At 47.8% G+C, this 115,343-nt stretch carries 82 protein-coding genes, 4 rRNA genes, 1 pseudogene and 1 riboswitch (1 of these 88 running past the window's edge); of the genes and pseudogenes, 6 read left to right on the top strand and 81 right to left on the bottom strand.

Going from position 1 to position 115,343, the window contains the following annotated elements:
* Window positions 1-60, bottom strand: a pseudogene (locus ACM1ND_RS00435) (ketose-bisphosphate aldolase); its annotated part reaches 489 nt to the left of the window's first position; the annotation flags it as partial.
* Window positions 61-418: 358 nt separating this feature from the next.
* A 16S ribosomal RNA gene (locus ACM1ND_RS00430) occupies window positions 419-1,974 on the bottom strand.
* A 613-nt stretch (window positions 1,975-2,587) separates the two neighbouring features.
* On the opposite strand from ACM1ND_RS00430, the gene ACM1ND_RS00425 reads away from it, so the two are divergent.
* Window positions 2,588-3,622, top strand: a complete 1,035-nt coding sequence (locus ACM1ND_RS00425) for an alpha/beta fold hydrolase (RefSeq protein ID WP_418026916.1) — start codon at window positions 2,588-2,590, stop codon at window positions 3,620-3,622.
* A gap of 108 nt (window positions 3,623-3,730) precedes the next feature.
* Here ACM1ND_RS00425 and ACM1ND_RS00420 read toward each other — a convergent pair whose 3' ends face one another.
* The 31 genes from ACM1ND_RS00420 to spoIIE form a co-directional block, all read right to left on the bottom strand.
* Window positions 3,731-27,457 (bottom strand): non-ribosomal peptide synthase/polyketide synthase, encoded by a 23,727-nt coding sequence (locus tag ACM1ND_RS00420; protein ID WP_418026915.1) that lies wholly within the window; start codon window positions 27,455-27,457, stop codon window positions 3,731-3,733.
* A 93-nt stretch (window positions 27,458-27,550) separates the two neighbouring features.
* The gene (locus ACM1ND_RS00415; protein ID WP_025721676.1) at window positions 27,551-27,958 is read right to left on the bottom strand and encodes a 3-hydroxyacyl-ACP dehydratase FabZ family protein; all 408 of its coding nucleotides are present in this window, start codon (window positions 27,956-27,958) and stop codon (window positions 27,551-27,553) included.
* Between the two features lie 4 nt (window positions 27,959-27,962).
* Window positions 27,963-29,204: a beta-ketoacyl-ACP synthase II gene (fabF, locus tag ACM1ND_RS00410; RefSeq protein ID WP_068938691.1), complete on the bottom strand. Its 1,242-nt coding sequence runs from the start codon at window positions 29,202-29,204 to the stop codon at window positions 27,963-27,965.
* Window positions 29,205-29,227: 23 nt separating this feature from the next.
* On the bottom strand, window positions 29,228-30,928 hold the full coding sequence (locus tag ACM1ND_RS00405) for a thiamine pyrophosphate-binding protein (RefSeq protein WP_075153522.1): 1,701 nt from the start codon (window positions 30,926-30,928) through the stop codon (window positions 29,228-29,230).
* Window positions 30,925-32,148 (bottom strand): aldehyde dehydrogenase family protein, encoded by a 1,224-nt coding sequence (locus ACM1ND_RS00400; protein WP_068938693.1) that lies wholly within the window; start codon window positions 32,146-32,148, stop codon window positions 30,925-30,927. The genes ACM1ND_RS00405 and ACM1ND_RS00400 overlap by 4 nt, the downstream gene beginning before the upstream one ends.
* A gap of 44 nt (window positions 32,149-32,192) precedes the next feature.
* On the bottom strand, window positions 32,193-33,653 hold the full coding sequence (locus ACM1ND_RS00395; RefSeq protein ID WP_340981623.1) for a class I adenylate-forming enzyme family protein: 1,461 nt from the start codon (window positions 33,651-33,653) through the stop codon (window positions 32,193-32,195).
* Window positions 33,654-33,665: 12 nt separating this feature from the next.
* The gene (gene fabI / locus ACM1ND_RS00390; protein WP_013308164.1) at window positions 33,666-34,436 is read right to left on the bottom strand and encodes an enoyl-ACP reductase FabI; all 771 of its coding nucleotides are present in this window, start codon (window positions 34,434-34,436) and stop codon (window positions 33,666-33,668) included.
* 466 nt (window positions 34,437-34,902) lie between these two features.
* Window positions 34,903-35,436 carry a hypothetical protein gene (locus tag ACM1ND_RS00385; RefSeq protein ID WP_025719307.1) on the bottom strand — a complete coding sequence of 178 codons (534 nt, stop codon included), beginning with the start codon at window positions 35,434-35,436 and terminating at the stop codon, window positions 34,903-34,905.
* A gap of 293 nt (window positions 35,437-35,729) precedes the next feature.
* On the bottom strand, window positions 35,730-37,067 hold the full coding sequence (locus ACM1ND_RS00380; protein WP_023986461.1) for a TrkH family potassium uptake protein: 1,338 nt from the start codon (window positions 37,065-37,067) through the stop codon (window positions 35,730-35,732).
* Between the two features lie 90 nt (window positions 37,068-37,157).
* On the bottom strand, window positions 37,158-38,678 hold the full coding sequence (gene lysS, locus ACM1ND_RS00375; RefSeq protein WP_023986460.1) for a lysine--tRNA ligase: 1,521 nt from the start codon (window positions 38,676-38,678) through the stop codon (window positions 37,158-37,160).
* Between the two features lie 110 nt (window positions 38,679-38,788).
* Complete coding sequence (gene greA, locus ACM1ND_RS00370; RefSeq protein WP_013308160.1) at window positions 38,789-39,265, bottom strand: transcription elongation factor GreA; 477 nt, start codon at window positions 39,263-39,265, stop codon at window positions 38,789-38,791.
* Between the two features lie 214 nt (window positions 39,266-39,479).
* Window positions 39,480-40,508: a tRNA dihydrouridine synthase DusB gene (gene dusB, locus ACM1ND_RS00365; protein WP_023986459.1), complete on the bottom strand. Its 1,029-nt coding sequence runs from the start codon at window positions 40,506-40,508 to the stop codon at window positions 39,480-39,482.
* A 45-nt stretch (window positions 40,509-40,553) separates the two neighbouring features.
* Entirely contained in the window at window positions 40,554-40,754 is a 201-nt protein-coding gene (locus ACM1ND_RS00360; RefSeq protein ID WP_175405216.1) for a helix-turn-helix domain-containing protein, read from the bottom strand.
* The gene (folK, locus tag ACM1ND_RS00355) at window positions 40,706-41,254 is read right to left on the bottom strand and encodes a 2-amino-4-hydroxy-6-hydroxymethyldihydropteridine diphosphokinase (RefSeq protein ID WP_023986458.1); all 549 of its coding nucleotides are present in this window, start codon (window positions 41,252-41,254) and stop codon (window positions 40,706-40,708) included. Before folK ends, ACM1ND_RS00360 begins: the two co-directional genes overlap by 49 nt.
* Window positions 41,255-41,263: 9 nt before the next feature.
* The gene (gene folB, locus ACM1ND_RS00350; RefSeq protein WP_023986457.1) at window positions 41,264-41,626 is read right to left on the bottom strand and encodes a dihydroneopterin aldolase; all 363 of its coding nucleotides are present in this window, start codon (window positions 41,624-41,626) and stop codon (window positions 41,264-41,266) included.
* Window positions 41,627-42,084: 458 nt separating this feature from the next.
* Window positions 42,085-42,951: a dihydropteroate synthase gene (gene folP, locus ACM1ND_RS00345; RefSeq protein WP_023986456.1), complete on the bottom strand. Its 867-nt coding sequence runs from the start codon at window positions 42,949-42,951 to the stop codon at window positions 42,085-42,087.
* Window positions 42,948-43,844, bottom strand: coding sequence for an aminotransferase class IV (locus tag ACM1ND_RS00340; RefSeq protein ID WP_023986455.1), 897 nt, complete (start codon window positions 43,842-43,844; stop codon window positions 42,948-42,950). Before ACM1ND_RS00340 ends, folP begins: the two co-directional genes overlap by 4 nt.
* Before the next feature lie 3 nt (window positions 43,845-43,847).
* Entirely contained in the window at window positions 43,848-44,423 is a 576-nt protein-coding gene (gene pabA, locus ACM1ND_RS00335) for an aminodeoxychorismate/anthranilate synthase component II (protein ID WP_013308153.1), read from the bottom strand.
* Between the two features lie 5 nt (window positions 44,424-44,428).
* On the bottom strand, window positions 44,429-46,051 hold the full coding sequence (locus tag ACM1ND_RS00330; protein WP_418026914.1) for an anthranilate synthase component I family protein: 1,623 nt from the start codon (window positions 46,049-46,051) through the stop codon (window positions 44,429-44,431).
* A gap of 126 nt (window positions 46,052-46,177) precedes the next feature.
* Window positions 46,178-47,116 (bottom strand): cysteine synthase A, encoded by a 939-nt coding sequence (gene cysK / locus ACM1ND_RS00325; protein ID WP_028542507.1) that lies wholly within the window; start codon window positions 47,114-47,116, stop codon window positions 46,178-46,180.
* A gap of 239 nt (window positions 47,117-47,355) precedes the next feature.
* A complete protein-coding gene (locus tag ACM1ND_RS00320) occupies window positions 47,356-48,300 on the bottom strand; it encodes a peptidyl-prolyl cis-trans isomerase (protein WP_028542508.1) in 945 nt (314 codons plus the stop codon).
* Window positions 48,301-48,320: 20 nt separating this feature from the next.
* Window positions 48,321-49,205 carry an Hsp33 family molecular chaperone HslO gene (hslO, locus tag ACM1ND_RS00315; protein ID WP_028542509.1) on the bottom strand — a complete coding sequence of 295 codons (885 nt, stop codon included), beginning with the start codon at window positions 49,203-49,205 and terminating at the stop codon, window positions 48,321-48,323.
* A 218-nt stretch (window positions 49,206-49,423) separates the two neighbouring features.
* Window positions 49,424-50,191 (bottom strand): type III pantothenate kinase, encoded by a 768-nt coding sequence (locus ACM1ND_RS00310; RefSeq protein ID WP_023986451.1) that lies wholly within the window; start codon window positions 50,189-50,191, stop codon window positions 49,424-49,426.
* A gap of 6 nt (window positions 50,192-50,197) precedes the next feature.
* The gene (nadC, locus tag ACM1ND_RS00305; protein WP_023986450.1) at window positions 50,198-51,088 is read right to left on the bottom strand and encodes a carboxylating nicotinate-nucleotide diphosphorylase; all 891 of its coding nucleotides are present in this window, start codon (window positions 51,086-51,088) and stop codon (window positions 50,198-50,200) included.
* On the bottom strand, window positions 51,078-52,691 hold the full coding sequence (nadB, locus tag ACM1ND_RS00300) for an L-aspartate oxidase (protein ID WP_338533048.1): 1,614 nt from the start codon (window positions 52,689-52,691) through the stop codon (window positions 51,078-51,080). Before nadB ends, nadC begins: the two co-directional genes overlap by 11 nt.
* A 277-nt stretch (window positions 52,692-52,968) precedes the next feature.
* Window positions 52,969-55,008, bottom strand: coding sequence for an ATP-dependent zinc metalloprotease FtsH (gene ftsH, locus ACM1ND_RS00295; protein ID WP_028542511.1), 2,040 nt, complete (start codon window positions 55,006-55,008; stop codon window positions 52,969-52,971).
* Window positions 55,009-55,105: 97 nt separating this feature from the next.
* Window positions 55,106-55,645: a hypoxanthine phosphoribosyltransferase gene (hpt, locus tag ACM1ND_RS00290; RefSeq protein ID WP_023986447.1), complete on the bottom strand. Its 540-nt coding sequence runs from the start codon at window positions 55,643-55,645 to the stop codon at window positions 55,106-55,108.
* A 47-nt stretch (window positions 55,646-55,692) separates the two neighbouring features.
* Window positions 55,693-57,141, bottom strand: a complete 1,449-nt coding sequence (gene tilS, locus ACM1ND_RS00285; protein WP_023986446.1) for a tRNA lysidine(34) synthetase TilS — start codon at window positions 57,139-57,141, stop codon at window positions 55,693-55,695.
* Between the two features lie 66 nt (window positions 57,142-57,207).
* Complete coding sequence (locus ACM1ND_RS00280; protein WP_418027968.1) at window positions 57,208-58,146, bottom strand: protein kinase domain-containing protein; 939 nt, start codon at window positions 58,144-58,146, stop codon at window positions 57,208-57,210.
* Window positions 58,130-58,879 (bottom strand): VWA domain-containing protein, encoded by a 750-nt coding sequence (locus ACM1ND_RS00275; RefSeq protein WP_023986444.1) that lies wholly within the window; start codon window positions 58,877-58,879, stop codon window positions 58,130-58,132. Before ACM1ND_RS00275 ends, ACM1ND_RS00280 begins: the two co-directional genes overlap by 17 nt.
* 126 nt (window positions 58,880-59,005) lie before the next feature.
* Window positions 59,006-61,513: a stage II sporulation protein E gene (gene spoIIE / locus ACM1ND_RS00270; protein WP_028542513.1), complete on the bottom strand. Its 2,508-nt coding sequence runs from the start codon at window positions 61,511-61,513 to the stop codon at window positions 59,006-59,008.
* 286 nt (window positions 61,514-61,799) lie between these two features.
* On the opposite strand from spoIIE, the gene ACM1ND_RS00265 reads away from it, so the two are divergent.
* The gene (locus ACM1ND_RS00265; RefSeq protein WP_418026913.1) at window positions 61,800-62,021 is read left to right on the top strand and encodes a hypothetical protein; all 222 of its coding nucleotides are present in this window, start codon (window positions 61,800-61,802) and stop codon (window positions 62,019-62,021) included.
* Here ACM1ND_RS00265 and ACM1ND_RS00260 read toward each other — a convergent pair.
* From ACM1ND_RS00260 to pth, 13 genes are all read right to left on the bottom strand, one after another.
* Entirely contained in the window at window positions 62,018-62,542 is a 525-nt protein-coding gene (locus ACM1ND_RS00260) for a S1 domain-containing RNA-binding protein (RefSeq protein ID WP_014279051.1), read from the bottom strand. The two genes, ACM1ND_RS00265 and ACM1ND_RS00260, sit on opposite strands and share 4 nt — an antisense overlap.
* A 123-nt stretch (window positions 62,543-62,665) precedes the next feature.
* Window positions 62,666-62,995: an FtsB family cell division protein gene (locus ACM1ND_RS00255; RefSeq protein WP_013308137.1), complete on the bottom strand. Its 330-nt coding sequence runs from the start codon at window positions 62,993-62,995 to the stop codon at window positions 62,666-62,668.
* A 4-nt stretch (window positions 62,996-62,999) separates the two neighbouring features.
* A complete protein-coding gene (gene yabQ / locus ACM1ND_RS00250; RefSeq protein ID WP_023986441.1) occupies window positions 63,000-63,578 on the bottom strand; it encodes a spore cortex biosynthesis protein YabQ in 579 nt (192 codons plus the stop codon).
* The gene (yabP, locus tag ACM1ND_RS00245; RefSeq protein WP_013368685.1) at window positions 63,575-63,859 is read right to left on the bottom strand and encodes a sporulation protein YabP; all 285 of its coding nucleotides are present in this window, start codon (window positions 63,857-63,859) and stop codon (window positions 63,575-63,577) included. Before yabP ends, yabQ begins: the two co-directional genes overlap by 4 nt.
* Before the next feature lie 179 nt (window positions 63,860-64,038).
* A complete protein-coding gene (locus ACM1ND_RS00240; protein ID WP_016818913.1) occupies window positions 64,039-64,317 on the bottom strand; it encodes an RNA-binding S4 domain-containing protein in 279 nt (92 codons plus the stop codon).
* Complete coding sequence (locus ACM1ND_RS00235) at window positions 64,317-64,589, bottom strand: HU family DNA-binding protein (RefSeq protein ID WP_007428028.1); 273 nt, start codon at window positions 64,587-64,589, stop codon at window positions 64,317-64,319. The genes ACM1ND_RS00240 and ACM1ND_RS00235 overlap by 1 nt, the downstream gene beginning before the upstream one ends.
* Window positions 64,590-64,922: 333 nt before the next feature.
* A complete protein-coding gene (mazG, locus tag ACM1ND_RS00230) occupies window positions 64,923-66,422 on the bottom strand; it encodes a nucleoside triphosphate pyrophosphohydrolase (protein ID WP_418026912.1) in 1,500 nt (499 codons plus the stop codon).
* Between the two features lie 159 nt (window positions 66,423-66,581).
* Window positions 66,582-68,240: a putative polysaccharide biosynthesis protein gene (locus tag ACM1ND_RS00225; protein ID WP_418026911.1), complete on the bottom strand. Its 1,659-nt coding sequence runs from the start codon at window positions 68,238-68,240 to the stop codon at window positions 66,582-66,584.
* Between the two features lie 141 nt (window positions 68,241-68,381).
* A complete protein-coding gene (spoVT, locus tag ACM1ND_RS00220; RefSeq protein WP_023986438.1) occupies window positions 68,382-68,924 on the bottom strand; it encodes a stage V sporulation protein T in 543 nt (180 codons plus the stop codon).
* Window positions 68,925-69,091: 167 nt separating this feature from the next.
* Window positions 69,092-70,210: a peptidylprolyl isomerase gene (locus ACM1ND_RS00215; RefSeq protein ID WP_023986437.1), complete on the bottom strand. Its 1,119-nt coding sequence runs from the start codon at window positions 70,208-70,210 to the stop codon at window positions 69,092-69,094.
* Window positions 70,194-73,721, bottom strand: a complete 3,528-nt coding sequence (gene mfd, locus ACM1ND_RS00210; protein ID WP_418026910.1) for a transcription-repair coupling factor — start codon at window positions 73,719-73,721, stop codon at window positions 70,194-70,196. Before mfd ends, ACM1ND_RS00215 begins: the two co-directional genes overlap by 17 nt.
* A 134-nt stretch (window positions 73,722-73,855) precedes the next feature.
* Complete coding sequence (locus tag ACM1ND_RS00205) at window positions 73,856-74,086, bottom strand: anti-sigma-F factor Fin family protein (RefSeq protein ID WP_013308128.1); 231 nt, start codon at window positions 74,084-74,086, stop codon at window positions 73,856-73,858.
* Window positions 74,087-74,172: 86 nt separating this feature from the next.
* Window positions 74,173-74,733, bottom strand: coding sequence for an aminoacyl-tRNA hydrolase (gene pth / locus ACM1ND_RS00200; RefSeq protein WP_023986435.1), 561 nt, complete (start codon window positions 74,731-74,733; stop codon window positions 74,173-74,175).
* Between the two features lie 74 nt (window positions 74,734-74,807).
* On the opposite strand from pth, the gene ACM1ND_RS00195 reads away from it, so the two are divergent.
* Window positions 74,808-75,008, top strand: a complete 201-nt coding sequence (locus tag ACM1ND_RS00195) for a hypothetical protein (protein WP_023986434.1) — start codon at window positions 74,808-74,810, stop codon at window positions 75,006-75,008.
* Between the two features lie 68 nt (window positions 75,009-75,076).
* Here ACM1ND_RS00195 and ACM1ND_RS00190 read toward each other — a convergent pair whose 3' ends face one another.
* The 13 genes from ACM1ND_RS00190 to ACM1ND_RS00130 form a co-directional block, all read right to left on the bottom strand.
* A complete protein-coding gene (locus ACM1ND_RS00190; RefSeq protein ID WP_013308125.1) occupies window positions 75,077-76,030 on the bottom strand; it encodes a ribose-phosphate diphosphokinase in 954 nt (317 codons plus the stop codon).
* A gap of 59 nt (window positions 76,031-76,089) precedes the next feature.
* Window positions 76,090-77,487, bottom strand: a complete 1,398-nt coding sequence (gene glmU, locus ACM1ND_RS00185; protein ID WP_080658680.1) for a bifunctional UDP-N-acetylglucosamine diphosphorylase/glucosamine-1-phosphate N-acetyltransferase GlmU — start codon at window positions 77,485-77,487, stop codon at window positions 76,090-76,092.
* Window positions 77,488-77,832: 345 nt separating this feature from the next.
* On the bottom strand, window positions 77,833-78,120 hold the full coding sequence (gene spoVG / locus ACM1ND_RS00180) for a septation regulator SpoVG (RefSeq protein ID WP_007428016.1): 288 nt from the start codon (window positions 78,118-78,120) through the stop codon (window positions 77,833-77,835).
* A 175-nt stretch (window positions 78,121-78,295) separates the two neighbouring features.
* Window positions 78,296-79,123 (bottom strand): pur operon repressor, encoded by an 828-nt coding sequence (gene purR / locus ACM1ND_RS00175; RefSeq protein WP_013308122.1) that lies wholly within the window; start codon window positions 79,121-79,123, stop codon window positions 78,296-78,298.
* A gap of 181 nt (window positions 79,124-79,304) precedes the next feature.
* Window positions 79,305-80,159, bottom strand: coding sequence for a 4-(cytidine 5'-diphospho)-2-C-methyl-D-erythritol kinase (gene ispE / locus ACM1ND_RS00170; protein ID WP_053324318.1), 855 nt, complete (start codon window positions 80,157-80,159; stop codon window positions 79,305-79,307).
* A 144-nt stretch (window positions 80,160-80,303) separates the two neighbouring features.
* The gene (locus tag ACM1ND_RS00165) at window positions 80,304-80,483 is read right to left on the bottom strand and encodes a small, acid-soluble spore protein, alpha/beta type (RefSeq protein ID WP_007428013.1); all 180 of its coding nucleotides are present in this window, start codon (window positions 80,481-80,483) and stop codon (window positions 80,304-80,306) included.
* 162 nt (window positions 80,484-80,645) lie between these two features.
* Entirely contained in the window at window positions 80,646-80,927 is a 282-nt protein-coding gene (gene veg / locus ACM1ND_RS00160; protein ID WP_013308120.1) for a biofilm formation stimulator Veg, read from the bottom strand.
* A gap of 201 nt (window positions 80,928-81,128) precedes the next feature.
* Window positions 81,129-82,025, bottom strand: coding sequence for a sporulation peptidase YabG (gene yabG / locus ACM1ND_RS00155; RefSeq protein WP_023986432.1), 897 nt, complete (start codon window positions 82,023-82,025; stop codon window positions 81,129-81,131).
* Between the two features lie 55 nt (window positions 82,026-82,080).
* The gene (rsmA, locus tag ACM1ND_RS00150; RefSeq protein WP_013308118.1) at window positions 82,081-82,965 is read right to left on the bottom strand and encodes a 16S rRNA (adenine(1518)-N(6)/adenine(1519)-N(6))-dimethyltransferase RsmA; all 885 of its coding nucleotides are present in this window, start codon (window positions 82,963-82,965) and stop codon (window positions 82,081-82,083) included.
* A 7-nt stretch (window positions 82,966-82,972) separates the two neighbouring features.
* A complete protein-coding gene (rnmV, locus tag ACM1ND_RS00145; RefSeq protein ID WP_013308117.1) occupies window positions 82,973-83,518 on the bottom strand; it encodes a ribonuclease M5 in 546 nt (181 codons plus the stop codon).
* 146 nt (window positions 83,519-83,664) lie between these two features.
* Window positions 83,665-84,813, bottom strand: coding sequence for a 3D domain-containing protein (locus ACM1ND_RS00140; RefSeq protein ID WP_023986430.1), 1,149 nt, complete (start codon window positions 84,811-84,813; stop codon window positions 83,665-83,667).
* Between the two features lie 271 nt (window positions 84,814-85,084).
* Window positions 85,085-85,367: riboswitch (cyclic di-AMP (ydaO/yuaA leader) on the bottom strand.
* 201 nt (window positions 85,368-85,568) lie between these two features.
* On the bottom strand, window positions 85,569-86,339 hold the full coding sequence (locus tag ACM1ND_RS00135) for a TatD family hydrolase (protein WP_053324316.1): 771 nt from the start codon (window positions 86,337-86,339) through the stop codon (window positions 85,569-85,571).
* 42 nt (window positions 86,340-86,381) lie between these two features.
* Complete coding sequence (locus ACM1ND_RS00130) at window positions 86,382-87,665, bottom strand: HD domain-containing protein (protein ID WP_053324315.1); 1,284 nt, start codon at window positions 87,663-87,665, stop codon at window positions 86,382-86,384.
* A 331-nt stretch (window positions 87,666-87,996) separates the two neighbouring features.
* On the opposite strand from ACM1ND_RS00130, the gene ACM1ND_RS00125 reads away from it, so the two are divergent.
* A complete protein-coding gene (locus tag ACM1ND_RS00125) occupies window positions 87,997-88,251 on the top strand; it encodes an AbrB/MazE/SpoVT family DNA-binding domain-containing protein (protein WP_007428005.1) in 255 nt (84 codons plus the stop codon).
* A 124-nt stretch (window positions 88,252-88,375) separates the two neighbouring features.
* On the opposite strand, the gene rsmI is transcribed toward ACM1ND_RS00125, so the two are convergent.
* The 10 genes from rsmI to ACM1ND_RS00075 form a co-directional block, all read right to left on the bottom strand.
* Window positions 88,376-89,257 (bottom strand): 16S rRNA (cytidine(1402)-2'-O)-methyltransferase, encoded by an 882-nt coding sequence (gene rsmI / locus ACM1ND_RS00120; protein WP_053324314.1) that lies wholly within the window; start codon window positions 89,255-89,257, stop codon window positions 88,376-88,378.
* The gene (locus ACM1ND_RS00115; RefSeq protein WP_023986426.1) at window positions 89,254-90,009 is read right to left on the bottom strand and encodes a tRNA1(Val) (adenine(37)-N6)-methyltransferase; all 756 of its coding nucleotides are present in this window, start codon (window positions 90,007-90,009) and stop codon (window positions 89,254-89,256) included. The genes rsmI and ACM1ND_RS00115 overlap by 4 nt, the downstream gene beginning before the upstream one ends.
* Window positions 90,010-90,099: 90 nt before the next feature.
* Window positions 90,100-90,474, bottom strand: a complete 375-nt coding sequence (yabA, locus tag ACM1ND_RS00110) for a DNA replication initiation control protein YabA (protein WP_025722558.1) — start codon at window positions 90,472-90,474, stop codon at window positions 90,100-90,102.
* 27 nt (window positions 90,475-90,501) lie between these two features.
* Window positions 90,502-91,302 carry a PSP1 domain-containing protein gene (locus tag ACM1ND_RS00105; protein ID WP_013308110.1) on the bottom strand — a complete coding sequence of 267 codons (801 nt, stop codon included), beginning with the start codon at window positions 91,300-91,302 and terminating at the stop codon, window positions 90,502-90,504.
* Between the two features lie 138 nt (window positions 91,303-91,440).
* Window positions 91,441-92,436, bottom strand: a complete 996-nt coding sequence (holB, locus tag ACM1ND_RS00100; RefSeq protein ID WP_023986424.1) for a DNA polymerase III subunit delta' — start codon at window positions 92,434-92,436, stop codon at window positions 91,441-91,443.
* Window positions 92,437-92,683: 247 nt separating this feature from the next.
* Window positions 92,684-93,127: a YaaR family protein gene (locus ACM1ND_RS00095; RefSeq protein WP_013308108.1), complete on the bottom strand. Its 444-nt coding sequence runs from the start codon at window positions 93,125-93,127 to the stop codon at window positions 92,684-92,686.
* A 197-nt stretch (window positions 93,128-93,324) separates the two neighbouring features.
* Entirely contained in the window at window positions 93,325-93,654 is a 330-nt protein-coding gene (locus ACM1ND_RS00090) for a cyclic-di-AMP receptor (RefSeq protein ID WP_007427998.1), read from the bottom strand.
* Window positions 93,655-93,728: 74 nt separating this feature from the next.
* On the bottom strand, window positions 93,729-94,376 hold the full coding sequence (gene tmk / locus ACM1ND_RS00085; RefSeq protein WP_053324313.1) for a dTMP kinase: 648 nt from the start codon (window positions 94,374-94,376) through the stop codon (window positions 93,729-93,731).
* Between the two features lie 103 nt (window positions 94,377-94,479).
* Window positions 94,480-96,063 (bottom strand): aminotransferase class I/II-fold pyridoxal phosphate-dependent enzyme, encoded by a 1,584-nt coding sequence (locus tag ACM1ND_RS00080; protein WP_053324312.1) that lies wholly within the window; start codon window positions 96,061-96,063, stop codon window positions 94,480-94,482.
* Between the two features lie 144 nt (window positions 96,064-96,207).
* Window positions 96,208-96,393, bottom strand: a complete 186-nt coding sequence (locus ACM1ND_RS00075; RefSeq protein ID WP_023986422.1) for a sigma factor G inhibitor Gin — start codon at window positions 96,391-96,393, stop codon at window positions 96,208-96,210.
* A gap of 400 nt (window positions 96,394-96,793) precedes the next feature.
* On the opposite strand from ACM1ND_RS00075, the gene ACM1ND_RS00070 reads away from it, so the two are divergent.
* A complete protein-coding gene (locus tag ACM1ND_RS00070; protein ID WP_023986421.1) occupies window positions 96,794-97,321 on the top strand; it encodes a hypothetical protein in 528 nt (175 codons plus the stop codon).
* 373 nt (window positions 97,322-97,694) lie between these two features.
* Here the strand turns inward: ACM1ND_RS00070 and ACM1ND_RS00065 are convergent, their stop codons facing one another.
* The 6 genes from ACM1ND_RS00065 to gyrA all read right to left on the bottom strand — a co-directional run bounded on the left by ACM1ND_RS00065 (window position 97,695) and on the right by gyrA (window position 107,587).
* On the bottom strand, window positions 97,695-98,114 hold the full coding sequence (locus ACM1ND_RS00065; RefSeq protein ID WP_013308104.1) for a hypothetical protein: 420 nt from the start codon (window positions 98,112-98,114) through the stop codon (window positions 97,695-97,697).
* 235 nt (window positions 98,115-98,349) lie between these two features.
* Window positions 98,350-98,466 (bottom strand): 5S ribosomal RNA (gene rrf / locus ACM1ND_RS00060).
* A gap of 143 nt (window positions 98,467-98,609) precedes the next feature.
* A 23S ribosomal RNA gene (locus ACM1ND_RS00055) occupies window positions 98,610-101,535 on the bottom strand.
* A gap of 309 nt (window positions 101,536-101,844) precedes the next feature.
* Window positions 101,845-103,400 (bottom strand): 16S ribosomal RNA (locus ACM1ND_RS00050).
* The 16S, 23S and 5S rRNA genes sit together here, the layout of an rRNA operon.
* Before the next feature lie 318 nt (window positions 103,401-103,718).
* Complete coding sequence (locus ACM1ND_RS00045; RefSeq protein WP_028540988.1) at window positions 103,719-104,807, bottom strand: HD-GYP domain-containing protein; 1,089 nt, start codon at window positions 104,805-104,807, stop codon at window positions 103,719-103,721.
* A 215-nt stretch (window positions 104,808-105,022) separates the two neighbouring features.
* Window positions 105,023-107,587 carry a DNA gyrase subunit A gene (gyrA, locus tag ACM1ND_RS00040; protein ID WP_053324310.1) on the bottom strand — a complete coding sequence of 855 codons (2,565 nt, stop codon included), beginning with the start codon at window positions 107,585-107,587 and terminating at the stop codon, window positions 105,023-105,025.
* A gap of 466 nt (window positions 107,588-108,053) precedes the next feature.
* Here gyrA and ACM1ND_RS00035 point away from each other — a divergent pair, with 466 nt between their 5' ends.
* Complete coding sequence (locus ACM1ND_RS00035; protein WP_025720769.1) at window positions 108,054-108,881, top strand: YheC/YheD family protein; 828 nt, start codon at window positions 108,054-108,056, stop codon at window positions 108,879-108,881.
* Between the two features lie 141 nt (window positions 108,882-109,022).
* Here ACM1ND_RS00035 and gyrB read toward each other — a convergent pair whose 3' ends face one another.
* The 6 genes from gyrB to dnaA all read right to left on the bottom strand — a co-directional run bounded on the left by gyrB (window position 109,023) and on the right by dnaA (window position 115,343).
* The gene (gene gyrB / locus ACM1ND_RS00030) at window positions 109,023-110,933 is read right to left on the bottom strand and encodes a DNA topoisomerase (ATP-hydrolyzing) subunit B (protein WP_013308100.1); all 1,911 of its coding nucleotides are present in this window, start codon (window positions 110,931-110,933) and stop codon (window positions 109,023-109,025) included.
* 30 nt (window positions 110,934-110,963) lie between these two features.
* Complete coding sequence (gene remB, locus ACM1ND_RS00025; protein WP_007433255.1) at window positions 110,964-111,215, bottom strand: extracellular matrix regulator RemB; 252 nt, start codon at window positions 111,213-111,215, stop codon at window positions 110,964-110,966.
* 16 nt (window positions 111,216-111,231) lie between these two features.
* Complete coding sequence (recF, locus tag ACM1ND_RS00020) at window positions 111,232-112,347, bottom strand: DNA replication/repair protein RecF (RefSeq protein ID WP_220026517.1); 1,116 nt, start codon at window positions 112,345-112,347, stop codon at window positions 111,232-111,234.
* Window positions 112,348-112,401: 54 nt separating this feature from the next.
* Window positions 112,402-112,620 (bottom strand): S4 domain-containing protein YaaA, encoded by a 219-nt coding sequence (gene yaaA, locus ACM1ND_RS00015; RefSeq protein WP_023986416.1) that lies wholly within the window; start codon window positions 112,618-112,620, stop codon window positions 112,402-112,404.
* Window positions 112,621-112,667: 47 nt separating this feature from the next.
* Window positions 112,668-113,810, bottom strand: a complete 1,143-nt coding sequence (gene dnaN / locus ACM1ND_RS00010; RefSeq protein ID WP_023986415.1) for a DNA polymerase III subunit beta — start codon at window positions 113,808-113,810, stop codon at window positions 112,668-112,670.
* A gap of 186 nt (window positions 113,811-113,996) precedes the next feature.
* On the bottom strand, window positions 113,997-115,343 hold the full coding sequence (dnaA, locus tag ACM1ND_RS00005) for a chromosomal replication initiator protein DnaA (protein WP_023986414.1): 1,347 nt from the start codon (window positions 115,341-115,343) through the stop codon (window positions 113,997-113,999).

The following is a 115,343-nucleotide window of genomic DNA, read 5'->3' as shown; positions in this document are numbered from 1 at the left end:
TTTTTTCGTTGTAGCAATGTTTGTGTCGATCGGGCTGTGGGAATCGTCAATCATAACGGACTTTTCTTTCAAAGAAAGAAAATGTCGATGTTCGATAAAGAATGATTTTTGCCAAAGGCAAAAGATCTTTCCTTACCTGCTACCTTTATTTCACTTGTTTACACAAGATCAGCTTAAAGGAATATTCTAAAACGCAATTTCGTTTCGGTATCCAGTTTTCAAGGTGCAATTCGCTTCATCGAAGCGAAACCCGATGAATATTTCGGTTCCACACGGATGTGTGAATGAAACATTCGTCGAAGCTTGAGAGTTTGAACTCTCAAAACTGAGCAACGAGTGAGTAACAGGCCTAAACCTGAGTTTTGAAGCTTACGCTTCATATTTGAATGTTTCCGTTGCAGGAAACGATTCTCCATAGAAAGGAGGTGATCCAGCCGCACCTTCCGATACGGCTACCTTGTTACGACTTCACCCCAATCATCTACCCCACCTTCGGCGGCTGGCTCCCTTGCGGGTTACCCCACCGACTTCGGGTGTTGTAAACTCTCGTGGTGTGACGGGCGGTGTGTACAAGACCCGGGAACGTATTCACCGCGGCATGCTGATCCGCGATTACTAGCAATTCCGACTTCATGTAGGCGAGTTGCAGCCTACAATCCGAACTGAGACCGGCTTTTCTAGGATTGGCTCCACCTCGCGATTTCGCTTCCCGTTGTACCGGCCATTGTAGTACGTGTGTAGCCCAGGTCATAAGGGGCATGATGATTTGACGTCATCCCCACCTTCCTCCGGTTTGTCACCGGCAGTCTGCTTAGAGTGCCCAGCTTGACCTGCTGGCAACTAAGCATAAGGGTTGCGCTCGTTGCGGGACTTAACCCAACATCTCACGACACGAGCTGACGACAACCATGCACCACCTGTCTCCTCTGTCCCGAAGGAAAGGTCTATCTCTAGACCGGTCAGAGGGATGTCAAGACCTGGTAAGGTTCTTCGCGTTGCTTCGAATTAAACCACATACTCCACTGCTTGTGCGGGTCCCCGTCAATTCCTTTGAGTTTCAGTCTTGCGACCGTACTCCCCAGGCGGAATGCTTAATGTGTTAACTTCGGCACCAAGGGTATCGAAACCCCTAACACCTAGCATTCATCGTTTACGGCGTGGACTACCAGGGTATCTAATCCTGTTTGCTCCCCACGCTTTCGCGCCTCAGCGTCAGTTACAGCCCAGAGAGTCGCCTTCGCCACTGGTGTTCCTCCACATATCTACGCATTTCACCGCTACACGTGGAATTCCACTCTCCTCTTCTGCACTCAAGCTCCCCAGTTTCCAGTGCGACCCGAAGTTGAGCCTCGGGATTAAACACCAGACTTAAAGAGCCGCCTGCGCGCGCTTTACGCCCAATAATTCCGGACAACGCTTGCCCCCTACGTATTACCGCGGCTGCTGGCACGTAGTTAGCCGGGGCTTTCTTCTCAGGTACCGTCACTCTTGTAGCAGTTACTCTACAAGACGTTCTTCCCTGGCAACAGAGCTTTACGATCCGAAAACCTTCATCACTCACGCGGCGTTGCTCCGTCAGGCTTTCGCCCATTGCGGAAGATTCCCTACTGCTGCCTCCCGTAGGAGTCTGGGCCGTGTCTCAGTCCCAGTGTGGCCGATCACCCTCTCAGGTCGGCTACGCATCGTCGCCTTGGTAGGCCTTTACCCCACCAACTAGCTAATGCGCCGCAGGCCCATCCACAAGTGACAGATTGCTCCGTCTTTCCTCCTTCTCCCATGCAGGAAAAGGATGTATCGGGTATTAGCTACCGTTTCCGGTAGTTATCCCTGTCTTGTGGGCAGGTCGCCTACGTGTTACTCACCCGTCCGCCGCTAGGTTATGTAGAAGCAAGCTTCTACATAACCCCGCTCGACTTGCATGTATTAGGCACGCCGCCAGCGTTCGTCCTGAGCCAGGATCAAACTCTCCATTAAAGACCAAACGAAGTTGGTTTATAGAAAGAGCGATAAGCTCATTTTGAAACTGACGAGATAAAAATATCTCTTGTTTGATTTTGCGAACAAAATCGTTAACTCACTCGTTGTTCAGTTTTCAAAGATCAAACATTCTTTTTCGGTCGATTCAGTTTATCACTTCATCAACTCTTATATCATATCATATCATCTCCGAACCAACTTTGCAAGCACTTTTTTAAATCTTTTTTTGTAACACTCGCTCGCAATATTGTATTTCTTGGCCGGAATTAGAGTATACCACTCCGCATATTTAAATGCAACCGTTTTTTAATAAATTGTTTTTACTATCTTTATTGTTGTAATGACATCCTGTGTACTCTGTACTTTTGCTAAATGGACTTAGTTATCTGCATCCAAGAACGACGTGAGATCCATTCAATGATCTCGAATACGCGTGTTGCTCATTACAACTCAAGTGCATATTCTGCTTTTTCTTTAATATTGATGATTTGACAAAGAAAGGATGGGTAAAAAAGATAAGGAGCTAGCAACAAACCATGCGATAGCAGCTTTGTTTCACGCAACTTTAGGTAATGATTAATTATAACTGTATAGAGGAGTAGATTTACTAATGAAGCAACGAAGGCGAACATGGACGAGAATTGTGTTTCTTATCATCTCTTGCTTACTGCTTTTCGTGATCTCAGGATTTGTGTATGAGTGGATTGCATCCAAAAAGGATAAATCACAATACCCACCTCCGGGGGAATTGGTCGATGCCGGGGGTTATCGACTCCATATTCGTAAACTCGGTAACGGCTCTCCAACAATATTGCTTGAATCAGGGAGCGGGGAAAGTAGCCTGTCATGGAGAGATATTCCCGAAAAACTGTCATCATTCACCACTGTTGTATCCTATGACCGGGCAGGCTATGCCTGGAGCGAGGAGGCTGCTACTCCACGAACCGGGGAAAACATCGTTCGAGAGCTTCATGTCGCCTTAAAAAACGCAGACATCCAAGCTCCTTATATTCTGGTAGGCCATTCCCTTGGAGGGATGTACTCAAGACTGTACGCGCAGACATACAAAGACGAAGTGGCAGGATTGGTTCTGGTGGATGCCAGGCCTGAAAATGACGCTCGCCGGACAAATGAGATCTATGCCAAGGAACGGCCTAAGGTCAATCCCTCCCCGTTAATATCCATTCTCCTAGAAAAGTCAGGGGCTTTTCGCCTGTTCCCCAATTTAATGCTAACGGGTCGGGTCGAATATCAAGATAGAAAATCTTTTGTGAATATTGTCGCTTCCTCTAAATACTTTCGATCTGTTGCGGAGGAGGGTGATCTAGCAAGCACTACCGAAGATGCCATACGGGGACAGCATCTGGGTAACCTCCCTGTACGTGTAATTGCCCGGGGCATTCAACAAGATTTGACTCAGTTCGGTATTAGTAAACACGGAAATGATCAGATTGAACAAAGCTGGCAAATGGGACAGCGCGAGATGCTTAACATCTCTACAAACAGCAAATTTATTGTTGCCAAGAAGAGCGAGCATATGATCATCCATGATCAACCGGAGCTTGTCATCCAAGTCATCCGTGAACTCATCACCGACACAAGACACTTTCAGTCAACCATGTCTAAAGCATACACAGATGATTAGGGACTTTATATGTTAAACAGCATAAAAAAATAAAAGACGCCCGAGTTCCTTCTATATAAAGGAATCCGGGCGTCTTTGCTGCCTAACACTTATTATGCTTGATTGAGCTTAGGACAAAATGGGCTTGTTTTTAGATGGGGCCTCTGCGACCTTGCCAAGTATCTGTCTCAGTACTTTAGCATTTTCCCCAATAAAACCGGAATCAAGCAGCACATCATGCGTTCCGATGACTTCGTATTCTTTGTATTGACCAAGTGTCGCCTGTTGCCATAACAATTTATCTAATGATGTATCCGGACCAATACTATCATCCTCTGCAATTAGAGCATGGATATTCGCATGAACTTCACCTGAGTTAATAAGCTCATCGCGGTAGACGGAGTAAACCAACATTTTGTCCATGACTCGCTCCCTGTCCACTGGATCGGCGAGGAATGCTTTGTACTGGTCCCTAATGCTGTCCAGTACCATCTCGACAATCTCTTCAAGCTCCTCCGGTGTCGATTCATCCTTGGACATCTTTCTCATAGCATCTACCATAATAAGGTCGCTAACATGGTGACCTCGGCTTTCCATGGCTTTAGCTACCTCGAAGGCGAGATTTCCTCCAAGTGAGTATCCCAGGAATATATACGGACCCTCTGCTTGAATATCCACGATGGCATCGATGTATCGATCCAGCATATCTTGACCCTGGAAACGATCGCCGATAAATTCCATCCCGTACACCTCGCAAAGCCCTTCCAGCTCCTTGGCCATCTCATAGTACCCCAGAGAGTGGCCTACCCGTGGAGGGAAGCAAAACACTTTGAGCGTTCCTTTCCCTGGGAAGCGGATAATTTCCATTTCCTCTTCATTAGCAGCAGTTGTTGCCTGCAGCTTGGAAATTTCATGCGCCATTTCTTCCACAGTCGGCAGATTAAACACGACTTGGAGTGGGAGCTGGACGCCCATACCGGACGAGATCCTTTGGATCAAGCCTAATACTTTCAGGGAATGGCCCCCAAGTTCGAAGAAATGATCCCTGATCCCGATTTCCTGTACGCCGAGCACCTCGGACCAAATTTGAGCGAGCTCTACTTCTGTCTGCGTACGCGGCGCGATATACTCCGCTGTGCTCCGCAGAAGTGTTTCCGGTGCCGGTAGCGCTTTGCGATCCAATTTGCCATTCGGATTCAGCGGCATTTGTGCCAACTGTACGAAAGCAGTCGGAATCATGTAGCTTGGCAGCTCGCTGGCCAGTGCCTCGCGTAGTACGCCGGCTGCAAGCCCCTCTTCGGCCACAAAGTATGCACAAAGCTGAGTACTTCCAGTAGAATCAGCCAGTGCTAGAACAACCGCTTCCTGCACCGATGGCACCTTCAGAATTTGTGCCTCCACTTCTCCCAGCTCAATGCGGTAACCCCGGATTTTTACCTGGTGATCGATCCGTCCCAAATACTCAATATTCCCGTCCGGCAGCCATCGGGCTAAATCGCCCGTTCGGTAAATCCGTGCTCCCGGTTTGTACGGGTGAGGAATGAACTTCTCTGCCGTCAGGTCCGGCTGGTTGAAATACCCCCGCGCTACCCCTTCGCCCGCAATGCAGAGTTCTCCCGGTACCCCCACAGGTGATACCTGAGAAGCGCTGTCCATCATCCATACTTGGACGTTAGCGTACGGTTTGCCGATTGGCACATGCGTTAGAGCCGCAGTCTCAAGGCTCGTTGTATACCGAGTCGCATATACGGCTGCTTCCGTAGGACCGTAGATGTTTTCCAGTACTGCGTAAGGAGATACTTTATAATACTCTTCCACAAGTTTGGCAGGCAGCGTCTCGCCGCAGGCAAACAGATATTTCAGAGTAAGGAATCCTTGGGCGCCGCTTTCTTTCAAGTATTGAACGAGCACACTGAGCATCGACGGCACCAAATTGAGATGCGTGATACGGTTCGTATCCACGGCCCCTAGCAGTGCCATCGGGTCTTTGTCCACGCCTTGTGGCAGGATCACGAGAGTCCCCTCTCCAAAGAACCAGCAGAACAGCTCCGGCACGGAGAAGTCAAAGGTAAATGTCGTTTTGAGCAGGAAACGGTCGCCTGCCAACATCGGATATTCAGCTTCCAACTGACTCAGCGTATGGACGGCAGCGCGATGTTCAATCATTACCCCTTTCGGCTTGCCGGTTGAACCTGACGTGTAAATGATATACGCCAGATGCTCCGGCCCCGCAATTGGCTCCAGATTCGAGCTATCCGCATGATACGCCTGCGGATCATCAAGTGCCAGGATCGTGCCAGTGAACGGAAAACGATCTTTGAGATGGTTCTTCGTCAGCAAAAGCTTCGCTCCCGAATCCTCCAGCATGTGGCGAATACGATCTTCTGGGAACTCCGGATCAATCGGTACATAGGCCCCGCCAGCTTTTAGAATGGCATGAATGCCAATGATCATCTCAAGCGAACGCTCGACCATGATGCCGACTGGTTGGTCCGGTCTGACCCCTTGGGCACGCAGCGTACGTGCAAGGCGGTTCGCCTGCTGATGAAGTTCTCCATAGGTAAGCTCCGTTTCACCGTAAATAAGTGCTGTACAATCCGGTGTGAGTGCTGCTTTTTCCTCAAATATACCGTGAAGGGTCTGCTCACGCGGATAAGGAGCTGCTGTATCGCCCCACACCTCTATAATCTGCGATTTCTCTTCTGGCCTGATCAGCTCCAGCTCATCAATACGGATAGCAGGTTGAACAGCAACGCTTGTCAGAATTCTCGTCAAGTGTCCTTGAATTCGTTCCACGCTCTCCCGATCATAGACGCGGGCATTGTAACGGTACAAGAACTCCAGATTACGACCCGGCAGCACAATGAGGTTAAAATCATAATTCGTCTGTTCAAACATCTGAACATCCGTAATTTTGTATTCAGCCTCTTCACTGGCAATTTTCTCTTCCAAATGCTCTTCTACTGGGTAATTTTCGAACACCATAATATGAGAAATCAAATCTTGCTTTTGTTCGCTCTGTGCTTGAATCTCATAGAGCGGATAGGAATCATAAGCATGTCCTGCCAAATATAATTCCTGCTGTCTTTTCATCACATGGGAGAACGAATCGCTTCCCTCGGCCTGTACCCGAACCGGAACTGTATTAATGAAGAGACCGATCATGCTTTCGATACCCGGAATCTCGGCAGGTCTTCCCGATACCACACTTCCGAAGACGATATCCTGGCTTCTATTGTAACGCTGCAACACGATTCCCCAGGCTGCTTGCATCAGCGTATTCATCGTCACCTGATGCTGTTTGGCCACCTGTTCCAGGCGATCGGTCAGTTCCGCATCCAACGTGAATACCAGCTTCTCCGACACGTAGGCTTCTGCTTTTGCCGATGGCTGTGTGATGGCTTGTGGCAGCTTCGTCTGCTGCTCGTAGCCTTCCAGGTACCCTCTCCAGTAAGAGGATGCCTCTTCCTCGCCTTGCTTCTCCAACCATTGAATATACTGGCTGTACGATACAGCTGCAGGAAGCTCAGGTTCCCTTTGCTCACGCAGAACCCCATACGTCTCAAACACTTCCTGGAGCACAAGCGGCATACACCAGCCATCCAAAATGATGTGATGAGAGCTCCACAGCAAATGGTAAGCCTCTTCTGCTGTACGTAGAATAGCAACACGCAGCAATGCTTCTTCAGCAAGATTAAAGCCTCTTGCTTTGTCCTGAGCAGTATAAGCTGCAAGACGCGCTTGAATTTCATCGGCTTCCAGCTCGTGCAGATCCTCGTATACGAAGTCACATGCTCTTTCTTTGAACACAATCTGAATAGGGAAATCGCCCCACCCGGCATGGAAATTGGTTCTCAATATGGCATGCCGTTTCATCAGATATTTTAAGCTGCGTTTGAAATCCTCAGGATAGAATGCTCCCTGAATTTCAAACTTGGCCTGCTCAAAGTAGACTTCCGAATGAGGCTCCAGCAAGCTGTGGAACAACATTCCTTTTTGCATCGGCGTCAGTTTATACATATTTTCAATACTGCCGATATGCCGTGTCTGCTCTTCTAACTCCTCGATTTTTTCCAAGCTGATATCTTTGAGGAGTACATCGCTTGGTGTAAGTTCTGTTCTTTTCTTACTTACGCAATGTCCAATGACTTCGCTGAGACGGTTCTTCAGAATGTCAACAAACTTAGCCACAGACTCCCCGTGGAACTGATGACGGTTATAGCTGACCGAAAGTTGAAGCTGTCCTTCGGCAATCAGTCCATTAATGTTCAATGTCTGATGCTGCACCATCTGCTCACTGACCTCAGGTCCTACTGAGTAAGGCGATACTTCCATCGTCCCTCCTGCAAGATCCTGGTCGAACTGTCCCAAGTAGTTGAAGGTAATCTCAGGTTCAGCCGAGAAGGAGGAGACACCAGAACCGCCGCTTAAATATTTCAAAATACCATATCCGACACCTTTGTTCGGGATACGACGCAAGCCTTCCTTAATGTGCTTGATTCTGGCGCCGATCTCCAATTCCCCTCCCATCTCAAGGGCGACAGGGTATTGACTTGTAAACCAGCCTATTGTGCGAGTAATATCCAGTTCCGGCACAATAGGCTCCCGCCCATGTCCCTCCAGAAGGATGCCTACACGTTCGATTCCCGTCCACTCGTGAACAGCCATACCCAGAGCCGTCAGGAGCAGATCGTTAACCTCCGTATTGTAAGTGCGGTTCGCTTCTTTCAGGAACTGCTCTGTCTCTTCTGGTGACCATCTCACCGTGACAGCCTCACTGTCTTTGATGAGAAGAGCGCCGTCTACCTTGTCTTTTGGAAGAGGGGCAAAGCCATCTCCCTCTACCTCTGCCCAATAGCTGAGTTCTTGTTCAGCCGCCGGGCTGTTTGCAAATTGTGTGATTCCCTCAACCCATGCACGGTACGAATCCGTCTTCTGTGGAAGCTTGACCGCTTCTCCACGTACTGCCTGCTCGTAGCCTTCCTGCAGGTCCTCAAAGAGAATACGCCAGGATACGCCATCCACAGCCAGATGATGAATAACGATCAACAGATGTTCGCCTTCCACACAGCGGAACAGACCCAGTCTAAAGAGAGGTCCATCCTCCAGAGAGATGCTACGCTGAATGGCTTCCGCACCTGCTTCTATCGCTGAAGCGGGGTCTGTTTCATCCCGCAGGTCATGGATTTGGAGACTATAGAGTTCTCCCTCACCCACGCTCCGGTTCCAGGCCTCCAACCCCTGCTCTCCTTGGCGGAGCACCAGTCGTAAAGCATCATGATGCTCTGCAATTTTCCGAACAACCTCGGCGAGCGCATCGGTATTGAAGCCATCCCGTCGGTACAACATGACCGACTGATTAAAGTGATGCAGATCCATAGACTGTTCATGGAAGAATCTGTGCTGGGCAGGCCCCAGTCTTACCGCTCCGTGTACCTCGCTTTGATCCGCAATTCGGCTGACCACACTAACGCGCTGCGCCAACTCTGCAATTGTCGGATAACCGAACAAATCCTTCATTTCAAGCTTATAGCCTGCTTGGAGAAGCCTTGAGGATACTTGAATGGATTTGATCGAGTCACCTCCAAGCTCAAAGAAATTATCATGTATGCCGACAAGCGGCACGCCGAGTACACCTTGCCAGATTGAAGCCAAAATGTTCTCCACATCCGTCCGCGGAGCGGTAAAGTCTGCTCCCGCCTTTATACCCGAGTTCGGTTCAGGCAGTGCCTTGCGATCCAGCTTGCCATTCGGTGTCAGAGGCATCACGTCCAGTTGGACGAAGTAAGACGGAATCATATATGCAGGCAGTCCGGCAGACAGTTCGTCTCTCAGCTCGCTGACAGACATTTCGCGATCAGCTACGAAGTAAGCACACAGCGATTTCTGCCCATGAGCATCTGCCCACGCAACAACGAGAGCTTCCTCGACAAGTGGAATGTCCAGCAGCTTGGCCTCAATCTCACCAAGCTCAATACGATAGCCCCGTATTTTAACTTGATGGTCAATGCGTCCAATGTACTCAATGTCTCCATTAGGAAGGCGACGAGCCAAATCCCCAGTGCGATACATATTTCCTTCCGAAGCGAACGGATTTCTAATGAATTTATCTGCGGTAAGCTCAGGACGGTTCAGATATCCACGGGCTACCCCGTCCCCGGCGATGTACATTTCGCCCTCCACGCCTAACGGTACGAGACGAAGCTGATCATCCAGAATATGGATGAATATGTTGTCGGACGGCAACCCAATCGGTACGGATTCCCGTGTATCCTTCGCAGGATCGTACAGGTGAATCATGCAGCCGACGACGGTTTCGGTCGGACCGTATTCATTGTAGATTTTGATGTTGCCACCAAAGAGGTCGGTAATCGTTTTGGACAAATGTGTGGTCAGATTTTCTCCGCCCACAATGAGTTGCTGAATACGACTTTCCGCTGGAATGGTCATGTCTTTTATCAGACTGAGATGCGTTGGCGTCAGCTTGAGAATATCGACCGCATTTTCGCGCAAAATATGCTGAACAACCTCCGCTTTATCTATACCATCATAAATCCGCACTATTCCTCCGTTTATTAACGGAGTAAACATTGATGTCATCGTCAAGTCAAACGAAATGGATGAATACAACGGGAAATCCGTTGGTTTCCCAGCACAATAGACCTTATTGGCCCACCAGATGTAGTTCACGATCCCTTTGTGGTTAATCATGGTTCCCTTCGGATTTCCGGTTGTACCCGAGGTATAGATTAAGTACACCAGATCGTTTCCTCCAACAGGAATATTGGGATTATCCACCTCGGTTCCGTAGATGTGCGGGGAATCCAATTCCATAACCGTTCCCTCAAAAGAGGCCAACTTAGTCAGGTGGCTCTGTGTGAGCAGAACTTCAGCGCCAGAATCCTTCAGAATATACTGAATCCGCTCCTGCGGATATTCAGGATCAATAGGTACATAGGCTCCACCCGCTTTGAGTACACCCATGATGGCGACAAGCAGCTCTACAGACCGATCTGCCAACAGACCTACCACTTGTTCACTCCGTAGTCCTTGGTCTATCAAGGTGGAAGCTAGTCTGTTCGCCTGCTCGTTCAGCTCCCGATACGTGATCTGGATGTCGCCGTTTACTGCCGCAATCTTATCCGGCGTACGGACAACCTGTTCTTCAAACAAGGTATGCAGACCCTGATCACTTGGATAGGTATGGGCCTTGCCGCCCCAGTCAAGCAGGTTCATCCGTTCCTCAGATGTTACAATCTCCAGTTCCTGTATCGTCGCCTGCGGACGAGCAGCCACCTGATCGAGCATCTGCAACAAGTGTCCTCCGATTCGTGCAATGCTTTCTTGCTCGTAAACCGAAGCATTATAGCGAATGCAGACCTTGATGTCTTCGCCTGGGATTACAACCAGGTTAAAGTCATAGTTGGTTTGTTCAAACATGGTGAAGTTGGCGACTTCGAGATTGTCCTCCGTTTGATTCCCCGATTGCTCCACCTGCTCGTCGAGCGGGTAATTTTCAAAGATCATAATATGAGAAATCAGGTCCTGCTTTTGGGTTGTTTTCCCCTGAATCTCATACAGTGGATAGGTGTCGTAGGCACGACCAGCCAATGACTGTGCCTGTGTACGTTTCATCACTTCGACAAAGGCTTCGTCTTTGGATGACTGTACACGGATAGGTACTGTATTAATGAACAGACCCACCATATTTTCGATCCCTGCAATCTCAGCGGGTCTACCCGACACAACGCCGCCGAAAACGACATCCGAGCTGGCATTATAACGTTGAAGAATCAGTCCCCAAGCTGTCTGCATGAGTGTGTTGACTGTCACGTGATTGCGCTTCGCGACAACATCCATTTTACCTGTCAAAGATACACCCAGATGGAGAACATGCTCTTTTAGAACATAGCCCGCCTCTTTGGCTTGAGATTTCGTTTTACCTTCCGGCAATACAGTATTCCCGTCATAATCTTCGAGATATTGGCTCCAATACGTTGAAGCTTCTTGATCATCCTGTGCATCAAGCCACTCGATATAACGACTATAGGGCTGAGCTGGCGGTAGGACAGGCTGTATTTGCTGTTTCTTGGCAGAATAATAATCGAACAGCTCCTGTGTAATGATCGGGATACACCAGCCATCCATGACAATATGGTGGAAGCTCCACAATACAAGACAGCTTTGATCCTTCTGCAAGACGGTCACTCGCATCAGCGGATCTTCTGACAAGCTGAACCCCTTAACCATATCTTCAGCAATATAAGCCTTGATTCGGGCTTCTTGTTCCTGCATAGATGCGTCGCGCAAATCTACGTAGTGCAGAGGGATTAACCGTTGCTTAAAGACAACTTGCAGCGGTACATCAGCAATGTTGTTGTAAAAGCCGGTACGTAGTATGGCATGTCGTTGCACCAAAGCCTGGAAGCTCTCGAAGAAGATATCTACATCGAAGCTACCACGCAGCTCAAACGTTGCCTGTTCAAAGTATGAAGAGGAGTCCGGCTCCAGCAGGCTGTGAAACAGCATTCCCTTCTGCATTGGCGTCAGCTTGTACACATCCTCAATCTCTCCGATATGAGCCGTCTGCGCCGTGAGTCGATCAAGCTGCTCCAATGTTAATCCTTGGAACAGAACATCACTTGGTGTAAGCTGTGTACGCTCCTGAGCTACACAATGACGGATGACCTCACTAAGGCTTGACTGTAATAATTCAGCAAAATGACTCACCGTCTCCTTACGATACTGCCTGCTGCTGTACGTAATCGTCAGTGATAGCTGGCCTTCAGCAATCATGCCATTCACATCCAGAGCATATTGCTGTGGTGTGAGATCGCTGAGCGCTTTACCAATTGAATGTGTGGATAGGCTAAGGGCATTACCCTCCAAATCCTGATCAAACTGCCCAAGATAATTGAAGGAAATTTCCGGCTCCACGCCGAATCCGACACTTTTCTCCGGTGCCATATACTTCAGAAGACCGTAGCCGATTCCTTTATGCGGAACCTCTCGCAAATTCTCCTTGATGCGCTTGATTCGCGCAGATACTTCCTGTCTGCCTTGCAGGTTCAGCAGAACTGGATACTGGGTTGTGAACCAACCCACGGTACGGGTAATATCCAGGTCTGGTACGATTATTTCCCGTCCATGTCCTTCAAGATTGACCAAAATCTGCTCCATGCCTGTCCAGCGCTGAATGGCTGCCCCCAGAGCAGTCAAGAGCAAGTCATTCGTCTCCGTATGATACGCCCGGTTCGCTTGTCGCAACAGCAGGTCAGTTTCCTGCGCAGACCACGTTACCGTAACCGATTCAGTATCCCGAATGGTGCCCGGCTTCTGATCCTCATCCTTCGGCAGTGGAGCCAAAATCGCCTCCTCGATCAGCTGCCAGTATGCACGCTCCTTGTCCAGAGCAGGCCCTGCTGCATACTTCGTCGCTTGCTCAGACCATACAAGATACGAATCGGTCTTTTGTGGAAGGACGATTGCTTGTCCATTCCATGCCTGCTCGTACCCCGCTGCAATGTCCTCAAACAGGATGCGCCAGGATATGCCGTCAACCAAGAGGTGATGAATGACAATCAACAAATGATCGCCATCGTCACAATGGAACAGGCCTAGCTTGAACAGTGGGCCACCTTCCAAGTCAAAGCTTGCCTGAATGGCATCGGCTTGGGCCTGAACCGCAGCTGTCTGGTCTTCCGCCTGCCGCATATCGGCAATGTCCAATGTGTAGAGCTCGCCTTCGTCCGTTCCCCGATTCCAAGCTGCGTATCCAGCTTCTGTAGGCCGGAAAACCATGCGCAGCGCGTCATGATGGATCGCAATTTGGTCCATTGTCAACCGGAGTGCAGCCTCATCAAAGCCGTCTTTCCGATAGAGCATGACGGCATGATTATAATGGTGCGGCTCCGCTGTATGGCGTTCAAAGAACCAACGCTGAATTGGCATTAACTCTGCTGCACCTTTAATTTCGCCCTGTTCCGCTATACGTCCAGCTGCCTGAAGATACGGGCTTAGCTCGGCAATTGTCGGATATTTAAAGAGATCCTTCATCTCTAATTTATATCCAGCTTGGAACAATCTCGAGGACACTTGAATCGCCTTGATGGAGTCACCACCCAGATCGAAGAAATGATCATGGATGCCGACCTGCTGCGCTCCCAGCACACCTTGCCATACGGAAGCCAAAGCTTCCTCAGCTGCGTTTCTCGGCGCTTCATAAACCGCCCCAGTCTGCACATTGGCCTCTGGAGCCGGAAGCGCCTTGCGATCCAGCTTGCCATTGGGTGTCAAAGGCATCTGTTCCAATTGCATAAAGTAAGATGGAATCATATAAGTCGGCAGTTCGGCAGCCAAGGCTTTTCTCAACTCGCCTACCGTCAGCATCTGATCGGCAGTGAAATAGCCGACAAGCACTTTTTGTCCACTTCCATCCTCCCGGGCGAGCACAACGGCCTCCCTTACAGACGGAGCATGGAGCAGCTTCGCTTCCACTTCGCCCAGCTCAATACGGTAACCACGGATTTTTACCTGATGGTCAATCCGTCCCAAATACTCCATGCTTCCATCCGGCAACCAGCGTGCCAAGTCACCCGAGCGGTACATGCGCTCGCCCGCTTCAAACGGATGAGCGACAAACTTCTCTTCCGTCAATTCCGGTCGGTTCAGATAGCCTCGCGCCAGACCTACGCCCGCCACATAAAGTTCACCTGGAATGCCAATCGGCTGTGGACGGCGTTGTTCATCCAAAATGTACGCCTGCAGTGTCGGAATCGTGGTGCCGATATTGCTGCGACCCTGTTCAATTTCCAACTCTGTAATTTCCTTGTAGGTTACATGCACGGTCGTTTCGGTAATGCCGTACATGTTAATGAGTTGTACTTGCGGATACTTCGTTCTCCATTCCTTGAGCAGGGCCGGGGCTAATGCCTCCCCACCGAAGATAATCATACGGAGGCTCAGTTCTGCCGCCTGATGACCAAGCTCTTCCTGTAGCAACTGATAGAAGTACGTCGGTGTCTGGTTCAAAACGGTGACCTTCTGATCCTTAAGCAATTGCAAGAAACGATCTGGACTCTTCGCGGTAAGCGATGGAACGATGACCAACCGTCCTCCGTTCAGCAATGCTCCGTACATTTCCCATACAGAGAAGTCAAAACAGAATGAATGGAACAGTGTCCACGTATCCTGAGGACCAAAATCAAACATATTTTTATCATTAAAGAGCAAGCGAACTACATTTTTATGCTCGATCAGCGTTCCCTTTGGCTTGCCTGTCGTGCCCGATGTGTAGATGACGTAGGCAAGATGCTCCGGTCCGGCTGCAGGCTGCAGGTTTGAGACATCTTCCTTATAGGAAGCCGTTTTATCCAGACTTACGATGTCCCCAGCGAAGGAGACACGTTGCTCCAGATGCGCTTGTGTCAGCAGTAGCTTGGCTCCCGAATCCTCAAGCATAAAGCGAATGCGGTCCTCTGGATATTCAGGGTCTACAGGGACATAGGCTCCGCCTGCCTTCAAGATGGCTAAAATCCCGACCACCATTTCAAGGGAACGATCCGCCATAATTCCAGCCAAACCGTCTGGTTGCAAACCACGTTCCCTTAGCATTCTGGCAAGTCCATTGGCCCGCTCGTTCAGCTCGCTGTAGGACAGGGCTGCATTTTCACATACGACTGCCACCGCATTCGGAGTACGTGCAGCCTGTTCCTCGAACAGCGCATGGATCGTCTTGTCACGAGGATAATCTGCCTTGGCTTCGTCCGGCGCTTTCATCAGCCTTGATTTTTCCTGAGGTGTCACGATATCAAGGGATGACAACGGCATTCCCGGATTGGAGACGGCTTCCCGAATAAGCTGTACAAAGTGGCCTGCCATCCGCTGGGCAGTCTCTTGTTTGTAGATCGCAGTCGCGTACTCAAGCGTGCAGTTCAATACCCCGTCTGCTTCACTCACGGTCAGCGTGAGATCGAACTTGGCAGCCGGATGTACATTATCGTAAGGAGTGAAGCGCAATCCTTCTATTTCTTGTTCTCCCTGCTCAATATTTTGCAGGACAAACATGGTATCAAATAGCGGGTTACGGCTCAAATCACGCTGAAGCTCCAGCTTTTCTACCAGCTCCTCGAACGGGTAATCCTGGTTTTCATAGGCCCGCAGCGCTGTTTCCTTCACTTCCTGCAGATAAGCCTCGAAAGGCTTTTCTCCTTCTGGATAAGTACGAAGTGCCACTGTGCCGACGAACATACCGATGAGGCCTTCGAGTGTCGCATGGGATCTTCCTGCCACAGGTGAACCGACAATGACATCTTCCTGACCTGTGTACTTGTGCAAGAGCGCTGTATAGGCTGCCAACAGTACCATGAACAGAGTGGAACCCGTTCGGGTAGCCAGCTCCTGAAGTGAAGCACTCAGAGAAGAATCAATTTGGAAGTCGATTCGATCGCCCGCAAAGCTTCGCACCGCAGGACGAACTTCATCCCCTGGCAAATCCAGCACTGGCAAGCTTCCGCGGAAAGCATCCAGCCAGTAAGCTTCCTGGGCCTTAAGACGCTCGCTTCCGAGCTGCTCTTGCTGCCATACAGCATAGTCTGTGTACTGGATCTGTAGTTCAGGGAATACGTCCTCCTCTTGGTAGAAGCGGAGAAACTCTTCTATGAGAATATTCATAGAAACCCCATCTGAGACAATATGATGCATGTCAAACAATAGTAAATGGCGCTCATGTGCAATTCGAATAAGGCCGACCCGCAGCAATGGAGCTACACCTAAATCAAAAGGACGGACAAACTGCTGAAGGGTAGCTCCTGCCTCTTCCTCGCTCAACTCCGCATATTCCACAGTAAACGGAACATCCGTCAGGAGCTGCTGTACAGGTTCACCGTTCACGGTCACAAAACGAGTACGCAGCGAACCATGACGATGAATTAGACGACAGAATGCCTGCTCTAGCCGTTCCCGATCCAAAGCTCCCTCAACGGTAAGGATACCCGGCATATTGTAGCTCAGCTCTCCACCTTCCAGCTGACTTAGAATAAACAGTCGTTTTTGGGCCGAGGACAATGGATAATGCTCTCTCGCTCCCGCTGTAGGAATTTCTTCGAAATTCAGCGGTGTATAGCCCTCAATGGCACGAGCCAATCCTTCAATAGTAGGAGACTCGAACACTGCTCTCAGACTAATCTCGCGATTCATTTCCTTGCGAATTCGTGAGACTAGCAGGGCTGCACGCAGTGAATGACCTCCAAAATGGAAGAAATTATCCTTCACTCCCGCGCTCTCTACACCCAGCACCTCTTGCCAGATTTCGGCTAATTGAATTTCCACAGGTGTCCTTGGAGCCTCAGATGAAGCCGCTGCCCATCCACGCTCGCCCTGCAGCGCTTTTCGATCGATTTTTCCGTTCGACGTCAGAGGCATATCCTCCAGTTGTATGAAGCGGGAAGGGATCATATATCCAGGTAATATCTCCGACAGGACGGCCCGAAGCTCGGATACCTCAAGTTTCTGAGCAGCTACGAAATAAGCGACTAGATCTTTGTAGCCGTCATCGCCCTCTACAGCCATGGCTACGACTTCCTGAACGGACGGCACTCTGAGCATTTGTGCTTCTACCTCGCCTAGCTCGATACGGTAGCCGCGGATTTTGACTTGATGATCTATTCGGCCTAAGTACTCGATGGTTCCATTCGGTAACCAGCGAACCAGGTCACCCGTCCGATACATACGCTCTCCTGGAGCAAACGGATTGTCCACGAACTTCTCATCCATTAACTCAGGCCGGTTATGATACCCCCGTGCTAATCCGATACTCGAAATGCATAGCTCTCCAGCTACACCGACAGGTTGCAATCTAAAATGGTCATCCAAGATGTACACACTATGGTTAGCAATAGGTCGTCCAATAGATACAATATCCGTTGCTTCCTCACTGTCCGGGACAGACCAGATTGTGGTGCATACGGAGTCCTCCGTTGGGCCATAGCCATTAGAGTAACGTACATGCTTCCTCCACTCTTCGATCAACTCGACCGATGCGGCCGATCCAGCGGTTAGCAGGCACCGCAGTGTTGGCAAACGCTCTGGATCAAGGTGGATAGCGTAAGCGGGTGGCAAAGTCGCTACCGTAATCCCCTTATCGTTCATGAACTGCTCGAACAGGGCATGATCTAAAATATCTTCTGTAGAAGGGATGCACAGAACACCCCCATGGCTCAGCGCCGTTAAAATTTCCGAAACCGATGCATCAAACGACAGGCTTGCAAACTGAACGATCCGATCCTGCGGTGTAACTTCAAAGTGTGCCCCATATACGTCCGAAAGATTTGGTAGTCCCCGATGCTCGACTAATACGCCCTTAGGCTGACCCGTCGTACCTGAAGTATAGATCACGTAAGCCAGATCATCCGGGCCAGCAGTATCCTCCAAATTCGAGGTGTCGGCATCATAGGTCGATGATTCATCCAGCAGCAAAACATTTTCCGTCCATCCGAGATGTTCCAAGAGATGGGCCTGTGTAAGGATCAGCTTCGCTCCGGAATCTTCAAGCATGTAACTGATTCGTTCTTTCGGATACTCTGGGTCGATTGGAACATAGGCACCCCCGGCTTTCATAATGCCGTAGATCCCAACGATCATTTCGAGCGACCGTTCAGCAATCAGTCCCACCAGATCTCCCGTCTTGATTCCCTGAGTACGGAGCCTTCTGGCCAGTCCATTGGCTTTTGCATTAAGCTCGGCATAGGTCAGACTCTCGTCCTCGAACCAAATGGCAGTCGCATCCGGCGTTCGTCCCGCCTGTTCCTCCAATAGCCCGTGGAACGTGTTACAGTGCTCGTAAATGCCTTTTGTATTTCCCCATACGTTCAGAATCTGTTCTCTCTCCTGCGGCGTGACTAATTCTAGTGCATCCACGGAAATAGCAGGGTTCTCTACAATTTGTTCCATAAGGTGAACCAGATGGCCCTTGATTTGCCCAATTGTCACTTGGTCATAAACAAGTGCATTGTACTGGAACAGCAATCTCATCTCTTCGCCAGGGAGGACAATTAAATTAAAATCATAATTCGTTTGCTCAAGAAGCTCCGCTTCCTCAATCTCAAAGGCAGCCTCGCCACCACCCAGACGCTCTACCTCCTCCTCCACAGGATAGTTCTCAAACACCATAATATGGGAGATTAGATCCTGCTTCTGATCCGTCTGAGCCTGAATCTCAAACAACGGGTAGGTGTCATACATATGAGAAGCCATATATTGTTCCTGCTGCTGCTTCATCAGAACGGTGAAGGGGAGATTCTCCTCTGTCTTCACACGAACGGGAATCGTATTGATGAACAAACCGATCATCCGGTCAATGCCCGGAATTTCTGCTGGTCGGCCTGATACTACACTTCCGTACACGACATCCCGGCTACCGTTGTAGCGTTGAAGCGCAATGCCCCAGAGGGACTGCAGCAATATATTCATCGTGACATGAGCATCCCTGGCCACCTTTTCAAGGCGCTCAGTCAATTCCCTGCTGAGAGGATAATTCAGCTTTTCTGCTACATAGCCTTCTCCCTTACTTGCTCCACCGACTTGAGGTAAAAGCGTCTGCTGCTCGTAACCGGCCAGATATCGGCTCCAATAGTTGGACGCAACTGCTTCATCCTGCTGTTCCAGCCATTCGATATATCGACTGTACGGATGGACCTCTGCCAGCTGCGGCTCTCTTCCTTCCAGGAGGGCAAAATAGTGTTCAAATACCTCCTGCGTAATTAACGGAACACACCACCCATCCATGACGATGTGGTGAAAGCTCCATAAGAGGCGGAAGCTCTCTTCATCTGTTTGTAAAATTGATACACGGAGAAGCTCGTCTTCAGCTAGGTTGAAGCCCTGTGCTTTGTCCTTAGCACCAAATGTCTTCAGGTAAGCTTCGCGCTGCGATGCATTCATCTCACGCAGGTCTTCGTACACCAATTTAGCGCCTCTGTGTCGAAATACAACCTGCAAAGGCTCGCTGCCCCATCCGCTGTAAAAGTTCGTGCGCAGGATGGCATGACGCTCCACCACGGCATCCAGACTGTGTCCGAATGCAGTCGGATCAAAGCTACCCTTAAAGTCAAAGGCAGCCTGCTCAAAATAAGCACCTGTATGCGGCTCAAACATATCATGGAACAGCATGCCCTTCTGCATCGGCGTCAGACTATATACATTCTCAATATCGCCTATGTGGCTGGTCTGCTTAGAAAGCTCCTCCAGATCGGCAATGCTTAGACCCTTCGCAAGCACGTCGCTTGGTGTCAATACGGTTTTTTCTTGGGTTACGCAATGCTTGAGAAGCTCTCGCAGGCTTTCTTCAATATATCCAGCGAGCTGTTCCATCGTAGATAACTTATACTGTTTTCCGTTATAAGTAATCGTCAGAGTCAGGGCTCCGTCCGTCACCATGCCATTGATATCTAGCGTATAGGCTGGTTCCTCCAACAAGCTTTGGGCGCTTCCGGTCGGATAAGGAGAAATCTGCAACGAGCTGCCTTGCAAATCCTGATCAAATTGCCCCAAATAGTTAAAAGAAATCTCAGGCTGCAAGCTGAAGCTGTCTTCATCCAACTGACTTGCCATCGTTTTAAGCAACCCGTAGCCAATACCTTTGTTCGGAATTCGGCGCAGCCCTTCTTTCACAGACTTGATCAAGGAGGCCACTTCTGGGTCATCCCCCAAGTCTAAAATCACCGGGTATTGACTTGTAAACCAGCCGACGGTACGGGTGATGTCGATATTCGGTATAATCGGCTCACGACCGTGTCCTTCCAGATTCACAGCAACCTTTCCGATGCCAGACCATTTGGATACCGCCATGCCCAGAGCAGTCAATAGCAGATCATTCGTCTCTGTTTGATAAGCACGATGGGCTTTTCTCAACAATTGGTCGGTTTCTTCTATAGTCCATTGTGCTGTTATTACTTTGCTATCCTGTAAAAGAAGGCTTTCCACAGCCTCATCCTTCGGCAACTGTTCGAGTGGCTGATTCTCCAGCTCCCTCCAATACGCCCGATGAGTCTCCATTTCAGGACCTTCCGAATAACGAGCAAGGGCGTCTCCCCAGTCACGGAAGGAATCCGTCTTCTGCGGGAATGTCAGCGCTTGTCCTTGAATCACCTGCTCATAGCCTGCTGCAATATCCTCGAACAAAATCCGCCAGGATACTCCGTCCACCACCAAATGGTGGATCACGATCAGAAGATGGTCTCCATCCTGACAATGGAAAAGTCCTAACTTCAGCAGCGGACCTTCTGCCAGATTGATACTGCGCTGAATGTTATCCGACAGCGATGTAATGGCTGCAGCCGGATCGGATTCATTCCGTAAATCAGCGGTGAACAGGCTATAAAGCTCTCCTTCTTCAAGATCACGATTCCAAGCTTCGTAGCCATGCTCTGTCTGACGGAAAACCATGCGAAGGGCGTCATGATGCTCAGCGAGTTTTCTTAGCACCTGATGCAAGGCCTTTTCCTCAAATCCCTGTTCACGATACAGCATAACCGCTTGATTGAAGTGATGAGGCTCTGCCTGCTTCCGTCCAAAGAACCACTGTTGGACTGGAGTCAAGCGAGTCGTTCCACGCACAACTCCCTGTTCAGCCATATGCACAGCCGTTTGTATTTCAGCGCCTAGCTCGGCAATGGTTGGCGATTTGAACAGCTGCTTCATCTCTAACCGATAGCCGGCCTGTAGTAACCGTGACGACACCTGAATAGCTTTTATGGAGTCTCCGCCCAATTCAAAGAAATTATCATGGATACCCACCTGTTCGGCACCCAGTACCCCTTGCCAGACAGATGCCAAAGCTTCTTCAGCCGGTGTACGAGGAGCTGTATACTTCCGTCCTGTATGCGCGCCTACTTGAGGAGCCGGCAGAGACCTGCGGTCCACTTTTCCGTTTGACGTTAATGGCATACGGTCCATCTGGATAAAGTAGGATGGAATCATATAGCCCGGAAGTACCTGCGATAGGGAAAGACGTACTTCGCCCGCCGTGAGCGTACGATCCGCCACATAATAAGCGCAAAGCTGCTTCTCTCCAAGCTCATCCGCGCGAACGACCACTACGGCGTCGATTACCGACTCCACCTTGGCCAGTTGGGCCTCGATTTCAGGGAGTTCGATGCGGTAACCACGTATTTTGACCTGCTCATCAATTCTTCCTTTAAACTCCAAATTACCATCTGGAAGCCAGCGTACTAAATCCCCAGTTCGGTAGCAGGGTTCTCCGTCCTTCACAGGACTAGGAACAAATTTCTCTGCTGTGAGATCAGGACGATTGAGATATCCGCGTGCTACACCTTCACCGCCGACAATGAGTTCACCCCAAGCACCAATAGGCTGTAATTGCAGCGATCCATTGACCACATAAGCGGTCGAATTACTAATTGGGCGACCAATCGGCACACCCCCTTCGGCACGATCTGGAATCTTGTAGGTGGTGGAGAAGGTCGTATTCTCTGTCGGACCATAGCAATTGATAGGGACAAGATCAGGATTAGCCTCGATTACACGATTCATATGAGATAGAGACAGTACGTCACCGCCGACTAACAATGCTTTTAGCCCTCTGAACAGGTACTCATCCTGCAGAGAAAGCTGATTGAAAAGGGGTGAAGTAAGCCACAATGTTGTAATCCCGTACTTGGCAATAGCCGCTTTGAGCCTATCAGCAATCAGAATGTCGTCATTCTCTACGAAATAGAGCTGCCCACCGTTAAGCAACGCTCCCCATATCTCAAATGTAGAAGCATCAAAGGCCACGGCTCCTGTTTGCAAAATTCGTGTGGATTCATTCAGCTCCACATAGTTGGTCTCTTTGACCAGACGGACCACGTTCCGGTGTTCAACCATAACGCCCTTCGGTCTACCCGTCGTACCCGATGTATAGATGACATAAGCAAGCCCCTGCGATCCCTGAGCCGTCTCCGGCTGGGCAGGCTCAGCAGCATAAGCCTCTTCACTGCTAAGATCGACAATTGGTATACCGTAGTCTACACTTATAAGCTCGCCCTTTTGCACCAATAATAGCTTGGCGTCGGAATCATCAAGCATATAACGTACCCGATCTTCCGGGTAATCAGGATCAATCGGCACATAGGCTCCACCTGCCTGAAGCACCGCGAGCATACCAATGACCATCTCAATGCTTCGTCCGCCCATCACGGCCACAGGCTGCTCCCTCAACGTTCCCAAACGACGCAGTGTTTGGGCCAGTCGGCTCGCCTTGTCTTCCAATTCAAGGTACGTTAGCTGGACATCGCCGAATACAAGCGCCGTCTGCTCCGGTGTACGCTTGACTTGTTCCGCGAACAGCTCATGAATGGTCTTGTCCCTTGGATAAGGGGCCGATGTCGCGTTAAATACTTCAACGATTTGTACTTTCTCCTCCGGTGTGATCATTTCAATCTCGGCCAGTTGCAACTGAGGATTGGCCGAGACTGCATGCAGAACCCGGAGCAAGTGCGTTGCAAGTCGCTCTACACTTTCACGCCGATATAAAGCCGTACTATACTCGAGGCCAAAGGCTAATTTTGATCCCTTCTCCTCTACATTGAGGGACAGGTCAAACTTGGCTGTGACGGTGTCCATCAAGTAAGGAGTAAAGTGCACTCCGTCCATATCCTGCTCTTCCTGCTCGGTATTTTGTAATACCAATAAGGTGTCAAAGAGCGGATTGCGGCTGACATCACGTCCTACGCCCAGCTTTTCGACCAATTTTTCAAAAGGGTAATCCTGATGCTCAAACGCCTTGAGCGCCGTTTCCTTGATTTCCAGAAGATAATCCTGAAAGGTTTTATCTCCTGCCGGGTAGCTGCGCAAGGCCAGTGTGTTGACAAACATTCCGATGATGCCCTCAAGCTCAGCCTGCGGTCTTCCGGCTACTGGAGAACCTACGACGATGTCCTCTTGTCCTGTATATTTGTGCAGTAGTACCGAATAAGCGGCCAGCAATACCATATACAGTGTAGTACCTGTACGGGATGCAAGCTCTTGTATTGCCTTATTTCCAAACTCATCCAATGTAAAATCAATTCGGCTACCCTCGAAGCTCCGAACCGAAGGTCGTTGGAAGTCTGTAGGCAAATCCAATACCGGCAACTCTCCTTCAAAGGATTGCAGCCAATATTTCTCAAGATCTTGCCATTGGTTCTCTGACTGTTCCCGTTGCCATACGGCATAATCCTTGTACTGGATGTGCAGCTCTGGTAGCTGTTCTCCTTGATACAAATGAGTAAGTTCCTCTATCAATATTTGAATAGAAACCCCATCTGAAATGATGTGATGCATATCAAACAGCAACAGATGACGCTCCTCCTGGAGCTTCACCAAGCTAACACGCAGTAATGGAGCCTGGCTCAGATCAAAGGCACGAATAAAGTTGTGAATGAGCGTATCCGTCTCCTCCACCGAAGCCTCTGTATAGTTCAACGCGAACGGCACATTCCTATGCACACGCTGAACAAGCTCTCCATCCTGCATATAAAAGCCAGTTCTCAGGGATTCATGACGCTGGATCAGTGCCTGGAACGCGGACTCCAGCCGCGTGCGATCCAATGGTCCATCCACTGTGAAGACCCCTGGCATATTGTAGCTAAGCTCTCCCCCGTCCATCTGTCTCAGCACGTATAACCGCTTTTGCGCTGAGGACACTGGGTAAGCTTCGCTTTCCGCTGCCCGCGGGATGGATTCGTACAGGGTCGGAATGTGTTTTTTCACAAGTTGCGCCAAGGATTCGACCGTAGGTGACTGAAACACCTCACGCAGCGAAATGCTACATCCCAATTCTTTGTGAATCCGTGAAACGAGCACTGTTGCCCGCAAAGAGTGACCACCAATTTCAAAGAAATTATCTCTGACACCGACGCGGGCAACTCCCAAGATATCTTGCCAGATGAGTACCATCTGAGCTTCCACAGCAGTTCTCGGAGCCAAATAAGCCTCGCCGGATTGTACGCTGCTTTCAGGAGCCGGCAACGCACGGCGATCCAGTTTGCCATTTGGCGTAAGCGGCATTTGCTCCAGCCGGACAAAATAAGAAGGAATCATGTAAGCGGGGAGTTCCGCTGCCAGCTGAGACCGCAATTCCCCCGGCGAAAGATCACTGGAGGCTACATAGTAGGCGCACAGCAATTTTTGGCCCTGTTCGTCATCCCGTGCGAGGACAATCGTTTCTCGTACGTTCGGAGCCTTGAGAATTTGGGCTTCTACCTCGCCAAGCTCAATTCGGTAGCCGCGAATTTTGACCTGATGGTCGATCCGTCCCAAATATTCAATATTGCCATCAGGCAACCAACGAGCAAGATCCCCAGTTCGGTACAGCCGCTCTCCCGCCCGATACGGATGCTCAACGAATTTCTCAGACGTCAAATCCGGCCGATTCAAATACCCACGGGCAAGACCGTCCCCTGCAATGTATAGCTCTCCCGGAACCCCAACAGGCTGCAGCCGTCTTTGCTCATCGAGAATATAAGCGCTAAGTGTGGGGATCGTTCTGCCAATATTGCTTTTCCCCGCTTCAATCTCATGTTCCGTGATTTCCTTGTAGGTGACATGGACTGTTGTTTCCGTAATTCCGTACATATTAATCAGCTGCACATCAGGATACTTGACCCGCCAGTTTCTCAGAAGAGATGGACTTAAGGCCTCTCCACCAAAAATGATTTTTCTAAGGCCAAGCTCTGTCGAAGAGTGCGTTAACTCTTCCTGTAGCACCTGATAAAAATACGTTGGCGTCTGATTTAAAATGGTGACTTGGTTGTCTTTCAACAACTCCAGGAAAGCTGCTGGGCTCTTGGCTGTGAGAGATGGAACAATCACCAATTTCCCTCCGTAAAGAAGCGCTCCGTACATCTCCCAAACGGAGAAATCGAAGCAGAACGAATGGAATAGCGTCCACGTATCCTGAGAGCTGAAATCAAATAGATTTTTATCGTTAAAGAGCAGTCGAACCACATTTTTGTGTTCAATCAGCGTGCCCTTCGGCTTGCCGGTCGTACCCGACGTGTAGATAACATAGGCTAGATGGCTTGGTCCCGAAATACTCTCCAGATTGGAAGCATCTCCTGTATACGTTGTAGCTTCGTCCAAACTCACAAGCTTTCCGTCAAAAGTGGTGCTCTCCCATAGATGACTTTGGGTGAGCAACAGACGGACCCCTGAATCCTCCAGCATATAATGGATACGTTCCTCGGGATAATCGGGGTCAATCGGTACATAGGCACCACCTGCTTTCAAAATGGCCAACATCCCAATGACCATCTCCAAGGAACGGTCAGCCATAATCCCTACGAGCGTATCTGCAACTACTCCCTCGGAGCGCAAATATCTCGCAAGCTGGTTAGCCTGCTCGTTTAGAGCTAGGTATGTAATGCTCTGCTCGTCCATCTGAACGGCTACGTGATCTGGCGTGCGCTCGGCTTGTTCCTCGAATAAGCCATGGATGGTCTTCTCACGTGGATAATCGACTGCAGCGCCTTCCGAAAGAGCCAAAATGGATTGCTCTTCTGGTTCACCCAATAAGTTTACCTCTGCGATAGAAAGCTGAGGTGAATGAATGATCTGCTCGGCGATCGTAAGCAACTGGGAAACCATGTCCTTAACTTCACTGCGTTCAAACAGCTCCGTCCGATAATCGACATCCAGTACCAGTTCGCCTTCATCCAGGATTTCCACGATATGAAGCACGAAATCGTTCACTTCGTCCCCGCAGAAATCATAATCCGTCAAAATGCGCACATCATCCAAATCAACCCAATTGATAAGACGATATTCCATTGAAACGCCAAAAAGCCGCTGAATATCCTTGTTACCATGCATTTCTCTAAGATCCTGAATTAACTGATTGTACGGATACTTCTGATGCCGCAGGACTGACATCTGATCTCTGGCTACATCCTGCAGGAAGCTCAACACATCCATATCCTTTTTGACGTATGTTCTGGCAGCAGCGGTGCTGACAAACATACCTATCTTTTGCTTCTCTTTTTTGTTCCCCCGGTTAGCGAACGAAGTGCCAATCACCACATCCGGCTGATTCGTCATTTTGTGTATGTAGATATACATCGCACCCATGAAGAACTGGAACAAAGAAATCCTGTTCTGTTGGCAAAATGCTTGCAGCTCGTGATATAGCACTTCTGGTACGGTAAAATGCTCCCGAACGGCGTGGGTGCTTAAAGATAACGGATTATATGACTTCCAACCCGTAAGCTCAGGCAAATCAGAAAATTTATCCAGCCAGTAAGCCTTATCCTTTTGGTATCTGTCAGAAAGTTCGTATGCATTCTCATCTGCAATATATTGAATATACGAGCAATCGTCGCCCAGCTTCGGTTCATTTCCTTGAATTAACTCCATGTAAAATGTTGTCAGCTGATTGCCATAGACCACCATTGATATTCCGTCAGAAATAATATGGTGCATCTTGATATTAATCCAATACTCTTCCTCGCTAATCTTCACAATTAAAAACTGGAAGAGCTCAGAATCCAGCAGGGGCAAAGGTTTGCTTTTGTGTTGCTCAAGTAAGGCTTCCACCTCAGATACACTTTCATAGTGGCTAAGATCCAGGCACTCCAGCTGTCTCTCTTCATAAGGAACGACGTACTGCTGAGGCACTCCATCCACCGAAGTAATACGGATGCGGAACGCATCATACTGTTTGATAATCAAATTAATGGACTGCATAAAGGCAGCAATATTGATGTGCCCCTTCATCTTAGCTGTACCGGAAAGCTGTGACACTGACGTATCTGGGTAGAGTAATTCGGTATACCATATACGCTTCTGCGCATTTGTTAAATCATATAACTGCATGTCATTCATCTCATTCACTCCTATTCCATGATGTGAATATCCTCCCGCTGCACCTGGCAGTCAGGAGGACAAAAGGACAGTTTAACGTGCGCTTCCACCCTGTCATTGATCCAGTGAAACAATTTCTTCCGCCTCAACCACCAATCGATCCCCTACGGAAGCCCGACCGCTTCCAAGAATATAGCCCCGCCGACGCTTGATCACTTCAAAATAGAGATCAATTCGGTCCCCAGGCTTGGCCAAGCTGTGGAATCGAATTCCATTGAGGTTAGTCAGGTATGAAATTCCTTTTTTATCAATCGCAGCGAATGCCGCTAATTGTGCAAGCGACTCCACAATCAACATAGGAGGCATGTATGGGTTAGTGTCAGTAATGAACCACTCACTCCAGGTGACAAGCTTGTATCCCTTCGCCCATTGCGACGTTTCGTACCCGGTCACGCCATCCAACAGAAGAAATGGGTACCGGTGCGGAAGCACATCCGGGATATGGATCAGCTCTTCGCTCACAGGCTTATTCCCCTTCCCACTTGCGAACAGCAAGGCAGACGTTGTGCCCTCCGAAACCAAATGAATTGCTAATCGCCGCGCGGACCTCGCGTTCCTGATATACATGCGGCACAAAATTCAATTCAGGAGCTTCAGGATTGTCGCAATTGAGTGTCGGTGGTACTTTGCTGTGAATCATACTCTGCACAGTCGCAATTAATTCGACTGCCCCTGCACCGCCCATTAAATGGCCAGTCATGGATTTAATAGACGATATCGCCAATTGGGGGGCATGCTCCCCGAATACTTTTTGAATAGCGTTAATCTCCATACGATCATTAAATGGCGTACTCGTACCGTGGGCATTGACATAGTCGATTTCCTGCGGTGTTAAGCCGCCATCCTGCAGTGCGATGTTGATTGCTTCTGCCGGGCCGGAGCCAGAGGGATCTGGAGCCGTGATATGATACGCATCAGTTGTGCATCCGTAACCCACAACTTCGGCCAGAATGGTGGCTCCGCGGTTCAAAGCATACTCCAACTCCTCCAGCACCAAAACTCCTGCTCCTCCACCTATGACGAATCCATCACGATCCACATCAAACGGACGACTAGCCTTCTGTGGCTCTTCATTACGTCTGGAGAGAGCATGGATATTCGCAAAAGATGCCAGATCAAGCTGACTAAAATTGGCTTCTGCTCCACCAGCAACCACGACATCAGCCGTGCCGTACTGGATCGTACGTAATGCCTCACCAATGGCATTACTTCCTGTGGCACAAGCCGTAACCACAGCAAAAGAAGGCCCCTTGGCTCCAATAGCAATGGAGATTTCACCAGGTGCTGAATTAATCATCATCGAGGAAACAAAATAAGGAGAAACTCTTTTGGGACCAAGCTTTGTTAATTTCCCATAGTTCTCCTCTATAACGTCGAGGCCGCCTGCTCCAGAGCCGACAATAACCCCCACGCGACTTGCATTCCGCTCATCAATCACTAATTTTGATTGCTCCACTGCCTGCCGGGCAGCCGCCAAAGCAAACTGAGTGAACTGTGCGACTTTATTAGCTTCCTTCTTGCTCATATATTGCAATGGGTCAAAGCCCGTAACCTGTGCACCGATCTTTGTCGGAATGTCCGCTGTATCGAAAGCAGTGACAGGTCCGATTCCGCTTTTTCCTTCCAACAGTGAATTCCAGAAATCCGTAAGATTAAGCCCGACCGGCGTTACGACTCCCTGTCCAGTCACTACAACACGTCTTCTCACTGTATCCACGTCCTTCGTTGAAATTAATTCTTGGAAGCCTGTTGCTCGTAGAGAGGAAAGTCGCCATACACATGACTGATTTTTTCATGCACATCCGCAAGATCAGCATATACCTCGACGACCACAAGCTTGTTCTCCTGATACTTTTGCCAAGCAAGCTGAAGCTGTTCCCGCGCCTCTCCCTTACTCCGAATGGCAAGGCTTTCCACAAACTCATACTGAGGAATTTGAATTCCTGTCTTGGCCGCCTCAGAAACAAACGGGAGGGACTGCCCTGTGAGATGTTTATAATTCATCTGATTCTGCAACCAACCATAGCCACCATTATTGAGTACGATATAGATTAACGGTATTTGATACTCCACCGCCGTCATAAAATCCGAACAAAAGAGATTGAACGCACCGTCACCTACAAGTGCCACTACTGGACGTTGTGTTGCCACGCTTGCTCCCAGAGCAGCCGCCGCACCGAATCCAAGACTCGTTTGATCACTAGGAACAATCGAAAGAGAACCGTGGGCAAAGCGAAAATATGGATAAAAATAGGACCACATATCCTGCAATCCATTCTCTTGAAGAAGCACCAGATTTTCAGGGAACTCCGTCTGAATCATGTCCAACAGCTCAGGAACGTGGATTCCAGGTGTCTTTTTCAGCTCTTCCAGATAAATAGCCCTGTGAGAAAAAGCCTCCTGTTTACAACTCCCAATCGTTTCAAGCCACACTCCATCAGGCTCCTGCCCACGCCGTTCAAGCCACTGCTCCACCGCTGCATATCCATCACCGAGCACCTTGATACCCTTGTATTCGTGTGCAAAATCCTCCAGATTTACATTGACCTGAATCAAAGGTGTATCCTGTAGCAAAATATCCCACTCGAAGGTAGCCGTTTCTTCCAATCGACTGCCCAGTGTGATCACCACATCAGATTCCTTCCAGATTTGTCTTAGACTGAGATCTGTATAGAGTCCCGCAACACCACAGAAGAGTTCGTGGTCTTCATCAACTACACCCCGTCCCGAGGCGGTTGCGAACAAGGCCGCTCCATGTTGGTTAGCGAACCGCTCAATCACATCACCTGTACCTGACTTCATGCCGCCTCCGACTAGAATGAGTGGTCTGCGGGCGTTCTCAATAATTTCCCACGATGCATCCAACTCCCGACGAGACGGAGAGCACGACAGCTTTTCTGGTGGGGTAAACTGAAGCCCTGTTGGCACAGGCTGGTCCATCAGGTTTTCAGGGAGTTCGATATAGACGGGACCCGGTGCTCCATTGATAGCCAAAAAGGCAGCCCGCTCCATCGCCCATACAAGCCGATCCACATGCTCGACACGATAAGCCCATTTTACGAGCGGCTTCACGAGTGAGATTTGATCGGCTTCCTGAAAGGATCGGGTACCCAGCTTGTCTCCGCCAGTGCCAAGCGCCAAAAGCAGGAGCGGAGCGCCCAGGTTCTTGGCCTCCAGTAGCCCTGTAAGTGTATTACTGAGCGCAGGGCCTTTCCCCACAACGCATACGGACATCTGGTTGGTGGTGAGCGCATAACCTGCTGCCATGAACACAGCATTACGTTGATCTTTGCACAGAATAAAATCCATACCGGATGAGGGGAGTGACGATACGATTTTGAGATCATCACTTGGTAATCCAAAGAGATGCTGAACCCCAGCCGATTTTAAGTAGCCAATGATGGCATCCCAAGGGAATAAACTCGCAGTCATACCAAACTCCTCTTTTCCGACAAATATTCTGCGACAATTTCTGAAATCAAGATCGGCTTCGAAATGAGCTTGAAATCGTAAAAAATATAGTTCGACATCGTGCCATAGCCACCAAAAGGCTTATTGCCTTGATCCACATCCTCAAGCGTCTGATTAATGGTCAGCGTGTGCTTCTTTCGCAGAACGTCCGCCAGGTGACTAGACCCGTATAAGCTGCAACCCATTGCTCGTTCACTGAAATAACTGGAGGAAATACGCTTGATCAGCTGCTCGTCGTCTCGGTAGCTAACCACGTTGAAGACCGGTGAAAAATACTCAATAATCTCCAAATCCTGATCTAGCTCGCTATATACAATCGTTGGCTCCATCTTTTTCGTACGGAAATCAATGCCACCGCCGTAAATAATAAACTTATCGTTCGTATTAAAATATTCAGAAACCGAGTTCAGCGCATCTTTATAGAAAATAGGGGAATAGTTTGCGTTCGGATCATCGTTGGCTCCAAACACAAGTTGGTCAAGCCGCATAATCAGCAGGTTTTTGAAGCTCTCTGTCACATCTTGATGTACCAGAATGATGTCGGGTCCCAGGCAGTCCTGTCCTGAGTTGAACAGTCTCATTCGGATTACATCGGTAACCGCCAGTTCCAGATCAGCATCGGGTCCGATGACGAAAGGATTGATCCCTTGTCCATAGAAGATGTAGAGTTGGTCTTTTCGGATTTGTTTTTTGATCTTCTCCGCATTGACATAGCTCCCGGTGAACACCACAATATCAGCTGGCATAACCGAATTTTCCATAAAAACCCTTTGACTGACCTTACGAATATAGATGGGTAATCCGTGTACAGCCTGAAGCTTTTCATGCAGCATGTTGACGTACTCGTTTACGTGAGAAGAAGGGCGAAAGTCTATATTTTCAACGTACAGGGACGGAATCAAGAGGTATAATGCATAGGAGTACAAAATGACGTTGGAAGGCATGAATACAGCCATAGATCGTTGCCAGCTTGGCTGATAGGTCTGCACTTCTTGCAGAGCACCTTGAAGTGTGAGGATCGTGGAGTCAATTTCTGCATTGGCGGCCCGATAGGATGAAAATTGCGTGAGAATATCCATCACTTCCTGCCGATTTTCAATCAAATAATTGAGGCACTTCAGAATAGATTCATGCCTTTCCAAAAACAGTGTGTTTTCTGCCAATTCTGGATTTATACTCATGGCACATTCTCCCTTTCCTATATGCGGTTTTGGTAAATATTTTGCTATACTTTGCGAGAAGCAACTTTCTCCAGGGCAATACGCTCCATCTCCAGACGATCCACTTTTCCATTGCGATTTAAAGGAAAGTGGTCGAGCGGAAGCAAAAGATCGGGAAACATGTATGAAGGAAGTACACGATTTATTTCTTTACGGAGTACAGACAAGGCTTGCGAGGATTCGCCTTCGATGAATGCAACAAGCAATGTCCCTTTAGCCTCATCCTCCAAGGTGATCACGCAGGATCGGTAACCTAGCGAACCAATCCGATCCTCAATATAGACAGGAGATACCATATAGCCCATCCGGTTGACCGTCTTACCGCTGCGACCAATGACATACAGCATTCCGTCATCCAGATAGCCCAGATCCCCCGTCTTGAACCAGCCGTCCTGTAGAACCGATTGCGTCAAGTCTGGACGATTCAAGTAACCTTCCATGCGTCCAGCACTATGTATCCACACTTCGCCTACGATACCGTCCGCCTGCTGGTTGCCTGTAGAATCTAGTATTTTCAGCTCCACACCAGGTAATGGTAGACCACAACCCTTCGGACATTCTAGCGTCCCCAGTGTAACGTTGCCCAGTTCAGAAAGGCCGTAACCATTCAGGAGGGGCTGTCCAAATATGTTGTTAAATTTCTCTTCAAGGTCTTGGGTAAGTGGGGAACCGCCTACGCACCACATGCGCACCGGAGCTTCCTTGACCATTTCCAGTTGTTCGGGTTTTCGGTTTAGCATACGCAACAAGGTGTAAAAAGCAGAGGGGTTAGCGTCTACGACCGTCGCCCGGTCTTTCGTAATACTTGCAATGACGCTCCAGAGGTTTTTTGGATTGCAGATGATGAGAGAACATGAGGTTAACCACCAGGAGAAGATAAGTGAGATTCCATAAAAATGAGAGAACGGCACAACGGGGAGCATATGGTCAGACGGTAGGTAGTTCATGGCGTGTATGGAATGCCTGATATTCTCCATAAAAGCTGAACCAGCTTTCACGATTCCCTTGGGTTTTCCCGTCGTACCTGAAGAATACAGAATGAGCGCATCTGGCCTCTCGCACCACTTGTTAAAGTCGAGGGCTTCAAGCTTTGGCTCTCCCACCCAATCCGGGTGTACTGCTTCTTCTTGAATCAGATCTTGAATCAGAATAACGAGAGCATGAGGAAGTTCTAAATCGGAATCCGTAAGGATGCAACAGGCACCCGCTTCATCATAGATTTGAGCCACCTCATCGAGCACAGTCTGCTCGTCCACCACAGTCACCGAAACAGCGATATTGCACAGGGAAAACAGAGACACAACAAACCAATAGGAATTGGCCGCCTTCAGAATCACTCTACCGTCTTCGGGAATTCCTCTGAGCGTCAACATCCGGGAGAAGATCGTAACGTCTCGCTCCAGACGTTCCCTAGTCATAATTCCTTCAGGTGAGATAATACGGCAATCCGTATGCGTAATAAGCACAACGTTCCCTCCTTACATCCCCGTAATATGGTATCCAGCATCTACATGGATAACTTCACCCGTAATGCCTCTCGATAAATGGGAAAATAGGAATAACGCCGTATCTCCGACTTCCGACGTATCAACCGTCTTGCGTAGGGGCGTAGTTTCTTCAATATGTTTGAGCATTGTGTTAAAATCTTTAATGCCATAGGCAGCCAAGGTCCGTATCGGACCAGCGGAAATCGCATTTACGCGAATGCCATATGTGCCCAGATCATTCGACAGATAGCGCATGCTGGCTTCCAGTGAAGCCTTCGCCACACCCATAACGTTGTAATTTTTGATCGCTCGTTCTGCGCCAATATACGTCATGGTGACGATACTTCCACCCTCTGTCATCAGTGGGTATACTCGACGGGAGACAGCAGCCAGAGAATAGGCACTGATTTCTTGTGCAACGGCGAATCCCTCACGAGAAGTGTCAACGAACAAGCCATCCAAATCCTCAGCCTTAGCATAGGCGACACTGTGAAAATAACCATGTAATACGCCTACTTTTTCTTTTAGAAAATCCGCCAATGCATCAAGCTCTTCATTGCTTTGAACATTACAAGGACAGACCAGTGCTCCTGGAATGGTTTCAACGAGCTTTAGTACCCGCTCTGCAACCCTCTCATTTTCGTAAGTAAAAATGAGCTGTGCTCCTTCAGCAGCTAAAGATTGAGCTGTCCCCCAGGCAATACTCCTGTTATTAGCCACGCCCATAATCAAAATGTTCTTACCGCTCAGTAGTACTGCCACAGAAACCACCTTTCTTTTTTACATTTTTAAACAAAATAACAACTTAACTGCGTATGTCTACATTTATAGACATATGTAATCTTTCCTGGAATATTATCGCGTTAATTGCCAAACTTGGATAGGCGACGTTTTAGGCAAATCACAAAATTTATTTTAAAATTTGTGTAACACATCTTGCATGCTGTCTGTCATCTCACAAAAAATAGTTGTGTTGCTTCTGTTGGTCTGTGTTCAAATCGAAAGGGATACATGTGTGTGAAAAAAGATAGCGAGGCAAAAATAAGGTGACTGTCAAAGTGAGTTAAACATAAAATCCTCATATTTTTGTAAATATTTACATTCCGACGACGGACTCACCCCACTACCGGAAGTAACCACTTCATTTTCACCAACAATGAGTCTTCCGATTTGAACATCCTGAGTGACCAGCCAGATTTTATCTAATCTAAGTGTAAAGCCTTAACCTCTATAGACTACGCTTTTGTTTTTTGGGAGCTAAAGTATAGCTAAAGGAGACAACAAAGTCGATTGCCAGAACGATCGCCCATGTTTGCATAATGCCCTCCAAAGACACCGTACGCTGCGGATCATCAACATACACAATGATGGCGAGCAACAAAGCATTACCTATAGCCCAGCCCAAAAGGTGAAGCAACCAACCTATCCGTTCCTCTTTTGCATGAGCAGCACCATACTTGCGTTCAGGCTTGGGTCCCTTACCAAACCAATGGGAGAACCGTACATCCGCCCACTTAATTAACCTATGACCAAATGCTACTGTAATACCAAAATAACAGGCCGCCAAGCCAGTAGCAGTCGTAATCTCCATGCCACTTTTCACCGTGATGAACACCGCAATCAGTAGCAGGATATCAATAATGGGGGTAAATAGTAAAAGAAGACCGCCTAATTTCTTCAAGCCAAACATATACCTTGCGATCAAGCCTGCAACAACAAAAACCCAAAATAAAACTTCAGCACTAATAATAAATAAATACATAATAGATGATTCCTTTCAAATTAGAAATTGGTATTCACCTCAACTATCCCCCTTTCATGCCCACTATCATACAATATTATACATAATATTCCTAGTATTTTGTCTATAATTACATAAAAGGAAACAAATAGCCGTTTTTTCTGCGAAAATCAGTATCTGTTCAGCCCATTTCGTCTTGTTCTCAAAATGGGCATTTTACATGATATGCTACCCATAAAGAATTATGATGATCTGAAATGAAAAAAGATGTACCTATGCTAATCAGCACGGGTACATCTTTTTTTACAGATACACTATCCAATTACAATATGACCTTCGGGACGACGGTACAATGTCTTGGTCGAGCGTGGACGAATGGCATAGGCAATCGTAAGAGGACCAATCCGACCAATAAACATAGTCACACAAATAATCAGCTTGCCTGCGTCAGACAATCCTGGCGTCACTCCTACAGACAACCCTACCGTTCCAATTGCGGAAGCAGCCTCAAATGCAAGGGAGAGAAATGGCGCATCCTCTGTCATTAAGAGCAGTATAACCACAATCGAGAATATAAATAGGGCCAGTACAATAATGGTCAGCGCCCGCATCATGATATCTTTGGGGACCCTATGACGGAAAAACACAATTTCCTTCTGTCCTCGCATGACGGCGATTAGCGCACCTACCATAAGCAGAAACGTAGTCGTTTTAATTCCTCCTCCCGTGGAGCCCGGAGAAGCACCGATAATCATCAGCAACATAATAAAAAACTGACTTGCCTGCCTTAACCCGCTGATATCGACTGTGCTCGTACCTGATGATCTCGTGGAGACCGATTGAAAGACAGCTCCATATACTTTGCCTTCCCAGTTCAGCGCACCCAAGGTTCGTGCATTGGTAAACTCAAAAACAAATAAAACCAGCGCACCAACCACAATGAGCACTCCCGACACGCTAAGCACCATTTTGGAGTGTAGAGACAGTCTCCGGGTACGGCGAAAATCGAACAGATCGCTAAGTACAAGGAAACCCAAGCCTCCTGATATAACGAGCACAGATGCAATCATATTGAAAACAAAATCTCCAGCGTACTGTTGGAAGCTAGTCCCGAACAGATCGAATCCCCCGTTATTAAAGAGGGATACGGAATGGAATATTCCATAATATATCGCTTGTCCGACAGGCATCTCTCGCATCCACCGCAAAGCTAAGACGACGGCAGCTATCGCCTCAATGGTAAAAGAAAAGATCAGCACCTTGCGAATAATACGCACGATCCCTTCCATGCTATCGGCATTAATAGCCTCCTTAAGCAGCAACCGATCCTTTAACGATAATCGCCGCCCCAACAACAGCGCAAACAAGGTCGCTAAGGTCATAAACCCCAGCCCGCCTAGCTGCATCAGCACCAAAATGACGGTTTCGCCAAACATCGTATACGTTGAATCGACGTCAACAACGACCAGTCCTGTGACGCAAGCGGCTGAGACAGACGTAAAAAGCGAATCAATCCAATGCGGAGCATGACCACTATGATTGGCAACAGGAAGCATCAGTAGCAAAGTACCCAATGCAATAATCAATAAATATCCGATGACCAATATAAAAGGAGGCGATGCGAACCGACTAAGCTTGACGCTGCGTTTCATTAGAGTATTCTCTCCATCCGTTCTTATGAAAAAGAGGAACAAGACACGGGAAGCCCGGCTGATCCTCTATATTCATAATGTTATGTTATTCTACTGTTGGTTACGCATATGCGGGAAAAGCAGCACATCACGAATGGAAGGCGCATCTGTCAGCAACATAACCAAACGATCGATGCCGATGCCCAGTCCACCTGTTGGTGGCATCCCGTATTCCAAGGCGCGGATAAAGTCATCATCCATTTCATGCGCCTCGTCGTTACCGTGCTCACGTTCCAGCAATTGTGCTTCAAAACGTTGGCGCTGGTCGATTGGATCATTCAGCTCAGTGAACGCATTCGCATGCTCACGAGCAACCACGAACAGCTCGAAGCGATCCGTAAACCGCGGATCTTGTTCGTTTTTCTTGGCCAACGGCGAAATTTCAACCGGATGTCCAGTAATAAAGGTAGGTTGAATAAGCGTTTCCTCTACGAACTGCTCAAAGAATGCATTCAGGATATGGCCAAATGTCATATGCGGTTCAACCGAAACTTTATGCTCTTTCGCAAGGCGATGAGCTTCTTCATTACTCATCTGCACGCTAAAGTCTACACCTGTTACTTCTTTAACAGCATCAACCATGGAGACTCTGCGCCATTGCGGCGTCAGATCCACTTCCTGGCCTTGATATTGAATGTGTTGTGTGCCCAGTACTTCCTGCGCAATATGTGCAACCATGTTTTCCGTCAATTGCATGATATCTTTATAATCAGCATACGCTTCATACAGCTCAATCATCGTAAACTCAGGGTTATGGCGGGTCGAAATACCTTCATTACGGTAAACACGACCGATCTCATATACTTTCTCCATTCCGCCGACAATTAGTCGTTTCAAATGGAGTTCAATAGCAATACGCATATAAAGCTGCATGTCCAATGCATTATGGTGCGTAACAAATGGCTTCGCCGCCGCCCCGCCAGCAATGGAATGTAATGTTGGGGTTTCAACTTCCAAATAGCCGAGCGAATCGAGATAACGACGCATGGATTGAATAATACGGGACCGTGTAATGAACGTTTTTTGTACTTCAGGGTTCATAACCAAATCGACATACCGCTGACGGTAACGCAATTCAACATCCTTCAGGCCATGATATTTCTCTGGTAATGGATACAAGGATTTGGACAAGACCTCAATATCCAGCACTTTGATTGTCGTTTCGCCCGTTTTGGTCTTGAAGAGCACACCCTTAACACCAACAATATCACCCAGATCCAAAATACCAAATGCTTTATATTTGGATTCAGGTACCGTGTCTTGACGAACATAAATTTGAATACGTCCGCTAAGATCCTGTATATGAGCAAAGCTGGCTTTTCCCATAACACGTTTAGCCATAATACGGCCTGCTATGCTAACTTCAATATTCTTTTCTTCCAGTTCTTCCTTAGTCAAACTGTCATACTTGCTCAGTAGTACGCCCGCTTCAGCCGTGCGTATGTATTTGCGTCCAAAAGGATCAATGCCCAATGCGCGAAGCTCGTCCAATTTGGCACGACGAATTTGTAATAGTTCACTTAATTCCTCGCGATTTTCTTGTGTTTCCTGGTTAGTAGTTTCATCCGACATGGTGCTAAATCAGCTCCTTCAATATGAATAGACGGGCCGGGGTCCGTCCGGGTGTAGAGAAAAAAAGCTTCCACAAGGAAGCTTTTACATTAAATTCCAAAGTCCGTGTCTTATTTCTTGATATCCACGATTTTATATTGAATAACGCCTGCTGGAACGGTGACATCCACAACAGTTCCCTTTTTCTTACCGAGAATTGCCTTGCCAACCGGACTTTCATTCGAAATCTTATTCTGTAGCGGGTCGGATTCGGCGGAACCTACGATAGCATACTCTGTAATATCTCCGAATTCCAAATCTTCAACGGTCACAGTTGCACCTACTCCCACAACATCGGTGTCAATTTCATCACTATTGATAATGCGGGCATTGCGTAGCATCTTTTCCAACGTAATTACACGGCCTTCAATAAAGGCCTGCTCATTCTTCGCATCCTCATATTCGGAGTTTTCACTAATATCTCCGTATCCGATGGCTACCTTAATCCGTTCAGCCACTTCGCGGCGTTTGACAGACTTTAAGTTCTCAAGCTCATCTTCGAGCTTTCTAAGACCTTCCTGTGTCAGAATGACTTCTTTATCGCTCATCTTAACCGATTCTCCTGTCATGGGAAAAGTTTAAAAGTGCATCGGAATGCACGCTTTCAAAACATAATATGCCACTCTGAGGGAATGAGAACATTTCCTGCTGTTGTCTTGAGAGCTGCACACAATTTGTAGCATACATCAAGATTTTATACTGAACGATTATAGGGCAAGCAATTGGAAAAGTCAATCGCGTGCGCAGGCCGGAACAGCTTCCTTATTGCGCAACAGCAGCAGGAGAAGCAGCACTTGTAGAAGGCTCATCGTTTTCTACCATGTGCAATTGAGATACAAATTGATCCAAAATACGTACCATATCGTCGCGCTTTGTTTCTTCCATAATGACATCCTTAATACGTGCAGAACCTTTAAACCCCTTGAGGTACCAAGCCAGATGCTTGCGCATTTCACGGACAGCTACCGCTTCACCCTTCAATGCAACCAGACGATCCATATGCAGAATGGCAATGCGGATTTTTTCTTCCGGTGAAGGATCGGGCAACAGCTCACCTGATTGCAAGTACTCAATCGTACGGTAGAGCATCCACGGATTCCCCAGAGCACCGCGTCCGATCATAACGCCATCACAATTGGTCAGATCCAGCATGCGGCGGGCATCTTCCGGTGATGCCACATCACCGTTTCCAATTACAGGAATGGAAACTGCTTCTTTAACTTCTTTTATAATATCCCAATTCGCATGTCCCGTATACAGTTGCTCCCGTGTACGGCCATGTACGCTAACGGCCTGACCTCCGGCACGTTCAACAGCGCGAGCGTTCTCTACGGCATAAATATGCTCGCTATCCCAACCAATACGCATTTTCACGGTAACCGGCTTGCTTACCGATTCCACTACCGCCGATACCATTTCATAAATCTTGTTTGGATCGAGCAGCCAACGAGCACCTGCATCACATTTGGTCACTTTGGGAACCGGGCAGCCCATATTGATATCAATAATATCTGCATTCGTTTCCTGATCTACCACCTTCGCTGCTTCCACCAAAGATTCGCGGTCGCCTCCAAAAATTTGCAAGCTAAGCGGCTTCTCGCGCTCATCTACAAACAGCATCTCACGTGTACGCTTGTTGCCGTGAATGATGGCCTTATCACTAACCATCTCTGCACATACCAAGCCTGTACCGAACTCCTTGGCGATCAAGCGAAAAGCAGGATTGCACACGCCTGCCATGGGTGCCAAGACGACTTGGTTTTTCATTTCAATATCGCCGATTTTCAACATATCTGTTCACCCCTTTATTCCTTCTTTTATATCGTATACTTATCGTCATTCCGTCAGTTCCCGGACTTCAATTTCTAGCGTTTGGGCGATGATGTTCAGCATGTCTGGGTCTACTCTACGATTGCCTCGCTCCACAGCACCTAATACAGTCAAAGATATACCAGTACGTTCTGCCAACTCCTGCTGTGTGAACCCTTTTAGCTTCCGAAAGGCGCGGAGTCGTTGCGCCAGCTGCATGTTTTCCAAAGCTGTATGCCGTCCTTTCCATCCACAGAATTCAATGCAGTATGCACGATACTGTACAGACCGGACGGATCTTGGTTCGGAACGATATCAGCCAAAGGAACCAGCACAAAAGCACGCTCCAACATACGAGGGTGAGGAAGCTCCAAATCCGGTGTAGCCAGTTGCGCCGCTTCCATCCATAACAAATCCAGATCAATGGTTCGTGGCCCATTAGGAATATGTCTTACTCTCCCCAGACGACTCTCCACCTCCAGCATATATACCAGAAGCTCCTCTGGAGCAAGTGTTGTAGATACGGCTACCGTCATGTTCAAAAAAGAAGGTTGATCCAGATACCCAACAGGCTCTGTTTCGTACAGGCTGGAGCACCGAAGCACCCGTATACCCGGATGTTCGTCCAGCGCCGTAATGGCTTCATACAAGGTATGCTCGCGCTCCCCCAAATTAGCCCCTAAAGCAATATAAGCCTCTGATGCCTCAGAGGTCGAATGTGCATTCATGTATCGTTCCTACTTTCTTGCGCGATAAAGCTCAACCGTCACGCCTTGAAAATGAATATCAAACGGCGGATGCGGCTTTGTGACTTTGACAGTCAGTGCATTGACACTAGTATAAGTGTCCAGTAGGGAAGATGCAATACGTTCGCCCAAAGCTTCAATCAATTGGTAAGATTCCTTTTCTACAATATCTTTAACGGTGTAATGAACCTCGGCGTAATTAACCGTTTTGTCCAAAGCATCCTGCTCACCCGCTTCACGCAGATCAAGCTCCAGTTCCAAATCAATATAGAAACGTTGTCCCAGCTTGCGCTCCTCTGGAAAAACGCCATGATATCCGTAATACTCCATACGATGCAAAACCATTTTATCCATCGTGGGTAGCCCCCCTGTTTTTTATTAGATTTTCTCAATAAGCTCAACTTAAAAGTTTCGTATCGTGCCATTGCGCAGTCGGATGGTGCTCCCCATCGCCACCCGCCCCCAGATTTCTTGAATAAAACCTATAACCAAGGTAGAAATCCTGGGAAGTGATGCTTCCGAAGCGAGCTTTCCTACGGAAAGCTTTTAAAGCGACCGCTTTGCTTGTACAGCACCATTCCGCCTACTCCGTTCTCGTTCTACTTGATCTATTCTTCTGTTCACCTTACACAATAAATAACTCCCTAAAAATACAGTGACTTTATGGCGCGTTGTAGCGGAACGAAGGATTTGAATCCGGAGAAGCGAAGCGCTCGCCTTTGCAACGGGATTCTAACAGTCATATGTTTACCAATTCAAAAGAATCCCGTTGCAACAGCGATCGCAGGATCAAATCATTCATGAAGCGTCTTCTAACCACCATAACTCAGTGCATTTTTAGACCCGTACACCATCGCATCACACATACGTACGGTGCGCTTGATTTGCGCCACATCGTGTACACGCACAATCTGGCACCCTTGAGCAATGCCAAAGGCAACGGTAGCCGCCGTGCCCTCCACCACATCATTCACAGGCAAATCCAGTGCTGTACGAATAAACCTTTTGCGCGACGTAGCCAATAACAGCGGAAAGCCCAGCTGACTCAATGTATCGAGAGAAGTCATGGCATGAATATTTTCATCGTAATCCTTGGCAAAACCGATACCTGGGTCTAAAATGATCTGTTCCTCACGTACCCCCGCATCCAGCGCTAATCGGATACTTTCTTTTAAATCGGACAGCATATCAGAAACCAAATCACTATAGTTACGGTCATGACGATTATGCATCAAAATGACCGGGCAATCGAATTCCGAAGCTACACGTGCCATATCGGGGTCTGCCTTAAACCCCCACACATCATTAATGATATGTGCGCCAGCCTCAAGCGCCTGCCTGGCTACCTCGGCTTTGTAAGTATCTACAGATAACGGAATGTGCGGTGCGATACGATGGATGGCCTGAACGACCGGAATGACCCGAGCCAGCTCCTCTTCCACACCTACTGGATCATGACCCGGGCGAGTAGACTCCCCACCAATGTCAATGATATCCGCTCCATCTTCCACCAGCTTCAATGCATGTAAAACAGCAATCTCGGGACTATAATGTAATCCTCCATCGGAAAATGAATCCGGGGTCACATTCAGTATACCCATGATCTGTGTGGAATGTCCGAGCGTAAGCTCGGCATCCCCCATTCGGTAACTACGTTGATAAAGGGTCGGTATGTTCACTTGATCCCTGCTTTCTGTCTATAATCGTGCAACAGCAAAGCTGTTATGGACCTGGGCTGTGTCAAGGGAACCGATAAATGGTTCGTTGCTCCTCCCGGCTCCAACAACAAATCCACGGGCCGTATTTCTTGTATAGAGTTGGTCATAAAAATTTCATCAGCCTGTTTCAGCTCGTCCCAGCGGTACAGGCCTTGCTCACAAGGAATGTCTCGCAGATGCGCCAGCTCCAAAATGAACTCACGCGTAATGCCTGGCAGAATCCCTGTAGACAAGTCAGGGGTATACAACGTATTGTTCCGCACAAAGAACAGATTGCTGACCATTCCTTCTGCCAGAAAACCATCCGCCGTAAGCATCATTCCTTCAGCCTTATAACGGACAGCCTCGGCATACTGCTGAAGTTCCCGCTTTGCAAGAATATTATTCATATAATGGAGCGACTTTAAGCGAACCTCACCCTCTGGAGTATTTCTGGGAGTTCGCAACAACTGAAGCGCCGATGGGGAAGTGGATTGCCCGGTTTGTGTATTGGTAGAGGGCAACGGTTTAGCGAACAGAATATGATTAGGACGCGTATAGTCCCCTGTCGGCAATCCTAGCACCTCTTCGCCCGCTGATACGGTGTAACGGATATAGGCTTCATCCAGTCCATTCGCCACCATCAGATGTTGGATGTGTCTCGTAAGTTGCTCCTCATCCGGTTGAAAAGGAATGCCGAGCATTCGGCAACCTTCCTGCAGTCGATGTAGATGCCGATCCAGCAAGAATGGGACACCCTTGTAGGTGCGGAATGTTTCAAACAAGCCCATTCCGTATAAAAAGCCGTGATCACTTACGTGAATCACGGCTTTTGCGGCTTCCGTGAGGACGCCGTTGACTCCGATATATTTCATGAATCAGACGCCTACCTTGCGTTTTAGGAAATTGCGTAACAGTTGATGCCCATAATCCGTAATAATGGATTCTGGATGGAACTGAACTCCTTCTACGGCAAATTCTTTATGCCGCAAACCCATAATTTCACCTTCTGCGGTTTCCGCGGTAATCTCTAGACACTCAGGCAGACTCTCGCGCTCCACCAGCAATGAGTGATACCGGGTTGCTGTGAACGGAGAAGGCAAGCCTTCAAATACTGACGTATTGTGATGAAGAATCGGTGATGTTTTACCGTGCATGAGTCGTTCAGCCCGGATAACCTTACCGCCAAAAGCCTGTCCGATGGCCTGGTGGCCGAGGCAAACGCCAAAAATCGGAATGCGACCTTTAAAATGGCTGATCACATCCAGTGATATCCCTGCCTCATTCGGCGTGCATGGACCCGGCGAGATCAAAATATGCTCTGGTGCCAGCTCTTCTATGCCTTTCACATCAATCTCATCGTTCCGTTTTACGGTTACTTCTTCGCCAAGTTCACCTAAATATTGAACAAGATTGTACGTAAACGAATCATAATTATCAATCACCAAAATCATACGACTCACCCTCCTGTGATACCGCTTCTGCTCAAAGCGGCTTCTTCTTCACCACATTGTACCGCCTTCATGACAGCTCTAGCCTTGTTCCGACATTCCCGATATTCCCTGTACGGGTCTGAATCAATGACGATCCCCGCACCTGTCTGTAAATAGGCAGTGCTGCCTTTAACAGCTAGTGTTCTTATTATAATATTTAATTCCATATTGCCGTTATAGTCAATCCATCCAAGGGACCCTGTATAAGGCCCCCGACGAACGGGCTCTAATTCTTCAATAATTTCCATGGTGCGCACCTTGGGTGCCCCGGTAATGGTTCCGCCTGGAAAGGTAGCAGCAATTACATCTATAGCTGTACGACCCGAGGCTAATTTTCCTTCAACCTGAGAAACCAGGTGCATAACGTGCGAATAGTATTCGACCGTCAGCAGTTCAGGCACATGCACCGATCCGTATTCGGCAATCCGTCCGATATCGTTACGCTCCAGATCGACGAGCATAATATGCTCGGCGCGTTCTTTTTCGCTTGATAGAAGCTCTGCTGCCATAGCGGCATCTTCATCCGGTGTTAGCCCTCTTCTTCTCGTACCTGCAATTGGTCTGGCGCTCACACGTCCATCCTCCAGCTTCACCAACAATTCCGGCGAGCCACTAACGATCCGTAAATCTGGCATACGCAGCATACCCATATAAGGGGAAGGATTCAGCAGACGAAGCCATTCATATATATTTTCAGGGAGGGCTGTAAGCGCACGTTGCTGACGAATCGATAAGTTGACCTGGAATACATCCCCTTGGGCAATGTATTCCTGCACACGTTTCACGGCTTGTTCAAAATCTTGTTGGTTGAATGCCGCTGTCCAGCCTTCAGATTCAAGATGAGCAGCCACTAACCCTTCTTCGGCGAGCCTAGCACAACGACGAGGGTACGCAGAATCAATCTCTCCTGCATTTATGATGTTATTCCACTGAGTCAGCATACGTTCTGCACGTTGGGCAGCTTCCGCGTAACGCTCGCAAAGTATAGGATTCGGCCCATCCTGCATAACGCGATTGGTCAAATCGGTATCACTACTGACTTTATCGGAATGCGCAGGAGCGGGCATATGAACAGCACAATATATGGAGGATTTTTCGTGATCATAAATCCATAGCTCATCCACCCTCATCCATACATAATCAGGTATGTCTGTATCGTCTGCAGCTTGAGATGGCAAACGCTCCAACGAGCGAGCTACATCGTAGCCAAGATAACCCGCAAATCCTCCAGAGAAAAAAGGCATGCCAGGTACACGCGGCGCACGGTAAGGAGCGATCCAGTTGCTCATGACTTTCAAAGGTTGACCATGCATTTCTCCATGTTTCCCGCTTTGCAAATCAGTCCAAACTGCATGTTCTCCCTTGCCCTCCAATATAGCAACCGGATTTAAGGCCAGATAGGTGTACCTCCCACCTTTAGCGCTCTCCAGCAAAAAGGCATATGGAGACGAATCCTCCCAAGCCTTCCGCCACGATGACGGTAGCCCCCCCACGGGTAATGGGTACTCAGCAATATAGGGAAGTATGCTCCAGCCTTCCTCCTGCCAAACCTGCCACTGCGTCTCCGTCACTCTAGCTGTCGATTTCATCCGTGTGTGCTTCCCCTTCCCTACTTTTCAATAAGTCTATATTCTCTCCTTAAAAAGAAACCCCCACCCCCCTGCAACAGGGAAATGAGGGAATCCTTACGTATAGTATACACAATTACGACATAATTACAGCTCGAAATTGTATAGTGGTGTGCTCAGGTAACGTTCTCCATTACTTGGAACAATGACAACGATCCGTTTACCCTTGCCCAATTGCTTAGCAAGTTTCAAAGCCGCATGAACAGCCGCGCCAGATGAAATACCGGACAAAATGCCCTCTTCCTTGGCCACTCTACGTGCTACCTCGAAAGCTTCATCGTTTTCTACATGAATAATTTCATCATAGATATCGCGGTTTAAAATTTCAGGAATAAAGTTGGCACCAAGTCCTTGAATTTTGTGGGGTCCTGGCTTACCGCCTGCTAACAGTGGGGAAGAGGCAGGCTCTACAGCCACAACTTTAATATCAGGGAATTCTTTCTTAAGCACTTCTCCGGCACCAGAAATGGTTCCGCCAGTACCTATTCCAGCTATAAAAGCGTCCAGAGTTCCGCCAATGGAACGAATGGCTTCCACAATCTCAGGACCGGTCGTTTCACGGTGAATTTTGATATTAGCTTTGTTCTTGAACTGCTCAGCAGCAAAATATTCCGGATTTTCACTCAGCAATTCTTCCATTTTCTTAACGGACCCGTTCATGCCTTCTGATCCTGGTGTTAGCACAAGTTCGGCTCCATAAGCACGCAACAAATTACGACGCTCTATGCTCATCGTTTCTGGCATAACGATTACTGCCTTGTAGCCCTTCGCAGCAGCAACCATAGCCAAGCCGATTCCTGTGTTACCGCTAGTTGCTTCAATAATCGTACCGCCTGGCTTAAGCAGACCTTCACGTTCAGCTTCTTCTACCATGCTAATCGCAATACGATCTTTTACACTGGAGCCTGGGTTCTGATATTCCAGTTTCAAATAAATTTCGGCGCTATCTTCCGGTACGATCCGGTTGAGCCGAACGAGGGGAGTTTCCCCGATAAGTTCGGTGATGTTATTAACAACTTTAGCCATGATAATTCCTCCCTGACTGTAGATGATGTATTAAAAATTGCGAAATCATTTTGTAGATCATTCTTAGTCAATCACTTTAATTTTGTACCGTTCATTTAATTTCCGATAAAAATAGTGGGTTTTATACGATAATCATAACAATCTTCAATTCCAATGTCAATACGAGTGAGTAAGCCGCGATGCTGTCAACCCGCGTTATCAGCATCGTGCTTCCTTCAAACCAATATTCTTTCACTACGTTACAGAGCAGCGGAGGATGCATCTTTTCCAGATAAAATACGCGCTCCATATTTATCACGTAGACTCTTCTCGACCTCTTCCAAAGGAGCGGCCTGTGCAAGCGCAAGAGATCGGCGAATTTGCTGCCGGATCTGCTGCTTATCCGGAGAATTCTTCAACCGGACATCCTGTACATAAATGACAGCATAGCCATCGTTAACAGAGATCGGACCTGCAACATCCCCGGAGCTTAGCTCTCTCGCCGCCTTCATGATCGCCTCCGGTTGCAATGGATCATATTCATCCACCCATCCCAACTGCCCGCTGCTATCCTTGCCAAAAGGCTTACCTGAGTACTCTTGAATCAGCACATCGAAGCTCTCCCCCTGCTTGACCCGATCTAGCAACGCTTCTGCTTCCTCCGCATTATCCACATAAAGAGCTGCCAATTGGATCTGCTTACCGACGGCAAATTCCTCAGGGTGCTGTTCCCAATACTCGTCAATCTCAGCTTCCTGAACTTGAATACCCTGCGTGGCTATTTTCTCCAAACCAATCCGGTATTCCGCTTCATTCCGCAAGTCAACCGGATCTAAGCCAAACTGTCGCTGCATTTCATCAAAGTAGGCATGATCTGAGTCATACCCTTTACTATCCTGCTCCAGCACCTGCTGTAAATCCTCTTGGGTGATCTTGATACCGAGACGCTTGGTTTCAGCCTGCACGGCTTTACGATTCAACATTTGCAACAGCGTATTGGTTCCATATCGCTTTTTCAGTTCCGCTACCCACTGTTCCTCCGATATGCCTTCCTGACCCATCTCCGCCACAGTATGATCGCCGTCATCCTTGCTTACATCACCCGGCTTTGACAGCCCCCGAAGCATGATAAGACCACCCAAGGCGGCGACGCTAACGGTCAGAATAATGACAGCTGTCCATAATCCTTTTTCCCGTGTAGTCATCGCTTGCACCGCCCATCCGGTTAGGATTTGGCTTGATCTAACAGATTTTGCAATTCATCCTTATTAAACTGATAAGCCTCATTACAAAAGTGACATACGACCTCAGCCTGTCCTTCTTCCTCAATTAACTGCTCTAATTCGCTTTCTCCCAAACTGATCAATGTTTTTTCCACGCGCTCACGTGAACACTCACATTGAAAATGGATATCCAATTCATCGAGAATCCGAACGTCCGGCAGCATCCAGCGCAGCATTTCATCAAGTTCCAACCCTTGATCCAGCAAAGCAGTAACGGGTGGAATGGAGCTGACTGCATTTTCGATCGCAGTAATCTCATCATCATTCAAGCCTGGAAGCAACTGAATAATAAATCCACCGGCCACAATAACCGTGTTATCCGTATCTACCAGCACACCCAAGCCCACCGCTGACGGGGTCTGTTCCGATTTGGCAAAATAATAGGTAAAATCCTCACCCAGTTCACCGGAAATAATCGGAGTACTGCCGCGATACGGTTCTTTTAACCCCAAATCCTTGATGATATGAATGAACCCCTCTGTACCTACGGCACCCGCTACATCCAGTTTGCCCATACTATTGCTTGGCAAATGCACATGCGGTTCAGTAACATAACCTCGCACTTCCCCTACAGCATTGGCATCAACGACGATTTGCCCAATCGGTCCATCACCTTTAACTTGAATGGTCAATCGCTCTTTTCCTTTTAGCATAGAACCCATAATAGCACCTGCTGTGAGGGTTCGCCCCAAAGCAGCGGTAGCCGTTGGATACGTATCGTGTCTTCTCCGCAATTCCTCTACCAATTGAGTTGTCCGAACAGCAAAAGCTCTAACCCTCCCATCCATGGCTGTGCCACGAATAAGTCGATCCTGCTTATTTTCCATATTGATATCCTCCCTATTCACCAGGACAGCTATGCTGCTTATTTTCGTTAGTATTGCTCATCATTGAAGCATAATTTCCTATTATATAAACAACCTGCATCGACAGATCACGCGAATTGTTCAAAAACGTAACATATTTCAGTATAGACGAAAAACGCCGCTAATCCAAACCGATAAAATCATTCGGTTGGACTCAGCGGCAGCTTATACCCACTTTTTTATTCGGCGTTACGTTGGTAAATGATGCGCAATCCTTCGAGCGTCAACATCGGCAACACTTTCTGAATGCTCTCCGCCTCTGATGCGATTAGCTCTGCAAGACCTCCGGTAGCAATAACTGTAGGCTCCGCCTGCATTTCTTCCTTAATGCGCCGCACAATGCCATCCACTTGCCCAGCATAACCGAAGATAATCCCAGCTTGCATGGCATGAACCGTATTACGACCAATAACCTTTTTGGGTTTCTCCAACTCGATGCGGGGTAGCTTGGAAGCCCGTTGATACAGTGCCTCCGTCGAAATCCCGATACCCGGCACAATGACACCGCCCAAGTAGTTTCCCTTATCGTCAATACAATCAAACGTCGTCGCTGTCCCAAAATCCACCACAACCAGCGGCCCGCCGAACCGTTCGACAGCCGCAACAGCGTTCACGATCCGATCCGCACCTACTTCACGCGGATTCTCATAACGCAGGTTAAGACCGGTCTTGATTCCCGGTCCGACGATTAAAGGCGTTTTGCCTATGTATTTATCGCACATTTCTTCTAATACACGGACCAACGGCGGAACGACAGAGGAAATAATAACTCCCTGGATGTCATCCTTTAATACGCCACCCATACTAAAAAGATTATGTATGAGTACGCCGTATTCATCTGCGGTTGCCTGTCTGGAGGTACTGATCCGGTAATGGTGCAACAGCTCCCGCCCTTCGTATATCCCCAGAACAATATTGGTATTACCTACATCCACTACAAGAATCAATGGGTGTCACCTATCTTTCTTTGCGTTAAGGTCAAGGCTGATATCCAGGTTATGAAAAGAGTATGTCAGCCTGCCTACAGAGATCACATCTACGCCACTCTCAGCCATCTCACGCACTGTATCCAGCGATACATTGCCCGAGGCTTCTGTTTTGACATGTGGTGCCCGTTCCCGAATGAACCGAACGGCTTCCTTCATATCTGGGGCAGACATGTTATCCAGCATAATGATATCCGCCCCAGCTTCCAGGGCTTCCTGAACTTGTTTCATGTTTTCCGTCTCTACTTCAATCGTCATCGTATGCGGTATATTAGCGCGCGCTCGACTTACAGCCTGTTCAATCCCACCTGCACCCTTAATATGATTATCCTTAATCATAACAGCATCGTACAGGCCAAAGCGATGATTCGAGCCACCGCCTACACGCACAGCATACTTCTCCAGCAGCCGATGTCCCGGTGTTGTTTTACGTGTATCCACCAAGCGAGTGGACAAACCATGCAATTGATCTATAAAAGCCCGAGTCCGCGTGGCAATGCCAGACATCCGTTGGAGCAAATTTAACGCCAGTCGTTCTCCAGTCAAAATCGCATGGGTACTACCCGTCACTTCCGCCAAAACGCTTCCCTTTTCAATCCACTGTCCATCCGTCACCAGCGGAGTGAACGACAAGGAAGGGTCCACTACCTGAAATACAAGGGCAGCCACGGGTAAACCGGCAACCACGCCGCTCTCCTTGGCATGAATGACAGCCTTGGATTGGTGGCCCTGCTCAATCGTCCAGCGCGTGGTCACATCGCCAGAGCCCGTATCTTCTCGCAGCCAGCTGCGAATTTGTGCTGTCAGTTCTTCCTGATATCCACTAAACTCTCCATAAAGCTCGCTGTTAGATGTCATGAACGTACTCCTCCGTTATCCCTTGCTCACGTCTCTGCTGAACATGCTTTCGCCAGACGCTATCATCTGTCTCAGGAAAATCCTCGCGATAATGCGCTCCCCGGCTCTCCTCACGCAGCAGCGCACCATCTGTTACTAATAAAGCACAGGTGAGCAAATTGGCAAATTCGATCTCTTCCCGGCTAGCGATCACAGCCTCAAAAATAGGCATTTGCCCTTGCAGCTCGTCTAATGCTGCTTGCAGCCCCTCGCCGTGCCGACGAACTCCAGCATAACGAACCATTGCTTCTTGCAGCTTATGCCGCTGCTCCGTGACGGATGAAGCCGGGAACTCTGTACGGTTATCGCTATAAGATATCAATGTATGGCCGACCAGCGGTGGCAATGAATGCAGTCGCTCAATAATCCTGCTGGCAAATACAATAGCTTCAGATAACGAATTGCTCGCCAGACGATTAGCTCCGTGAACTCCTGTAGAAGAGGTCTCCCCGCAGGCGAACAAACGCGCAATGGAGCTTTCCCCGTGTAAATTGGTCTGGACACCACCCATCATATAATGGGCAGCAGGCGCAATGGGGATCCAGTCTGTCGTCATATCCAAACCAAATGAGAGACATGTCCGATAAATTGTTGGAAAACGTTGCATCACCCGCTCTGGCGGCTCGTGTGTAATATCCAGGTATACAAACGCAACTTGGGTGCGCTCCATCTCATGAATGATAGCACGAGCTACGATGTCTCTGGGTGCAAGCTCCTGCCGGGAATCATACTTGTCCATGAAGCGTTCTCCGTGAATATTGCGTAACACGGCTCCTTCTCCCCGTACGGCTTCGGAAATTAGAAACCTTGGAGCGCCCGGATGGCACAACGCCGTAGGATGAAACTGTATGAATTCCATATCCCGTACAATCGCCCCAGCACGATATGCCATAGCGATACCATCCCCGGTTGCAATATCCGGATTGGTCGTATAACGGTATAATTGCCCGCTACCTCCTGAGCACAAAATCGTTGCATTAGCGGTTATATACGACCTTTCCCCACCTGGCTTTTGGACGAGGGCCCCAATACACTCACCATGCTCCGTCAGCAGATCAATTACCATGCACTCTTCCCATACTTCGATACCGGGATGGGCAGCAACCTGCTTTGACAACGCACGAACAATTTCATAACCCGTAGCATCTCCATTTGCATGCAAAATACGCCGATGACTATGCGCTCCTTCCCGTGTCAACGCTAGTTCACCATCCACACGATCAAAAGCCGTTCCCAAACGTATTAACTCCTGAATGCCAACTGGACCTTCATGGACAAGCGTACTGACCGCCTCAGATTCACACAGACCTGCACCAGCAATCAGGGTATCTTCCATATGATAAGCTGGTGTATCCTCGTCCGATGTGACAGCAGCGATGCCGCCTTGAGCATAACGCGTGTTGCTTTCCATCAAAGTCTTCTTGGTAATCAGCAACACTTTCCGATTCTCCGCAGCCTTAATCGCCGTATATAAGCCCGCAATGCCCGAGCCGATTATTAACACGTCGGCCTCCAATCGGGTCAATTCCGCTACATCAAAATCAACTAGATACCTTGGAATCATGCCTTCACCTGATTTCACAGAAGAATAGCGCACACCATAGGTTCTACAGTATGCGCTCACGTATATGTTCAAAATGATAGAAAGTCGATTGCAGCGGCTGTTGGCTTTTATAAGCTAAGAAGACGACAGCCGTTTATTTAACAATAAATGTACACAACGTTCCGGTGTCTGTCAAATCACGTTAGCAATAATCTTCCATTTAAAAAGCTCCGGAAAACCCATAATACCTGGTTCCCCGGAGCTTACATATACGCTTATTCAACTATCCATCGGATGATTAGGTTGTTGTCGGTGGAGTACCACCGGAGTTGCCCGAATTGTTATCATCCTCTGGCTTTTGCAGATTAGGGATATCATTCGGTTGATCCGTTGTATTCTTAGGCTCGTCATCCTTACCTTGAATACGTACACGGACGTCTCCAATGTTGTCGATCACAGGCTCACCATTTTCCGGTGTTCCTTCTCCCTCAGTCGTGCCACCATCCAAAGAACCTGTCTCGATCAAACGTTTGATTTGTTCAAGTTCCAAGGTTTCTTCTACCAGCAAGGTTTGAGCAATCAAATGAACCTCTTTGGAATACTTGGTCAGGAGTTCTCTAGCACGCTCATAAGATTCAGTGATGAAGCGATTCATCTCCTGGTCAATCTGATAAGCGATCTGATCACTGTAGTTCTGCTCATGACCGATATCGCGTCCAAGGAATACTTGGCCTTGTGAAGTACCGAACTGCATTGGACCAAGCTTCTCACTCATACCATATTCTACGATCATGCTGCGTGCAATGCTTGTCGCTTGCTGGAAGTCGCTATAAGCTCCCGTTCCGATCTCACCAATGAACAGTTCCTCGGATACGCGTCCACCCAACAATCCAGTGATTTTGTCCAGCAATTCCTGCTTGGTAGTCAGCATACGGTCTTCCTTCGGAAGCATGATGACATATCCGCCTGCACGTCCACGTGGAATAATCGTTACCTTGTGAACCATGTCGGCATTTTCCAAGAAGAAACCAATAATCGTATGGCCTGCTTCATGATAAGCAACAATTCGTTTCTCGCGGTCACTGATTACGCGGCTGCGTTTTTCTGTACCTACGATAACACGGTCGATGGCTTCATCTACTTCTCGCATCGAAATATCTCTGCGGTTACGACGAGCCGCCAACAAGGCAGCTTCGTTCAACAGATTTTCCAGATCAGCGCCTGTAAAGCCTGTTGTACGTTTCGCAATTACGTCCAATTTAACATCCTTCGTTAATGGCTTGTTGCGAGCATGTACATACAATACTGCTTCACGGCCTTTAACATCTGGACGGTCAACCGTAATTTGACGGTCAAAACGTCCTGGACGAAGCAACGCCGGGTCTAAAATATCAGGACGGTTTGTAGCCGCTACGATGATGATACCTTCGTTTGCGCCAAATCCATCCATCTCTACGAGCAATTGGTTGAGCGTCTGCTCACGTTCATCATGTCCGCCACCCAATCCGGCGCCACGTTGACGTCCAACGGCATCAATCTCATCAATGAAAATGATACAAGGTGCGTTCTTCTTCGCGTTCTCGAACAAATCACGAACACGAGAAGCACCGACCCCGACAAACATTTCTACAAAATCAGAACCCGAGATGCTGAAAAACGGCACTCCGGCCTCGCCTGCAACAGCTCTCGCCAAGAGTGTTTTACCCGTACCTGGAGGGCCCACTAACAGAACACCTTTTGGAATACGAGCGCCCACAGCTGCAAACTTGCGTGGGTCCTTCAAGAATTCTACGACTTCGACAAGCTCCTGCTTCTCTTCGTCAGCCCCTGCCACGTCCTCGAACGTAACCTTCTTCTTCTCTTCGTTATACAGACGGGCTTTGCTCTTGCCGAAGTTCATAACTTTGCCGCCACCGCCCTGTGCCTGATTAAACAGGAAGAAAAACAACAGGAACATGATCACCAAAGGAATGATAGAAGTCAAAAACGTCAGCCAAATGCTTTCGCCTTCCATTTTCTTCTGCACGTATTCAAACCCGTTCGTTTCGCTGGCATTAACCAGTTCACTTAGTGCTTGATCCGTTGGTGGAACATATACGGAAAAATTGGTCGATTTAGCATTAGCCGGCTGCTTCTTATATGCACCGGTTACAAGATAGGCGTAACCGTCAAATTGGACCGTTACTTTAGAGATGTTATTAGCTTTAACCTCTTGCCGTAATTGGTCATATCTAGGGAGATCGGAGGCTTCGTTACTGTTGCTAACAAACTGAACGATACCCACCACAACTAAAAAAAGAATCAAATAAAAACCAGAATTCCGGATGAACCGATTCATCCCCTACCTCCTCTCGAGACACTTAAGTTATTTTACCATAGCCTGTAAGTCCTTCTCAACAAAGGGCCTTATTTAGTCCTAGGACTGGAGGCTGAGATTAGCTGGTGTAGATTTCCGGCTTTAAAATCCCTATGTATGGGAGGTTCCGGTAGTGCTCGGCATAGTCCAGACCGTAGCCGACAACAAACGCATCTGGAAGCGTAAATCCAGTATAATCTGCTTCAAGATTAACTGTCCGGCGTGCAGGCTTGTCGAACAAGGTTACGACACATACCGAATTGGCATTACGGTTTTTAAGCAATTCAATCAAATGCGTCAGCGTCAGGCCGCTGTCGATAATATCTTCGACAATCAGAACGTCGCGTCCTTCCACAGATGCGTCCAAATCTTTAATGATTTTGATGATACCTGAGGATTTTGTGGATGCTCCATAACTTGATACAGCCATGAAATCAAGCTCCAACGGCACTGTAATGGATTTAACCAAATCAGCCATAAAGATAAACGCACCTTTCAGCACGCAAATCACCAATGGATTTTTCCCTTCATATTTTACGCTGAGCTGTGCACCCAATTCCTTAATTTTACTCTGAATTTCTTCTTCGCTGATCAATATTTCCTGAATATCATTCTGCAACGGTGTAAACCTCCTAAGTTTATACTATGAAAGCCGTTCCTGCGCAATTACCGGTGCCCCGGACTCTCTCGTCTTTGCCATGACATATATATAACCGAAGACGTGTGCTTTTGCACCGCGGCATGTACAGAACGTCGTACGCCCGGAATCCAGAGAATAGCCCCAGAGTGGTCGCAGACGATGGGAATAACGGAACGCATTGAAGGAGGTATTTTTTCATCAATAAAAATATCTTTAACCTTTTTTCTTCCGTTTAATCCCATTACATACATGGTATCTCCAGGTAATCGCGAGCGTACAGTCAAAGGCAGACTCAATTGATCTGCGTCGAACCACGCTTCCTCCTTATTCACCGGATGGTCCGCATCCGAATAGGAAGCCCTTCGCCACCGAAGTATACCACCTGCCTCAGGCAACTCTAGCTCACCGGAAATAGGCAATACACTTAGTCCATAGCACCATTCGCCCATAACGACTTGCGTACGGTCAAACAAAACCGCCTGGTCATATTCGCGGACTCCAACCGCACCGCCTCCCAAATCCAAACTCCATGTAGACGATGCCTCTTGGAGAAGTCTTAGTCGAACGGTCTCAATTTTACGAAAATCAAAATTTTCACTGTCCGAAGGCAGATAATTTAATATTAGTTTAATCAACCTCCGTTGTAAAGCAACGGATAGCTTACGGTATGAAGCGATGGGAAACATGTACCTGCCATTATCCAAGCGCACCATTTTCTCGTATGCCGACAGTGTGGATGCCTCCATAAAGTCATTTTCGTCAGCCATCGTTTCGGCCAGCCGGTTTAGGGACGGTGTCAGTCGCTCATTATATTGCCCCAAAAAAGGAAGCACATCCATGCGAATGGCGTTACGACGGTATTTGGAAGATAAATTAGTGCTGTCTATCACATAGGAAAGACCATAAAAGTTACAAAACTCAATCAGGTCAGCCTTGTACATACGTAGTAGCGGGCGAATGAGTTGCACATTTTTTTCCCTGCGCGCCAAACGCATACCCGCCAAACCTGCTGGGCCGCTACCACGCAGCAAGTGCAAGAGAACCGTTTCGGCTTGATCGTCGCCGTGGTGGGCCATTGCAATATGCTGCGCTTCCCACTTTGTAGCCATATCATGTAAAAAGCTGTAGCGCAGCTCGCGGGCTGCTTCCTGTGGCCCCTTCCCGCTCTCCTTCATATAAGCGGGTACATCCACCCGAGCCATTTCAAATGGAAGTTCAAGCTTTCGGGCAATATTGCGTACCTCTTCAGCCTCCGCATCCGATTCCTCTGGTCTGAAGCCATGATGAACGTGAGCGCAGACGAGTTGTAAAGGCATATGTATAACGGATATTTCATGTAAAATGTGCAAAAGGGCCACCGAATCCGGCCCACCGGATACAGCAACCACAATGCGGTCTCCGGGGCTCCACAGTGAATGATCTCGCGCCAAGGCGAGCACTTCCTGTACAACACCGGTCGGTTTTGTTGTTCCCATTCACGACCCTCTTTTCTCCCGACCGTAAAAATGATGATCATCTGTTATCTTATGTAAGTCATGCTGCTACCTTAACGCAATCCAGAGCGCTCCGGCAAGCAGCAAAAGCGATACCGTAAAAGCATATCCCAGCCAGCGTGGGTTCCCTCTTTTGACCGACGATTGCCTGACATGTGCGGAGGCCAAACGTGACCAAGATCGGGCCGCTGCACGAGTATCGGAATATTCTCCACGCACTGCACCCAGTAGCCATTCGGCATAGGGGCGTAATACACGGCTGCGGCGAATGATGACCGTCAATTCTGCCGTATTACGCAACTGTGGCAGCCTGCTCGCAGCCGCCCTTAACGATTCACTCTCCAATATATGAATCGTTAGAAGAGCGAAGGCAAACAGGTCATACTGGGAATCGGCATTTCGGCTGCCAGCATTCCAGAATCCCCTGTCATACCATTCTGTAAATTGTTTAACACTCCGACCAGCAAGAGACACCCCACCGTAGTCAATTAATTCAGCCTCTCCATAGGCATTGACCAAAATATTCTGCGGCTTCAGGTCGCCAAACACCCATCCTGCCTGATGGAGATCCGCCAGACGATTCAGTATACCGGTTCCAGCCACACCATACCATTCCGGCCCTTTGGCTGCCACAAAACGATGAAGCGGATCACCCTTAACATATCGCATAACATAAAAGGGGATTTCTCCGCTGCGTAACACTACATCATCCACCTCAAACAAAAAGGAAGGATTTCCATTTCGCTGAAGGGCGGCCTGAGTCCCCTGAGACTGCAATGTGGTTAGCACATTAATCTCTGATTGCAGATCAAGCGTGTTCTTCCCCATTTTCAGAGCAAATTGCCGATCGGCCTGTGCTTCTTTTACCAAATATACAGTTCCGTTCGCTCCCCGGCCCAGCAAGCGCTGGATGACATAGCTGCTCCGCTTCCACTTGCCCTTGATGACCGTTCCGGGTGCAAGAACGGGATCAGACGACGTAGTCACCGAGCATCCCTTCTCCTTTGCCATAGGATTCTTCCAGATCTTTCTGTTCTCCTAGTGTAACATATCGGTAATAATCAATCACTTGTAAAATGGCAGGACCTGTCGGTGTTGCCCCTTTCATCCGCAAGCGTCCAAATATCGATTTGATCTGGTTAAGCTCAGAGGTCCAACCGATATCCATGACTGCGTCTTCTCCCATTTTTCCGCCCGGAAAATGAAATACAGATATACGGCTGTGTCCGCTTCTGGACTGTAAACTGAGCAGCAAATCACGAATGCTGTCCTCTACAGCAGGCAGCTTGGGCTTCATGCTCGCACTTGCATCAATGAGCAAAGCAATCTCCAGGGTGCTTGTTTCTGTCAGCTCATCCATTACCTCAACCACTTGGGCTCGTTTTGCCGGAGGAAGTTCACCGATATGTTTGGCGCCACCCTCACCCAGAATGTGCGTTAACTCTCTATTAACCGCCTGCTGAATGGTTTGAACCACCGTTTTGCGCGTCATCATCTGCATGGTCTGAGCCAACTGCTTCGTCCCAACGATTTGGCTAAACCCTCCCCCTGCTTTAGCAATTTCTTGAATCTCCGCGCTGCCAAGCTCGCCAATAGTTCCATAATCTATGACTCCGGCGACGTTCACTGTAATACCTTCTCGTAAAGCTTGGGCAGCCGCCATGACTGGACTAACACCTACATTAGAGCATCCGTCTGTAATGATCAAAATTTGCTTCATCGTTTTTTGACCTCCGCTTCCTCTTAATCTATCCCGATAGATTCTATCTTTGCCTAATCCGGAACGATTCAAACGAAGGATGCGGATTTTTAAAAACGAATAAGGAATTTCCCGGGCAATGTCGGATTAGCTCACCGTCCGTGGACGTTCCAACCACCTCATGCCAGGTACATGGAGAGTTGCCCATTCTGGGCGGAAGTGATCTATTTTACTAACGACTACTGTCATATCATCATAGATTTGATTTTGTTGGTATCGAATAACCCTTTCTAGTAAGCAGTCGGCCAACTGCTGTGGATCTTCGCTTTCAATTTCCTGAATCATGCGTTTCATCCATATTTCCTTATTAACCGCATAACCCGGTGAGTCGTATATACCGTCTGTAATCATAATGAGAATATCACCCGGCTGGAGCTGCAGTGATACCAAATCAACTTCAATATCCTGTATAATGCCAATCGGCAAGTTGCTGGCAGATACGGGAATGACCTCCTCCCCTCTTTTAATAAAACTCGGCGTAGACCCAATCTTCATAAAGGTTGTCTGGGCCGTGTACTGATCAATCAGCGCCATATCGACCGTAGCATACATTTCCTCAGGTGATCGCAGCATCAGGACAGAGTTGACCGACTTGATCGCCAACTTTTCGTCCATACCCGATTGGAGTAATTCCTCCAAAATGTTAAGTGCTGCACTGCTCTCTTGCTGCGCGCGCTCTCCGTTCCCCATACCATCACTTAAAGAGACTGCAAAAGTCCCGTTCCCTAGCTCCATCATGCTGTAGCTGTCACCTGAGAAAAAATCGCCTCCTTTGGCGGCACTAGCTACTCCTGTAGCAATCTCATACGTTTTAGCAGAGCCAAACATGACTGTAGCCAAGCCTTGGCGGCGATCTGCCTCCGTTTCGCGCATCACAGCTATATGCTCGTCCAGTATGTCCGACAAAAGTGGAGCAATGATTTTCCGACATTCATCAAATCCCCTTGTATAGGCATGGACAATCTCAATTTCTACCTGACCTGCATCCAAGTTTATGATCTCAATGGATTGAATGGACAAGCCCAGTCTATCAAGAGCCTCTCGTATTTGCTCTTCCTGCCGATGCATGGTTTGCCCTTCCCGCTGAATTTCTCGCGCTAAATCCTCCATGATTTGTGATACACCCGATAGTTGGTCAGCAACAAGCTGACGACTATCGTATACTTGGCGCTTCCACTGCATATTATGTTGGTAGAGGCTATACTGCTGCTTCATCACTTGCAGGACAGCGCCCGTTTTAGCACATGCCTTGCTCCATTGCGGCGGGATCTGCTCCGGTTCCAAATCCGGGTTATCCTCAATGGCGCTCATCATTTCCGTCATATACTGATGAGTTTGCATAAACTTTCCATCCCAGCACTGCTCACACTTGAAACAGGAGGCACATGTCCCTTCCGCCACCGCATTCATAAAGTGTTCGATTTCACCATCCGACTTCGTGCTCTCACTCGCAGATATCTGATGAAAGCTGCGGGATAGCTGACTGAATACACGGGAAAACTTCGTTACCCGCTCTGCGGTGAGATCGCGGACCCTTTTGGCATACTCATGCTGAGATTTGGCGTGGTCCTGCGTACCGGGAACATAGGTAGAAACCGCTTTAAAGAAACTTTTTGGGGTCATTAAGAATAATAGAATTGCCGCACAGCTCTCCCAGGTTGACGTCAGCACATCTCCGGTCCCGTCCAAATAGATTGTCAGAATTGAGGAGCCTAGCAGCATCCCAAGCGCAACAGCGCCTTTTTTCCCTTCACGCAGCATCCCTGCCAGCAAACCTGCAAAAGCGAGTAAACTCATCTGCACAATTGCAGACATATTGGCCAAGCTTAAAATTAAACCGGTAATTACACCGACCGATGCCCCCAGCGAAGCACCTCCCACCAAAGCAAACACCAAGACCAAATATCGCGACAGTACATGATCGACAGACAATGAATGAACAGTCCAGCCTACTGCTCCCGTCATCACAGAGGCTAATAAAATAATAAGACATAAAATTTCCTCATTTTTGAGCTGGCTTGTCTTCTTGCGGTACGTAAACAACGGGATGGCCTGCGTGAACACCAGCGTAAGCATAAAGCTGAGAACCGCATCCGTCCCCACAATGATAAGTTCATACCATGTAAAAGTCGGAGCCATCACGGCGTTAAATAAATTGACCATAAACACAGACAAGAAAACCATAAGCGGGGCATAGGATAATTCCAGACGGTCGAAGGTTCGTAGTCCGCGATACAGGAGATAAAATACCAGTAGCTCGCCACCAATCATAAATAACGATGGGTAAGGAGCTAACAGGCTGCCTAACACAACTGATACAGCTACAGGCAGCATCAGATCACGCCGAAGAAACGTTATGACCGCAAAATAAGCGAGGGCAAACGGAGAAAGCTCGTCCAAAATAGTGGCGCGTCCCAGTAGAACTCCCATAGCTGACAATAGCAGCATCCATCTTTGCGCCGTTACCCATTGCACCACTTTATGTGAATCCAGCCGTTTCTTGAGTCTGGAAGACCACCCTTCCGTACGCTCTTTGGATTTGGACTTTCTAGATTTTAACCCCGGAAAATGTACCACGTTCCATTTCTCCATCATGCGTCAGGCACCCCATTCATCAATTTGATGTTCCCATCTTAAACCGGAACGACTGAGAAAGTTTGTCAGAACCTCACGTCTTATTCCAAGAAATTTCCGACAAAAAAACGTTCTGCGCGAAAGGACAGAGCATCACTCTGAACATCAAGCTACGCCCGTATGGAAGCCGATGGAAGAAGCGTCCCGCTACTCTTTACATGACCTCTCGATGTCGTTCGTCCTGATGCCCAGACTAGCGATTTGCACAGAAGATAGACGGAAAACCGTTGGAGTTTGTCGGACGATTATGTCCTCACGACAAAAAAAACATCTACTTTCCAGCATCGTAGCGCTTATCTTCTTCGCCAAAATTGCGAATCTCATAAATGCCGTACGACTAACCACTGGATTCAGCGCCGACAGCCGCTGCTTATCGCATCTGTTGTCGGTAGAACGCAAAAAAACCGTAGCAGTCTCTCGACTGTACGGTTTTCCGTGTATGATTGATACGGTTGTCAAAGTGAATTAAACACGCTTCGCGCCGCGTCCTCCGCGTTTACCTTCGGTGTTCTTTTTCAGCGACGAAATGCGTTCCTCACTATCTTTCAGGAAGCGTGACATTTTATCCTCAAATGAAGGTTTACCCGGTGCAGGCTTGAAAGAACGGCCTCCACGATCGCGGTTGAAACCACCGCCACCACCACCGCGTCCTTGACTTGGACCTGAACCTCCACCGCCGAAACGGTCGCCTCCGCCTGGTCCTCCTGTACGCTCCGGTCTTGGAGCTCTTGGGGGACGGGCTTCACTTGCCGGCTTGTCAATCGTTTGCTTAATGGAAAGTCCGATTTTGCCATCTTTGTCAACATTAATGACTTTCACCGTCACAACATCATTAATCTTCAGGTGGTCGTTAACATCCTTAACATAGTTATCGGCGATTTCCGAGATGTGAACGAGACCCGTGACACCTCCAGACAAATCCACAAATGCTCCAAAATGCGTGATGCCTGTCACTTTGCCCTCTAACTTGGTGCCCACTTCAATTGCCATAGAATAAAATGATCCTCCCTTAAAATATACAACCGATTTTTTTGCAAAAAAATCCCGCTGTGGTGATTTGATTATACAAAATGGCGGAACCAAGGTCAACTAAGCATTGGCCCGATAATGTTCCTATTTCTGATCTCCGATGATTGGCGTCTCTTCCGGTTTGTAAAGACCGTACTTGCTTCTGGCAATCTCGCCAATGTACTCAGGGTCCTTGAGACGATTCACTTCGGTTTGAAGCTGTTGTTCCGTTTGTGTAGCAGCTTGCTTCTGCTTTTCCTTCTGGGTGAGCTGTTCACTTCGATCGGCCATAATCATGCCTTGAGAAAAAAAGGTAAAAATTGCCCAACTACCAAAGGCGGCAAGCGATAGCAACCAAATCATGATTCGCCTGCGCCCGCCCGCGTTGGACTTGGACGTAGAAGATGAATGGCGATCTACAGACGAATTACGCATGATACTACCTCCTTCCAAACCATCTTTTCGCTGTGTTTTTCAGTCTGATACCCAGCTTTACGAGCAACTCTGGAGTCTTCCAGCGCGCTTTAAGCGGACCGATCAGCCATAGGATCGGCTTCCAAACCGGCATCAGGATGTATATCAGCATCCTTCCCAGGAACACAATAAGTGTCCATGTCCATCCGACCAGCTTGCGTAACAGCCGATACAGCGCTAACACCGGAAGAACAATCAGGATGCGCAGTATGCTGTTCACGATCAACGTCAGTCTGCGAACTATCTCTAATAACATTACCACAAAACGTTGGGTTGTAACACTAAAGGCCCAAAAATAGAGCCAAACCCCCAAAAGTAGTCCTAAAAAGACATAAAACCGCAGCTCACCGCGATTACTCGCGTATAGCACACGGAAAATAAACAAAGCCGAGGCCACCCAGTACAGCACGTCCAACATATGAACGCTCCAGCGGGCAAAATGAAAGCGGATGGACAGCACCCGGTAGCTGTCAAACACCACTCCCATGGCTATGCCCGACAACAGCATCCATGTCAATGTCAGCCATTGTGTGTAAGGGTTCATTTGAAGAGCTTGCCGAATAGGCTTTTTCCGTTTTTGGCCGGGGCCCCGGGCTCCAGGTAGACGAGGGAAGTAATCAAACCTTCAATGGACAACAGCCCCTCTTCTAGACTGAGGTTTTTGATATGTAAATGTTGTCCGCGAATGGTGAGATGGCCCAGCTCGGTCTGAAGCAAAAATTCTTCACTGTCAAAGCTCTCCACATTGCTGACGCCTGAAATATCGAGTTGCTTGCGGCTTTGCATGCGCAGATCATGGTGCTTGGACTTCCCTTGTTCAATCATGGCATGTACCCCTCCTTCTGTTCTTAGCTTATGAAGGGGGCCGTATGATTTAGAACCGCTTTTGCTGTTAATCAGCATATGATGGACGAAACCTCGTCATCTAAAGAAAAAAAAGCACTCCTTCATAAAATAATGAAGGAATGCTTTCATGTACAGTTGTGAGAAAATCAGATGTCTGCTTACCAGTTCAAACCATTGTCCCTGGCAATAGGCTCTTCCTTTACCAAAGTGTACATACTTGCAGCCTCGTCCTTGCGTGTAGTGTCGGCGAGCCGTTCCACTCGCACGGTCACCAGCTTCTGGCCAAACTGGACGGTAATTTCATCGCCTACTTTGACCGCACTGCTCGGCTTGGCTTCGCGTCCGTTCACCAGCACTCTCCCTTGTTCGGAGACGTCCTTGGCTACCGTACGCCGCTTAATCAGCCGCGAGACTTTCAAGAATTTATCAAGACGCATTAGTTAACGGCTTCTTTAAGCTTATTACCGGCTTTAAAAGCAGGAACGGTCGATTCTGGAATTTCAATCGTGTTACCGGTTTGTGGATTGCGGCCTGTACGGCTGGAACGCTTGCGTGTTTCGAAAGTACCAAAGCCGATCAGTTGCACTTTGTCACCGCTAGCAAGTGCATCTGTAATTTCACCAAGAACGCCATTCAATACAGCTTCAACGTCACGTTTGCTCAAACCGCTTTTGCTGGAAATATTGTTGATCAGATCTGTCTTGTTCATAAGATAAAAGCCTCCCAAATGTCAAAAAATAATCATCACGCTGCATGTCCATTTATGGAGCAGACGCGAGGTCCAACTGTGGCCGAAGCCCTCCTGAATGTCACTGTAACACGCTTAACTATAAGCTACAGTTATTTTCAGAATTACTACAAGTTATTCTGGCTTGTCCGTAAAAATCCTGCAATGACAGGCGTTTTTTTATTCGACCCCAGTTAAGCCAACATCCTACTACAAAACTCTGCCCATTGGCAAGTCTTCACAAACTGGGCCTTCTTTCAACCCTGCATATGTCTCATTTTACTGTTCTGTGCAGCCAAAAGCGAATATGTGGAATCACGCTTTGCCAAGGAGCTTTTTCGCTTCCTGCCAGTAAGTCTCCATTTCATCTACGCTGCTGTCTTCGGGACGGCGTCCCTGCTCGCGTAATTTCTGCTCAATATACTGGAAACGGTCGACAAATTTGCGATTGGTGGCGGACAATGCCTCTTCCGGATCTACTCCCATGAACCGGGCTGCATTCACTGCAACAAATAATACATCGCCTAACTCCAGCAACTGGGCTTCCACGGCATGCCCTTCACGAACCGCTTCCTTCAGCTCAGCCACTTCTTCGTCCAATTTATCGAATACGCCCTCAATGCTATCCCAGTTAAAGCCTACTTTAGCTGCTTTCTTCTGGAGCTTGTACGATTTCATAAGAGCAGGCAGATCACGTGGAACCCCATCCAGTACGGAAGGGTCTGCTGCCGTCGTGCCTTTAAGCCGTTTTTCCTCAGCCTTCATCTGCTCCCAGTTTTGCAGCGCTTCTTCCGCATCATTCGCTTGATTGTCACCAAATACATGTGGATGACGGAAAATAAGCTTATCATTCAGCCCCTGGATAACATCATACACATCGAAGGTTCCAACTTCCTCTTCCATTTGGGCATGCAGCAAAATTTGCAACAACAGATCGCCCAGCTCTTCCTTCATATGCTCAGGGTCGTCCTCATCTATCGTTTCAATGACTTCATACGTTTCTTCGATCAGATTTTTGCGGATCGACTGATGTGTCTGTTCACGATCCCATGGACAGCCTTCCGGACTGCGTAAAATATCGACAATCTCGTGTAAACGGTCAAAAGAACGCCGTTTCAGCGCCTCATCTTCACTGCGAGGTATGTATACCAAGGATAGGTTCCCGTAGCCCTCTACTCGATCTAGCTCGTACAGCGGCACCTTGTGCACCGCTTCCTCGCCTTCCACCCCAAGAGCGTGACCGACGTACACCTCATAATCGTCAGGATACCGCTCCATCAGGCACAGCTTCACATCAGAAGCCGTGAAGGTGTCATACACCTGTCCGATCAGCGTATGCAACTGAGGCTGGAGCCAGCTGGCATCCAGTGTACCTGCGTCCAACAGTTGGAAACCCTCGATCGGATCAAAACCAAGACGCACAAAAGCTTCATCCAGGAAACTTTCGCCACCCAGAATGTTCAGTTCAATCCCTTGCGCAGGACAACGCTCCTTAAGCAACTGCACCGCTGCTTCTGCCACCATCGGATGACCGGGAACCGCATATACGATTTCGCTTCCGTCTACCGCCTTAGCAGCCATCGTAATCAATTGGCTGGTAATTTCCTCGTATACCTCTGGAAAAGACTCCTTTGTCTCATATACCTCGTCAAACGACTCAAAAGCCACTTCAAACTCATTCAGCACTTGAACCGCAGGATGCTCCTTGGTCCGCAGATACAGCGCTGAAGCGCCCCGCATTTTGTTCAATATCCCTATCGTAAGCTGATCCGGATCTCCCGAGCCCAAACCTACGACCGTTAATGTTACGCTCATATCCAATCCTCCGTTTCGCAGAAACAAGGTTCATGCTCGAAAAAATATACGGCCTACCCCCGCTTCCGCTTCCTTTGCTTTGGGACTTACTATACCACAAAGTTGTATAGGCTCATAAAATGGCTGTGCCGCTTTCACGCCCTAAGCCCTATGCCTGGGCTAAGCCAGTACACGCAGCCTGCGCAGCACGGCTGCCAGCGGGCGTCCGAGCTTGGGCACCGCCACAAGCTCGGCTTCCGTGATCAGCCTCAAGCGTGCGAGGCCGATCACGAACACAACGGCGCCTGCTGCTACGCCCAGCAGGCTCTCCGCGGCTGCCGTGGCGCGACCTCCGGCAGCCCATCCCAAGGCACCCAGCACAGCGCTGGTGCCCCACATCGCCGCCCCGGCCGCACCAGCCAGGGCGATAAGCAGTGCCGCCGGCTTGAGCACGCTGGCGGACCAGCTCCCACGCAGGCCTACCAAGCGAGCCAGCAGCACGATGTTGATCACCGCCGCCAGCAGATAGGCGACAGCCCCCGCAATGGCGGCTCCAGCCGTGCCTAGCTGCGGCACGAGCAGCCAGTTTAGCAGCGCCTTGGCTACTGCGGCCGCGAGCATCGCCAGAGCCGGCGCGCGAACCGCGCCAAGCCCTTGCAGCAGCGCAGCCGAGATGATGCTGAGCGTACCGCCTACGGCGGTTAGCGCCATCCAGCGCATGACCTCGCTGCCGGTGTCGTCCGCATACAGCATCACATTGACGGGCACAGCCAGCACGATCAGGCCTGTCGCAGCGGCTAGTCCCAGCAACCAAAACCAGCGCAGCGATTGCTCGCACTGGCGACGTGCCAGCTCCGTACCGCCGGTCACCCGCGCCTCAGCCAGCGATGGAATGAATAATGCCGACAGTGTGGTAGCAAACATCATGACTAGCTGTACCAGCGGCAGACCTCGGTTATACACGCCAAAGGCCACCATAACCGCAGTATCGTCCAAACCCTCCTGCTTTAACAAGCGAGGTACGGTAAAAGTGTCTACCAGGCTAATTAACGGAACGGCTAGCGCTCCAAGGCAAACAGGCAAGGCATAACGCAGCAGCGCCTTTAGCAATGCACCGTTGCTTTCCGCCGGGTGTAGCTCTCCAGTTTGTGCTTGCACTGTCGCCATGACCGTCCCTTGCCTTCTAAGCCTCTTCCTGTGATTTCGCCAATATAGCAACATGACGACCAATCCCGCTGCTCCACCTGCTGCTGAACCAAACACTGCTCCGGCGGCAATCATATCCGCCCCCGCTCCTTGCGACAGCATGAGCAGCAACAGCATAATCATCACGCTTACCCGTATCGCCTGCTCCGTCACTTGGGAGATAGCAGTCGGAAGCATATTTTGCAAACCTTGAAAATATCCTCTCAATCCCGCCATAACCGGTACGAACAAAAAGGCAAACGCCGCCGCCCTCACCGACGGAATAACGTGAGCATTGTCGATCCATTGACCAATGAGCGGCGCGCACGTATACATCAGCACGCCCAAGATCAATCCAAAGACACCCAAGACAAGCGAAGATAGCCGAGCAACACGTTGCCCCGCTGCCCGGTTTCCCACTGCCTCAAACTCAGCTACAAATTTGGATATTGCAGCCGGAAATCCAGCAGCTGCAATGGTAATGAACAGCGTATAAAAAGGATAAACCGTATTATAAATGCCAAACACGCCGTCGCCGCCGATATTCTGCAGCGGGATTTTTTGCATTGTGCCGATCAGCTTGCTCGCTACTGCTGCCAGTGTCAAAATGACAGCACCCCGTAGCAGCCGCGAAGCGGCGCGATTTTCCTGCATTCTCCGTCTTCACTCCCACCTGAAATATGCATCTTTCACGAGTCCTATTATACCGCCTCTTCTCCCGGAAAGAAAAAAAACCCTGTACAACGCAGGACGGCTTTCGCCATTCTGTACGTCATACAGGGGTGAAACGGGATGTTACTGTTCCATTTGTTTGCCCAGGAAGCCAGCGGCTGTTTCAGCCATTTTGATCTCCATTTCGGACATTTTTACATTTTCGTCCTTGTTCAACAATACAACGGAACCAATGGGATCACCACCGGAAACAATGGGAGCCGCCACAAAGGACGAGAGTGTTTCTTCGTGGTCTCGCGTTAGCTCATAGGAGCCGCTGGCTGTCTCCAGCACAGTTTTGCGATTATCCATACTACCTTCGATAATGCTACCGATTGGCTTGTCCAGAAACTCTTTTTTAGAGCCTCCAGCCACCGTAATAATGGTGTCCCGATCGGTAATCATTGTAATATGGCCCGTGCTTTCAAACAGGGACTCAGCATATTCTTTGGCGAAATCACCAAGTTCACCAATAGGTGAATACTTTTTCAAAATGACTTCTCCGTCACGATCCACAAAAATCTCAAGCGGATCTCCTTCACGAATTCTCAAGGTGCGGCGAATTTCCTTTGGAATAACTACCCGCCCAAGGTCATCAATACGGCGAACTATACCAGTAGCTTTCATTTCACATGTTGCCCCACTTTCTCAAGAAGAATTTAGTAAACTACTGACGGTATCGAAAGACGCTTCCACTCCCCCAGAAGCGGTCACGAAGAACGTCACGGTCATGGTGTTTATGGTGATATCTGACCATAGTATTCATCTGTTCCCAATTCCTTATGCATGTTCAGTTATTTACCTTCGTTTGTAGCTCCATCTTTGGCTGTTCCTGCATTGGTATCGCCCGTACCGTTTGTTGCTGCGCCCGGTGTAGTTGTGCTACCAGCACCGGAAGTTGCACCGCTTTTCTCTTGCGTAGCTGGTACCTTCGGCAGATTGATTTTCAAATCAAGCTTCGTCAAATCATTTTCGGTAAAGTTTTGGATACTTTCCCCGGCCAATTTATTTTTCAGGGCAGCCTTTTCGTTGTCTTTCAATTTATCAAACGTTGGCTCATTGCGGGACTCCACTTTGATCACGTGATATCCGTATTCCGTTTCCACTGGCTCACCGATTTTGTTAATCGGCTGAGTCTCAGCGGCCTCTTTAAATGCAGGTACCCATTGCGCTACGGATGCATTCTCATACAGACCTCCGTTAGACGCAGAACCTGGGTCTTCTGAATACTTCTTGGCAATCGTCGCAAAATCCGCTCCTCCGTCCAGCTTCGCCTTCACTTCTTTAGCCAGCTTGAGGGTATCCTCTTTTTTGCGCTGTTTCTTCGTTTTAGGATCTTCGAAGTTAATCAATACATGACGCACGGTTGCTGTTGTGAATTGATCTTTATTTTTCTCAAATTCCTGTTTTAGCTGATCATCTGTTACTTTGTTAGTTTCGCTGTTGATTACCGTCATTACACGCGTGAAGTAATCTTTCACACCTTGTTCGGTCAGTTTTTTATCACTCAGAAATGTCTTGAACTTATCTTCTCCGACTGACTTTTTATACTGCTCCAGCTGTTCGTTCCCTTCTTTGGCACCCTGCTCCTTGGCTTTGTCGTCCGCTTTGGCCGCCAGAAGCTTGTACACCACTTCCTGCTTTACAATTTGCTCCCGTACCTGATCCGAAGCTAACGCAGCCTCATATTCCGGGTAAAGGAATTTCATCATGCTGATTTCTTGGTTGAACTCATTTTCGGTAATGGTTCCACCCTTATAGGTCACGACAACCTTGCTGTTGTCCTTCGGTTCATCCTTGACCTTGTTCTCATCCGCTTGCTTCGTACATGCTGCCAGCACGGATATAGCTAGCAGCGCTGCCATTCCCAAGGAGAGCATTCTCCAAGGTTTTCTTTTATTTAGTTGTGGCATTTTGCAGTTCCTCCTTCAATGTGAATGCTTCTTTCAATGCACTCAAAAATTGTTCCAGCAGTTCTAGCAACTGTGGATCATTTAGACCTTTGCCCTTTATGCGTGCGCTCATAGAAGTGCCCTGTTCAAATTGTACACGTCTTTCAAAGCGATTGCCAATCTCGGCAAGTTTGGCGGTCTGTACCGCCTGCTGGCGCCCTTCATGGAATTTCAGCACTATATTGTCATCCCGTTGCACCATGGACTCGATGCCATACATGCGTCCATATACCTTGAGGCGAGCCACGGCTAGCAAATGACGCACAGCCTCTGGCAGATCGCCAAATCGGTCGACCAGTTCATCCTCCAGTTCGGAAGCCTCGTCAAAGGTGCTGACCGCTGCAACCTTTTTATAAATCTCAATCTTCTGGATGCTGTCATAAATATAGTCTCCCGGCAAGTAAGCATCGACGCCTAAATCAATCGACGTACTCCAATTCCGATTGGACTGATCCTCTTCTCCAAGTACGCTGACTTTACGTTTATTAATTTCCTCAGCTAGCATCTGCGAGTAAAGATCAAAACCGACGGATGCGATGAATCCATGTTGTTCAGCGCCAAGCAAGTTACCCGCTCCGCGGATGGACAAATCGCGCATTGCAATCTTGAACCCGGAGCCCAGCTCCGTAAATTCTTTAATCGACTGAAGGCGCTTCTCCGCCACTTCCGTGAGCACCTTATCCCGCTGGTACGTGAAATAAGCATAGGCAATCCGATTCGAACGACCTACACGCCCACGCAGCTGATAAAGCTGGGATAGCCCCATTTTATCGGCATCATGCACAATGAGTGTATTCACATTTGGAATATCCACGCCGGTTTCGATAATGCTGGTGCTGACCAGCACATCATATTCGCCATCCAGGAAATCCAAAATAGTTTTCTCCAGTTCGGTTTCGGACATCTGTCCGTGACCCACGCCCACCTTGGCCTCCGGTACGAGCGCATTGATCTCTGCAGCCATCTCCTGAATTCCCTGCACGCGATTATACAGATAGTACACCTGCCCTCCGCGTGCCATCTCGCGTTCAATGGCCTCACGAACTAGAGTCTGGCTGTGCTCAACCACATAGGTTTGCACTGGAAAACGGTTTTCCGGTGGCGTCTCAATGACTGACAAGTCACGTACACCCAGCATGGACATATGCAACGTACGCGGAATAGGTGTTGCCGTTAACGTCAGCACATCTACGTTCGTTTTCAGCTTCTTCAGCTTTTCCTTGTGGGTTACGCCAAATCGCTGTTCTTCATCGACAATCAGCATTCCGAGGTCCTTAAACACCAGATCCTGCGACAACAGACGATGGGTACCAATGACAATATCGACCGTGCCTTGCCGGACCCCTTTAATCGTCTCATTCTGCTCTTTGCGCGAGCGGAAACGGCTCAATACCTGAATATTGAACGGATACCCTGAAAAACGTTCACGGAACGTCTCATAGTGTTGTTGTGCCAAAATTGTCGTCGGTACCAGCACCGCTACTTGTTTACCTTCAATAGCAGACTTAAAAGCAGCACGAATAGCAACTTCAGTTTTGCCGTAACCTACATCACCGCATAGCAAACGATCCATCGGGCGACTCTGCTCCATGTCCTTCTTAATCTCTTCAATGGCCCGAATCTGGTCACGTGTCTCATCATACGGGAACATATCTTCAAACTCTTGTTGCTCAGGTGAATCCTTTTCAAAAGCAAACCCTGGTGCCGACTGTCGTTCTGCATATAGCTTGATTAAGTCATCCGCAATATCTTGAACCGAGCTGCGCACCTTACTTTTAACCCGTGTCCACTCATTGCCACCCAGTTTATAAATCTTGGGTTCCTTGTCCTCTGAGCCGACATATTTCTGAATCAGATCAATTTGTTCAATCGGCACAGACAGCTTATCTCCACCCGCATAGAGAACATGCATGTAATCCTTATGGATACCGCCAACCTCCAGCGTGCCGATCCCCATGTACTTCCCGATCCCGTGATTTTGGTGTACGACGTAGTCGCCCACCTTCAGCTCGCTATAGCTCTTAATCCGTTCTGCATTGTCCACATGCCGACCCTGCTTACGAGCTTTCCGCTGCTTCTGGGAAAACATTTCACCCTCGGTAATGACTGCCAGATGAATAGACGGCATTTCAAAACCGCTTTGCAGATTGCCTATAGCCATCGTCGGCTCATCAATACCGTAATCTTCAAGCACTCTGCGCATCCGGTCCAGACGTTCATCTCCACTCGCCAGCATCATAACCTGTGTGCCTGCTTTGCGCCAACGATCCATCTCCGCCTTGAGCACATTCATTTGGCCATGGAAATCCTGCATGCCTCGGCAGATGAAGTTCAAAATATTTTGTGGCTGGGTATGAGGAACCTGACGGAGGAAAATCGACAGAAACAACGTCTGAAATCTCCGGTTGTACAGCAGATTGTCCGCGTCATCTGACAGTTCTAGCTGCGGTAACGTTTTACCGTTTTGAAGCAAATGCAGATTCCATTCCGACTCATCCCGTTCCAGTTGCTTGGCTGTTTCCAGCATACGTGCCGGTTCATCAATAATCAGAATCGTATCTTCCGGCATATAGTCTGCTAGGGTTTTACGTTCAGGATACAGCAGGGAGATATATTTATAGATTTCGTCAAAATACACATGCTCTCGCAGCAACTCAATTTCACGATGGATCTCTTCTTTCAGATGCTGCTTAGCTTGACGATCCGTCATTTTGCCCAGCTGCTCCTCCAACAAAATAGCAGCGGCATCCGCCGCCTGGTCCATACGCTGGTTATTCGCAATAACTTCCTTACACGGTGTTACGGTAACGTCCTGAACCTTTTCCACCGAACGCTGATCTTGCGGATCAAACTTACGGATCGAATCAATTTCATCGTCAAACAGCTCCACACGATAGCCCCAACGGGTTGTCATGGGATAAAAATCAATAATTCCTCCGCGTACGCTCATCTCTCCACGTGATTCCACACGCTCTACACGCTGGTATCCCATCTCGATCATATGTAGCAAAAACGCTTCCAGCTGAATCGTTTCGCCTTCTTTCAGCTCAATACGAGCCTCACGCCATGTTTCCGGAATTGGCAGTAAACGTCGGACACCAGAAAACGGCACGACAACAATCCCACGAAAACCCTGGGCGCAGCGTATCAATACATCAATTCGTTGGGACAATGTCTCTGGACTGGATATTGCTGCTTCAGCAGCTACCAGCTCATTAGCAGGATACAATAAAACCTGATCAGGAGAAAGCGCTTCCTGTAAGTCATCTGCTATTTTTTGAGCGGCAAACATATTGTGCGTCATGACCATTAACGGTCGTCCGGTATCTTCGGCAAGCGCGGCCATCAGTACCTGTCGGGAAGAGCCTGATAAACCTGATATCAGTTGTTCCTTCATCCCTGATGATATGCCTGCTGCAATGGATGCATAATCAGCATCCTTCGTAAAAGCCTGAATAAGTGCTTGTAACAAAAAAGGCACCCCTTTATGCTTATAAATAGTTACATGTAAACCGAAAAAGAAGCCTCAGCAATGCTGCCAAGGCTCCATAAGCGGAATTGCCGCTTCACCTCTCAAGCTGGTACATCCTACCAGTTGAATACCTGTTATTGGAGCGGATTAACGAGCAGACTCAGCTCAGGATTATTCTCCAATGCCTGACTGCAATGCTCGCAAATGACTTTGACGGTCACTTCACCACCCGAATTATACGCTATTATATCTCTACGTTCGGCAGGGGTCAAGGAATGGAAGCCCAACCTTTCTTCGGTTATTGCCGCGGAATCAATTCGTCCCAAGAAAGTTCGACAATGTCTGCATACATAATTAACAATCATGTAATGTATATGCCTCCTGAAAGTTTTCTATACCTTTCAGTATGTCCAACAATCTTCCATTTAAGCCCGTCTGCCTGCGTCTGAACTTACTTGTTGAATTCAGCCATCGTCCGTTCAAACGGATGACTCAAGCTATGCTCTAAGGCGTTGCACGTGTCCTCGATCATTCCGGCCAGTAATTCTTTTTCCTTCTTGGGAAAGGTACCCAGAACATAATCGACAATAGCATGTCCAGGTTCCGGGCGGGAAATGCCCATACGTATCCGATTGAAGGACTGCGTGCCGGTATGCTGAATGATCGATTTAATGCCGTTATGACCGCCTGCGCTACCTTGATAACGCAATCTTATTTTACCGACTTCAGTATCCAGATCATCGTACACGACAACCAGATCTTCCATATCGGCCTTATAGTAGTCCATATAAGCACGTAGAGACTCGCCTGATAGATTCATATAGGTCATTGGCTTAATCAGTACGGTTTTTACGCCACCAATGTGGCCTTCTCCAATCAACGCCTTGCATTTGCTTTGGTTAATCTGGATGTTATGACGCGAGGCAAGAGCATCCAATGCCATAAATCCGACATTATGTCTCGTTTTCTCGTATTGGGGACCGGGGTTGCCCAATCCTACAATCCACTTCATAACCTTGACACCCTCTTTCGCAGTCTGTATTTTTTGGTAAAATAGTTGTATTGAATAGGAAGGTGCGTGCCGGTATGCTCAATCAAGGTGATATCCTCTTATATGACAGCCATTTTCTATATCATTTAAAACATTCCGTTCCTGTCCAGATATATGACGGGAATGTACATATTCAGATTGGCATCGTTGCGCGTTTTAATGAGCATTTCGTCGAAATAGAGGACACACTATACAATCGTCAACGCTTCACATTCATATCTCGCCCAGGCTTTTAGCCTGACATGCTGATAGGGGTTACCTTTTCCATATGGAAAAGGCAACCCCTTTTTTAATGAGCCAGCGCTTATTCGATTTCAAACAGTTTGCTGATCGACAATTCTTCATGCACACGGATGATAGCTTCTCCCATTAATGGAGCCACAGACAATACCTTCAGCTTGCTTGTCGGATTCGGGTGAACGATCGGGATCGTATCCGTCACAACCACCTCTTTTAATGGCGAATTCTCCAGTCTTTCCATAGCAGGACCAGAAAGCACAGCATGTGTACAACATGCATACACATCTTTTACGCCGCCTTCTTTAAGCGCATTTGCACCTAATACAATCGTTCCGGCTGTATCAATGATATCATCAATTAAAATAGCCGTTTTACCCTCAATGTTCCCGATGATATTCATCACTTCACTGACATTTGGCTCTGGACGACGCTTATCAATAATAGCGAGCGGCGCACTCAGGAAGTCCGCCAGCTTACGCGCACGAACAACCCCGCCATGATCGGGTGAGACGACAATCGGGTTCTCAATTTGCTTGGAACGGAAATATTGGGCCAGAATTGGCGCTCCCAGCATATGATCCACTGGAATATCAAAGAATCCCTGAATCTGCATCGCATGCAAATCCATACTGATTACGCGGTGAGCCCCCGCCTTTTCAATCAAGTTAGCGACAAGTTTCGCTGTAATCGGATCGCGTGAACGAGCTTTACGATCCTGACGAGCGTAACCGTAATATGGCATAACGACATTGATACTTTTGGCAGAAGCGCGTTTAAGTGCATCAATCATAACCAATAACTCCATCAAGTTGTCGTTAACCGGCAGACAAGTTGACTGCACAATATACACATGGCAGCCGCGTACGCTTTCCGACAGCTTAACCTGGATTTCACCGTCACTAAACGATGTGGTATGGGATTCCCCCATTGGGATGCCGATGTAGTCCGCAATCTGGTGGGCTAACTTCGGATTGGAGTTACAAGTAAATATTTTGAGTTTGGAATCGCAATAAGTCATTAATAGAAACCCTCCGTGCTGGTTCATTCATTACAGATTCAACAGCTTGCTGATTAAGATCATTCCGATCTTTTCTTCTTCGCTTTGGCACGTGCGCGGATTTTGTCCGCATATCCGGCTTTGTTCTCTTGACGTGGTCTGGCAATGGCCAGATCGTTATCAGGGACAGCATGTGTTACAGTGGAGCCTGCTACAACATAAGCACCTTTTCCAATCTTAATCGGGGCGATCAGATTCACGTTGCTGCCAATAAAGGCATCGTCTTCAATTTCTGTAATAGATTTATTATATCCATCATAATTGACCGTTATTGCCCCGCAGCCAATATTTACGTTTGTACCCACCTTGGCATCACCGACATAGCTCAAATGAGACACCTTGGAATGATCTCCAATGGTCGCATTTTTCACCTCAACAAAATCACCAATTTTCACATGTTCGCCAAGCTTCGCGCCTGGACGCAGATAAGCAAACGGCCCCACAGAGGTACTGCTTCCCACTTCCGCTTCGTTCAACACCGAATGTTTTACCGTTGCGCCTGAATGGATAATCGTATTCTGAATCTCAGCCTGCGGACCAATCACACAATCTTCTCCGATTTGTGTTTGACCATGCAGCCATGTGTTCGGGTACAGTACCGTATCGGAACCAATAACAACCTCGCTCCCGATATAGGTAGAAGACGGATCAATGACAGTGACACCATTCAGCATATGCTTGCGGACGATGCGCTCACGCATATAGCCCTCAGCTACCGACAAAGCGACTCTGTCGTTAACACCGATGGATTCAGACACATCATCTGTCAAATACGCCTCAACCTGCTCACCTTCACCATGCAAAATACCAATGACATCTGTCAGATAATATTCCTGCTGTGCATTGGTGTTCGTTACCTTGTCCAGCGCTGCAAACAGCTTGGCATTGTCAAAGCAGTACGTTCCCGTATTGATCTCCCGGACAGCATCTTCCTCAGGTGAACAATCTTTCTGTTCCACGATCTTGAGCACGGCCCCGGAAGCATCACGGATAACTCGTCCATATCCTTTCGGGTCGTCCAACTCAGCGGTCAGAATCGTCGCAGCCGCCCCACGGCTCTCGTGCAGTTGCACCAAGCCCTCTAGCGTTTCCGCTGTGATCAAAGGAGTATCCCCACAAATGACAATGGTTGTACCTTTTTCCTGACCGAGCAAGTCCTTGGCTTGCTTGACAGCATGGCCCGTTCCCAACTGCTCTGCCTGAAGCGCATATTCTGCTGACGGTCCCAAATAAGACTGTACCGCCTCTGCTCCATGACCCACGACGACTACACTTCGGGACACACCGATTTCACGAACCGTGTCGAGCACATGCCCGACCATCGGTTTTCCGCACACCGGATGCAGAACTTTATATAATTTGGATTTCATACGTTTTCCCTGCCCTGCGGCAAGAATGACTGCCAACCTTTCCAACAAGTCCAACCTCCTATCCTGAAAATAACAGTTACCCCTTGGCTAAAACGTTAATTCCCAGATCAGATTTTGCTTAACTTTTCACAATCCTCCTGAAAAATAACGGCGAACCTTTGGTTAATGGCTATTTTTTCAGGCCAGCTTGTGCTGGACATTCATCCCCGGGACGCATCGCTGCCTAGTCCCTGTCTTATGAAAAAGCCGCTTCGGCAGCCCGGATGGCTCCAAGTTGCCTTAAAACTGACTGTTAACTCACTAAAGAATATATCTCATTCCAGACAAAAAGAAAAGAGAGCCACAGTTAGTGGCTCTCTTTTTCTTTTGTACCCCAATCCTGCTTTAGGCGAATTAAGCGCCTTCTTCAATAGCAACTTCTTCATCCACAGCTGCACGTTCGTACTCAGTCAATACAGCAGCTTGGATCTTCTCACGGGTTCCTGAAGATATCGGGTGAGCGATATCGCGAAACTCTCCGTCTGGAGTTCGTTTGCTTGGCATAGCTACGAACATCCCGTTATTACCGTCGATAACTCGGATGTCATGAACAACAAACTCATTATCAATCGTAATGGATGCAATCGCCTTCATTCTTCCTTCTGAGTTCACTCGGCGGAGTCTAACATCCGTAATCTGCATGTGTGTTTCACCACCTTTTTCCAAATAGGACTTGGTGTATACATTCCACACAGCAGTTCGAAATCCTTCTTTTTTTCGGCAATTCGTATCCTAAATTCAGGTAATTTTTTTGAAAAGATTTCTTTTCGACATATTTAGGTATTTTATGATGGATTGTGACAATTTACTGCCCTGTTCACTCATCAAAATAATTGCCCAGCTTGACTGTAATTTGCTTGCTTCGAGAATCGACTGCGGTCAGATTCGCCAGTGAAATATAATCGTGCAGCAGGCGCTCTTCGTTCTCCACCTCGCCTGATTCTACCAGCACACCTACACCGGCCACCTCAGCATCAAACTCAGCCAACAAATCGACCATCCCCTGAATGGTGCCACCGGCCTTCATAAAATCATCTACGATGAGCACACGCGATTTCTCACGCATCGCACGTCTGGATAAAGACATCGTATGCAGGCTCTTTTGTGATCCTGAAACATAATTAATACTTACAGCCGAACCTTCTGTCACCTGATGATCACGCCGTACGAGAACGACTGGCAAATTCAGCTGTGCTCCGGTTGCATAGGCAAGTGGAATACCCTTGGTCTCCACCGTCATAACCACATCAATCTGACGATTGGCAAAAGCGGTCGCAAATATTTTACCAGCTTCGTTCATCATCGCAGGTTGGCCCAGCAAATCGGACAAATACAGGTATCCTCCCGGTAATATGCGGTCAGGCTGCTCCAGTTGCGCACACAGGTCGTTCGCAAACGCAAGCGCATGCTGCTTGGAAAGCCTCGGGATCAGTTTGACGCCCCCTGCCGCTCCCGCCAGCGTCAGAAGCTCGCCAGTGCCCTCATCCTCAAATACTTCCTTGATGATGGCCAGATCCTCGCTTATGGACGACTTAGCTGCCCCGTAGCGATCCGCAAAATGAGTAAGAGGCACCAGCGTATGCGGCCGTGACAACAAAAATTGCGTCATTTCCACCAATCGTGAGCTTCTTTTAAGTTTTTTCACAACAATTCCTCGCGATCTATTCTCCTGCCGCCCGCTTTGTACAGTAAAGCACCGGCGGACTGGCCGGTTGCTGGCGGAATGTAAGTGATATAGTAAAATCCGAATATTTAATAGTAAATATATCATCTTCGTACGTATTTGTACAACAATTACCACTATAATAAGAAAAAAATATCTAAAATCAGGTCAAAAGTCGTACTGCATACACATCTTTACAAAACCCTCTTAGTCCGTTGTAAATCCGTGGCACTTTGGCTTCCTTCGATACCAGTCCGAACACTGTAGGTCCACTACCTGACATCAGCACACCATCTGCTCCTAAGCGGATCATGGAGCTTTTAAGATGCTCTACCTCTGGATACAGCTTTAGTGTTACATCCTCCAGTACATTCCCCAGCGCGTTGCATACATCGGTAAAAGAGGCGTTACGGATCGCATGCTCCATCTGGCGGGCAGACGGGTGGTGCGTAATCTGGTCTGCTTTGACACGACCATACACTTCAGCCGTCGACACATTAATCGGCGGCTTCGCAAGGATCACCCAGCATTGTGGCGGATTCGGAAGTGGCTTGAGCAGTTCTCCGCGTCCGCTCGCTAAAGCTGTACCCCCTGTAATACAGAAAGGTACATCTGAGCCCAGCTCAGCACCCAGCACCCTTAATTCTGCATCCGAGATGCCAAGCTTCCATAGCTTGTTCAGTCCACGCAGCGCTGCGGCAGCATCACTACTTCCACCCGCCAACCCTGCCGCCACCGGGATATGCTTATCCAGATGGATGTGGACGCCCGTAGACACGTTATAACGTTCTTTGATCAGACGCGCAGCCTGAAAAGCCAAGTTCTTTTCATCCAATGGTATGTACCCGGCTTGACTTGAAATAATAATGGTATCACGCGGTAACTCAGACATCGTCAATCGGTCAGACAGATCGACCATGGTCATAATCATTTCGACCTCGTGATAACCATCGTCCCGCTTATGTAGAACATCAAGCATTAAATTGATTTTCGCCGGTGCTTTTTCATATATTTTCAAGGCGTTCACCCACCTTCAACTTTTCCCTCAAGACAGCTTAACATATTATATCAGACTCAGCGTGTCAAGTCATGAGGTTCAAAAAAGCGGAGATGACCCGGTCTAATCCCGGATATCCCCGCTTTTCATCAGCACCACCGATGGCTACGATTTGCGGGAAGCTGCCTGCTCGGCAAGTTGGATAGCCCGCTTGACCATATTGCCCGCATCCTTGGCTTTAATGCCTCCCCAACCTTCTTCCTTGACCGTGTCGTAAAACCCAAGATCTTTGGCCAGCTCGTACTTTAGCTCCTCCGACATGACACTCCGTCTTCTTCGGCTCATACATACGCCTCCTTCGGCAATGGAATAAGGAAGATCATTCCCGGCTTAGTATGTGCAGAGATGTCATGCTTCATCCTGCTCTGTATATACAAAACGGCCCCGTCATTTGAAATGACGAAGCCGTCGTTAAACCTGCAAAGCTGGTATAAATCACGAAATCAATTAAGGTGTTTCAAAATATTCGACTACACTTGTATGGGAGTCGGGATCATATACGCTGACTTCCACCGACTCGGTAAGGATGTCAGCATAGCTGTAGGAGACACGTTTAAACGTCTGTTGCTCCTGATCCAGCTTGACGATAAAAACAGAAGGGTACGTTTCTTCCAAGACACCAGTTCGTTCGACGGTCTTACGGCGTCCGCCGTTAGCCCGCAGCAAAATTTTTTGCCCTACATGTGCGTCGAGACTGCGTTTGATTTCCAACAGCGTATTTTTAGCCATTGCCTAACGACCACCTCTTTCCTTGTCCATTATAACGAATTTTAGAGGGATTGTCAAATCAAGCTAAATATTATAACAACACGAAAAATAAGTTGTCAATTTAATTTTTTGCGAACAGGAATAATTTATATAAAAAATGACAAAAAGCCTCTGAAAGCAGAGGCTTTTTGTTCAGATTAATCCTATTGGCACATTTGAATCCTAGATTGCGGAAGGCGTTACTTTAAGCGTAGACAAATTTTCAAGCTTCGGCAGGCCGATGCGATAGCTTCCCCTAGTTTCAATTCCACCCACTCCGCGGCTGCCACTGATTGTCTGGTGAAACAGGTCCCCCATGTTGACCGTATCACGGATCGAAGTAAAGGCCGCCTTGGCAGCCACGTAAACGGGGTCCAGCGCGTGAATCAGGATACGCCCTGGTGAGCTGGCAAAGTTCGCTCCCGCACGTAGCAACGCTTCAAAATGGGACTGGCACGCCCCCGCTACAATCGTCAGCGAATCCAGATGACGTTCATATTGTCTTGCTACCTGAATCGCCGCCACAAAATTTTGCGAATTTTTATAACTTTTCAAGCTGTACAAATCATAAGGCTGTGGCTGCTTCAGCACACCGTCATGTCCGGTAATGACCACGATATCCGGACGGATACGGGGAAGCAGTCGGTACAACGTGTCCGCCATTGCCGATTCGTGAACGTGATGTCCCTCTGCAGGAACACGGAGCTGTTCATATAAACTGAGACATTTTTTCAAATAGCCGGGATCTCCATCCAGATGAAGAACCTTTCCCGGCATTTCAAAATACGTTGACTCGACCGGATCACTCCAGTCCCCAACCAGAGCTGCCTGACTACGAGCAGCTTGCTGCTGGCGTGCCCGTTGCAACAGATTAAGAGACTCACCAGCCTTAATATGGGCCTGCTGAGTCTTACCGCTAATCTGGTCTGCAGGCACTCTGACCAGATCGTTCACTGGGGAATCGGCCAGCAGCCGAAATTCTATTCCCTTAATGATCGCTTTATCCCGCTGGATGTCCTCAACACGAAACGTGACATCTCCGCCGTACGATTTCCGAACGACCAAGTCTCCTAAACTCATCACACTGTATCACCCCTCCTATATCGTATGGGTGAATGCACAGTTTGGTTCCAGCTTAGGATATACCTGCCTCCAACAGCACAGCGCTGAGACGCGCAAATTCCTCAATACTTAGCGTTTCTCCTCGACGGGAGGGTTCAATACCAGCTTGTTGCAACAACGGCTCCAGCGTGTCCCTGTTCTCTTTGGTGAAGAAACGGCTTTTTAAGTTATTGGAAATGGTTTTACGACGCTGGGCAAAAGCAGCATGAACCACTTCAAAGAAATGCTTCTCATCCACCACTTCCACTGGAGGGGCTTCCCGTACACGCAACCGGATGACTGCAGACTCCACATTCGGCTGGGGAATAAATACTGTATTCGGCACAATACAGACTAATTCAGGTTCGCTGTAATATTGCACCGCAATGCTCAGGCTGCCGTAATCCTTCGTTCCAGGAGACGCAGCCATACGCTCAGCCACTTCTTTTTGGATCATAACGACGATATTCTCCAAAGGGAGCTTGTCCTCCAGCAGCCTCATCAGAATCGGTGTAGTAACGTAGTACGGCAGATTAGCCACGACACTTACCTTGCTCACGTCTGCAAAATCGGCTGCGAACACCTCGCGCAAATCCAGCTTCAACACGTCTCCATGACGTACCTTCACATGCTCATAAGGGGCCAACACTTCTTCGAGAATTGGCAGCAGCCGCTGGTCAATCTCGACAGCGGTAACTGCCTTGGCCGATTGGGCCAGCTTCTCGGTCAAAGCACCAATCCCAGGACCGATCTCAAGTGCGCCCTTCGTCTCATCCAATCCGGCAGCATTTACAATCTTATTGAGAATATTCTGATCAATCAAGAAATTTTGTCCCAAACTCTTTTTGAACGAAAAACCGTGCCGTTGAATAATGTCCTTCGTACGCCGCGGTGTTGCTATATCTTGAATCCCTGTCATACGGATATCACAATCCTTCACTTTCAATTTGTGCCAGCGCCCCGGCAAATTCCTCGCGGCTGATCTGAAATACAGAGAGCCGTTTATGTAGCTGCTTTCCGTTACAATAACCAATACCCAGCACATTCCCTAAGGCCATACGGCGTGCAGCAGCATTGGGGTGGGTGATGAGTCCAGCATCAATCAGGTCCGCCCACTCAATCAGCGGGTCGGCGCCTTCCACTGTCGTATGGACCCGTGCAAGAGCGTGTCTGATCGCTTCCGGTGAGGCATTCTCCACGCCAATATCTCCTTTGCGCGTCGCTTCTGCCTCGGGTATAAAGGCCTGCTTGCAGCCGGGTACCTTGGAAGCGATAATCTTACGGATGCGCTCCCCTGCATGATCGGGATCGGTTAAAATGATGACCCCCCGCCGCTCCTGCGCCAATGCAATTTTACGCAGCGTCATTTTATTAATGGCGGAGCCGCCAGTTTCTATCGTATCCGCTTCAACAGCGCGGCGAATGGCCACCGTATCATCCCGGCCCTCTACCACGATCACTTCCTTGATCATTTGCGTTTCCCTCCACTGCTACACAGCAAGCTATATTTATCTTTCCCTGCTTTTGAAAACAAAATAAGAAGAGGATATCCTCTTCTTAGCATGGCATAACTATGTTGTTAATACTATCGCATTGCCCTCAACATACACAACCTGTTTTAGTTGATTTCAGGCTTTACCGGTCCGATAACATAAACGGTTTTACCGTGCTTACGACCAAATTGGTTGGCTCGGCTCAAACTCTCATAATACACATCGATTTTGTGGCCTTTAATCGCGCCACCGGTATCCTCCGCACGGCGGAAGCCCACCCCTTCGATATACACCCACCAGCCGATTGGAATTACACTCGGATCGACCGCGATGGTGCGTCCTTCCGTGACACGTGCGCCGGATGCAGTACGTGTACCGATACCTGGCTCCTGTGAGGAATACGCCGTCATGGAGACATTTTGTAAAACTTTGCTATATTTAAAATTGACGCCTGCTTTACGGACAGCACTGCCCGAACTAACCGTTGTTGCCTTAACCGCATCATTGGGACCGACGGAAGCAGCCAGAACGACCGGTTTTTTCTTCGTTCCTACTGCAATGACTTTATCCACACGGTTCTGTGCAACTTCCTTGTTAACCAGCTGTTTGGATACCAACTTTCCATCATGATATACCTTTTGAACGTGCTGGACGACCACACCCGATTTGCCGCTTTGAATGACCCGATTATCGCCTTTATAAAGACTCGGATCGGCCGTTTTGATGACCTGATAAGGCACCTGTTTTTTCTGTTCGACCTGCTGTTTCTTCACACGGACGATTTTTATGTCCATGTTAGACGAAACAGAGGCATCCAACGCAGGATAAACTTTATCCGTTGATGATAATTTATAGCCCGAGGTACGAATGGCACCTTCTACTGTATTTTCTGTTGTGTACAGCTTTTTCGTCTCATTGCCTGAAGATACTTTGACTTGATTGGCACGTTTAATGACTACGCGATCGCCATCCTGTATTGCTCCATTTAGCGGCATGGAAACTGTATCATGCGGCTGAAGTGAAATGGAATGCTCGCTCAGCAAATCTTGAAGCTTGGATTCCCGGGTTTCTACCGCAGACGCCTTGCCATCGATGACAAAAAAGACTTGTTTTTTAGATTGCGTGTACATCAGAATTGAAATCATAATCGTTAGCGCGATTAGAAAAATAGCAACCAAAGCAGCCTGGCGCACATTCTCTTGCTTCCAACGCAATACGTAAGACATGCTGGATGAGCGTGACTCATGGGTATCCTTTTTTTGGAAAATGCCCATTTCCTCCGTCCTCCTTACATAGCCCGCCGTCTGGAGTAAGACATAGTTGAGATTTGACGTGACTATAACAGATTTTCTACAAGACAAGCCCAAACTGCGACTGTCCTGCACCATGTACCCGTCTTCGCGGCATGCTGTCCTCCCCTGTTTAACCACAGTATGATGACAGATTTTCTTTTATTCACAACAAAAAAAGCCAGAGAAAGAGACTAGAGAGCTCTTTCGTGGCTTCCGGCATGTGTGAATATGCGGGAAAACTCATGCACGAGATGGCTTCTCTCTTGTTACGCTTACGGGGTTAGCTGTCGGGTTCGGACGTAGAGAGTCGCCCTAGCTTGGGTCAACCGCTCATGGCGGTCGCCTTCACATTCACCCCGAAGACCCAGAAAGAAATCGAAATACGGCTCCTCCACCTATTCAATCCCATCCGGGGAAAGAATTTCGGTCGAGCCGGCTGGCGGAAGAGACGTTCCCTTCTTGCACATATGCCGGACGTACTGTAAGCCATATCGGTTCCCCCGTTCCCTGTAAAAGGGACTCAGCGAGACTGGTTCATGAAATGACTTGTTGATGTTTACATTCAAACAACAATTCACTGAAAAGATGATATCCTGTTTCTATGCATGTTGTAAAGCAGGTTTCAAGTACATTTTTTAAAATATTCGGTTAAAATATTGTAATATTCTCGAGTTTCCTGCAACAAATTCATGATTAGCTTCGTCTATCTCTTTATTTTGATCGATTTCTTCACTTTTTCATTGAATGTCAAATCGTTCCAGGGCATTTTGGGTCGTTATTGACACTAATTCCTCCACTGTAATCCCTTTGATTTGGGCTGCAGCCTCTGCTACCAGTCTCACATGTGCAGACTCATTTCGCTTCCCACGAAACGGATGAGGCGTCAGATAGGGAGCATCAGTTTCAATGAGCAGACGGTCCAGCGGCACCTGTGCGAGCACCTCTTTTGGCTGCTTGGCATTTTTGAACGTTATTGGACCACCGAAGGAAAGGTGAAATCCCATATCCAGCACCATTTTGGCTGTCTCCCAGCTACCCGAAAAGGAGTGCATGACTCCTCCAATCTCACTCGCTTTTTCCTCGCGCAATATCCTAACAATATCTTCATGTGCATCCCGGTTATGAATAACAATGGGCATTTTGAGCTCACGAGCCAGACCAATTTGATTTCGAAACACCCGATGCTGCACATCCTTCGGTGATGTATCCCAATAATAATCCAGACCGATCTCTCCGATGGCTACAACCTTTTTATGACTGCATAACGATGCAATCCATTCTAGATCGCCCTCCTGCATTGTAATAGCATCCTGCGGATGCCATCCAACTGCCGCATAAATAAAATCATACGTCTCGGCCAATTTCATAGTGGATGGAATGGTCTCACGATTAAATCCGATATTGATCATCCGTGTTACTCCTGATTCGACAGCACGTGATATAACTTCTTCACGATCTTCGTCAAATTGTGGCGCATCCAAGTGAGTATGAGTGTCGAATAAATCCAAGGTTTACATCTCCTTTTTTTACTTACATTTCTATATAGTTGTCTATTCTTTGACAAAATAATTCCTTATTTCGGCAGGAAGCCTGTCTTTTACCGCGTTCAATTTATTCTGGGGAAAATACATATGATATTTTCCTCGGTGAATACCACTTATTGAGCGCACAATTTCCGAAACTTCGGATATTTCACTCACCTCGCCCTGACGTCCAAGCAGTAAAATCTGGTTGTCCGTCGAGCCACCCTGCCGAAACACATCATAAGGAAGATCTGTCGGAAAATCAATTTCAAAATCATATTCAGGGTGCAAACCAGCCTCTTTCAAAGTTTCTCTAATACTGTCAATGGTATCTGTATCCATATTTTCAATCTCTACATATTTATACAATCTACGGTCCATAAAACGGCTGCTCAAATCACTTAAAATCTCGTCCTTTTCTCGTTTCCACTGGCTAAATACGGTCTGGATTAATGACTCGTCGAGCATCAGATATTGCTCTACTGTAAGCTCTCCTTTCAACAGATCCGGCAGCGGGTCCAGCAGAAAACCAAACTCATATCCGTTTTTAAACAATTCCTTTGCTCGCTTGAAAATTTTACGTAAAAGGATTTCCGAGCTGCGTGTTACAGGATGAAAATAAATTTGCCAATACATCTGGTAGCGTGACATTAAATAATCTTCTACTGCATGCATGCCTGATTCCTTCACAACAATTCTCCCATTATGAGGACGTAGCAGTCGTAAAATACGATCCAAATCAATTGTGCCGTAGTTGACACCTGTCGAATGAGCATCCCGCAACAAATAATCCATACGGTCAGCATCTAGCGGACTGGTTACCAAGTTGACAACGATTGGCTTATCATACGTTTTGGCTATAACCGCAGCCACCTTTTGTGGAAGCTTGTCGTCGACTTGCCGTAGCACAGCGTTGATCTTCGTGTCTCCCAGTACAATGCGGCATGTCCAATCCTCATGGTTCATATGAAAGGCTTCCTCAATTGAATGAGAAAATGGGCCATGCCCCACATCATGCAATAGGGCTGCACACAGAGCAACCAGCCTTTCCTCCTTCGGCCAATCTGGGAAATCTCCACGTTCAAATTGAGAAATAATACGTCTCGTAATCTCATATACGCCCAATGAATGTGAAAAACGGCTATGCTCCGCTCCATGAAACGTAAGATACGATGTGCCTAACTGCCGTATGCGCCGTAAACGTTGGAACTCTGGCGTGTTGATCAACCGCCATATCACAGTATCCTGAACATGGATGTAATTATGTACCGGGTCTTTAAAAACTTTTTCTTCACTGAGTGGCTGGTGCAAGATATCAGCTCCTTTAATATTCGGAATAATGGATTAAAATACAATAAAATCCTAAATGATTTCCCTCATTCGACATTCTTTGTCGTAATATGTCGAATTATAGTTTTTCGACATTTCCAAATCGACAAACTGAATAAATCATCAATAAGATAAGGCAATACACATGAGTAAAGGTCTTTAATCTAAATACTTTTGCATAATCAGACTGTTACTACATTTTTAAGGTTGACTGTTTTGGGAATCGTTGGTATAGTAAATATCAGAAAAGAGAAAATTTTGTCGAATCATGACACTTATATTATTTTAAACGGCGAGAGGAGCCTGATTTATTATGATGAAATCCACTGGTATTGTAAGAAAAGTTGACGAGCTCGGACGTGTTGTTATTCCAATCGAATTGCGTCGTACCCTGGGAATCGGAGAGAAAGACGCTTTGGAAATTTATGTTGATGGCGAACGCATCATGCTTAAAAAATACGAGCCTGCTTGTATCTTCTGCGGCAATGCTGAGAACGTAATTTACTTCAAAGGGAAAATTGTTTGCCAAGATTGCATTTCTGAAATCCCAACACCTGTGACAAACTGAGAATTTTAGTATATAATAGACTTATCAGATATTGTTAATTCTAACCTTTTTCATATATACTCCTTGTTGCCTTCCACGGTTTGAACCCAACCGTTGGAAGGCCCTTTTTTGTTTAGACAGATATTCATAAGAGTGCGTTGTAAACATCTCTCTTGGAGATTGAACGATCTGTGGCTGTACGCTTCATTGCATCCTTGCGTGTAAGTCCCTCTGCCTCGTAATGTGCGACGTGGGACTCCAAAGATAAGGACTGCCACCACGCCTGACGTTCCTGTTCCTCTTCCTCTTCGTCTTTTCCTTCAACCACCAGGCAATATTCACCAATCGGTGGATTCTCCTCTAGTTTAGCAAGGCATTGCTCCACGGTTCCTCGCACCCATTCCTCATGCAGCTTGGTTAGCTCACGCGCAAGCACCACTTTGCGTGAACCTAATGTTTCCTTCAACACCATCAATGTCTTCACAATGCGATGAGGCGATTCATAAAAAATAATTGTGCCGTGAGATACCTGAAACGATAGCAACAGCTTCTCTAGGTCCTTTTTCTCCCGTGGTGGAAAGCCAGCGAAGGTGAACCTTTCTGTATCCAGTCCTGAAGCAATTAAAGCCGATAGTGCTGCATTTGCTCCTGGGATAGGAATGACGCTAATTTCCGCTTCCAGTGCCAGCTTGACCAGATCCGAACCAGGGTCAGAAATGGCCGGTAGACCTGCATCACTAACCAGTGCCAAATTTTTTCCTTCTATTATATAACGTATCAGTTCAGGCCCACTTGCAGCCTTATTATGCTCATGATAACTGAAGAGCATATCCGGTGTAATTTCGAAATGGGTGAGCAGTTTGCGTGTCTGCCGCGTATCTTCGGCAGCGATAATACTACATGATTTTAAGGTGTTAATCGCCCTAAAGGTCATATCGTCCAGATTCCCAATGGGTGTTGCAACAAGATACAACTTTCCCCGTTCTTCTTCGCTGGTACTAAAGCTTTTTTGTACAGCTGCTTTCACACAGAATCCCCCTTGCTTACTTCTCCATAGATATCTCTTATTTCCTGAGTATAATTCCCATTTTCCTGATATACAATGAGCGGAGGCAACAGACGAACCTCCGGTTTGCCGTCACGTAATGCTTCAACCAGTACCATATTGGCTTCCATATGAACTCGTGGGTGTACAAAACGTATTCGTTTGGGTTCCAGACTATGATTACGCATTAAGGTTATAATCTCACCCAATCGCTGCGGGCGATGAACCATGGATACTTTTCCCCCATTACGGACAAGCCGGGTGGATGCCTGAATGACTTCTTCCAGTGTACAGTTCACTTCATGACGGGCAATTGCCTGGTGAGGATTCAGCTTGATATCGCTACCATTTAGCGGCATATAGGGGGGATTCACGGTAATCGCATCATAAACACCATGTCCCGTGATGTGAACCAGCTCACGTAGGTCCCCTTCCCGAATCTGAATTGCTGCTTCTAATCCATTCAAGCTGACACTGCGTCTAGCCATATCTGCCAAGCGTGGTTGAATCTCAATTCCTTCAATAGACGCTTTTGTTCGTGTCGTTAGCAACAGCGGGACAACCCCATTGCCAGTACACAGATCCAGGATCTTTCCACGCTGTGGAATACCAGCAAAACGTGCCAGCAAGACCGCGTCCATCGAGAAGCTGAATACTTCATCACTTTGGATAATGCGCAAATTATGTGAAAGTAAATCATCAATTCGTTCAGACTTCTTTTCATTTTCGTCCATAATGCTCTCCCATCTTTTATAACCAAAATCGCTTTTCACTCATACTTCCTTACAAAAAAGCCGTAGGCATCTTGCTCCTACGGCTTGTTTTTATTTATTCAAAAATGACAGACAGAAGAGGCAATCGCCTTCCGTTCGCAAATGTCCGTAATACACGTTGCATATATGAAATCCTTCATGATACAGCCTTGCTAGATTGTCGTAGCCTTCGCCCACGACCTCACCCGTTTGCCCTTCATCCTTAATGACGATCGGAGGAGGAAGCTTCGGCTTGTTTGCCGTCTTTTCTTCTCCAGAGGTTTCACGTTTGAGCATCTTGCGCACCTGTTCGTTTTCAATCGTTAGTCGTTGATTTTCCTCCAGCAGCTCTTTTACTGCCAGTTTCAATTCACCCAGATCGCTATGCAACTGTCCCATTTGGGTTTCCATTTCGTGAATACGCGCAAAAACATTTAATTTATCCAAGTTTCCACCCCGAAGCAACCTAATGGTTTACTTGACGACTACATCGTCCATTGGAAGTTCCTTGACCTTACTGATCTCAAACAGTTGAACATGCACCGTGCGATGACCTGCATTCACACCTACGACTTTACCTTCTCCCAAAGAGGTGATAACCATCTTACCCACCTGAGGTAGCTCTTCTCGCATGCTTTCGTAGTTATCATGTTCAAACTTGAGGCAGCACATCAATCTCCCGCACAACCCGGAAATCTTCGTCGGATTCAGCGACAAACTCTGATCCTTCGCCATCTTAATAGATACCGGCTCAAAATCCCCCAGCCATGAGGAGCAACACAGAATACGTCCACAAGGTCCGATTCCGCCAAGCATTTTAGCCTCATCCCGTACGCCGATCTGCCGCAGCTCGATCCGTGTACGAAAAATACTGGCCAAGTCCTTTACAAGCTCTCGAAAATCCACCCGACCCTCTGCCGTAAAATAAAAAATGATCTTATTGCGGTCAAATGTAAATTCTACATCTACCAGCTTCATTTTAAGGCCATGGTCTTTAATTTTATTTAAACACGTGCCGAATGCATCCTTGGCCGCCAATTTGTTCTCTTCTACAACAAGAGCGTCATCATCCCCAGCAATACGAATGACTTTTTTTAAGGGCAGGACAACATCCGAATCATTTACCTCTTTTTTGCCCACTACAACCTTGCCATATTCAATACCGCGCGCGGTCTCTACAATGACACAGTTTTCTTTCTCCACTGGAAGGTCCAGCGGATCAAAATAATAAGTCTTGCCCGCCTTCTTGAAGCGGACACCCACTACACTATACAAAAATTAACCCCCTTGTATGCCACTAAACCTCATTTGAAGCCGACATTGTACGAATGGCCGCAATTGAAGTCTCACTGTCGCACAAACCGGGAACCTGGCGTCGCGGATTGTGCAGAGTGGAACAAGCGCGCCTTCCTGTTAGCCGGTGATAGAACCGCTTGTATCGGACAACCCAATCAGAAGCTGCTCCACGCATAATTGCCCGTTGACGTGAAAACGGAGCTTCTTCCTGCAATTCGCGGCCAAATCCATATAAGAGACCCATTGTTCCGTGCTGCGGGTGATTGCCAATTTGGAGACGGACTCCAAATGATCTATGAAAACAATGCTTTCGTGCCTTCCGTAACGGAAATGAAGCATATCCTTAAACCACAAATGAAACAGATGAAACAGAATATCCAGGTGTTCAGAAAGTCCAGTTTTAAAAATCTTCTGTTGAGCCAGAATAATAGACGAGCTCCCCCGACTCATGGACTCCTTCACTAATTGTAACACTACGTTTCTAATTTCTGCAAACCAATTCTGCTGGAGAATTTCTCTACATGATTCCAGTCCTGAAGCAATATGAACGACCGACCGGACAAGCCCTGCCGTATAGCCTTCCCCAATTAACGCCTGCATCATCACTTCCGGCTGTAAAGCGTGGAAAGGAACCTGCTGCGTCCGTGATTGAATCGTAGGTAGCAACGCCTGTCCATTTTCAGAAATGAGTATACCGACCACTGGAATCTGGGGTTCCTCCAAAAATTTAAGTAGGCTATTAGCAGCTTGCACTGTCATGGTATCCGCCTGTCGAATAATATATACCTTCGGATTGGAGCTTTCAGATTTGTAAGAAAATATACGTTGAAGCCCGCGAATCTGATCAATTTTAATCGTAGCTCCATCCGGCTCTACAATGTGCAAATCTGGATGATTCCCGTGCTCTACCTTACGGCACGACAAGCACTCCCCACATGCATCATCCGTCTGTCGCTCACAAAATAAAGCCTTAGCAAAGATCTGCGCCATGTTCATCTGCCCGCTTCCCGGCGGCCCGCTAAAAACATAGGCATGGTTGACCGTATGATTCCGTAGTGCACTTTGCAGCATTTTTTTGGCTACATCCTGGCCCATTATATGTTGAAAAGACATATTTCCTCACTTTCTCCACTGAAAACAACTGTGATCCCTCAGCAAACCGTTGTTCTTCCGGGCAAACTTTGTTGCTATTTTCATGATTCCAACTTCAAATCCTCGTTTTTCGGGGCAACTGCTGCTATTTCCGTATCACGTCTGCCCACATATACATAGTCAAAAATAATCTGCCAGCATGATCAGCAAGCAGATTATTTCTTCGTGGCAACAGCCCGTCTGTATTCATTTATAACATAAGTCTGCATTAAAATGAGAGATTAATCAGCAATCCTCTGATCTCACCGACCCCTTGCAAAAGCTCAATCTTGCCTTGTTCGGTTTCAAGCAGCTCATCCGCCATTTTGAGCAACAGCTCATCCACTTCATCAATCAGCTTATAACGTTTGCTGCGTCCCCGGCGATCCCAACCCTTTGTGTCCTTCATGGACACGCCTCGCCGAACTGTATCTTCCAAAAACCGTTTAACCAGCATCTTATAAGCCTTCAACTCACGAATCGTCATTGAACGTGCAAGACGATCTCCCTGCATTTGTATTTCCTTAAAGCGCCGATTCAATTCCTCCTGCGAAGCCTGCTCCCCATTTTGCTGCATAACGTCGGAGAAGCTCTTGGGCTGAATTGGCTTTGCACTCATTTCATTTGTAGACAATGTACTTTGTAAAGGGCGATAGCCCGGATTTATTTTCATATAAACCTGCTTTCTCCCCGGATACTTCCACTTTCCCCCTTCATGAACAGTTCAAACTAGAACTCGGGGTTTCTTCGGCTTTCCGGGGACTACGCTGTAGCGCTGCCGTTTTAGTGGATCTGCCCTCACTCCCATCATGTGAGAAGATACAGGCGATTCCCCTATCATATCGGCAGAATAGGCCCTATTGTGTAGATTCAGAAATGCTCGAAACGGTCTACAGGCATCACGAATACCGTCGCTCCACCCACCTGCACTTCAACAGGTAACGGTAAATAGGAATCCGTCGTCCCGCTCATAGGGGTAACGGGTGTGACCAGCTGTTCACGAACCTTGCAACTGCTGCGAATGACGTTCATTAATGAGTCCACCTGATTGTCATCAACACCGATCATAAATGTCGTATTACCTGCACGCAGAAATCCTCCTGTGCTCGCCAATTTGGTAGCACGGAAATTAGCTTTCACCAGTCCGCTGGATAATCTATTACTGTCCTTATCCTGTACAATCGCAATAATCAGCTTCATCCTGTATTCCTCCTTCAAGTCATATTAGAGACAACCTTGTCCCTAGCTCAATTTTACCGTATATCCTTCGACAATTATATGCTAAAATTCTGAACAAACCGCTTTTTCAGCAAATCCCTCATTACTTGCTCCACCTGCTCTGGCGCCGGAGATGCATCAACAATTGTAATTCGCTCCGGAAATTTGCGAGCCAACTCCAAATATGCCTCTCGCACCTTATGGTGAAACGATATACTCTCCATGTCGAGACGGTCCATTTCTGCTCCTCGTGACGCATTAATTCTTGCCAATCCCAATTCGGGCTCAATATCCAGATAAAATGTGGCATCCGGCTCCCAATCATCCACCGCGAAGCGATTAATTGAAGCTACCTCTTCAATTCCGATCCCTCTTGCAAATCCTTGATAGACCAAGCTACTATCCACAAAACGATCACATAATACGATAGCTCCCTGTTCAATAGCCGGCTTTACCTTCTCCACCAAATGCTGACGCCGCGCCGCTGCGTATAAAAGTGCCTCTGTTCGAGCATCCATACTGGTATGAGCAGGGTCCAAAATGATAGAGCGAATCTTTTCGGAAATTTCGATGCCACCCGGCTCCCTCGTCGTGATGACTGGATAGCCTTCTTCCTCCATAAACTTCGCCAGCCGTTGAATCATAGTTGTTTTACCGGAGCCGTCTCCCCCCTCCAGTGTGATAAAAATGCCTTTGCGATTCATGTTATTCCCTGCTTTCCTGCCTGAAAAATAAAAGTCACCCACAGGCTACGTATGCTTCTTTTATTCAGTCTTCTGTATTTGTTAAGTCTCTAGTATCTAATCTTTATTGTAAACGGAATACCCGAATTGTAAGCATACTTTCATCTGCTATCCCATGCCACTTGGCTCCCAGCTCACGTAGACGACTCATCCGCAGTGCAATCGCTTCTGTGATCGTTTCTCCTGTATATAACAGCGGAATACCTGGAGGATACGGGATAATCATTTCAGCCACTACCCTGCCAGCGGAATCGTCTACAGACACGTTCTCTATCTGATCCGGGCTAATCGGTCGAAGCCCAAAAAGCACCGGACTAGAGTATCCCTTCATTCTATCATTGTTCCACGTGGAAAAATCTAATTCGAGTCTTTGCAGCTCTTTTTCCGTTGCCCTCGGCTCACCAGCCGTCTCCTTAAATCTTATATCATTATCTATATGCACAAGAGCCTGCAACAGGTGACTCGCATCCTTAGGCGTAGAGCCTAACGTAAACAATAAAACAACATGTTTTTCGTCGCTCATCTCTGGAGTACATCCATAAGTCTCCAACTCATGCTTGAGTCCAAACCCATCCAGTATCCCCCATGTATCATACAGCACCAATTTAAAAGGATCCTGGGTTGAATATCCGCTTATTCCCTCCTCAGCCCTTTCTAGGACCTCAGAGATTCCCCTGTGAGCGCCTTTCCCCTCTAGTACCTGCTGTGTAGGTTCTAGCAAGCGAAAGCGTGGGAGCTGCTCCAGGCCCTTTCTAAAAGCATCTGCTGCCGCTAAGCCCACTGTAAAAGCATCCGCTCCATACGCCTCTATATACCATCTTGCCAAATCCAGTGAAGCCATTAACGGATAAGAAGGGCTAGAGCTCTGCACCATCGCCAACCGCTGACGAAGCAGTTCCCGATGGATTCTCTCTCCCTGCACATGTAACATGGCACCCATGGTCATGGCTGGAAGCATTTTATGTGTCGACTGGACGACTACATCAGCCCCGCAGGACAGCGCAGAGGCTGGCAAACGAGGATGCAACCCAAAATGGGCACCGTGTGCCTCATCTACCAATAGCGGCACATGGGCTGCATGACAAGCCTTAGCCGTTGCCGTCAGGTCATGCCCCATCCCATAGTAATTAGGTAGTGTAAGTAACACCCCTTTAGCCGAAGGATAGGCCTTCAGTGCAGCCTTTATTGTATCCGTCGTTGGGGCAACCGCCAGTCCGCTTAGTGTATCTATTTCCGGATCCAGGAATACCGCGTTAGCCCCTGACAGCATGAGACCGTTCAGGACAGATTTGTGCACATTCCTCTGTACCAGCAGTAGATCTCCCGGCTCCGTACATACAGTTAAAATCATAGCCAAATTACCGACCGTGCTTCCTCCAATTAGCCAAAAGCTCTCTTCAGCACCAAAGCACTTTGCAGCCAGTCCCTGCCCTTCACGAATCACATCTTCTGGGTGATGCAAATCATCCAGTCCAGAAATTTCTGTCGCATCAATAGACATCACTTCTTGCAACAGAGACGCAATATTTTCATGCTCATATACTTGTCCATTTTTATGACCGGGTACATGGAAAGAAGCATTGCCCTGAGTCCGGTAACGTATTAGAGCTTCCATTAATGGTGCATGTACCGCCTTTTTCCCCATCATTCTGCAATCCTTCCAAACAAAGCTTTATATCTACCTTATTTTATCGTAAAATCAAGCGGAATCCTACTTTTACTCACAGAAAAAAAGGCCCGTATCGACAGACCTTGGAATGCCAATCCTTCAAAGACTAATTAGCAAAGGATATTATGCATTTTTCTGTACCCAGATTTGCTTTAATTGATCAATAAAAAAATGATATTTGGCATCAGTTGCATCCGTGTGCACCATTTCAGCTTCACACGTATCACAGATAAACTCGGAAACGATAAAAATGCCTTCATGCTTGTGCTGCCCGCATATAATGCAGCGGTGGCCGCCTTGATCATGCATATCCATCCCACCTTGTTTCTTTTACTATTAGTATGGGGCACTTTCTACTATTTTAAACCTTTTCATAGCCCAGTTCGACGATATACTCTATATATATTCCTTCTGGGCCATTATGGTGTTTGTACCCCGTATGTTTAAAAAACAGCCGTCTATGCCGATATAATAAGAAAAGCTCTTATGTATGGATACCCTTTCATCGGAGCTCTTGAACACTTCATCAGTGATAGCTTTTCCAGTAATTATAGAGTAGGCTAGCTAACACTGGATGTTGATCATTCTGTATTTCTACAAAAACGATTAAATGCTTATTTAAAGCGGCATGAGCGAAGTACCGTCCCTTTTTCCGGCTGTGGACGGGAAGCCACTTGTGATGCAGTAGATTAATGAAAGGACTGTTCGCATGACAGAGGAAACCGGAACCAAAGCTACCTACTATCACTACAAGCTCATTAAAAAAATCAGTATACCGCGTCAACTAATATGGAGTCACATCACATTACCTATTATTATGCTTCTCTTTCTGCTTCTTGCCTTTTCCTGGACTAGCGTGTTTTTGTTTGCTCTTGCCTTTTTCCTAACCTTATGGGTACACTTCGTAATCTCACGATCTGTCCTATACATCGGTGGCGGAACATCCTTCCGCAAACGCTGGGCATTCCATCGTAAATTACCTTGGCTAGGCTATATGACAGACCAGTATATAGGCTATAGCATCTTTCGTCGTGTGCACATACATACCCTCTGGATCGGTATCTGCTTATCAGCCGTATTCATTCTCTGGTCTCCACCAGCCTTTACTGTATCCTTACTCTTCTGGCATCTATGGCTTATTGCACCGCGTCTATACATCCTCAGTCGGCTTACAGGCGAGAGAAAAGACGGCATGTTGAAGTTTACCGATGAAGATGCCTCATATTATCAACAGTAAATCTAACCACTCATTATCCGTACAGATAGAAAATTCAGGTCTGAACTAACCTACACCCATATAGACCGAAGCAATAAAAAAGGAGCAACCTCAACCGGTTACTCCTTTTTTTGTGACTTAACAACTGTAATCGTTATATTCGCTTATCAAGTAAACTTTTCCTCATCATTATCCTCGTTATTCATGTAGAGCATTTGATCAACATGCAAATATATAAAAGGAAGCCACCCCCTACTCAACTGCAGTTCTGAGTGCTTCCCCATATCCGATCTCTTCATTCATCATTATACACAGCATACAATACGCTATGAGTTTACTAAAAATATGATCTACAATAAATCCTATGCTGCTTACTCGGTTGAAAACCGTGTCCCTAATTAAGATCCACGCTTTTGCTCTTCACAACAGCCTTTCTGTCTTTTGGAACCAATACAGTAAAAGAACCATCATGCACAGATAAATGCACCATGTGTTTATTTTTCTGAAACACCTTCTGATTCGAGGTGGATAAATTCGGTTCCTCAGTCCAGCCCCAAGCTGCAATCTCCTCTAGATAAGGAGCAGGTAGACTATCACTTTCCTTCAATGCTGGCAGTGCATAGCGAACATAGTCCATGTCCGAATTACTGCTGGCCCGATCGGTTTTACTAGCTTCTTTGGGAACCGGAAACGTCTTCTCATTGGCAGCACCCTCAAACGATGTCCAAGAAGGCTCCTCCTCCACGCACCCGGTAAGAATCGCGACAGCGACACTGAATAGCACCAATAGAGCAAGCCATTTATTTCGCCGCATGATCTTCCCTCCTTACCAGCCTGATTGACTATACAAAATCCTATGATGGAGTTTGCATAATTCTGCAATAATGCAGCGTGTGTGTATGGGATTCAATACCTATATTATACAGGGTTTACTCTTACATTCCGTAACAAAAATGTTACCTTCCTTTTGTAAGGATATTTCTAAAGTATACGTATATGCAAAAAAGAGGACCATAATCTCAATGAGATCATGGTCCTCTTTACTTGTTGCTTGGCGACGTCCTACTCTCCCAGGACCCTGCGGTCCAAGTACCATCGGCGCTGGAGGGCTTAACGGTCGTGTTCGGGATGGGTACGTGTGGAACCCCTCCGCTATCGCCACCAAACATGAATTTACATTGTAAATTCTTTAACAGGAATCAGCATCGCCAAATGCTGTGTGTTCGCTTGTTTCATATAAGCTACTTGAGCTTATACAATACAAACTTACACCCTGAAAACTGGATCCGAAACTTATTTGCGTTTTATTTAGGATAAGCCCTCGACCGATTAGTATTGGTCAGCTCCATGCATTACTGCACTTCCACCCCCAACCTATCTACCTCGTCGTCTTCAAGGGGTCTTACTAATTGGGAAATCTCATCTTGAGGGGGGCTTCACGCTTAGATGCTTTCAGCGCTTATCCCTTCCGTACATAGCTACCCAGCGGTGCTCCTGGCGGAACAACTGGTACACCAGCGGTACGTCCATCCCGGTCCTCTCGTACTAAGGACAGCTCCTCTCAAATTTCCTACGCCCACGACAGATAGGGACCGAACTGTCTCACGACGTTCTGAACCCAGCTCGCGTACCGCTTTAATGGGCGAACAGCCCAACCCTTGGGACCTACTTCAGCCCCAGGATGCGATGAGCCGACATCGAGGTGCCAAACCTCCCCGTCGATGTGGACTCTTGGGGGAGATAAGCCTGTTATCCCCAGGGTAGCTTTTATCCGTTGAGCGATGGCCCTTCCATGCGGTACCACCGGATCACTAAGCCCGACTTTCGTCCCTGCTCGACTTGTAGGTCTCGCAGTCAAGCTCCCTTCTGCCTTTGCACTCTTCGAATGATTTCCAACCATTCTGAGGGAACCTTGGGGCGCCTCCGTTACTCTTTAGGAGGCGACCGCCCCAGTCAAACTGCCCACCTGACACTGTCCTCGCACCGGATCACGGTACCAAGTTAGAACCTAGATACGATCAGGGTGGTATCCCAAGGATGCCTCCTCTCAAGCTGGCGCTCAAGATTCAACGGCTCCCACCTATCCTGTACAGATCGTACCCAAATTCAATATCAAGCTGCAGTAAAGCTCCATGGGGTCTTTCCGTCTTGTCGCGGGTAACCTGCATCTTCACAGGTATTAAAATTTCACCGGATCTCTCGTTGAGACAGCGCCCAAGTCGTTACGCCATTCGTGCGGGTCAGAATTTACCTGACAAGGAATTTCGCTACCTTAGGACCGTTATAGTTACGGCCGCCGTTTACTGGGGCTTCGGTTCATAGCTTCGCCCAAAGGCTTACCACTCCCCTTAACCTTCCAGCACCGGGCAGGCGTCAGCCCGTATACTTCGCCTTGCGGCTTCGCACAGACCTGTGTTTTTGCTAAACAGTCGCTTGGGCCTTTTCACTGCGGCCCCCTCGGGCTATTCACCCTACCGAGGCACCCCTTCTCCCGAAGTTACGGGGTCATTTTGCCGAGTTCCTTAACGAGAGTTCTTCCGCGCGCCTTAGAATTCTCTTCTCGCCTACCTGTGTCGGTTTGCGGTACGGGCACCTTCTCCTGGCTAGAGGCTTTTCTTGGCAGTCTGAGATCATGACCTTCGCTACTACAATTTTCGCTCCCCATCACAGCCCAGCCTTACGATGTGCGGATTTGCCTACACACCAGCCTCACTGCTTAGACGGACATCCATCAGTCCGCGTCACTACCCTACTGCGTCACCCCATCGCTCATAACGGATTACGGTGGTACAGGAATTTCGACCTGTTGTCCTTCGACTACGCCTATCGGCCTCGCCTTAGGTCCCGACTTACCCTGAGCGGACGAACCTTCCTCAGGAACCCTTAGGCTTTCGGCGGATCTGATTCTCACAGATCTTTTCGTTACTCATACCGGCATTCTCACTTGAATGCAGTCCAGCGCTCCTTACGGTACACCTTCAACCCGCATTCAACGCTCCCCTACCCCTGATGCAAGCATCAAGCCATAGCTTCGGTGGTGTGTTTAGCCCCGTTACATTTTCGGCGCAGAGTCACTCGACCAGTGAGCTATTACGCACTCTTTCAATGGTGGCTGCTTCTAAGCCAACATCCTGGTTGTCTGTGCAACTCCACATCCTTTCCCACTTAACACACACTTGGGGACCTTAGCTGATGGTCTGGGCTGTTTCCCTTTCGACAATGGATCTTAGCACTCACTGTCTGACTCCCGGAACTAAATCTATGGCATTCGGAGTTTGACTGAGCTTGGTAACCCTTGCGGGCCCCGCACCCAATCAGTGCTCTACCTCCACGATTCTATTTCCGAGGCTAGCCCTAAAGCTATTTCGGGGAGAACCAGCTATCTCCGGGTTCGATTGGAATTTCTCCGCTACCCCCACCTCATCCCCGCATTTTTCAACATGCGTGGGTTCGGGCCTCCAGTGCGTGTTACCGCACCTTCACCCTGGACAGGGGTAGATCACCCGGTTTCGGGTCTACGTCCACGTACTCAAGATCGCCCTATTCAGACTCGCTTTCGCTGCGGCTTCAGCTCTTCACCTTAACCTTGCACGGGAACGTAACTCGCCGGTTCATTCTACAAAAGGCACGCCATCACCCATAGATCGGGCTCTGACTTCTTGTAAGCACACGGTTTCAGGATCTATTTCACTCCCCTTCCGGGGTGCTTTTCACCTTTCCCTCACGGTACTGCTTCACTATCGGTCGCCAGGGAGTATTTAGCCTTGGCAGATGGTCCTGCCGGATTCATACGGGGTTTCACGTGCCCCGCACTACTCGGGATCCGTCTCGGAGAGAACAAGTTTTGAACTACAGGGCTTTTACCTTCTCTGGCGGGCCTTTCCAGACCTCTTCATCTAACCGGTTCCTTTGTAACTCCATGTGAGACGTCCCACAACCCCAAGGAGCAAGCTCCTTGGTTTGGGCTAATCCGCGTTCGCTCGCCGCTACTGACGGAATCACTATTGTTTTCTCTTCCTCAGGGTACTTAGATGTTTCAGTTCCCCTGGTCTGCCTCTATTCTGCCTATGTATTCAGCAGAAAGTGACTGTCGATGAAGACAGCCGGGTTTCCCCATTCGGACATCCCCGGATCAAAGCTTGCTTACAGCTCCCCGAGGCCTTATCGTTGTTCGCCACGTCCTTCGTCGGCTCCTGGCGCCTAGGCATCCTCCGTGTGCTCTTTGTAGCTTAACCTAGACTTTTCTTTCAAAGAAAGAAAATGTCGATGTTCGATAAAGAATGATTTTTGCCAAAGGCAAAAGATCTTTCCTTACCTGCTACCTTTATTTCACTTGTTTACACAAGATCAGCTTAAAGGAATATTCTAAAACGCAATTTCGTTTCGGTATCCAGTTTTCAAGGTGCAAAGCTGTAAATAACCAGCTTTTTTGAGAGTTTGAGCTCTCAAAACTGAGCAACGAGTGAGTAACAGGCCTAAACCTGAGTTTTGAAGCTTACGCTTCATATTTGAATGTTTCCGTTGCAGGAAACGATTCTCCATAGAAAGGAGGTGATCCAGCCGCACCTTCCGATACGGCTACCTTGTTACGACTTCACCCCAATCATCTACCCCACCTTCGGCGGCTGGCTCCCTTGCGGGTTACCCCACCGACTTCGGGTGTTGTAAACTCTCGTGGTGTGACGGGCGGTGTGTACAAGACCCGGGAACGTATTCACCGCGGCATGCTGATCCGCGATTACTAGCAATTCCGACTTCATGTAGGCGAGTTGCAGCCTACAATCCGAACTGAGACCGGCTTTTCTAGGATTGGCTCCACCTCGCGATTTCGCTTCCCGTTGTACCGGCCATTGTAGTACGTGTGTAGCCCAGGTCATAAGGGGCATGATGATTTGACGTCATCCCCACCTTCCTCCGGTTTGTCACCGGCAGTCTGCTTAGAGTGCCCAGCTTGACCTGCTGGCAACTAAGCATAAGGGTTGCGCTCGTTGCGGGACTTAACCCAACATCTCACGACACGAGCTGACGACAACCATGCACCACCTGTCTCCTCTGTCCCGAAGGAAAGGCCTATCTCTAGACCGGTCAGAGGGATGTCAAGACCTGGTAAGGTTCTTCGCGTTGCTTCGAATTAAACCACATACTCCACTGCTTGTGCGGGTCCCCGTCAATTCCTTTGAGTTTCAGTCTTGCGACCGTACTCCCCAGGCGGAATGCTTAATGTGTTAACTTCGGCACCAAGGGTATCGAAACCCCTAACACCTAGCATTCATCGTTTACGGCGTGGACTACCAGGGTATCTAATCCTGTTTGCTCCCCACGCTTTCGCGCCTCAGCGTCAGTTACAGCCCAGAGAGTCGCCTTCGCCACTGGTGTTCCTCCACATATCTACGCATTTCACCGCTACACGTGGAATTCCACTCTCCTCTTCTGCACTCAAGCTCCCCAGTTTCCAGTGCGACCCGAAGTTGAGCCTCGGGATTAAACACCAGACTTAAAGAGCCGCCTGCGCGCGCTTTACGCCCAATAATTCCGGACAACGCTTGCCCCCTACGTATTACCGCGGCTGCTGGCACGTAGTTAGCCGGGGCTTTCTTCTCAGGTACCGTCACTCTTGTAGCAGTTACTCTACAAGACGTTCTTCCCTGGCAACAGAGCTTTACGATCCGAAAACCTTCATCACTCACGCGGCGTTGCTCCGTCAGGCTTTCGCCCATTGCGGAAGATTCCCTACTGCTGCCTCCCGTAGGAGTCTGGGCCGTGTCTCAGTCCCAGTGTGGCCGATCACCCTCTCAGGTCGGCTACGCATCGTCGCCTTGGTAGGCCTTTACCCCACCAACTAGCTAATGCGCCGCAGGCCCATCCACAAGTGACAGATTGCTCCGTCTTTCCTCCTTCTCCCATGCAGGAAAAGGATGTATCGGGTATTAGCTACCGTTTCCGGTAGTTATCCCTGTCTTGTGGGCAGGTTGCCTACGTGTTACTCACCCGTCCGCCGCTAGGTTGTTTAGAAGCAAGCTTCTAAACAACCCCGCTCGACTTGCATGTATTAGGCACGCCGCCAGCGTTCGTCCTGAGCCAGGATCAAACTCTCCATTAAAGACCAACTGAAGTTGGTTTATAGAAAGAGCGATAAGCTCATTTTGAAACTGACGAGATAAAATATCTCTTGTTTGATTTTGCAAGCAAAATCGTTTTACTCACTCGTTGTTCAGTTTTCAAAGATCAAACATTCAATGTCCGCATCGGCGTTTCTTTCAACCCCTCAGCAACTTTTATAGTGTATCATATTTTCTAGAGTTATGTCAACACTTTTTTCAAAAGTGTTTTTCGCTCTTCTTGATAACACTTGAAGCGACAAGAAATAATATATCATACTTTCTTTATATTGTGCAACTGTTATTTTAAAAATACTTAGTTAAGTAACAATACACTCGATATAAAGCTCTCTTTGCAGCATTAAGTTAATGATTTCCCCATCTACTTGAATCAACGGCCGAGTCGGATGATCTCGATCAGCGAAAATAATTTCCCCTGTACGGTTATCATTGAGGCGCACCTTGGTTCCATTATTGAATTGGGTTAACTTATGAATAAAAACTTGTACGACACTTGGGTCCAGCTTTCCAAATGATTCTGACTTGATTTGCTCTAGAACCAGATACGGTGATTGGGCAGGTCGGTATGTTTTCTCTAGAGTCATAGCATGGAATACATCAGCCACTCCAACGATTTTAGCGTAGATGTGGATTTGTTCCCCTTTAAGACGCAGTGGATATCCAGTACCGTCCACTTTCTCATGATGCTGAAGAGCTGCCAAACGCACACCTTCGTTAATAGCTTTCACATTTTTAAGCAACTGGTATCCTAGTGATGTATGGCGACGTATTTCTTCTTGCTCTTCCCACGTTAGTTTGGAGGGCTTATACAGAATGACCGGGTCCATTTTAGCGTTCCCTATGTCATGAAGCAATCCAGCAAAAGCCACTTGCATCCAATCCTTTTGAGGTAATCCGATCCATTGTGCAATGGAATAGGAAGTAAGGGAGGTTAGCACGGCGTTGTGAAAAATATAGTCCACTTCGATCATGGCGGGCGGAGTATAGGTCATTACATTATAGCGCTGAATGTGCACCAGTAAGGACTCCAATTGTCCTCGCAGTTCATATATAGATAAATTAGAGACGAGCACCGATTGAAATGCATTCTTAACGAGCATCACCATTTTGTCATACTCATCCTGAAATTGTTCAGATTCATCTCGTCCATCTAACGAAGGTCCTTGCGATTCAGATGTTCCAGATCGAACAGTCGTAGACTCGCTACTGGATTTTGTAAGATCATCCGTCCCTACCTCAACTTGCTGGATCAGGAACGCCTGTAAAATCTCCAAGTCACGCGGTAGCAGAATGCGCCCTTTCGGTAGCAGCAAACTGCCCATTTCTGTAAATACATCGCTTTGCAATCTAAGTCCTGCTTTTAATTCGGATACGGGTACAGTTGTCATGGTCAACCTCTCTGTTCTCACAACAGCTGCTCCAGCTGCCAGTTATGATGTCATTATATTACTTGGGAATGATCCTGTACATTCATTTTATGCCATTTAAAGCATACTTGTCTGAATTCGTTAGCCAGAAAAAGAAAAAGACTCCCCGACCAAATAGTCAGAGAGTCTGTTCCATCTGAAATTTAATAACTACTGTTGTTTCCATATTCAGGCTCTTATTCGCCCTCAGAAGATTCTGGGTCGTTACCTTCCGCACCTTCTGTATTCGTTTCGAGAGTTGGTTCAACAGATGATAGAGATGAGCCCTCTCCAGCTTCCCCACCCTCTAATAATTCTTCAAGCAGTTCATCCTGCTCCTCATTCTTGTTCGCTCGACAAACAGTTGCAACCGAATCATCATCGCGAATATTAATCAGCCTTACCCCTTGTGTATTCCGACCCATCGTGGAGATTTCCCCCATGCTAGTCCGAATCAAGGTGCCACTAGCTGTAATGATCATCAGATCCTCTTCGGTTTTTACAACCTTGAGACCGACAACCGGACCATTTTTATCCGTAACATTAATCGTCTTGATCCCCTTACCTCCACGGCTTTGGATACGATAATCCACAACAGGGGTACGCTTGCCATAACCTTTGGCCGTTACAATCAGGATATCCAGGCTGGTATCTACGATGTCCATACCAATTACAGCATCACTCTCATCAAGGTTGATCCCTTTAACCCCTGTAGCGCTACGGCCCATAGACCGTACATCACTTTCAGGGAAACGGATAGACATGCCTTGTGCTGTACCAATAATCATTTCCTGCTGTCCGTCCGTCAGCTTCACTTCGATCAGGGCGTCATCTTCACGCAAGTTAATGGCAATCAAGCCACCTTTGCGGATATTTGCATAGTCATCAAGTGGTGTCTTCTTTATGATTCCATGCTGGGTCGCAAAGAATAGATAGCTATCCTCCACAAATTCCTCGATTGGAATTACCGCATTGATCGACTCACCCTGTTCAATCTGAATCAGGTTAATAATCGGTGTCCCCCGGGCTGTCCGGCTAAGGTCAGGAATCTCATAGGCCTTAATCCGATATACCTTGCCCTTGTCGGTAAAGAATAACAAATGATGATGTGAATTCGTAATGAACAGATGCTCTACGAAATCCTCATCTTTGGTATCCATACCCACTACACCACGACCACCGCGTTTTTGACTGCGATAGGTAGTAACAGGAAGGCGTTTGATATATCCCGTATGGGTTACAGTAATAATAACATCTTCACGCGGAATGAGATCCTCATCCAGAATACTCTCTTCACCCACTGTAATTTCAGTGCGACGGTCATCAGCGAAACGTTCCTTAAGTTCATTCAGCTCTTCGCTAATGATGTTGAGTACCAGATGCTCGTTCGCCAAAATCTCACGGTATTCCGCAATCTTTTGTATTAGCTCGTTATATTCGTTCTCGATCTTCTCACGTTCCAAACCGGTTAAGCGTTGCAGACGCATATCAAGAATAGCCTGAGACTGCTCAAGAGTGAGCGAGAAACGCTCAATCAGTCCTTCACGAGCTGCTTCTGCAGTTTGGGAAGAACGAATCAAGGCAATAACTTCGTCCAGATGGTCAAGGGCAATGCGCAAGCCTTCCAGAATGTGTGCTCTGGCTTCGGCTTTTTTCAGATCAAATTCTGTCCGGCGACGAATAACCTCGACCTGATGTTTGAGATAATGATACAAGACATCCTTCAGGTTCAAAATCTTCGGTTCGTTGTTTACAATGGCAAGCATATTAATACCGAAATTCGACTGCATAGCCGTATGTTTAAACAAATTATTCAGAACGACGTTCGGGTTCACGTCCCTACGCAACTCGATAACGACACGCATACCCGTACGGTCCGATTCATCCCGAAGATCCGTAATGCCTTCAATACGTTTGTCACGTACTAATTCGGCAATTTTCTCAACCAGACGAGCCTTATTCACTTGGTAAGGCAGCTCATGCACGATAATCCGTGCTTTATTGCCAATCTCTTCTATGGTGGTCTTCGCACGCATGGTCACAGATCCGCGGCCAGTCTGGTACGCCTGACGAATACCAGAGCGTCCTAAAATATAACCTGCTGTCGGGAAATCGGGCCCTTGAATATAATCCATAAGTTCCATCGGCGTAATGTCGGGGTTTTCGATCAATGCTTGTACACCATCGATAACCTCTCCCAAGTTATGCGGAGGAATATTGGTAGCCATCCCGACTGCAATTCCGCCGACGCCATTCACCAGCAAGTTAGGATAACGTGCAGGTAATACGACGGGCTCGCTCTCTTCACCATCGTAGTTCGGCATAAAATCAACGGTCTCTTTGTTCAAATCACGTAGCATTTCCATGGCAATCTTGGACAACCGTGCTTCGGTGTAACGCATCGCAGCCGCCATATCTCCATCCACGGAGCCAAAGTTACCGTGTCCATCCACCAACATATAACGCAAAGAAAAATCCTGCGCCATCCGCACCATCGTATCATATACAGCCGTATCACCATGAGGGTGATACTTACCGATAACTTCGCCGACGATTCTTGCCGATTTTTTGTAAGGCTTATCTGGCGACATGCCTAGCTCGGACATCGCGTACAAAATACGACGGTGTACCGGCTTCAGTCCGTCCCGCACATCAGGCAAGGCACGGCTAACAATAATACTCATGGCATAATCCATAAAGGATTCGCGCATTTCCACTCCGATATCCCTATTGATGATTTGCGAGTTATTTTGATCCGCCATGCTGGTCCTCCTTCTTATCCTTCAATACAATGCTCTCTATGTGAAAAGCCTAACAAGATACTGCCTATACACTCCGCTCTCTGCGCAGGATTTTGGCTGAAATCCTCATCTGTATAATTATATTACTTTCACAAAAAGAGCACAATTAAACACATCTGTCCTCTTTACAGCGTAAATCCCTCGTCATTCTCTCTCTGCCTGTAGCAGATCGCTATTCTCTTGTACAACTCACAAGCCCTGATTATAACAAATTCCCCAGAGCTGGGGATTAGCCCCCACCCTAAGGGCCTTTTCCACATACAATACGTATACGGTCAGGGTTCACTTAGCAAAATTCCGAAAAACGCCGTATTTCTCTATTATATCATTGTTTTACGCACTTGTCCTTTAGTTTCCCTTGTTTTGTCAAAGTGTTGCGGATTCCAAGTACATGACTCATATTTCGAAAAGAAAGGGATGAGATTACTTGTCTATTCAGCGAGTATCCAGTAAGTGGACCAAAACAAATGCCATTCTCCCCAATCCGACATTGGCCGCTTATGTACCGGAAACACGGTTGTACACGTTTGATCACTTGAACGAAATGTTGGCCGTGTATGGTACTGTCTATATTAAGCCTGATAACGGTACTTATGGAAAAGGGGTTATGCGGGCAGAGAGGCTGACAGAACCGCTTCCGCCGACAGAAGAAGGAATCATCGAAGAGAGAACTTGGTATGTGCTTCGCTATGAAGTAGATACCTTCACCTTCGAAAGTCTAGAAGATCTGCATAGAGTGGTTTCTTCCCGCATACGAAAACGTCCATATCTGATCCAGCGTGGAATTCCACTTCTTCAGCATGAAGCACGCCCTTTCGATCTGAGGGTATTAACCCAGATGAACTTAAGACACCAATGGGAAACAACGCTTATTGTAGGACGCGTAGCTGCTCCTGACAAAGTCGTCACCAATCATCACAGCGGTGGGACAACGCGCTTTTTCAATGAGCTGGTCGCTCCATACATGGATGTAAAGGAATCTGTACGACTGGAGCAAAAATTATCAAAAATGGGCGAACGGGTAGCCTGGCAGTTGCAAAAAAGATACCCACGTTTAAGGGAAATAGGATTAGATGTGGGACTGGATCAGCAAAATTATCCGTGGATTCTGGAGGTTAACACGAGACCAGCAATCAAGGTGTTCTCTTCCCTTCCAAACAAAAGCCTCTATCATAAAATATTCAGATATGCAGTAGGCTACGGACGGTACTCTCCATCCACGGGTAAAGCCGTACGCTCTAAGAAAAAAGCCTAAAACAATGAGATTAAATATTCAAATACACCCGGGCTGGTTAATGACAAGAAAAGGGACGCCCCTTTGGGCGCCCCTTGTGAACTCCTACAAAATACTACCTAATGAGCACGTAATACAGCCACTAGGAAAGAACATCACACATTAAAAATCGAGATTTTTCACGTACTTCGCATGTTCTTGGATAAAGTCACGACGAGGTTCTACATTATCACCCATCAAGGTATTGAACAGTGTATCAGCCAGCATCGCGTCACTGACAGTTACCTGAAGCATGGTACGACTCTCAGGGTCCATCGTAGTTTCCCAAAGTTGGGTCGCATTCATCTCACCCAAACCTTTATAGCGCTGTACATTGTACTTCGCGTTTTCTCCAAATTCCCTGATGATCTCATCACGTTCCGCCTCGGAGTTCGCATAACGTACAACTTTGTTACGCTCTACTTTGAATAGTGGTGGCTGAGCAATATAAATATAGCCTGCATCAATGATTTTACGCATGTACCGATAGAAGAACGTCAGCAACAACGTACGAATATGGGCACCATCGACATCCGCATCTGTCATGATAATGACCTTGTGATAACGGGCTTTGGCGATGTCAAAGTCGTCTCCGATCCCTGTGCCCATTGCTGTTACCATCGACCGGATTTCATCACTGGACAAAATACGGTCCAAGCGTGCCTTTTCGACATTCAGGATTTTACCGCGAATCGGCAAAATAGCTTGAAAGTGACGATCACGACCCTGCTTGGCCGAACCCCCCGCTGAGTCACCTTCGACGATGTACAGTTCACTAATCGAAGCATCCTTAGAGGAGCAATCTGCCAGCTTGCCTGGGAGCGAACTGATTTCCAGCGCGCTTTTACGACGTGTAAGCTCACGCGCTTTACGCGCTGCTTCCCGGGCACGTGCTGCTTGTAATGATTTATCAACCACACGGCGGGAAACAGACGGATTTTCCTCTAGGAATTCCTGGAGTTTCTCTGCGAATAGGGATTCGACAATCCCTCGCACCTCACTGTTCCCCAGCTTTGTCTTGGTCTGACCCTCAAACTGTGGTTCTGGAATTTTGACGGAGATAATCGCCGTCAATCCTTCACGCACATCATCACCAGTCAAGTTGGCATTGTTGTCCTTAATCAAGCCATTTTTACGTGCATAATCGTTAATAATCCGGGTTAATGCACTCTTGAAGCCTGATTCGTGAGTTCCGCCCTCATGGGTATTGATGTTGTTAGCAAAAGAATAAATATTCTCGGTATAGCTGTCGTTATATTGCAAAGCAACCTCGACTTGAATCATATCACGCGAGCCTTCGACATAAATCGGCTGTTCATGTAACGCTTCTCTTTTTTGATTCAAGAATTGTACATATTCACTGATTCCGCCCTCGTAATGGAATGTATCGCTGGCGCCCGTCCGTTCATCAGTCAAGCTGATTGCAATGCCTTTGTTCAGGAAAGCCAACTCACGAATCCGCGTTTGGAGCGTATCATAATCGTATACAGTCGTTTCTGTAAAGATTTGATCGTCCGGATAGAAGGTCGTTTGGGTACCCGTCTCGTCTGTATCACCGATGACTCTGACATCATACTGCGGAGCACCACGGTGATATTCCTGCTCATACAGATGTCCGTCCCGTTTAACATGAACGATCATTTTGCTGGAGAGAGCGTTCACTACCGATACACCAACCCCGTGCAGACCACCAGATACCTTGTACCCTCCGCCTCCGAATTTACCGCCGGCGTGAAGTACAGTCATAACGACTTCCAGCGCAGATTTTTTCATTTTGGCGTGTTCGCTTACCGGAATACCGCGTCCGTTATCTGTAACGGTAACGCTGTTATCTTCGTGAACCACAACTTGAATGCTGTCACAATAACCCGCCAGCGCTTCGTCAATGCTGTTGTCCACAACTTCCCAGACCAGATGATGGAGACCTTTGGCGCTCGTGGAGCCAATATACATCCCGGGACGTTTCCGAACCGCTTCCAGGCCCTCGAGGACCTGAATCTCGCCCGCATCATAAGACGGTTGATTCATAGACATGCCTTTCACCTACTTCTATAGATTCTATGGTTAAGCATTGGCAACAAACTGGTTTGCCCGCTTTTTGAGTGTTGTTGAGGAGATGGGGGAATAATACACCGTATTCTGAGTCACTACGATGGACTTGGCTTCCTCTTCGCCAATCATCTCGACATGCTTTTGCTGTTGGGCGTGGTTCACGTATTGCTTGGAGATTTTAGAGGATTTTTCAATCGAGATATCGAAAATAGCCACAAGCTCTGACGAGCGGATGATTTTTTCTCCACCCAGATGAATATACATAGCGGTCACTCACTCCTTAGTGTTCCACATGCCCGTCGTGGACGTGATAAATATTGGCATCCTTGAGTCGTTCTGCGTTCAAAGTCTCAACCCCGGTTGCCGTGATAAAGGTCTGTACCTTGCTTTGGAAAGTCTCGATCAGCTGGGTCTGACGATAGGGGTCCAGCTCGGACAAAACATCATCCAGCAGCAAGACAGGATATTCACCAATTTCCTCATGGATTAACTCTATTTCGGCCAACTTCAAGGACAGGGCCGTCGTCCGCTGCTGCCCCTGAGAGCCATACGTATGCACTTCTCTGCCGTTAATGGCAAAGGCCAAATCGTCACGATGGGGTCCCGCCAAAGTCATGCCACGGCGGATTTCCTGTTCCCTCATTTGGGATAACTTTATCATAAATCGCTCCAATAAGACAGCTTCATCTTCTTCCTCTGGCTCACTGAAGGAGGGAACATAGGTTAATTTTAACTCTTCTGTCCCACCTGCTATCCCTTCATGAATGGCCTGAGCCCACTTTTGTAGCTTTGTTATAAATTGTTTCCGCTTTTTAACAATTTTAACACCATGCTCAACAAGTTGCTCATTCCATACCTCCAGCATCAGCTGCACTGACGCCATATCCTTACCCCAAGCTTGCTTGAGCAGGTTGTTTCGCTGAACCAATACTTTCTGATATTGCTGCAAATGATACAGATATCCTGGCGCAACCTGTCCGATTTCCATGTCAAGAAACCGGCGGCGAACCCCCGGTGTTCCTTTCACAATTTCCAGATCCTCAGGTGCAAACATGACCACATTTAACGAACCGATAAAATCGCTCAGTTTGCGCTGCTCCAGTCCGTTGATCTTTGCTTTTTTACCTTGTGTGGATAACGCGAGATCCAGTCTGATTTTCCCGTATTTTTTATCCACATCCGCAGCTAGGTGAGTGGAAGTAGCCCCGAAAGAGATTAACTCCTTGTCGCGGGACGTTCGATGACTTTTGGTTAAAGCCAGTACAAAAATCGCCTCTACCAGATTCGTTTTGCCCTGCGCATTTTGTCCGATCAGCAAATTAACGGGCCCAAATTCATTCAGCTCCAGCCGTTCATAGTTCCGGTACTGCTGCAAAACAATGTTGTTCACAAACACATAGGGTCCCCCTTGTTACTCCGTACCTAAAAGGAGTCCTTGCCACCCAGGCGATCATGCTCCTGCTGTAACTTCGAAACTTCCGTTGTCCTCTACTTCTACGGTATCACCCGGGTACAGTTTTCTTCCACGACGTTCTTCCGGTTCACCATTCACACGGACTTGTCCCTCTTGCAGCAGGGCTTTAGCCATGCCTCCTGTGGATACACAATCGGCTAATTTTAAAAATTGATCGAGCTTAATGTATTCGGTTTGTATAGATATCTGTTTCAAGGCTTGTTCATCCTTTCGCTTGTCCTCGGGTGGGTTAACGCTAAACGTCAGTTGGTTGTGCGATATGGCAGGATGATATACAGCGCATTGCTGGAATCAGCCGGTTTTAAAATAATGGGGCTCATAATGCCGGTAAAAGCAATCGTCAGCTGCTCGCTGTCAATCACCTTCAGCACGTCGAGCATGTATTTAGAGTTGAACGAAATTTTGAGCGGCTCTCCCTCAAATTTGGACACAGTTACTTCCTCACGCACTTTGCCAAGCTCAGAGGAACTAGAGGAAATCTCCAAACCGCCATTTTCCAGCGACTGCATTTTTACAATATTCGTTTTTTCCTCACGGGACAGCAAATAAGCACGGTCAATTGACTCACTTAAACTTTTTGTATCCACAATCAGTTCTGTTTTGTAGGAGGTCGGAATAATTCTAGAAGTATCAGGATAGGTGCCGTCCAAGATGCGGGAATAAAATAGCACCCGATCTACTTTGAATAATACCTGATTGTCCGCTACTACGATATCCACAAGCATATTTTGATCTGGAATAATTCTGCTCAGCTCATTCAGCGTTTTGCCCGCAATGACAACATTGCTAAAACGCAAGCCTTCAGACGTCTCCAAATGAGCGCTACGGGTGGCAAGGCGGTGGCGGTCCGTTGCCACAAACTTCAATTCACCCTCAGCCAGATTCCACAACACGCCAGTTAAAATCGGTGTCGTTTCGTGGGTGGAGATGGAGAATACCGTCTGTTTAATCATATTTTTAAGTAAATCTCCTGGTACAGAGATGACTTGATTTTCTTCAATGTTGGGAAGCACCGGGAATTCTTCAGGGTCCAAGCCAACAATCTGAATTTCAGTTGCGCCGGACGAGATAAAGGTTTGGAATTGGTCTTTTACCTCCATATGGATCTCCTGCGACGGCAACTTTTTGATAATTTCGACAAAGAATTTGGCAGGCAGCACAACACTGCCGGGTTGTTCGACCTGAACAACAGTTTGGTCACCATCCTCCATCGGAATAAAGGATTGAATGGAGATGTCTGTATCGCTGGCGGTCAGCGTTACTCCCTGGTGATTCACATCCAGCTTAATACCACTCAGAATTGGAATCGTAGTCCGACTTGATATCGCTTTGGATACATGTTGTATAGCCTCGTTCAAAACGTTTTTCAGAATGCTGATCTTCATAAGTTCCTCCTACGGGTTTTAATCCTTCAAGCACGCGTTGACGCGGGCCTTATTTAGGTGATGTATATCTTTAAAATATATTAGTAATAGTAATAGGCGCACTGAATATGTGGATAAGTCACTGTAACCCTAATAAAATCAAGCCTATCCACATGTGTATAAATTGTGTATAGGCTCTGAACTTATTCAGGTTGGATTTTTGATTTTTTCTATTAGGCTGTTGATAACTTTAAACAGATCCTGATCCACTTGAATGGATTTGGAGATTTTTTCGTGCGCATGAATGACAGTCGTATGATCACGCCCACCGAAGGCTTCGCCGATTTTTGGCAAAGAATAGTCGGTTAGCTCACGAGACAGGTACATGGCAATCTGTCGTGGAAAAGCTACAGCCTTCGTCCGCTTACGCGCTTTAAAATCCTCCAGCCGTAGATTGTAAAATTCCCCGACTTGATGCTGTATATCCTGAATCGTGATCATTTTTGGACGACTGGACGGGATAATATCTTTCAACGCCTCAGCCGCGAGATGACTTGTGACATCCTGATTGGTTAAGGAGGAATAAGCGACAACGCGAATAAGCGCCCCTTCCAGCTCACGGATGTTTGTATCAATTTGATTAGCGATATACATCATGGCCTCATTAGGAATATCCAGGTTTTCCGCCCGCGCCTTTTTCCGAAGAATAGCAATTCTCGTCTCCAGATCCGGCGGTTGAATATCCGTAATAAGTCCCCACTCGAAGCGAGAGCGCAGCCGTTCCTCCAGCGTTGGAATTTCTTTAGGCGGCCGATCGCTTGAGATTATAATCTGCTTGCGTTCCTCATGAAGGGCGTTGAACGTGTGGAAAAATTCCTCCTGCGTCGATTCCTTGCCCGCAATGAATTGAATATCATCAATGAGCAAAATATCAATGTTGCGATATTTATTCCGGAAACTTTCCCCGCGGTTGTCCCGGATGGCATTAATGAATTCATTCGTAAACTTCTCCGACGATAAATAAACGACCTTGCTGGTCGGATTGTGCTCCAAAATATAGTGTCCGATAGCGTGCATCAGATGCGTTTTCCCCAGCCCCACACCACCGTATAAAAACAGCGGATTGTAAGCTTTTGCCGGCGCCTCGGCGACGGCCAGCGATGCCGCATGGGCAAAACGGTTCCCCGATCCGATGACGAATGTATCGAATGTATATTTGGGATTCAGCATATGGGACACAGCTTCTTCATGAACGACCGGCTGCTGCTGAGGTTGTTGCTGAAGGTCGACCTCGGCGGGCTTGTTCTCTTCAATAACGAACTTGACCTCTAGTTGTTTGCCCAAAATTTCATAAACCGTTGCTCCGACTAGCTTGGTATAGCGGCTTTCAAGCCATTCCACGGCAAAAGTTGTCGGTGCAGAAATCACAATGGAGTGGTCATTTAGTTTCGCTGCCTTGGTAGCCTTAAACCAAGTGTCGTAACTCGGCTTACTCAGCTTGGTTTGTATGATGGATAGAATTTGCTGCCATAGTTCAGAGGTATGGCTGTCCAC

Origin of the sequence: Paenibacillus sp. JJ1722 (genome assembly GCF_048282685.1) — a bacterium.
GTDB lineage: Bacteria > Bacillota > Bacilli > Paenibacillales > Paenibacillaceae > Paenibacillus > Paenibacillus polymyxa_B.
Note: the sequence above shows the minus strand (reverse complement) of the source record. Positions and strands in the feature narration are given on the sequence as shown.

Coding starts and splice junctions, on each gene's coding strand:
- ACM1ND_RS00425 (WP_418026916.1), top strand. CDS start 2,588: ATGAAGCAACGAAGGCGAACATGGACGAGAATTGTGTTTCTTATCATC.
- ACM1ND_RS00420 (WP_418026915.1), bottom strand. CDS start 27,457: ATGAATGACATGCAGTTATATGATTTAACAAATGCGCAGAAGCGTATA.
- ACM1ND_RS00405 (WP_075153522.1), bottom strand. CDS start 30,928: ATGACTGCGAGTTTATTCCCTTGGGATGCCATCATTGGCTACTTAAAA.
- ACM1ND_RS00400 (WP_068938693.1), bottom strand. CDS start 32,148: ATGAGTATAAATCCAGAATTGGCAGAAAACACACTGTTTTTGGAAAGG.
- ACM1ND_RS00385 (WP_025719307.1), bottom strand. CDS start 35,436: ATGTATTTATTTATTATTAGTGCTGAAGTTTTATTTTGGGTTTTTGTT.
- ACM1ND_RS00380 (WP_023986461.1), bottom strand. CDS start 37,067: ATGAAACGCAGCGTCAAGCTTAGTCGGTTCGCATCGCCTCCTTTTATA.
- lysS (WP_023986460.1), bottom strand. CDS start 38,678: ATGTCGGATGAAACTACTAACCAGGAAACACAAGAAAATCGCGAGGAA.
- greA (WP_013308160.1), bottom strand. CDS start 39,265: ATGAGCGATAAAGAAGTCATTCTGACACAGGAAGGTCTTAGAAAGCTC.
- dusB (WP_023986459.1), bottom strand. CDS start 40,508: ATGTTGAAAATCGGCGATATTGAAATGAAAAACCAAGTCGTCTTGGCA.
- folK (WP_023986458.1), bottom strand. CDS start 41,254: ATGAATGCACATTCGACCTCTGAGGCATCAGAGGCTTATATTGCTTTA.
- folB (WP_023986457.1), bottom strand. CDS start 41,626: ATGGATAAAATGGTTTTGCATCGTATGGAGTATTACGGATATCATGGC.
- ACM1ND_RS00340 (WP_023986455.1), bottom strand. CDS start 43,844: ATGAAATATATCGGAGTCAACGGCGTCCTCACGGAAGCCGCAAAAGCC.
- pabA (WP_013308153.1), bottom strand. CDS start 44,423: ATGATTTTGGTGATTGATAATTATGATTCGTTTACGTACAATCTTGTT.
- ACM1ND_RS00330 (WP_418026914.1), bottom strand. CDS start 46,051: ATGAAATCGACAGCTAGAGTGACGGAGACGCAGTGGCAGGTTTGGCAG.
- cysK (WP_028542507.1), bottom strand. CDS start 47,116: ATGGCTAAAGTTGTTAATAACATCACCGAACTTATCGGGGAAACTCCC.
- ACM1ND_RS00320 (WP_028542508.1), bottom strand. CDS start 48,300: ATGACTACACGGGAAAAAGGATTATGGACAGCTGTCATTATTCTGACC.
- hslO (WP_028542509.1), bottom strand. CDS start 49,205: ATGGAAAATAAGCAGGATCGACTTATTCGTGGCACAGCCATGGATGGG.
- nadC (WP_023986450.1), bottom strand. CDS start 51,088: ATGACATCTAACAGCGAGCTTTATGGAGAGTTTAGTGGATATCAGGAA.
- nadB (WP_338533048.1), bottom strand. CDS start 52,691: ATGATTCCAAGGTATCTAGTTGATTTTGATGTAGCGGAATTGACCCGA.
- ftsH (WP_028542511.1), bottom strand. CDS start 55,008: ATGAATCGGTTCATCCGGAATTCTGGTTTTTATTTGATTCTTTTTTTA.
- tilS (WP_023986446.1), bottom strand. CDS start 57,141: ATGGGAACAACAAAACCGACCGGTGTTGTACAGGAAGTGCTCGCCTTG.
- ACM1ND_RS00275 (WP_023986444.1), bottom strand. CDS start 58,879: ATGAAGCAAATTTTGATCATTACAGACGGATGCTCTAATGTAGGTGTT.
- spoIIE (WP_028542513.1), bottom strand. CDS start 61,513: ATGATGGAGAAATGGAACGTGGTACATTTTCCGGGGTTAAAATCTAGA.
- ACM1ND_RS00265 (WP_418026913.1), top strand. CDS start 61,800: ATGTCCTCACGACAAAAAAAACATCTACTTTCCAGCATCGTAGCGCTT.
- ACM1ND_RS00260 (WP_014279051.1), bottom strand. CDS start 62,542: ATGGCAATTGAAGTGGGCACCAAGTTAGAGGGCAAAGTGACAGGCATC.
- ACM1ND_RS00255 (WP_013308137.1), bottom strand. CDS start 62,995: ATGCGTAATTCGTCTGTAGATCGCCATTCATCTTCTACGTCCAAGTCC.
- yabQ (WP_023986441.1), bottom strand. CDS start 63,578: ATGAACCCTTACACACAATGGCTGACATTGACATGGATGCTGTTGTCG.
- yabP (WP_013368685.1), bottom strand. CDS start 63,859: ATGATTGAACAAGGGAAGTCCAAGCACCATGATCTGCGCATGCAAAGC.
- ACM1ND_RS00240 (WP_016818913.1), bottom strand. CDS start 64,317: ATGCGTCTTGATAAATTCTTGAAAGTCTCGCGGCTGATTAAGCGGCGT.
- ACM1ND_RS00235 (WP_007428028.1), bottom strand. CDS start 64,589: ATGAACAAGACAGATCTGATCAACAATATTTCCAGCAAAAGCGGTTTG.
- mazG (WP_418026912.1), bottom strand. CDS start 66,422: ATGAGCGTAACATTAACGGTCGTAGGTTTGGGCTCGGGAGATCCGGAT.
- ACM1ND_RS00225 (WP_418026911.1), bottom strand. CDS start 68,240: ATGCAGGAAAATCGCGCCGCTTCGCGGCTGCTACGGGGTGCTGTCATT.
- spoVT (WP_023986438.1), bottom strand. CDS start 68,924: ATGAAAGCTACTGGTATAGTTCGCCGTATTGATGACCTTGGGCGGGTA.
- ACM1ND_RS00215 (WP_023986437.1), bottom strand. CDS start 70,210: ATGCCACAACTAAATAAAAGAAAACCTTGGAGAATGCTCTCCTTGGGA.
- ACM1ND_RS00205 (WP_013308128.1), bottom strand. CDS start 74,086: ATGATTGTTAATTATGTATGCAGACATTGTCGAACTTTCTTGGGACGA.
- pth (WP_023986435.1), bottom strand. CDS start 74,733: ATGAAGTGGATTGTAGGATTGGGCAACCCCGGTCCCCAATACGAGAAA.
- ACM1ND_RS00195 (WP_023986434.1), top strand. CDS start 74,808: ATGCTCAATCAAGGTGATATCCTCTTATATGACAGCCATTTTCTATAT.
- ACM1ND_RS00190 (WP_013308125.1), bottom strand. CDS start 76,030: ATGACTTATTGCGATTCCAAACTCAAAATATTTACTTGTAACTCCAAT.
- spoVG (WP_007428016.1), bottom strand. CDS start 78,120: ATGCAGATTACGGATGTTAGACTCCGCCGAGTGAACTCAGAAGGAAGA.
- ACM1ND_RS00165 (WP_007428013.1), bottom strand. CDS start 80,483: ATGAGCCGAAGAAGACGGAGTGTCATGTCGGAGGAGCTAAAGTACGAG.
- veg (WP_013308120.1), bottom strand. CDS start 80,927: ATGGCTAAAAATACGCTGTTGGAAATCAAACGCAGTCTCGACGCACAT.
- yabG (WP_023986432.1), bottom strand. CDS start 82,025: ATGAGTTTAGGAGACTTGGTCGTTCGGAAATCGTACGGCGGAGATGTC.
- rsmA (WP_013308118.1), bottom strand. CDS start 82,965: ATGACAGGGATTCAAGATATAGCAACACCGCGGCGTACGAAGGACATT.
- rnmV (WP_013308117.1), bottom strand. CDS start 83,518: ATGATCAAGGAAGTGATCGTGGTAGAGGGCCGGGATGATACGGTGGCC.
- ACM1ND_RS00140 (WP_023986430.1), bottom strand. CDS start 84,813: ATGGGCATTTTCCAAAAAAAGGATACCCATGAGTCACGCTCATCCAGC.
- ACM1ND_RS00125 (WP_007428005.1), top strand. CDS start 87,997: ATGATGAAATCCACTGGTATTGTAAGAAAAGTTGACGAGCTCGGACGT.
- ACM1ND_RS00115 (WP_023986426.1), bottom strand. CDS start 90,009: ATGGACGAAAATGAAAAGAAGTCTGAACGAATTGATGATTTACTTTCA.
- holB (WP_023986424.1), bottom strand. CDS start 92,436: ATGTCTTTTCAACATATAATGGGCCAGGATGTAGCCAAAAAAATGCTG.
- ACM1ND_RS00095 (WP_013308108.1), bottom strand. CDS start 93,127: ATGAAAATAAATCCGGGCTATCGCCCTTTACAAAGTACATTGTCTACA.
- ACM1ND_RS00090 (WP_007427998.1), bottom strand. CDS start 93,654: ATGAAGCTGATTATTGCGATTGTACAGGATAAGGACAGTAATAGATTA.
- tmk (WP_053324313.1), bottom strand. CDS start 94,376: ATGAATCGCAAAGGCATTTTTATCACACTGGAGGGGGGAGACGGCTCC.
- ACM1ND_RS00080 (WP_053324312.1), bottom strand. CDS start 96,063: ATGATGGGGAAAAAGGCGGTACATGCACCATTAATGGAAGCTCTAATA.
- ACM1ND_RS00075 (WP_023986422.1), bottom strand. CDS start 96,393: ATGCATGATCAAGGCGGCCACCGCTGCATTATATGCGGGCAGCACAAG.
- ACM1ND_RS00070 (WP_023986421.1), top strand. CDS start 96,794: ATGACAGAGGAAACCGGAACCAAAGCTACCTACTATCACTACAAGCTC.
- ACM1ND_RS00065 (WP_013308104.1), bottom strand. CDS start 98,114: ATGCGGCGAAATAAATGGCTTGCTCTATTGGTGCTATTCAGTGTCGCT.
- ACM1ND_RS00045 (WP_028540988.1), bottom strand. CDS start 104,807: ATGACAACTGTACCCGTATCCGAATTAAAAGCAGGACTTAGATTGCAA.
- gyrA (WP_053324310.1), bottom strand. CDS start 107,587: ATGGCGGATCAAAATAACTCGCAAATCATCAATAGGGATATCGGAGTG.
- gyrB (WP_013308100.1), bottom strand. CDS start 110,933: ATGTCTATGAATCAACCGTCTTATGATGCGGGCGAGATTCAGGTCCTC.
- remB (WP_007433255.1), bottom strand. CDS start 111,215: ATGTATATTCATCTGGGTGGAGAAAAAATCATCCGCTCGTCAGAGCTT.
- dnaN (WP_023986415.1), bottom strand. CDS start 113,810: ATGAAGATCAGCATTCTGAAAAACGTTTTGAACGAGGCTATACAACAT.